This is a genomic window from Variovorax sp. dw_308, assembly GCF_019207085.1.
Classification (GTDB): domain Bacteria; phylum Pseudomonadota; class Gammaproteobacteria; order Burkholderiales; family Burkholderiaceae_C; genus Variovorax.
This window is the reverse complement of sequence record NZ_JAATOM010000023.1, coordinates 1-101,064: the sequence shown is the minus strand read 5'-3', so window position 1 is coordinate 101,064 and position 101,064 is coordinate 1. Positions and strand designations below refer to the sequence as shown.

The window sequence follows — 101,064 nt, the reverse complement described above, 5'->3', positions numbered from 1 at the left end:
ACGGGATCGGCGCCCCAGCCGTTGCGCTTCGCGGCGGGGACGACCAAAAGTCGCGCCTGCGAAAACGCGCATGGCCTCGAACCATTAAACGCACTTCCCAAGTCAATGAGCCTCCCGCACAGTCGCTGCAACGACAACGCCCGGAGACAACGTGCCAGGTTCCCATTCAACACGCGGTGCAAGCCGCCGACTGGCTGCGGCGCGATCCCGTCCCGGGCCGCGCGGCACGCCTGCTGAATTGCCTGTGCGCCGGCATCGCAGCGATCGCCGCGTCATTGACCGCCAGCGAGATTGTGCTGTTGCTGGCGTCCGGTTTCTGGTCGGACGAGGTCACAACAGTGGCACTGATTGGGTCGGCGTGCTTGGCGCAACGATCGCAGGTCATGGAAGGCACACATTCGCATCAGCGCCTTGGTCTCCGCACTGCCACGGCATCGCGACAAGTTCGACAGCGTGGCGACACTGGTGACGCTGGGGACGCTGTTGCCAGTGGCAATCGAATAACTGCTTCGCTGAATGGGGCCAGTCGTCACCCGCGCTCGGCATTCCGAACGCGGTGCGTCACGCGGCGCTGCCGGTCGGCCTCGCGCTGATGCTTATCTCCAATAGCCCAAGATCAGCATGCGCATCATCAATTCGGGATCGATCAATGGCCGTCCAGTGTGGCTATGGACTGAACCCAAGGACCAGCGCACGTAACAAGATGCAAATCATCGAAGCCTTTCCATTGCGGAGAAGCTCTGAGTCTGATGAAAAGCCCCGCGCTCCAAGCAGTCCGGAACGCTTGGCGAAAATCCGCGGCACAACGACAATGCCTCGCAATGACGGCGAACGAACCGGGAGCGAAAGCGCTACTGCCTCCAGACTTTCCCCATCGCGACTTTGTCACCCGCTCTGGCGCGACGATGCGGGTCCCTCGTCATGTCGTGCGAATCGAAATCAAGGATGGAACACGCGGATGGCAAGTGCGATACCGCGGCCGCACCAGATTCTTCTCCGACCGGAATCGGGAATTCCCGTTCGGCACGCCGCAGACTTCACTCGCGCGCGCCATAGACTTTCTCGCAGACATCTACGACGGCCCAAACCCACCATTGAGGAATATCGAGTCACGAAACAAGCTGTTCCCAACGGGGACTCCTGGCGTTCGCATCCGCCACAGAATGGAGAAGAGCGGTACCTGCCTCGTGACCTACGTGGAAGTTGATGCGTTGGAACGCGGTGCCGGCTCAAGACGCTTCTACGTCGGAACGAGCAGGACGGTGACCGAAGAACGCCTTCTGCACCAATTCGGTCTTGCCGTGGCCTACAGGAGCCAGAGCGTCGCAGAACTCCTGGAGAGACGCTCCCGCCCACCCATCACTTACGGCAGAGAAAGCGATCTAAGGCAGAAGGCGCCATAGACGGCAAACAGCGGCGTGTCCGCCGGTGCCGCACCCCGAGCATCGCCGTCAAGTTCCGGGGGCCGGCCCGTGAACACCCGCAATCGCTGCGGAGCCGCCGAGCAGTGGTCGATGATGGCGGACCTTCCGGCAAGATCGTCACCAGAGCCGCCACCAGGGGCGGGAGCGGGCGTCCAACGGCCTGGTGTCGAGCGCCATCATCGAAGATGTCGGGGTACCGAAGCGGCGGCGGATTTCGGCCTCAAGTGCGTGCGCGAAGCCGCGAGCGCGCTTGTCGCCGTGCAGCGCGCGCCGGCGCCATTCTTGGGCTTGAGCCAAGAGCGTCTCGTCAGGAAGTTCGCTGATTTCTGACATGGATGGATTTTCGTGCATGGCGCAACTCGGCCGACGCCTGCTCGCGCAATGGGAGCCGGCCCAGTCCGACGCGGAATGCGAGTACAACTTCCCAGGGTGCAACCCGCAAGCGCGCCAAGCGCGACGACTGCAACCTGTCACCTCGCCGCCAGTGGCGCAGGCCGAGGCCGACTAACCCAAAATCCGGCAGGTGCCCATCCCTATGAGCCCGTTCGGGGGTCTGAAGGGGCCGATGGCAGGCGCAATGCGCTGGCTGATGTAGCGCAGCATCGCCGCCCACGGGTCCTGCGTTTGAACTGCTCCGCAGTTGCCCTGACATGCGCCAAGGCCGCACGGATATTGGCGATCAGCGGTTTGAGGATGTGCGCCTTGCCGTGCAGCAGCGTCAGATACAGCGTCGTTCGCCCCGCATGGCTGGCCGCCTTGCCCACCGCCGCCAGCATCAGCGGGCGACTCGTGATCGCCTCCATGCGCGCGCTGGGTTTGGCCGCCCGGCAGTACCAGTCCACCAGTTGTAGACCAGCGCACAGGCCCGTGCCGCGGTCTGGCAGCGCCCGAGGTCCTGCGTGGTGAAGCCGCCCATGCCCCACAGGTTCTTCAACTCGTCGAAGCCGTTCTCGCAGTCGGCACGGTCCCGGTAGAGTTGCCCGATGGCTTCCAGCGGGTAGGCCACATCGGTCACCATCACCGCGTACTCCCATAGCCGCCCACCCTCATGCACGCTGGGGCTGGCCAGGTCCAGGCGCAGTTGCTGACCACCCCTGCCATCGTCCGCGCGCCGCTCGCGCGCGAGACCGCCGCGGATGCGCTGGCGCACGATGACCACGCGGCGCTTCCTGCTCCAGCCGTGCAATTGCAGTTGGTCTTCGATCATCTGGCAGCCATGGTTGTCCGGCCGGCTCCAGTCCTGGCGGGCGAACAGGCGCGCCACCAGGCGCTGCACGTTCTTGGTCTGCCTCAGGCGCAGCAGGTAGGGCTGCGAGCGGCTCTCCAACTCCAGCAGGATGGCTTCATTGCCGTAGCCCGAATCGCCTCGCACCAAGGCCGGGTGCTTGTCGCCCAACTCATCCAGCAACCGTCCCAACGCAGCTTTGGCGTGGGCGCTGGTGTGCTGCTTGCCCGAGCTGACCTGAACGTCCAGCACCAGACGCAGGTTGCCCACCCAGAAGGTGTGCAGCACGTGGCTGGGCCGCGCGGGCTTGCTCGGGTTGTAGCCCAACTCGGCGCCCTCCTGGCGGCCATACAGCGGCTTGATGCTGGCGTCGATGTCCAGGCTTGTCCAGTGCCTCGCGCACGGAGTGCATCAAGGCGGGGCGCATCCATGCGGCACTGGCCGCTTCGTCCATGCGCTCCAGCGCCCGGCGCAGCGCGTCTTCGCTGACGACTTTGTTCATGCCCAAGGCCTGCGCGGCAACGGTGTCCCCGCGCAAGGCGGTGATGTGGGCATACCGGCGATGGCCCGCCAGCAAGCCCAACATCAGGGTGCCCAGGACGTCGCGCTTGTCCGGCGCGTTGCCACTACGGTATTCCAGAGGGCAGGCCGACACCCAGCGATCGAACACGCCCGTGGCCGCCAGGAACTCCGCGAAGAAGACCAACTGGCCGTGCGGCGTGACCGCCGCACCTTCGTCCCAGTGCACGTGCATGCGCCCGCCCAGCGTGTCAACCACCTGCGCCGGGTTGACGTGCTCATCGCCCCGCGCGAGGGCCCCTTGTCGTTTGCGTCTGGCTTCACCCATCGGGTGAGTCTGCCAAATCAGCCGCGCTCCGCGCCAGTGCTGGATTCCCGCAGCTTTGGATGACGGTAACTGCCGTTTTTAGGCTAACTTGTGCGCAACGACGCGGTGCGCATCGAAGCTATGCAACGCGGACGCGCGTACCAGAGCATGTCGTCATCGACGCCAACGCCGGACGATCGTGCAGGTGTAGCAGTTGCAAGCGAAGCGCCTATGTATCGAGTCGGCGACGGCCGAGCCGGTTAGGGACTGTTGGCGATGACTACGCCAGCTCAGGATCATGAGCCGATCGCAAGGGCAAAAGGGTCACAGCACCAATCGGCGTTCGACGGGCTTGCGTGCGAAAAACGCGCCGTGGCGGTTATCGGATGCGAAGACGTATCGCGACGCCGTGGCGGTAACAGTGTCGCGCCATTTATTGCCCCCGATTCGTGCACGACACTGCTGATCACGGCGTCCGTCCGGACATGAGCAGTTCCCGATGACAACGCAGCAGCACCAGAGCTTGGCCCCTCCCTGTCATCTTGCTGTGCCGAGCTTGGGAAGTACCTCCTCAGTGAACTCTTTAGTTGCCTGGATAGTGGCCGGCCGCGATGTCCTCCAGCAGCGTCGCATGTGACCCGCAGGAGACTCCAGAAGCGTTTCGCATTGAGGTGCGTAAGACAGCCCTCGGCCAATTTGCTGCGCGGTGAATTGCGCCGCGATACAAAACAACTCGTATTGCCATCAAGATCGAACAAAGCGGCGCCAGGCCATCGCCTGGCAAGAGCCGTTGTTCGGATGCTCTGGCAGGAGCGGAAAAGCGACAGCCTGCGGCATCGAGGATGCAAATCATATCGGCACTTGCGCATCCTCTATCAGCGCCTGCAAGCTGTCCGTCGTCATTCTTGCTTGCCAATCTGACGTGAGTGTGAAGTCTGGAGGCGACGAGACGATGCATCTTGCGCTGGCCCACGCTGGGGCGCATTTCTGTTGGTGACCTCGGGTCGCGGAACCCGCTTGATCAGAACGGCTTAATTGCGCACCAACCGTCCGTCAGCCTGGCTCGCGCTCTGAAGCATCCTCGCAACACCGTCACATCGCCGACATTGCGGAAATCTACCGTGCCTTGCATATTGACAAGTTTGTCGGAGAGTTCGCGATGAAAATGTGCATGGTGCTCATGATGCCGGTGGCCGCTTTGGCTGGCATCGGCACAGCCTCGGCTCAGTCCTCCATCGTCATGTTCGCTGTGGTGGACAACTCCATCAGCAGCTACCGGAACCAGGCCAACGGCCCGTTCGGTACCTCCGTGACGACAAGCCAGACCGTTTTGACCAACTCCGCCCTCAGCTCCAGCCGGTTCGGCTTTCGCGGCAGGGAAGACCTGGGCGGCGGGCTGGGAGCCAGCTTATGGCTGGAAGCGGGTTTCAATTCCGACGACGGTTCGGGCGTTGGGTCGAATGGACTCATCGCGTTCAACCGCCGCTCGACGGTCAGCATCGACGATGGCGACTGGGGTGAGTTGCGCCTGGGCCGCGACTACACGCCGACGTACTGGAACGACAATCTCTTTGACCCGTTCGGCGTGAACGGTGTCGGGACAAGCCTGATCAGCACCGCCAGCGGACAGACTTCGCCAGGCAGCGTCAGAAGTGGCTGGACGAATGGGCAATACTCCCGCGCCAACAACTCGATCGGCTATCACTTGCCGGCGCTGGGTGGCTTCTACGGCCAGGCCATGTATGCCTTCAACGAGAAGGTCACGTACGACCCGGGCGGCACGACGCCTCCGGGCGTGGCCGCGATCGCCGCCAATCCGGCGCTGGCAGCCACCCCCGACAACGCGCGCGCCGGCAAGTACGTCGGGGCCCGCGGTGGCTACAAGAACGGACCGGTGGACGTGGCGCTGTCATACGGCGAAAGCACCGTCGGATCCAACTACTACGTCGGCTCGACCGCCACCATCAAGACATGGAACGTCGCTGCTTCGTACAACTTCGGCGTGGTCAAGCTCTTCGGCGAGTACTCGAACAACAAGATGGAAACGAGCCTCGCGACCAACACCTTCAATCCTTTAGGCGTCACCAAGCCGGAATTCGACGGCTTCCTGATCGGGGTGACAGCACCTATCGGAACGGGCGACCTGCGCGCCTCGTATTCCGCGGTCCGGTACAAGAACATCAACTTGAACACATTCGGGTTCAACCCGGACCCGAAAGCGGACAAGTTCGCGATCGGGTACGTCTACAACTTTTCCAAGCGCACGGCCGTGTACGCAACCGTCGCCTACCTGAGCAACAAGGACGGCGCCGGTCTGACTGTCGGGGGCCCGAGCTACTACACGCAGCCAGTCGCAGGCGTTGCGCCGGTGCCGGACAAATCGTACGGCTACGACCTGGGTATGCGCGTTTCCTTCTGATTCGCCGCGCTTCGCGGATCGAGCGCGGCAGTTGGCGCACTCAATTGTCGACTGGACGCTCGCCGGAAACGACACACCCAAGAGCCTTCCCTGCCGATCGTGCGCCCAAGCCCACCAACCAGACCGCCCACGAGCCTGCGCTCGCAACGACATCCGCCATTTTGCGGGTTGCATCGTCGGCGCCCAGGATGATCCGATGAAGGTTGCGGGGCCGGGTGATTTTGCATAGACAGCCCACGTACCCTTACAGGCCCAACTGATCGTTCATCTATCGAGCGAGTTCCTCTCGCCGCCAGGACGCCCACCGACTGCGACTGCAATGCCTTCGACCGGGCGTTGATGATGTTGCAACTTCTTGAATCTGTCTGATCGTGGTTCCGTGCGCAAATGTTGCCCTCGTCGGAGGCGAATCTCCCGAGGTTCAGGCTGGAGGCCGACATGCACCACCCTACGCAATTGACAAACGCTCTCATGCAGGTCCCTGCAGCGCAATATTTGCGAATGTCTACGGATCACCAACGGTACTCGATTGCGAACCAGTGCCTTGCAATTCGCAACTATGCAGACCAACGAGGCATGGTGGTTGTCCGGACCTACGCTGATGAGGGCAAGAGTGGCTTGGATGCCGTCGGACGAGACGCGTTCTTGCAGTTGATTGCAGATGTCGAGAGCGGTCAGGCTAACTTTCGCGTGATTCTTGTCTTTGACGTGAGCCGCTGGGGCCGGTTTCAGAACACCGACGAGAGCGCCTTCTACGAGTACCGTTGTACACGGGCCAGAATACCAGTCGTCTACTGCTATGAGTCTTTCGACAACGATGGTAGCCCCTTGGCCACGCTGATCAAGAACATCAAGCGGTCCATGGATGGAGAGTACAGCCGGGTGCTGTCTGCCAAGGTGTATGCGGGGCAATGCCGTTTGGCCGAAATGGGGTACTTCCAGGGCGGCCCGCCCGGATATGGACTGCGCCGTCGCTTGGTCGGCGCCAACGGCGAAGCCAAAGGCATCTTGGAGGCTGGAGAGCAGAAGAATCTTCGTGGGGATCGCGTTGTGCTGATTCCCGGGCCGCCTGCAGAAACGCGCCGCGTGCGGCAGATTTTCTCCGCCTATGTCGAGCGAACCCTCTCGGAAGAGGCAATCGCGCAATGGCTGAACCGACTGGGTGTTCCTACGGATCTCAATCGTCAGTGGACAAGACAAACCGTGCACAACGTGTTGACCAACGAACGGTACTTGGGATGCTCGCTGTACAACCGACGTACCGCAAAACTCAAACAGAAAAGTACTCGCAACGCCCCTGTTCTATGGATTCGGCGAGAAGGAATGTTCAAGCCCATCGTAGAGGAAAGCCTCTTTGAGCGCGCCCAGGCGCTGCTGGCGTTTCGCTCCCATTGCGATGACGCGACCATGCTTCGCTTGTTGCGAGAGTTGTTCGCGCGTATCGGGAGCATCTCTGTGGCAATCATCGACGAACAAGACGATATGCCGTGCGCTGCGACATACCGCATGCGATTTGGTAGCCTGCCGAAGGCCTACGCTCTCGCCGGATTGGAGGCGGATCGAGACTACGCCTACATTGACTTGAAGCGAAGGCTCCGTGCGTACGGCGCGAAGGTGACTGATCGGATACTGAGGAGCCTCGAATCGGCGGGTTGCGAAGTCCTTCGGAGCCTTGGAAACTTCAGGTGCAACGGCTTGGCAGTGGCCTTGACGGTTGTTCGTTGCGGCAAGGCGCCCGATGGAAGGCCACAGTGGCGAATACCGAAGGCCCCGCGTGAAGCGCCGGACTTGCTCGCAGTGGTGAGAATGGCAGTGGGCAACACCGACCCGCTTGACTACTACCTGATACCGCGAGAGGAGTGTCAGTGGCTACCTGTGCGCTCGGGATCGGACGGATGCGCGCGATTCCAGCAATACAAAATTCAATCGTTCGACGGTGTGGAACAAGCCCTGCTAAAGACCCTTACCCAAGGACGCCGCTACGTCGACGGTCATTAGAAAGCTGCGCCAGTGGCCCGGCCTCAGGGGGTCGGTGCTTGCGACCGGCAGCTCGGCATCGTGCTTGAAAGCACTGCGCAAATCCAGGCTGCCCTTCTCGCAGTCGAGGTCGCGGCAGGGCGTGTCGTTCCATTTCGAGCACGTCACGAGCGTCTGCGCGATGAGCGGCTCCCGTACAGGAAATGCTGGTAGTTCAAGTCTTCGGCCAAACCTGCATCGCGCGCCGAAGCCAGCATGATGTCTCGCGCAAATGCCGCCACGGCCATGGGAGGATCGCTGGCCACATCGAACACGTCGGCGACGAGGGCATTGTCGTGTTGTTGTAGTACGCTCGTTTCGCTCGAAAGTACTGGGTAAGGTATCGGTTCCTCATGGCCGGCGCCCGACTTCCCGACCGGCGCGATGTTGGATGCGATGACAGATTGCAACAAGATGCATGGTGCTATTTCCGACCGTGGAGGCCAACGTTGAACCGGCTACGCGACATTGCGCTGTCTGTCGAGGAACAGGAGCTCGGCCGTTTCTGGTGGGTGCTCATGGAATCGTCAGGAGACGACATTTGGAGCGAGCTGGCCTCATCCCAGGTTTCGGAAGCCAGTTGGATAGACGCTTTCCGCGCCGGCTGCCTGGCACTCGGCAAACTGGTACCCGACGCGATCATTTGCCTTCACCACGGACGCTTCTCCGCCTGATGCTCGATTTGGCTTTGCCGTTCACCGGCGACCCCTCGGTCAAGTCCTCATGAACGGCCAGGTTCGAGCGCTTGCGCGACCAGGGGATCGCTCAAGGTGCGTGCGATCGACACAGTTGTCACAGAGCATTCACACTCACATTTCGTGCCGCGGCAAGAAAAGCCCCGTCGAAGACCTGCCCTTGAATCGCCGCCGTTCAACTGCCGTCTGGAGCGGCGCAATGAAGCGCCAACAAAGCCCGAAGCGGGGGCAGCAACCGCGCAAAGCAGCAGTAGACAAAATCAACAAGCCGCGAAGCGAAGCTGAGAACCTCGCTCCGATCACCTCGCGCGATCCAAGTGCGCCGAGTTTCAACAGCCTGCTGAAGCTGCTCCCCTGGTGCAGCAGCGCCATCGGAGATTTCGAACGCAGCTCGATGCCCCAGACTCGCAAAGCCCAACGGGGGAAGCCGCACTACAACTCCATGGATGTCATGCGCACGATCTGTGCCAACTGTTCCAGCACCTGCGCTTCGCGCTTCTCAAGGTATCGACGGACCGCAGCATTGTCCAGCAACTTGACGATGTAACCCCTGACCACCACGAGATTCAGGATGTCCTCGCCATAGGTGTTCTCGGCCATGCGGTACTGATCCTGCAAGTTGCTCATCTCGCGCTCCATGCACGCCATCTGTTCCTGGCTTGCACCGCGACGTTTTGCGGGCCGCCTGCCTTGCACGAGCATGTCCGCCGCGGTGGCGGCCAGCATCGCTTGCGCATACGAAATTGTCGTGTTGTTGGCTGACACCATCAACTGCATGCATTCGACCTGCCGCGCTGGTTTCATCTTCCGGAGCGCGCTGGAGACCTCGGTCGAGAACTGGCGGTCCTTCATCATCGCGATCGCTTCCTCGCAAATCCCGTCGAGCATCGACATCTTTTTTGTGATCTGCCGAACATCGACGCAAAGGGACCGGGCGAGGCGTTCAGGCGAAACACCCCGCTCGACTGCACGTCGTATCATCAGATGCTCCTGAACCGTCGAGAGCCGATTGACGCGGTTGTTGTAGGTGTAGCTTTCGTCATTCGTGGCGACTAGACAGGGAGCCTCCTGGTGACCCAGGCTCCTCAGCGCCTCGAGACGCAAATGCCCGTCCAGCAGACAGTGCTGCCCGGTCTTGCGGTCGACAGGCGCGATCGATAGCGGCTCGATCATGCCGATCGCCTGGATCGATGCGCAGATCTGCTTGAATTTCTGGGTCTGCAGGAGCCCGCTGGGCAACTTGTGCGAGGGAAGAATGCGCGCCAAGGCGATGCTCATCGGCTTGGGCAGGAACGCTAGCGCGACGTCTGTCACGTGGCGCTCCCATCATCGACCGCGCGCTCGAACACGCGTCCGTCCAGGTAGCGCGGCAGCGAGTCAAGCCCTTCTGCGCGAAGCAGGGTACGGAAATGTTCTTGCGCGAACAACTCGCGCAGGGCGCCGACCACGAACAGCAACCGCTGCTGCGCCAGCGCGGACTTGCGGACCAGCAACTGTTGGCGTTGCGCTTCCTTGCGATAGGCCCGCACCAAGCTGGTCGCGGTGACGCCATCGGGCTTCTCCGGCATGCTTCGCACCACGGAGGGGCCGAATAGCTGGCGCTGCTGAATCAGGCGGCGCGCGTCCAGCAGTTGCCGGCCTCGCAATTGACCCGTCTCGTACGCCTCATGAAGCGCCGCCTGCACGGCCTTGTCGTCGTTGCCCGCGCTGACGATCTTGAGGGCTGCCGAGAGCGGGATCTGGCCGCGTCCGACTCCTGCCAGAAGGCGCTCCTCGCCGCGCGCGACCAGCAGGAGAATGTCGTAGACGTATTGGGTCGAAAGACCGGTCTTCGCCGAAATTTCCTTGGCGCTGTGCCCGCGGCCGTCAAGTTCCGTGATGCCGGCCAGCAGTTCCAGCGGGTTGTACTTGCGCCGCGCGATATTCTCGGCCAGGCTCATGATGAAGGCATCCTCGTCGCTGACCGTGACGACCAGCGCGGGAATGCGAGCCTCACCCAATTGGCAGAACGCCTTGAAACGTCCTTCACCGCACACCAGCAGGTAGGTCTCGGCGCCATCCGCGCCGGCGCGGGGTGTCACCGTGATGGGCTTCTTCAGGCCAATCGCCTGGATGTTGTCAACGATTCCACCGAACACCAGTCCGTTCCTGTCGCGCGCATTCAGGACTTTGATTCGGTCGAGCGGGATCATTCGCAAGTCCCGCGCTGGCACACCCGCGTTCATGCGCATCTCCGAAGCGGGGTCTGCGACGCCATCCCGTACAGATAGTCCAGCGTTGCAAAGCGGTAGCTCTCCAACTCCACCGCGTTGCGTTCGGTCAGGCTGATGGGCACTTGCCCGAAGTCAAGCCGAGGCAGCAAGTAGTAGTCAAGGGCGGCGTCGTTGGCAGGGGTCAAGCGGACTGCCACGGTAACGTCCGGCAGGAGGCTTGTGTCGAAGCGCACCTTCCAGCGCCGGCGAGCGCCGCCCGCGTCGCAACAACGCGCCAGCACCACGGAAACGCTGAACTCGTGGTTCACGTCCAGCAAATCGGTGGCGGGGTCCCGAAACGTCCGCCCGCTCATCGCAATGATGCGGCTCTCGACGTCGGCCACGATGGTGGGATGAAACTTGCGCAGAAAGCGGTTGATCTCCAAGTAGCGATAGTCCCGGCCGGGCGCATAGCCGATCAATCGGTACGCGCGCAACAGGCTGCCGAACCGATGGGCGTATGCCGACGAGGGTGGCATGTCCTCAGCTTCGTCGATCACGATGCCGGAGAGAAAGCCCCGGTGCTCGTAGAGCCCCTTAAGCCGAGCGAGCAATTCATCGTCCGTGAAACGCAGTGCCCGTGCACGAATGATGCCTTGTGCGGTGTAGAAGACATCGGCATCGACAATCGCTTCAAAGGCGCTGTCCTTGCGGATCCAGTGCTCGGGGCTGTTCTCTACACGGCGCTTCTTGAGCTTGAAGGACCGGCGGTTGTAGACGTTGTTGCCGATGTATTTCTCGTTGGTCAACAGTTGGTGCACCGTCGCGCGTGACCACGCATGGCCCCGGTCCGTGGCGATGGACAGCTGGTTGAGTCGCCTCGCAATTTCGGTCTCGGGCAGCCCGCCGTCGACAAACCAATCGAAAATCCGGCACACGACGCCGACTTCACCCTCGGGACCTGGCTGAAGGATCACACGGTCTGTCTGCAGGCTTTTCTGCTCGCCGCGTTCGAGCAGTCCCTTGACCTCGCCAACCTGGTCCACCAGCACGCGGCGCAAGCCATATCCTGCCGGGCCCCCCTGACGGAACCCCAGTTCGACCAGCCTGCATTGGCCTGCGAACACCTTGGCGGAGAGTTCGCGGCTGTACTCGCCGGCCATCGCTCGCTTGACACCCTTCACGATGGTGGAGACAGGAGACCCGTCGTTCTCGAATTGCTCGGCGCAATAGGCCACCTGTATGCCCGCCCGCCGGCACAGATATTCGTAGTAGGCGCTTTCGTCCGCGTCCTGAAAACGCCCCCATCGACTGACGTCGTAGACCAGAATGACCGAGAACGCGACTGGGCCCGCCTGGACATCGTCGATCAATTGCTGCAAGGCATGCCGGCCGTCGATATGGAGTCCACTCTTGCCTTCGTCAGCGTAGGTCCTGACGATCTCGATGCCGCGCTGCATCGCGTACTCTCTGATGGTGTCGGACTGGTTGCGTGTGGAGTATTGCTGGTGCTCCGTCGACATGCGAACGTACTCGGCCGCGCAACGGCGCGCGCAACCGTCGGGCCGGGCCGTGTCAGCGGGATCGTGTTCCATCGCCAAGCCCCTTCAGAGAGTGGAAGGTGAATCGCGCGCGGCGTGCGCGATCTGCTGGCAAGGTAGCAGTTCCGGGGCGCAGCATCGATCAGGTCCTCTCTTTGCAATCTTCGGGCGCACGTTCGAACTCGCCGGACTGCCGGGCCACCACCGTGAGCCGCACCATCCAGACACCCATCTTTGCAACGGCGGCGGCATCCGTGCTACGCAATTCATACAGCCCATCGGGCAGGGTATGCGTATCGCAAGCCGAAGCGTCCATCCTTGCAATCCTGCGTGGCTGGCGCTGGACGTTGCGGACCTTCTGCTGCCTTCGGTTCTGCGCCGCGTAGGCCGGATGACTCGCGCGGTACTCTCGCCAGTAGCCGGGATTGCGCCCCGCCCACGCCCGTTGCGCCTGCGACTGGTTGTCGAGATAATCCGGGTCGCTGCGACGCTTGGCCTGCTGCCACAGACGGCGTCGTTCGCGCTGGCAATCGGGTTGCGCGCAGTACGACTGGCGCGGTGCCTGGGCTCTCGGCACGAACAGGTTTCCACAGGCCGTGCACCAACGACTCTCCATGGCGTGCTCCGTTTCCCAATGAACCAGCGACTGCCGGACAACATGGCCAACCAGGATCGCGAAGCGCGCATCGCGTGGTGGGCATCCCGCGCTATCGTCGATCGGCAATACGGCCTCGTCGCATTGGACGGCACGCGAGCGCACCCAGTGCGCATGTGGCCTCAAGCCCGGCAGGCGGTTGCGCGGCCACTGCTGCTATGCCAATATGGCGCGCAAGCACCATGATGGAAATTCGCGTGCGCTGGTCACGAGCGCAGTTCGACGAGGATGGCCAGCCGGTCACCAGCGGGTTGTGGATTCCGGACAACCCGATCAATCGCGAGCTGGCCGAGCGCATGGTGCGCGCCGGCGACGAGGTTTACGGCGAAGGTACACACTGGCTCGAAGAGCGCGAGGCGTGACGTCAGGCGCCCATTGCCTGCGCGATGCGTTGCCTTCGGAGAACCGTCGGCGTGCTTGCCCGTCTTTAGCAAAAGGAATCTTGATGCCCAAGTTGTTCATTCCGGCCGCGCATGGAAGTCGGACCGAGATCCCGCTCCGGGCAAATGCCAACTCCCTGGCCCGGGCCGCGCAGAACGACATCGTGGTGGACTCGGTCAGCGCAAGCCGCAGGCACGCCCGCATCATCGTGGCGCCTGCCTTCGTCACGATCGAAGACCTCGGCAGCAGCAACGGCACGTACGTCAACGGCGAGCGTGTCCAGAATCAGGTCCTCGCGGATGGCGATGCAGTGCGCATCGGTACTTTCGAGATGCGTTTGTGACTGACAACACCCAGGAATTCACAAAAGTGGAGGCCCTGAGGCTGCCGACCGTTCCTGGCCTGCTGGTGGACCTCGAGCGCGACTCCCCAACCATCCGCGACGTGCCGCACGGCCGCCGCAGCAAACCTTGAGGACAGGCGCGGCACCCCGGGGCCCCATGCTGCGCTCACTGATCCCCTACTTCGTACAGTCCGCGTCGACACCATCCCCACATGAGAAACCGCTACTTCCCGCAATACTTCCGCGCAGCAAGGCCGTACTACAACAACGCATTCGTCGCCGCGGTCTACAGGGCTGCGCACGATCCCTCGGTACCTGTCGTGCAGCTGGTGCGGGACACGATCATGGCCTCGGCCGAGGCGAATGGCATCGCCGCCAGCGTGAACCGGCAACACTTCCTGCACCGCGAGTCCCCAATCGCGCAGACCCTCGTGACGCTCGAGTGGAACGACACCCCGTTGTACGACATCAGTCCCGCCCTGCTCGAGGCCCTGACGCACTCCGACACCGGCGACACGCGCATCGCTGACCTGCGTTTGCCGAACCACATCTACTACCTGCACTGGGGGCCGCAGCCCGATCTGTTGCTTTACGGCAAGAACCCCGTCGAAGGCGCTATCGTGGCAACCGTCGAAACGCAGTGGCATGTTGCGCTGATCGCGCGCACGTCGGAATCCTGGCTGTCGATGAGGGAGCGGGATAACTTCCTGCTCAAGTTCCCGGAAGCATCGCGCGCACTGCCCTTCGATCGGGCGGTCGACCTCGCCATCGGGGCGGCGAGCGACGAGTTGCGCGAGGTCTTTGCAGCCTCGCAGGCGGGCCGCAACGACTGGAACATGTCGCTGGAAATTCGTGACCAGATGGAGAACGATCTGCGGGTCAACACGCCCGTGCTGAAGCAGGCGCTGTCGCTCGCAGGCAATTGCATGGCATACCTGACCACCTATCCCGGCGATGCGCGGTTCGGATGGGAAGTCGATGCGCCCGCGAAGATGGTTGCAAAGCTTGGCCAAGGCGAGAAGGAAGCCAGGCGGACCGCTTCCAAGATGAAGTCACTGGGATACCTGCAGGTTCACCGCGTCGGACTGGACTTCCAGCAATCGGTGGAGGCCGTCGAAGCTGAGCATGCGCATGCGGCAGGCGACGGCGAACATCCGAGCCGGCGGCCGCATTGGCGTCGTGGGCACTGGCGCCACCAGGCACACGGCCCCCAGCGCGCCCAGCGCAAGCTCATGTGGATGCGGCCCACGCGCGTGCTCGGGGGACCGGCGATGTCGCATTTCTGAACGCGGCACGGGCGCCTCGCGCTCCCTTCTGCGAGGTCACCGAGTGCGAGATAAGAATCATCGCGCGATGCGGCGGACTGCGAGAGTCGAGAAGGTCCAATACCGGCCGATGGAAATTCAATGGGCGGTCGGTCGGGACTGAGGGTCATTGCAAGTGTGTCTGGCTGCGCAGGAATGGGACGACTGCTTCCAAGACCGCGGTCGGGTTGTCAATCATCGGCCAGTGCCCGCTGTCCTGGAGCCGCACGACGCGCTGGACCGCAAACCATGCGCGTTGCATCTCGGCAAATCTGATCGGCACATACGGGTCGCGCGCGCCCCAAACCACGAGCGCAGGCAGCTTTGCGACGGAAATCTGGCTAATCCACCTTTTGGACAGTGCCCCAATATCTCCGGTGTTGCGATAGAGCTTGAGAACGGCCCGTCGCGTTCCTGAATCGAAATTTCTATACATCTCATCAAAGTACGCATCGGGCAGCCCACGCGGATTGCCATGGCGCAGCGCGAGCCTCAACGCGGGCCGGGTCGTGGCAATGAACAATGCACCAAGCAACGGCGTACGCCAGATCTTCGCCATGTAGTGCCAGCGGTATCCAGGCATGATTCCGATATTGATGAGCGTCACGCTGGCGACCCTTCCAACGTGTTGCGCCGCCCATTCGAGGCCCCAAAGACCACCAAAATCGTCAGTACCAAGTGCACGCGCTCGATGCCTTCTGCAACCAGCAACATGTCCAGATGCCTCGCATAGCCAGCAACCGAGTAGTCGAAGTCGCCTGGCTTGTCGGCTTGTCCAAAGCCTGGCATGTCGGGTGCAATGGCACGGCTTAAGGTCTGGACCTCCCGCAACAACGAAATCCAGTCCTTAGACGACCCCGGGTTTCCATGCACGAAGACGATGGCCTGCCTCGATGGCGCCTCACCTCCTCGCATGATCGGTGACCGGATACCTGCAACGGTCAGTTCAGCTTGTTCCATGGTGCCGCGCTCATGGGGGAAGTCGAATGCGAATGCTGCCCTGTTTTCGCATTGCCTCATAGCCATGACGAGCACGCAGACAACGCCCGCTGTGCACAACACCTTGAGTCGCCTTTCCAGGAAGCGAGGGCGCTCCAAGACTGTCTGCTGTCCCTCGAATTTGTCCGCCGAACGATGGCAACCATCGAAAGCTTACTTCGACGCTTGTTTCTCGCGAATTTCCGGTGTGCACTCGGAACTTGGCCTTCGCCGTCATTGAAGAAATCTGAGTCGGGGACAACAGCGATCGTCGCTGACGGCGGCGGCGACGCACGACAGGACGCCGTCACGCGCGAACGACTGCTTCCCGATTTCGCGAAATGGCGTTCAGGGCCCGACTTTTTCATAGCACCTTGCGCTGCCATTGGCAGCAAGCAATCGCGAGCCCCAGTTCGCGGCCGCCGGCCGAATATCCGGTCATGCGCGGCTGTGAGTTCACCGTCGAACCCGGCCAGCGCTCCTTCGGAGTGTTGGGCAGGGTGTCCCATAACAGTTTTCAGCGCAACCCGGCAACAGGTACTCCAAGCCAATCGCGAGCCGCAGAGCTACGAGCTGCTCTATAGCGACATCCGCAAATTCTGGCGACATCGGGATTGCGGAATGCAATCTGAGGCTGAGGTCCTGGTGCCCACCCGGTAGCCCGTAAGCCCTCTTACGAGTTAACAGATCGAAAAGCGGTCATTACCGTGATGAGCCGCGCAGACCCCAGCACGTAGACACAGGACAGAAGCGTCATGGAAATTCTCCGAAACGGCAGCTTCGCGAGTTGTAACAGGCCGACTCTGAGATTCAGGACGGCGAGGGCAAACCCGGCCAGTATCAAGCCAATACCAAGCGTCCGATCCACGGCAATCCAGCCCATCAAACCCGTTGAATTGGCATTTTCGAAAAGTCCTGCGGCAATCAACAATGCGCACAAAATCAAATTCTGAACATTCTCGAAAATCGACTTAATCAGCCTTCTTTTTTGACTATGACTCATTCTCATTCTTAAATTTTACTTTTTAGAAAGGCGTCGACAACGGCATGAAACAGCGATGAGCCCCAAAGAATTGCTGGAATTGATCGACGGCGCTATTGAATCGGAAAAACTGTTTTCCGAAGCTGCAAAATGCTCGCGTGCAGGCGAGCCGGTGGTCGCGCGGGACCGTCGATCATATAAGGGAAAACCCTTGTCACTCTCAGCGAGCCCCGAAAATGTGTACCAATTCGCAAGGAGCAAGGATGGACGATGTCTTTGCCCTGCGGCCTCCGGCGCCGCTGAAACCAGGGTCACTCCCATTCCTTGGTAGCTCCACAGCCCGGAGAAGGCTGAGATACACGGTGCTCAGCGAGCCACTGCGGACAGCCGATTGGGCGCAGTGTCGCTCAGGGCCTGCAGGCCACAAGAGGCTGATAGGCTGCCCACTCCACGCCCCGTTGGGCCAGAACGGATTTCCTCAACTTCTTGACGCGGTCGCTCAGGCCAACGAGACGGGCAACGTCTGCATCACTCTGGAAGCGGCCGTCGATTCAGAGGCCGACGCACCTCCAGACGACCGCAACCGGCATCACAGCGTGAGTTCGCCGGGCGGACGGGAAGGACGGCTCTCGCTGCTTATGGAGAGCTTTCCATAAGCAGCGTTGAACTAAACCGCTGGCTCGCGGTAGTGCCTGATCACAGGCGAGCGCCAATCCAACGCTGTGCATTTCCCGCGAAGTCTCCGATGGGGAACGATGTAGTTGCTGTTCGCAGCGCTTCATCCGTTCACTTGCAAAGGAGCTTCACCATGACACCGCTACGCCAGCGAATGCTCGAGGACATGGGCATTCGCAATCTCGCCGAGAACACACAGGTGTCGTACCTGCAACAGGTCTCGCGCTACGCCCGACACTTTGAACGCTCCCCTGAGGAGCTTGGACCAGAGCAGATTCGGACCTATCAGGTGCATCTGACGAAGACCCGCAAGCTCGCTCCGGGCTCAGTCAGCATCGCGACGGCGGCGCTGCGTTTCCTCTACAAGGTCACGCTCAAGCGCGAGTGGGCGCCCGACGCCATCCCGATGCCAAAGAAGCGTAAGCGCGCAATAAACCACGTTCTTCCCTCAAGCGCGATGAGGTGTGAGGCTACGTACCCATGTACAAGAACGTGGGCACGTAATGTCAGAGTTGATTTTGGATTTGGCCAGGCGCCTGGTAGTCGGGCACAAGCGCGATGGTCGCAGCATCTATGACGAGCAGGCCAAGCGCGAGCTGGTCCTCGCGTGTCGCGAGCCCGGGGCATCGATCGCGAAGCTTGCTCGCGATTGCGGCGTCAACGCGAACCAGGTGAACAGTTGGGTTCGCCTGTATGAGCGACAGTTGGCCAAGAGCACGGCGCCGAGCGTGGACGTTGTCGATGCGAAGACGCCGGCATTCGTGGCACTCGAAGTCGCAGCGACGCGCCAGGAAGAGACGTTGTCCATGGACATGCAGGCACGCCTTCCCAACGGAGTTGTGGTCGACTTGCGTGGCTGCGACATGCAGCAGGCATTGGCGATGATCGAGGCGCTCGGGAGAATGCGGTGTTCCGCTTCGAAGAAGGGCTGAAGGTCTACCTGCATCGCGAGGCCATCGACTTCCGGGTCGGCCTCAATGGTCTGGCAATCCTCGTCGAGCAGTCCCTCGGGCTGGATCCGTTCGCCGCGGCGGTGTACGTCTTCAGGAATCGGCGACGTGATCGCGTGAAGATTTTGGGTTGGCAGCGCAACGGATTTTGGCTGTTGATGAAACGTCTTGAGGAAGATCGTTTTATCTGGCCCGACGTCCTCACCGTGCCGACGTTGACGGTGGAGCAACTGCACTGGTTGCTCGATGGCATTGACCTCGCGGTGGTGCAGAAGCACCCTCGTCGCTTCTACGAGCGAGTGGCCTGAACGCTCAACGGCAGCTTGCAAAAAAGTTGTCGAATTCTTCCTCGACAATGCGATGTTCGAGGAACGCCTGCAGGTCATGTTGATCGAAGCAGGCGATGGTTCAAATGCCCACCGCCGAAGAATTCGCAGCCCTGCAGCAAGCCTTGGCCGAGGCCACTCGGCGCAGCGAATCTCTCGTCGGCGAACTGCGCGTCGTGACCACCGAGCGGGACCTGGCACTGGAGCGGCTGCGCGCATTGCAACGCCAGTTGTTCGCCGCCAAGAGCGAGGCTCGCGGCACTGAGCAGAAGGACCTGTTCCTCAACGAGGCCGAGGCACTCGCGCCAACCGCGCAAACACTGCCGGCCGAAATCGATGATGAGGACTCAACGCCAGTCGCGGGCCACCAGCGCAAGAAGCGCGGACGCAAGCCGCTGGACCCCGCACTGCCGCGCGACATCGTTCGCCACGAGCTGCCTGAGTCCGAGCGTGTCTGTGCTCACGACGGCCACGCGTTGGTGGAGATCGGCGCCGAGGTCACCGAGCAGATGCATGTCATCCCCGAGCAGGTGCGCGTGCTCCAGCACCATCGCATCAAGTACGCGTGCCCCTGCTGCGACCTGAGCCTGAAGGTCGCGCCGACACCAGCTCGCATCATCCCGCGAGGTCTGCTCACCGAGGAGGCGCAGGCCTGGGTCATCACGGGCAAGTACCAGTTTGGCATGCCCCTGTACCGCACGGCCGTGCTGTTGCGTCGCTTCGGCGGCGACATCGTCAGCAACACCTTGGCCGCTGGCGTCGTGCGCATCGGCCAAGCCGTGCAGCCCATCATCAACCTGCTGCGTGACCACCTGCTGGACTCGGACCTGATCTACGGGGACGAGACGACCGTGCAGGTGCTCAAGGAACCTGGGCGCAAGGCACAGACCAAGAGCTTCATGTGGGCTCAGATGAACGGCAGCGGGCCGCCGGTGCGACTGTTCGCCTATGCGCCGGGTCGCGGTGCTGTGCATGCCGAGAAGCTGTATGCCGGCATCCGGCGCGGCGCAACGCTCGTGAGCGACGGGTATCAGGTCTACGACGGCATCGCCGCGGACCATGGCCTGACGCATCTTGGATGCTGGGTGCATGCGCGCAGGCCTTTTATCAAGGCCGAGGAGTCGATCCCGAAGGCCGCCCGGTCGCCGGACCAGCTGGCCACACGGATCATCAGACTGATCGGCAAACTTTATCGCGCGGAGGCGCTGGCCAAGGGGTGGGCGCCGCAGCGCCGTCAGCGGCTGCGCCAGCGCTACAGCACCGCAGTGGTCAAGCAGATCGAACAGCTGCTGCTCGCGAACCTGCACGCCGTCGCGCCCTCGAGCCTGCTGGGCGAGGCGCTGCACTATCTGCACGGGCAGTGGCCCAAGCTCATCCGGTTCCTGGACAACGGGACCTGGCCGCTGGACTCCAACCCGGTGGAAAACGCAATTCGCCCATTTGTTGTTGGTCGCAAGTCGTGGTTGTTCGCCGACACCGTTGGCGGTGCGAACGCCAGCGCCAATCTTTATTCACTCATCGAGACGGCCAAGGCCAACAAAGTCGAGCCGTATCACTACCTCGTTGCCTTGTTCAAGAAGCTGCCACTGGCACAAACGGCCGACGACTACGAAGCCCTGTTGCCTTGGAACATTGAGCTGACCGCCTCGTAGTTGAATCGTAAGTCTGAAGAGGACAGGCCTGGACAGCTGAGCACTCAGCAGAACGCCGGGTTCAAAAGGTCAATCCCTGCGCCTTTGCACTTGATCCATGGCCCCGAGGGATGGTCTTCACCATCCCACGCCAAGAGAGCGGCCTGAGCATCGCCGCGCTGCTCATAGCAGTATCGACGCTCGTATCCGACAACGTCCATTCCAACGACGATCGCGGTGGTGAAGTTGAATCGCTTTACGGCACACAACTTCCCTTTGAGCATGCGCAGGTCCGTATACCCGCTTGCATCCAACGACTCGATCAAACTGGAGGCATCAACTGCAACGCGCGGCTGCGCGCCGACAGACCGCGAGTGTTCAGGGCTTGGGGTAGAGGCCATCTTCATCATTGTGACTGCGCTGGAACGAACGCTGATGACCCAAATCGAGAACGATCGGTAAGGACGCGCTTAATTGATCGCCTACAAAGAAGCCGCTCAAGCTGCCGGTCGTGCTCAGCCCCGAGGAGGTCATGCATTTCCTTGGGTGTGTCAACAACCTCAAGCAGCGCACGATTCTCACCACCGCCTATGCCGCCGGCCTGCGCGTTTCTGAGGTAACGCATCTGAAGGTGACCGACATCGACAGCCAGCGCATGGTGCTTCGGATCAATCAAGGCAAGGGCCGCCGTGACCGCTACGTGATGCTCTCGCCACGATTGCTGGAGGTGCTGCGCTCGTACTGGAAGGTGGTGCGACCCAAGACCTGGCTGTTTCCAGGCGACATCCCCGGCCGACCGATCACTACGGATGCCGTGGAACTGGCGTGCCGCAGAGCACACCGCGCGGCCTGTATCGCCAAGCCGATCACCCCGCATTCGCTACGCCACGCGTTCGCTACGCATCTGCTGGAGTCGGGCACCGATGTTCGACGCATCCAGTTGCTACTCGGGCATCGCAGCCTATCGACCACTTCACGCTACCTGAAGATCGCGACCAGCACGGTGTGCGCAACAACCAGCCCGCTGGATCTGTTGCCTGAGGTCCCGCTGCTGCCATCCGAGCCGACGCTGCCCCCGGTATTCTGAGCCGGCAGCGATGCGAGCCACCGGGCTCGAAGTGGCGGACATCTTCCGCCAGGTCGGGCCTGCCTACCGTCAGGACCACGCTGAGGCGATCAGCGGCGGGCAGCGTCGCGTCATGCGCGCCATCGAGCGTTGCCGCACGGCGGCGCTGGGCGGCCACGTCGAGCAGTGCGATGCCTGCGGCCACCAGCGCATCGCGTTCAACAGCTGCAGGGACCGCCACTGTCCGAAGTGCCAGTCGCTGGTTCGCGCACGGTGGCTCGAAGACCGGCAGGCGGAACTGCTGCCGGTCGAGTACTTCCACGTCGTCTTCACCGTGCCGCAGGAGATTGCCGCCATCGCGTACCAGAACAAGGCCGTGGTCTACGACATCCTGTTCCACGCCACCGCCGAAACCTTGCGCACCATCGCCGCTGATCGCCGGCACCTGGGCGCCGAGATCGGCTTCATTGCGATCCTCCACACCTGGGGCCAGAACCTGCTGCACCACCCGCACCTGCACTGCGTCGTGCCCGGCGGCGGGGTGGCCCCGGATGGCCAGCGCTGGATCGCCTGCCGCCCGGGCTTCTTCCTGCCGGTGCGCGTGCTGTCGCGGCTGTTCCGGCGCCTGTTCCTCACGCAGTTGCGGCAGGCCTTCGACGAGGGAGAACTGCGCTTCTTCAACAGTCTTGCGGCGCTACAGGATCCGGATTCCTTTGCCCGCTACCTCGCTCCGGTCGCGAATGCCGAATGGATCGTCTACGCCAAGGCGCCGTTCGGTGGGCCTCAACGGGTGCTGGACTACCTCGGGCGCTACACCCATAGGGTGGCGATCTCCAACAACCGCCTGATCGACTTCGCCGACGGCCGGGTTGCCTTTGCATGGAAGGATTACCGTCACGAGTCGCGTCGCAAGGTCATGTGCCTAGACGCGCAAGAGTTCGTTCGTCGCTTCCTACTGCATGTACTGCCGACGGGCTTCCAACGCATTCGCCACTATGGTCTGCTGGCCAACCGCTACCGCGAGATCAAGCTCGAGCGGTGTCGCCAATTGCTGGCCGAGCCCGCACCGGTCGTCGAGTTGCCGGCTGCATCGATGGACTATCGGGACCACTATCAGCGCCTCACGGGCGTGTCGCTGCGCGACTGCCCGCATTGCGGGCGTGGTCAGATGGTGCGCATCGAATCCTTCTCGGCTGGCACCTTGCCACGGGGTCCACCGAGCACGCCCGCATGAACATGATCTCGAACCGTCAGTGCCAGCACTTCTCGCCACGTCGCGCCCAGCGACAGGTCTCCCTTTGCGTGTTCGCGCCAATGATCGCTGAAGGTATCAGTCGGTACGCGCACATGGCACTCCCATCGCACACGTCACTGTCGCTGGCCCTCAAAGTCGGGATCAACCGGACCGCCCTGACGCCGCAGGTCTCCGCGACTTCAGCAGGTCGGCGCTGATTCAATTCCCATAGCACCACCGCTGCGCAGGCGGTTCAGTTCAACGGGATCTTTAGCCAACCGCCCGCGGACGAGGCGCGTCTTCTCGAAACAACGACTGCGCGCCGCAGCCGCTCGGCTAAAGACTCTCTGCATTATGCACAGCGCGTAGTTATGAACAGTTGGTCCAGCAGCGCGACGTTGCCGGCCTCGTACGGAGACGGCGGTCGCGCCTCTGAACTGAGCGAAATCACAACGTCTTGAGGAACTTCAACAGCTCGTCGTCTGCCCGGAACCGACGTGGGACCAAGTTGGGATCCTGAAGCCTGGCTAGCGCCTTCTCCTTCATGGCGAGATCGGCCTCTACGTACTGATGCGTTGTCGCCGGACTCTCGTGTCCGAGCCACAGGGCGATCACGCTGATGTCCACGCCCGACTGCAGAAGGTGCATGGCCGTCGAGTGCCTCAGGCAGTGCGGTGAGATAGTTCTCCCGGCCAGGCTCGGCATCGTGAGCGCGGCGGCCTTGACGGCCAATGCCAGGCGCTGCGTCACGTTGGATCGCGTCATCGCCTGTCCTCCACGGTTGGGCAGCAGCGCCGACGTGGGAGTCAGGTCCGGGTTGAACTTCAGCCAGGCGCGGATCATCTTGACCGTTGATCGCCAGAGCGGCACAGACCGCTGCTTGCGTCCCTTGCCATGCAAATGCACGCAGGCGGCAGGGGCCAGCACGACGTCGCCCACCTTCACGCCGATCGCCTCCGACACGCGGGCGCCGGTGTTGTACAGCAGGGCCAGCAGCAGGTTGTCTCGCTGGCTCACCCAATCCGCTCCCGGCGCGCCGATCACGGCCAGCATCTCCTCGCGTCTCAGGAACTCGAACATCGGCCGCTCGAAGCGCTTCATCGGCACGCCCAGCGCATGCTCGACGATCCGAAGCGCCGTTACGTCTCGCCGAGCCGCGAACTTCAGGAACGAGCGCAGCGCGGCCAGTCGCGCATTGCGGCTGCGGACGGTGTTGTGTCGATCGCGTTCCAGATGATCGAGGAAGTCCAGGATCAGCGCGGGCGTCAGGTCGGCTAGCAACAGCGTTATTGGTGTCTTGTGCAGGCGCGCCTGGGCGAAGTCCAGGAACAGCACGAACGCGTCCCGGTAGGCCGCAACAGTCTGTGGGCTCAACGCGCGCTGCTGTGTCAGGTGCTCGGCGAAGAAGGACTGGACCAGCGTCGCGAAGCTCGGCGGAGCCGGCTTGCGGTAGTCAGAGCTACTCATTGTCACTCTCCGCGATGTTGGCGAAGCTCTCGAATTTAGCGCCGGCCAGCGCCATCAACTCTGGCACGCCGCTCAGGTACCAGTAGGTGCTGGAGATGTTGATGTGGCCCATGTACGTGGACAGGGCCAGCATTCGTTGGTCGAGGTTCGCTCCCTGTTGATGCCATAGGATCATCCGCCTCACGGCGAAGCTGTGGCGTAGGTCATGCACTCGGGGTTGGCCATGGCCGCCGCGATCGATCCAGCCCAACTGCTCGCGCAGCTGGCAGAACATTCGATGCACCTACCGGTCTCCCAACGGCTCGCCGCGGCGCACGCCGCGCGAGCTGACGAAGAAGGTCATCTGCGGCTTCGGATGCACGTGCTGGCGGCGCAGGGCTCGGTAGGCCGCCAGCGGGCTGATCACACTGGGGTGCAGCGGCACCATGCGGGACTTGCCGAACTTGGTCTGCTGTATGGTCAGGACACCGCCTTCCAGATCCGCATCCGAGTCGGCCAGGTTGATCGCCTCAGAGACCCGAAGTCCGGCCGATGCGATCAGGCCGAACAGCGTCGCATAGGTGGCGGCACGAAGGCCATCCGAGGGGCCGAGTCGACGGGCCGCGACGATCAGTGCCGCGATCTCGGCTTCGCTGTAGATGTGAGGCGCCACGCGGCGCGGGATCGGACCGAAGCTGGAATCGTCAGGCACTTCGACGGTCGGATCGAACTGCTGCAGCCAGCGCATGAAGGGGCGCAGCGTTGCCAGTCGACGCGCTGCGGTGTCGACATTGACCTGACCGCCCACGAGGTACCGGGGCTGGACCTGGCGCGCCCACTGGACCATCACGTCCACCGTCAACGCGCTGTCCCGGCCCTCGCCGGCCATGAACCGGGTGAAGTGGCGCACGGCGAGATCAGAAGAACAGGGCTTGAAGCCGAGACGCCGGCGTTCAGCCAGGTACTGCTCGACCTTGGCGGTGAGGTCGATGCTCGCGGGTGACGGGGCGCTCATGATGCGCTCCCAGGCCAAGGCAGAGCGACCTCGGCAAGCAGTTGCAAGTCGAGCTTGGCGTAGATCAGCGAGGTGTCCAGCGATCGATGCCGAAGCACATCGGCAACCTCCTTGATCGAACTGCCGTTGTTGACCAGACGACAGGCCAGCGTGTGACGCAACGAGTGGCAACTGCGCGAGATGCCGGCACTTCGCAAGGCACGCCCGATTGCACGGCTCACCCCGTCGACGCCGATGGGCTTGTCGTGTGGCGCCAACCGACGGACGAACAGGGACGACAGCGTGGTTGCAGGTCGCTCGTGTCTCATGTACTCCGACAGCGCTTGTCCGGTGACCGCCGGCAGCGGCAGGACGTCCTGCCGCTGGGACTTCGTCCTCTTCAGGGTCACCGTGCCGGCGCGCCAGTCGAAGTCGCCAATCTCCAGCTTAGCGATCTCCCCCACTCGCAGTCCGAGATCCAGAGCCAGGCGCACCATGGCCACCAAGCGCAGCAGCGCCCCCTTGACCTGGGCACAATGCACTTCGAGCCGCTGGACTTCCTCGGTCGTCAGAGTGCGCGGCAACGATGCCTGGCTCCATCGCACCGGCGACGAGATGGCGCCGAGCAGGGCATTGACTGCGTCACCGCAGGTCCCGCGGTATCGGAAGTAGGCGCGCAGCGCCGCCGTGACCGCGCTGGCGTGCGACGCGCTGTTGACCCGCGTAAGCTCCGTCGCGATGAAGCCGCGAACGTCTTCCGGCTGCAACTCGCCGATGGCGATGGCCTTGCCCGCGACTTTGCGTTGCAGCAGCTGGCTGACGCGCGCGAGCCGATCCTCTCGGGTGCCAATTGCCAGGCCCCGGGCGTCGCGCATGTGGATGTTGTAGCGGGCCAGTTCCTCGGCCACGGGACCGCTGGGCCGAGGCAGTTCAACAATGACATGCTGCTCCCGCAGTAAAGCCAGCAGATGCCCGAGACTGGCGCACAAGTCATTGCGTGTGCGCAGAGCCGCGGGATGGCAGTCGCAGCGCGGCAGATGGGAATCCAGGAACTGCTCGACGATGGCCTCGTCGATTTGCTCGGCAGACAGTTGGCACTTCGTCATCCAGTGGGAAAAGTGCGACCAGGCACGCAAGGCCTTCTCCGAACTGCCTTCGGCGTACCGACCGCGCTCCAGCAATGCCTGGAATGCCTCGACGTACGAAGACAGCGGGCCGTCGAGCAACCAAGCCCTGGCCAACGGGTGCATTGAGTGGATCAAGTCCATGGCGATCTCCAGTTGTGAAATCGCCATTCCTGCACCGGCCACGAACTTATGTCCAGTTCAACGGCACCCTCATGGCAGTGCGCCCACGGAGATCGAGGCCTGCGGCCGGATCAAGCCCGAGAACTGTTCATAACTAGGCGCTGTGCATAACGCTGCAGTGCGGTCTCAGGACCGCCACCCCATTAGAAAAGCTCAGCCACTGCCCGACTGAGGCCTCCATACCCGGTGCAGCGGCAAAGGTTCCCGCACATGAGCTCGCCAGCCTCCGCCGCGTCCGGTCTCGGGATGCGCGTGTGCAGGTAAGTCATCGTCATCACCATGCCTGCGGAGCAATAACCGCATTGCACCGCGCCGCAACGTGCAAGGGCATCGCGAACCGGTGTGCTTGCCGGATCGACCGCCGTGGCCTCGATCGTCGTCACACTTCGGCCTTCGAGCTGCCACGCCATCACGAGGCAGGAATTGACGGGTTCGCCGTCGAGCCACACCATGCAGGCGCCACAGCGCCCGATCTCACAACCGGGCTTGGCTCCGACCAGGCCGAAGTCTTCCCGCAGCATCGGCAGCAGGCGGCGCTGCACCTCGCAGTACACGGTCACCGCTGTCTTGTTGAGCTCGAAGTGCACTTCCATCATGACGATTGCTCCAGAAAATCCAGCACCGTGTCCGCTGCCACCGGCAGCGCCTTCACGTGCATACCGAGCGCCACGCCCACCGCGTTGGCGATCGCCGGCACGGCGATGTTCACGCCGATCTCGCCAGCGCCCCGCGGACCGACGACGTCGCCTTCAGGCAGGTCCTCGATGGCCATGACCTCCATCTGCGGCATGTCGGCCAGCGTGGGAATCAGGTAGCCGTCGAGATTGCGCGCGAGATAGCGGCCAGCCTGCATGGCCAGCGACTCGATCGTAACCATGCCCTGGCCGATCAGCGCCCCGCCCTCGATCTGGCCCAGGAGCCCCATCGGCGACACCACGGGGCCAAGCGCCGCCGCGATCACGAGCCGTTCGACCCGCACGGCTCCGGTCCAGGTGTCGACAGCGACCTGCGCCAAGGCGGCGCAGGCACCGAAGACGAAGTGCGCCGCTTCGATGTCGCTGGGTGTTTCCTCGCCGTGCAGCTCGATCAGGCATTGCGGTCGCGCGTCGCCCAGTGAGGCGGCAAGCGCTGCGTAGCTCAGGCAACGTCCTTCCGCGTTCCACAGTCCCCCGGCGCCAGTGCGCAGCGAACCGGCGTCTGCGCCAAGCATGGACGCCCCCATGGCGCACAGGCGCTCCTGCCATGCCGGGCCTTCCGTCGTCAACGCACGCCAGATCAACGTGGTGGCGCGCGACGCCGCAACGGGCCCCGAGTCGGGCGCGAGCCCAGAGTCTCCGATGACTGCCCGCACGTCGTCGCCGCCGCAGCCCAGGCAGCGCACCGCGAGCGCGCGCATGCTGCCGACCAGGTTCTGCCCGAGCTCGGTGAAGCCCGTTCGCAGCTCCACGGCGCCGTCCTCGCCCAATGCGACGACGAGTCGTGTGCCATTGGGTCCGCCGCGGCCGAATCCATCGCTGCGATGCACCAGTGCCAGACCGACTCCGCGGCGCAAGCGACCTTCTGTCCATGTGCGCGGTCCCTGCCACATCGGATGCCGTGCGACCGCTTCGAGCGCCAGCGAAGGCCCGTTGGAAGGAACGACGACCTGCCCCAACGGTCCCGGCCCGTCGGGCGCTTCCAGGTTGATCCTTCGAAATGCCGCGGCGTCCATGCCCACGGCCTGCGCCAGGCGGTCCACCTGCTGCTCCAGCGCAAACTGCACCTGTACGGCGCCGAAGCCGCGGAAGGCGCCCGCGATGCCGTTGTTGGTGTAGGCCAGGCGCCCATCGATAGCGACGGCGTCGTAGCGGTAAGGCCCGACCGCATGCTCCTGCGCCGCATCGAGCACCTCAGGCCCGTGGGTCGCATACGCGCCGGTGTCGGCCAGGATGTCCACCTCGTGCAGGCGCAGCAGCCCTTGCGCATCGCACCCGGTTCGCATGCGGATGCGCATGCTGTGGCGCTTGACGCCCAGGTCCACGGACTGCGGCCGCCGCAACTGGAGGCGGACGGCCCGGCTCGCCTTCCAGGCCAGCAATGCGGCAATGGGCTGAATGGTCAATTCGTCCTTGCCGCCATAGGAGCCCCCCACCGGCGTGCCCACCACGCGCACCCGCTCGGGCGGCAGGGCCAGCATCGCGGCGATCACCTGGCGGTCGCGCTCGGGGTTGTGGCAGCCGAAGTGCACCACCCAGCCGCCCAGCCCGTCCGGCTCGACGACACCACCTTCGGTCTCCAGATAGGCGTGCATCTGTCGGGGCGACTGGTATTCGGCCTCGACCATGTGAACGCAAGCCTGCCGCGCCGCATCGGCATCGCCGCGACGGTGCGCTGTCGCGTGGAGCAGGTTGCCGCCGTCGTGGACCGCAGTGCTCCCCGCAAGGAGCGCCGCCGCCATGTCGTCCACGAGCGGCAGCGGCGCGTACACCACGCGGATCAGCGCTGTCGCCTGCTCGGCCAGTTGCAGCGTTTCTGCGGCAACGGCGGCAACCGGATCGCCCACGCAGCGGACCTTGTCGTCGCACAGCACCGGCCGATCGAGCTTGCGCAATCCGTAGCGCGCCTCGCCCGGAATGTCGGCGTGCGTGACCACCGCGTGGACGCCAGGCAGCGCGAGTGCCGCCTGCACGTCGATCGACACGATTCGCGCATGGGGATGCGCACTGCCGAGGATGGCGCCATGCAATTGCCCGGGGCGCAGGCGATCGCTCGGGTAGCCCGGATTGCCGCCGAGCTTGGCCAGCGCGTCCGGTCGGGGTGGGTGGCGGTCGAACTTATCCAGCACGAGTGGCTCCGCTCAGCCTGCCGGCGATCACGGCGGCAGCGAGCCGCGCCAGCGAGGGACTTTGTGCAAGATCGGCCGCGCAAGCATCACGCAGCCGCAGTCCGGTGGCATCCGTGGGCACGGCATCGTGGAGCGCCAGTTCGACATTCGGCAACCGTCGGGCGCGCAGGCCCGCCCCCGACACGGCAGCACGCGCATCTTGCAGGCGCCCCTCTGGGTCCAGGTCGGCGCTCAGGGCGACGGTGAGGCGGGTCGGCGAGAACGCGGCGCGATGGCCGACCTTCTCGAAGAAGCTGACGCGGCGAGGACTTGCAACGTTCACCGTCAGCGCCACGAGCAGCGTTCCATCGTCGCGCTTCAGCCATTGCGCCAGGGGCTCGCCCTCGTCTTCCGCCAATTCGACGTTGGCGCCGAGGGCCAGCAGTGCGGGCAGCGTGTCGCCAAAGCCCCAGCCCGCGTTGCCGCCGATCGTCGCCAGGTGCCGCACCGAGAGCGCGGCGATGCCATTGCACGCATCGATGAGCAGGGGCGCATGCAGACCGACCAGTGCGTCGCGACGCAGCGACTCGAGCCTTACCGCCGCGCCAATGCGCAAGCTGCCCTCTGACAGCGATATGCCTTGCGCCGCCGGCACGCGAGTCACGTCGAGCAGCGTCAGGGCCGCCGGCGGAGACGAGTCCCGCGCGAGTTGCAACGCCGTCCCTCCCGCGACGAAGGCGCCTTGCGCGCCAAGTTGGCTGCGCCGGCGCTGCGCAGCGATCGCGCTCGGCGGAAATTCGATCGCCGTCATCCAGGTCCTAGCGCGACACCCAGAACGCGCGTTGCATGGCCACCGTCTCTTGCACGATCTCATACACAGGGCCGATCAGGTCCACCGGCTTCTGGCAGTGGTCGAACACATGGCGGGACGACACACTCATGGTCGGGTTCTCGGCATGGCTGCCGGTTTCCGACAGCAGTTGCGCTTCGGTCATGCCGAACACCACCCGCCCGATATTGGCCCAGTACGACGTGCCCGCGCACATGCAGCAGGGCTCGACCGCCGTGTAGAGCGTGCATTGCCACAGGAACTCGGGCGTGTAGTTGGTGGCGGCCACGCGTGCCAAGGTTGATTCGGCATGGTTGACCGTGTCGATGTTGCACTGCTCCAGCAGCACCGTCTCGTGGTCAGGCGCGACGAGCACTGCGCCAAAGGGGTGATGACCCATGGCCACCGCACGCTGCGCGACTTCGTTGGACCGCCGCAGGTGGCGCATCATCTGCTCGTGGGTGGGCCGTGGACCTTGCGAGGGTAGCGTGGCAGGTGTGTTCATGTTCATGGCGGAATCAGTTCGGGGCCGACAGGCTCCACGGGAACAGGCGGCGATGCAGCCAAACGATCAGGCCATACAACAGCAAGCTGCTGCACACCAGGACGGCCAGCGACGCAAAGGCCACCGGCACCTTGAAGGACGACGTGGCAAACAGGATGAGATAGCCCAGTCCCTTTTCCGCTGCGACGAACTCGGCCACCACGGCACCGATCACCGCCAGCGTGATCGACACCTTGAGCGCGGCGAAGATGTACGGCACCGCGTAGGGCAGCCTGATCTGCGTGTATTCACGGGAGCGCGGTGCGCGCAGCGAGCGCGACAGCTCGATCAGCTCCGCCGGAACGGCCGCCATGCCCGTCGCTGTCGAGATCACCAGCGGAAAGAAGGCAATCAGCGTCGTGATGACCACGCGCGGCAGGTTGCCCGCGCCCAGCATCACCACGATGATCGGCGCGATGGCGACGATGGGCGTCGACTGCACGACCACCAGCCAGGGCATCAGCGTGCGCGACAGCAGCGGCGAGCTGGTGAGCGCAATCGCCAGCGGCAGCGCGATGGCGATGGCGACCACGTAGCCGATGAGCGCGACCTGCAAGGTGGCGGCCAAGTGTTCGCCCCAGCGCGCCAGTCCGAGATCGGCGGCGGCATGGAGGATCACGCTCGGCGCGGGCAGCACGAAGACCGGGATGGGCAGGGTCCGGCAGGCCAGCTCCCACAGCGCGAGCACCACGATGAAGGTGCCCAGGGAAGCATGGCGACTTAGAAAATCACGCATCGCGATCACTCGGGTTTGCGCGTGAAGACCTTCACGCGGATGTCGTTCGCAAGGTGCGTGAAGACTGGGTCTGACAAGGTGGCCAGGTTGCGCGGCCGCGCCAGCGGCACGTCGATGATCTCCGCAACGCGGCCCGGGCGCGCGCTCATCACCACGATGCGGTCCGACAGCAGCAAGGCTTCCTGGATGGAATGGGTGACGAACACGACCGTCTTGGGACGCTCGCTCCAGATGCGCAGCAGTTCGAAGCTCATCTCGTCGCGCGTCAGCGCGTCGAGGGCCGAGAAGGGCTCGTCCATCAGCAGGATGTCCGGATCGTGCAGCAGTGCGCGCGCAATGGCCGCGCGTTGCTGCATGCCGCCAGAGAGCTCGCCGATGCGCTTGCGCGCGAAATCGCGCAAGCCCACGGTTTCCAGCAGCGACTGGGCGCGCGCCTTGTCACCGTCGTCGATGCGCCCGTACTTGTGCCGCATCGGAAAGGTGATGTTGTCCAGTACGTCGAGCCACGGCAGCAGCGTCGGTTTCTGGAATGCGAAGCCGATCTCGTCGCGCGGTTCGGTCACGGGCATGCCGAAGATCGACACCGCGCCCGACGTGGGCTTGAGCAGGCCGCCGACGAGGCGCAGCAAGGTCGACTTGCCGCACCCGGAGGGGCCGATGAGCGATACGAACTCATGGCGCCGCAGGCTCAGGTTGACGTCGTGCAGCGCCTCCACGCGACTGCCGTCGCTGGAGGTGAAGACCTGCCCGACGCCCTTGAACTCGATGACGGGCGCCAGGGCGGCGGCGTCCGCGACCGGAGCCTGCGGGGCGTTCAACGTAGCGTTCACCAGCGATGTCCCTTACTTGGCCACGAAGCTGCGATCGACCAACTTTTCGGGGTCGACCTTTGCAGGCGGATAGTTCATCGATTTGGCGACCCAGGTCCAGGTGGCGGCAAGCAGCTTGGGTTCGAAGGTGCCCAGGCCGTCGCGCTTGGAGATCTCGTTCTGCAGCAGCGGCACGGAGGCGCGGAACTCGTTGGCGACGACTGCCACATCGGCTTCAGGCACGGAGGCCTTCAGGTCCGCGGCCGCCTTGTCGGGATTGTCGATCGCGAACTGCAGCGACTTGCGCAGCGCCTTCATGTAGCGTTTGAGCACCTCGGGCCGCTCCTTGATGATCTTGTCGCTCGCCATGGCCGACCAGCCGTAGCCGTCGAGGCCATAGGACGACCACGGCACCACGACCAGTTCCTTGCCGGCCTGCTTGAGCACGGCCTGCACCGCCGGCGCCACCGTGACCCAGTTGATCGTTGCATCCACGCCGCCCTGGGCCAGCATGGGCGCCAGCGTGCTCGGGTCCACCTTCAGCAGCTTGATCTTCGACGGGTCGATGCCGTTGCTTTCGAGGACGACGGGCCACAGCGAGTTGGACGAAGAGAAGGTCGACGTCGCCACCGTCTTGCCGACGGCGTCCTTCAGGCTGTTGATGCCGCTGCCCTTGGTGGTGAATAGCGCATCGGGCTGCTTCGAGTACAGCGACATGACGGCCTTGACCGGCACGCCGCTTTCCGCGGCCGCCATCATCAGAGCGGAGATGCCACCGAAGCCCACGTCGGCCGCACCGGTTGCGATCTTGGTGATCGCATCGGACGAACCGCGCCCGGGCAGAACGGTGACGTCCAGGCCTTCAGCGGCGAAGAAGCCTTCCTTGAGGCCTGCATAGACGAAGCTCTTGTCGCCGCCGGGCAACCAGTCGAGTTGCACGGTGAGCTTGTCGGCGGCGTGCGCGGCACCGCCGAGCAATGCGCTGCCGGCAAGGAACAGCGAGGCAACGAGGGGGCGAAGGCGATGGTTCATGGGGTTCTCAGGTGGTCGAAGTGGAGGAAGAGTTAAGGGCTTGAAAAGGGCCCGCATGCGAATGCAGCATGGCCTCGAGGTGCGGCAGCAGCAGCTCGGTGAGCAACGCGGGCTGCGCCAGTTGGGGGACGTGGCCGCAATCCATCGACACGCAGGTCGCGCCGGGGCTCAATTGCTGCATGCGTCGTTGCAGGGGCAGCACCACCGAGCGGTCGTCGCGGCATTCGACGTACACACGCTGCACACGGCCAAAACGGTCGGCGGTCAATTCATTGCGCATGGCACGGCCGCTCTCGGGCTGCGGTCGCAGCAAAGCGGCGGCGCCTGCAGCCGCCGCCGGCTCGCAGTCCTGCAAGAAGCAGCGCAGCGCGCCTTCGGGCCGAACCGTCGTGGTGTCTCGCGTGGCGTCGTACTCCAGCCAGGGCGTGATGCCGGCAAGTTCCGCTTGCGGCATGGCGGCCTGCACGTCGGCCACGAGATCGACGAAGCTCATGCCCGAAGGCAGCATCATCCCGGCCAGGTAGACCAGGCCCGCGACGCGATGCGGCAACGCTTGCGCCACTTGCGAGGCCGTGATGCCACCGCCACTGTGGCCGACGACGACCACCGGCGCTCCGATGCGCTCGACGATTTGCGATACGTGCGCCACATAGCTTTCCAGCGACGCCGCTTGCCCGCCCAGCGGCGGCCAGCCGTTGCCGGGCAGGTTCACCGCGTGCGGCTGCCATCCTTTCCCCAGCAGCCAGGGCTGCCAGGCGTCGAATGCCCAACTGCCCTGCCATGCGCCGTGGATCAGCACGGCATGGCGTGCGTTGCGCTTCTCAGCCATAGGAGCGGCGGTAGCACTCGCGCAGATGCTCCTCGACGGTGACCGGCGCGAAGCGCGGCGCCTCGCCGGGCGTCAGGCACGTGGGCAGGCATTCGACGCGGTGCGCCGGATTGCCGGTGAAGAAGTACGGCACCGAATGGCGCTCGCGGCCCGACGCGTTGATGACGCGATGCAGGGTCGACTGGTAGCGGCCATTGGTCCAGCGCGCGAACAGGTCGCCGATGTTGACGACGTAGGTGTCGGGGATGGGCGGCGCATCGATCCAGCGCTGCTGCTGCGCGTCCCGCACCTGCAAGCCGCCGGTTTCGTCCTGCAGCAGCAGCGTGATGCCGCCGAAATCGGTGTGCTCGCCGCAGCCCTTCTCGCCGGGCGAAGGTTTGGGTGGCTGGGGCGGATAGTGAAGCAGCCGCAGCGTGGCGGCCGCATCCTCCAGATAGCCGTCGAAATGATCCGGCGTCAGCGACAGCGAGACCGCCAGCGCCCGCACCAGCAGCGTGCCGAGCACGTGGGCCTCCGCGAAATACTCGCTCATCGTCTCGTGGAAGCCGGGCAAGCCATCGGGCCATTGGTTCGGACCCGTGTTGAACCGGCCCGCGAGAACGCGTGGATCGTCCGCAGGCGTTTCCTCGCCGATGTAGAAGCTTTCCTTGAGGTCTGGCGGCGCGCCAGCTTCAAGGGTTTGCGCGCGCAGCGGTTCGTACCCGCGGTTGCATGGCGAATGCGCCTTGTCGACCAGAAGCTTGGCCGACATCGGCTCGTCGAAGAAGGCCTCGGTGAAATGGAAGACCCGCTCGATCAACGCGCGTGGCACACCGTGGTTGCGCACGTAGAAGAAGCCCTGCTGCTCGCAGGCAGAGCGCAGCGCGGCGGCCACGTCCTGCCAGTGCGCCGGGTCGCCGTCGCGCAGGACCCGGACGTCGATCACGGGAATGCCGGGTTGGGGCGCTTCGGCCGGTGTCGGGAGCGTGGCCGTGAAGGTGTCGCTGCTCATGTCTGCGTTCGTCGTCGAGTGGTCGATGGACGCAGTCTAGGAAGCGCAACGCGCTCGCGATAGCAGAGAGTTTGGCGCGGGGTGATGCCGAATCGGCAGCAGCACCGCGCCGAAGCGCATCAGGCCGCGTTGTTGGGCTCCTCGGCTTCGCGCCGCTCGATCTCTTCGGCGACGATCCGGATGAACGCATCGACGGCGGTCGGCAATGTCCGTCCGGCCCGGACGTACACGCCCAGTTCCGTGGTGAGCCGGATCTGCGCCTTCAGCGGCACGTGGACCAGCAGACCCGCAGCCATCTCGCGCTCGAGCCCGAGCCGGGTCTGAAAGCCCACGCCCACGCCGCGCCCCACCATGCTCTTGGCCAGCTCGACCGATGCGGTCTCCAGCAACACGGTTAGCGCGCGCTTGTGGTGCGAGATCAGCGGCTTCATCACCGCATGGATCGACAACTGCGGCGCGGCAAGGATCAGCGGATAGCGCGCGCAATCGGCGAAAGTGACCTGCGACAGCTGCGCCAAGGGATGGTCCGCGCGCACCACCGCGCCAAGCCCGAAGCGGCCGACGGCGCACTGACGCAGGGCCTCGTTGCGCTCCAGCGCAAAGCCGATGGCCACGTCGGCATCGCCGCCGATCACGTCGGCGGCCGTTTGCGCGGAGCCGGCGGAGCTGACCTGGATCCGTATCGTCGGATAGCGCGTCATCATCCGCTCCAGGCATGTCGGCAGCAGGTCGGCATTGAGCCCTTCGACCGACACGACGCTGATCGAGCCGCGACGAATGCCACGCAGCATGTCCAGTTCGCTGGCCATGCGGCGCTCGTCCTGCAGCACGGTAATCACATGCAAGGAGAACACCTCTCCCGCGGGCGTGAGCTTGAGGCCGGTCGACATGCGCTCGAACAGCGGCGAGCCGATCTCGGCTTCGAGTTGCAGCAGTTGGCGGTTGACGGCCGACGAAGCGACGTGAAGCCTGCGCGCAGCCTCCCGGATGGAGCCGCACCGGCGAATCATGTCGAAGTAGTTGAGCGAGCGGGCGTGAATGTTCAAAGTAGCCATCGAGAGAAGATTCGCGCGTGTGCCAGACAGGGATGCTTGTGCGCGATAGTTTGACCGAATCGATGACGGCCATCGCAAATCTTCTGGTTGTGGGCCAAGCCGCCGGTTGGCAGTGAAAGTCACGGCCTCGTGTCTTGACCGGGGTGCTCGTCACGCACGCAAATGCGTGTTTCCGTCAAGTGCGGCTTCAGACTGGTTGCGGCTGTTCGAGATCTGAGCTGAACGGCGGCAGCAGCTAAAAGCTGAGGTCGGCATCTGGCCCGGTGCTCGACTGCTGTTCCTCGAAACTTGACATTCAATTGCAGGGCCCCAGTAGCGGCGAACCGAAATCACATTGAACGGCAGGTTCGGCACGTCGTGAACTGGCGTTCGAGGCCCTAAGCAGTCTTTGAGGTTACCGATCGCGCTGCCCGAAAGCTGTCAAAGGAATGCGACGCCGCCTCATCCGCCAGTTAGAAGGCCCGGAGTTCGCAGATCCGTTGAGCAATGCTGCGCTTGTCAGCGCCGCACTCATAGCAGAAACACGCCCCTGAGCCTCTTAACGAGCGCCCGCCACCCGGCCGGTGTCATTTCGGGCAGCACGACGCGGCTCGGCGCAAAGCCGAGACCATTGAATCCGATCTCCGTGGCCTCAGAGAGGAGCTGCTTGAGAACGTACTCTGTGACCGCGGTATTACAAAACCACGCCGCCACCAACTCGAGGTGGCTGCCGCGCTCGATGGATTCGCGGAGTGTCACGAGGCCGCCGCCAAGCCGCTCTAGTTGCCCGCTCGGCGAGATCGCGTCGGCACGAAATCCCTTGCACGCTGCGCTTGTGCACATCTCTTTGGCTTCGCCCAAAAGCAAATGTTGCCAAGAATCCGACGCGTCTAGCTTGGCGATTGTCTCAATGAGGAGACCGACCTTCATGCTCGACTCCAGCGATGATTGGTATTCGATGCGTAGCCCGCTGACCTCATTCAACACAAGCCCGGGCACCACGATGCTTCCCGCAACGTCGCTGGAACTTGTCGCCGATCTCACCGCGGAGGGCGAGTGGGGAATGCGTATGGTGTATGGAACGTCCACGCGCCACGAACCATCGGCCTGCACCGCAATCTCCGCCTTCAGGCGGCCATTCTCCGTGAGAATGCCGCCGCTTTTTATTCTCAACAAGTCGGTGTAGGCCGAGCGGGCGTGCTCTGGCACAGCCGCTGCGACCGGTGTCTTGGATCCTCGCCTTGAGCGCCCGCGCCCTCGTGTCCGCAGCCCGAGCGCGGCCAACTCCGCCTCAAGGGCCGCGATCTCGCCATCGAGGAAGTCATCGTCGTCTTCGCGAGTGAAGTAGCGATACAGGAATGCCGAGAAGACGTGCTGGCGCCAGAGCTCATTGTCTACACGGGGAAAGCGCCTGTCGGCCCCGGTCGCAGGGTACACAACGAGACGATTCCAGAGATGGAGAGCGCCGTCCTCGTCGCAGAGGTGTTCGGGGAGGTTCGTCGTCGCGACATCACGCCGCTCAATGCGGGTGCCGAGTTCTACGTCGTAGTCCCTGTGACGACGTCCCGTGTGCGGGAGTGGGCGGCTCGACTCGACAAAGATCGGCGGAATCGGCAGGGCCGGCAACGCGCGGACATACTTTCGCAAATCGAAATACGCTGATGGGTCCTCACTGAACCACGCCATCATCGCGTCCTGCAAATCGACATAGTGCGCGAACAGAGCGATGCAGTTGGCAATGGCCGGCGGCAGAGGCGCAGTCGTGGGCGGGTACTGCTTCCGCAGGAAAGCCAAGAATCTTCGGCTTTCCACCTGTGCGCGCGCCATCGATTCGCCGATTGTGCCGCCGCTCGTTAAGCGATGTGCAGTAAGGACAACATCTTCAACGTCTGCCCAATGGCCTACGTCGATTGCGGCTTGTTTGAGCCGCACTAGGATGTCCCAGAAAGCATCCGCTGGAGGCAGATCGCTGCAGAGCGACGCGTGGACTACGAGCGACATCGAATCGCCTGGAAACTGGCGGCCGCAGACAGCGTCGAGCAGGTCGCGCACAATCGTATAGACAGGCGTTTCCTTGGGTGCAATCAGCGTCCAGAAAGGTCGAATCGCGTCGACTCCGAAGGTTGTCCGGATAAATTCCTCCTGCGCGAGGATGGCGCTAGCCTCGAGGAGCGCAACTGCGGAGATTCCACCCTCGCGATGCACGCCTAGATTTGCGGCTTCGAGCTTCCGCTCCAACTCACCGGCTATGGCGACGAACTCATGGATCGCCTCGGGGGCGGGATCGATCTCTGGAAATCGCTTCCGCACGACTGGGCGGTCCTCCGTCCAGTGATGCAACGGGACGAATGCCTCGCTCCGTAGAAGGAGGAGATCTGGTGCTGCACCGGCGAAAAACGCGAGGCATTGGGAAATTCGCTGTCGAAAGTGGAAGCCCCCGTAAGGCGTCAGCAGCAAATCATGAAAGTGTCGCGCTTCGTGAGCGCGAAGGGAGAGGGATGCGGCGAGCCCACCGGCCTGCGCTCCGGCAGCAGACTGGATTGCAACGCGGTGGAGTGGGCTGGACGCGCCTCGAAGCGCTTGGACAGTGAGCTCGGCGTGTGCCAGCGCGGCGCTCGGGTCTTCGTTTGTCAGGAGCGCATCCAGCCTGACGACGAGAGCCAGCGAGTCCGTTTCAAGTCGCCCTCCGGCGGATGATCTCAGAGCATCCAGGCTCATACGCCCTTGCGCCCCTAGATTCGGCGCGACTTCCAGCGACCGTCGGGCTGCTTAGCGACGAGTGGATGGAGAGAGCCGTTGACTTGCTCCACCTGCGTTAGATTGTTCAGCAGCAGCTCGACTTCGCCCTCATCGAGCGCGAGATCTTTCGCGCGCGCCTGGAGATCCGGTATCGATTGTGGACCCGCCACCTCGAGCAAGCCGAGGACCTTCACTTGTTCGGGAGTCAGTGAACTACCTTTTCGCCAGGTCTTCCACGTCATGGCTGCGAATGCGCCGAGTGCCGCGACAACGACAGGGGCTGAGATGCCGGCACCAACGGCCGCGCCGACCACTGCGCCGACAGCACCTATGGCCTCGACGATGGGCAGATCCTCGTTTCGAATGACCCACGTCCCCAGACGAAAGTTGAGGCCTTGGCCGGCTGCGTTCAATTCGCTCACCGCCTCGCGCTCGCCGCGCACAAAACCGTCTTCGAGCACCGCGAGCACCTCGGGTAGGTGGACATCTTCCTCCACTCGCGCGCGGATCGCGTCGCGGAAGGAAAGTTCAGCTTCGGCGTGGTCGGGTCGGGACATGCAGAACGGACATTACGCGCTTTTGCCCGCTGCCGCTAGATAGACCTGCGGTTCACCGTCGTCGCCGGATGCGGGAAAGCCGAGTTTTCAGATCCCTCGTGCAGCCGTTGACAACTGTCTCTCGGATGGCGTCAGGTCGCTCATCGGCTTAGCCTCCCTGAAGCGGACTGCCGCGACCGGCTGCTCATGGCCGGGACCGCCTGTTCGCCAAACTGGCCGATAGCAGCCCTTGGCCAAGCGGGCGACTACGTCTAAGGTCAAGTCTCAGGCACGGCCGCGAACTGATGCTCGCCCAGAATCGGACCTACGGCCTGACCTAGTACAACATCCTATAAATACCTTTCATTGATATGGGATGTGAGGTAGTCTCGGGTGCATGAGTCGAGGACGACAAGCGCAGGCGATCAAGCTATCGCGAGAAGATCGCAAGTCCCTTGAACTATTGACCCGTCGAGGCACCGCCGAGCATCGCCAAGTGGTTCGAGCGCAGATCGCGTTGATGTGTCACGCGGGAGCGTCGACGACGGCGATCGCAGAGGCAGTGGGCGTTTCCGTGCAGACTGTCTCTCATTGGCGCACTCGATTGGCCCGGCATGGACTCAAGGGCTTGGACGAGGTGGCGCGGCCCGGGCGACCCCGGCGCATTGGCGCCTCGCAGCGTCTGGAGTTGCTCTCGCTGGCGTGCGAGCCCGCTGAGATGCAGGGACGCGCTACGCCGACGCTGGACGAACTGGTTGAGCGTGCTGTCGAGCGTGGCGTGGTCACGCAGATCAGCCGCAGCCACCTGCAACGCATTCTCCAGGCGGGCGACTTGCGACCGCACCGTGTGCGGCAGTGGCTGCACAGCCCGGATCCGCACTTCCGCCAGAAGGTCAACGCGATCTGTGCGCTGTACCGTCGGGCCCCCAAGGGATCGATCGTGCTGTCCGTCGATGAGAAGACGGGCATCCAGGCCATCGAGCGCAAGTACGCGGACCGAGCACCGGCGCCGGGCCGTGCGCGACGGCGCGAGTTCGAGTACGTCCGCCATGGCACCCAGGCCCTCATCGCCGCCCTGGACGTCCATTCAGGACGCGTGATGGGCAGTTGTACGGATCGGCGCACCCAAGCCGACCTCGTGGCCTTCATGGAGCAGGTCGCGCTTGCTCACCCGAAGGGGCGCGTTCATATCGTGTGGGACAACCTCAATACCCATCGCGCCCAGGCGGTGTGGGACGATTTCAACGCCCGACACGATCACCGGTTTGTCTTTCACTTCACGCCGTTGCACGCGAGTTGGGTCAACCAGATCGAGTTGCTCTTCGGCATCTATACGCGCCGTGTCCTGCGCCACGCCAGTCATTCGTCCATCGCGCAATTGCGCGAGCGCACCGAAGCCTTCATGGCGCAACGCAACCAGGCGCCCCAACCGTTCAAATGGACATTCGCCGGCTTTGAGCTACAAACCGGCGAACCCCTGAGGTTCAAACACCATGCCAACGTTCGAAGTACAAAGAAAGGCCGCTGAGCTTGAGCGCCAACTTGCCACGCTCACCGGACACCGGCGCGCGCGCGTCAAGCCCTACGGCAAGCATCTGCTGATCCAGATGCACAGCAATGGCGGTGACGACGCTGACGACCGCGTTGACACCATCGCACGCCTCACCGAGCTCGCGCGCAACTCCTACTCCGCCGCATTCCGCAGCCACACCGGCCGTTGGGAGCCCTTGCCCGCCATTGGGGACCTCGCCACGGTTGCCGACTTGGTTGTCTCTCTGCTCGGCCCCTACTTCGAGCCTAAAACGTAAAGCTATTTACGGGATGTTGTACTAGGTGGTTGCGAACCCACGTAACGGGAAGCGCTCTACACGCCTCTTCGCCATCAACGAAGCCGAGCGCCGCGTGCTGGCCACGTCATGGAAAGGTGCACCGCAGAGCATCGGGCATGGCATCGAGACGGCACCGGTCACGCTGTGCTGATCAAGCGGCCGAGCGCTTCTTTTCGATGGGGTTGGCGGTGAGCCCCTCGGCCGGATACGCCCGCATGAATTCGCGCGCTTTCTCCGGCTGGGCCGCGTTCAGCCAAGCGCCATACGAACCTTCGTTCAAAATCGCCACCATGCGCTTTTCGCTGCCCGGTTGCCCGTAACGGTGCATCAGCGCGTGGCTGTTGGCGTTCACTGTGAGCAGGCAGAAACTGACGATCACCCCGCCTTGCGCACCGGTCCAGGACTCCCACAGACCGGCCACGCCCATGGGTTTGCCGTCCACCCGCGCAACACGCGTGGACACCGCTTTGCCGCTGCGCAAGTCGTCTTCGTGAAACGCCATCATCGGCACGATGCAACGCTTCGCACCCAGCCAGGCGCCGCGAAAGTTGTTGGACGTAGTCGCGGTCTCCGAGCGCGCGTTGACCAGCTTGGTCGAACGCAGTTTTGCGTCAGAAGCGGATTTCACCCAGGGCGGGACCAAGCCGAACTGGCCCATGACGAGCTCGCGTTCGATCGCGCCCGGGTACGGGTGTTCGGCGCCTTCGACTGAAGGCGGTGCCGGTTGGTTGCGGATGAAAACGCCTGGGCGGCAGGGCCAAACCTGGCGACCCACCGCGGTGTCGCTGGGCGCGTCGACGTCAAAAATATCCCGGTACAGGTGGTCGGGACGCAGGCATTCGTATTGGGAGCTCATGGCGAGGATGGTAGACCGCGCGCTTCGGCGTTTTTTCGGTGTACGCGGGTGATGAGGCCCCGCTGCCGATCCGCCCAGAACACCAGTTCGCGCCATTCAAGCGCAGTCGTTGGCTATCGCAACCCGTCGCCAACCATGAGCGAAGTCGGGTTCCGGCTTAGAGCTGACGCTTGTCCCCAGAGTTGACGCAGGACAGCTTTCGGTAGCTGCTGTCATTCCAGCGCAAAACGCGACCGGCCCCAACCAGTCTTATGCCGTCATTGCAAGCACCTGGGCGCCATTTAAGTTGCTGGAAAAGCGCCCGAACTACCAACCAATTCTTCAAAGCGATTGCCATAGCACCGCTTGTGCGAGCGAACGAACGAACGAACGAACGAATTGTCCTCTCAGCTATGAGTGGCGCGACGCAGGCTTTCGTCAAGGTGCAATGCAGCCACCTCGATTTGCACAGCTTCGACCAGCCGCAGGCTTGCAGCCGATACCTTGCGGTCACTGGGCCAGGCGACCACCCAGCCTGTGTCGAAGCCCTTGATCGGCGCCATCGACAGAAAGCCGGCCTCGTACTCCGTCACCGCGGCCGAAAACGGGACCACCATGTAAGCCACGCCGCGGCAGACCAAGTCGATGCTCAGGTGCAGCGGCTGCACGTCGATGATGATGTTGAGCGGGCAGCCCAGGCGCAGTGCTTCCTTTTCGAGCCCCGTGGTCACCCGGTTGGAACGCGAAACGATCAGCGGATGCTTCGCGACTTCGTTCACGTCGACCGGGGTGTCCATCCGAAGTCCTGCGCGTGACTGCGCGGCAATCACGAGCGGTTCGTCGATGAGTTTGCGCGTCGACAGCGCTCGTCCCTTGGCATCGTCGCGGATGAAGACTGCCACGTCGCAAAGTCCGCGTGCCAGTGATTCGGCCATTGCGTGCGAGAGCCCTTCGATGACACCCAAATGGACCGCCGGAAAGCGCCGCAGGAAGCCTTCGACGAGATTGCCGGCGAAGAGCTGGCGCATCGACGGGGTGAGTCCAAGCACGATTTGCCCCGACGGCGTCTCGGCCTCGCCCAGCACGTCTTCCTTGAGTTGCGTGACGTCTTTGAACAAGCGTCCGGCGCGCTCGAGCAGGATCTGGCCTGCGGGCGTGAGCACGATGCCGCGCGAACTGCGGTCGAGCAGTCGCGTGCCGATCTCTTCCTCCAGCAACTGCACCTGCCGGCTCAGTGCCGACTGCGAGATGTACCGCGCTCGTGCGGCCGCCGCAAAGCCGCCGTGCTCTGCAATGGAGACGAAGTAGCCGAGTTGGCGAAGGTCCATGGTGGAGAGTATGCCCAGTGCTATCCAATTATTCGATAGGTGCGGCGCGAAAATTGAACTTCCTCCGCAGGCGCAGGCTGACGACACTCTCCTGACACCTATAACGTCGGAGACAAGACATGCTGACCCCGCAACAGGTCGAACAATACGAGCGCGACGGGCTGCTCGTGCTGCCATCCTTTTTCTCGCTCGAGGAAATTGGCGCGCTCATGGCGGACGTGCCTCGAATCGTCGCGATGGACCGCCCCGAGATTGCCAAGTCCGCTGCCGGCGAAACCTGCGCCGCGCTCGCGCTGCACCGGTACAGCGACGCCTTCGACCGCTTCATGCACCACCCCCTGCTGATCGAGACCGCGAAGCAATTGTTGGGCGGCGACATCTACTGTCACCAGTACAAGATCGTTTGCAAGGAACCGATGGGCACACTGGACTTTCCCTGGCACCAGGACTTCGGGAACTGGCAGGACCTCGATGGCATGCCTGAGCCGAAGGCTCTCAACATCTCGATCTACCTGGATGAGGTGACCGAGTTCAACGGACCGGTCGCTTTCATCCCGGGGTCCCTCCACCACGGCCGCATCCGTTCGCTGGCCGAGACACCGGCCGGACTCGTGAACACGACCACGCTCGCGCGCCTGAACCGCGGCGTGATCGAGGAACTGGTCAACGCACACGGGATCGTGGCGCCGAAGGGCCCGCGCGGGACGGTCGCGATCTTCCACGGCCTCACCGCGCACGCTTCCACGCCCAACATCAGCCCGTGGACGCGGCACATCCTCTACTTCACGGCGAACCGGGTGACCAATGCCATGCGCCGGCCAACGCGGCCCGACTACGTGGCACACCGCGATTTCACCCAGCTCGAGCCCGAGACCGTAGCGGCCTGACCGCGAGGAGTTGCAAATGATTCATCCCGCATCGCGGCTCGGGCGCCGCCGCCTTGTGCTGGGCGCCGCCGGCGCCGCCACGCTGCCGCTGATCACCCTGCCGCGCTTCGCGCACGCGGCGGAGTTCAACTACAAGTACGGCAGCGAACTGCCCGTCACCCATCCGCAAGTCATCCGCGCGAAAGAGGCCTGCGATGCCGTCAGGAAGGACACCGGCGGCCACGTCGACATCGAGATGTTCCCTGCCGGTGCGCTGGGCAGCATCACGGACATGATCTCGCAGGTACGTTCCGGGGCATTGCAGATGCTCAACGTCGCGACCGCGAGCCTGACCACCTTCGACCCCAAGGCGAACCTGTCCATTCCTTACGCTTTCAAGGACTACGCCGCGGTGTGGGCCGCGATGGACGGAGAACTCGGCGCGTACTCGCGCCGCGTCGTCAGCCGCTTCGGAATCCACGTGTTCGACAGCATGTGGGACCACGGCTTCCGCCAGATGACGACGCGCACGAAGGCGATCACTTCGCCAGAGGATCTGCAGGGCTTCAAGATCCGCGTGGCGCTGGTGCCGATGTACGTGTCGCTCTTCAAGGCGCTTGGTGCGGCGCCCACGGCAATCAATTTCAGCGAGCTGTACACGTCTCTGCAGACGCGCGTGGTCGATGGTCAGGAGAATTCGCTCGCCCTCATCGACAGCGCCCGCTTCTACGAGGTGCAGCAGTACGTGTCTGTCACCAACCACATCTGGGAAGGCTACGTCACGTCGGTCAACGATGCGACATGGAAGCGGCTTCCGGCCGACCTGCAGGGCATCGTGCAGCAGCGCTTCCGCGAGGCGACGCTGCGCCAGCGCAGGGACATGGCCGATCTGTCGGGCACCTTGCAGGCGCAATTGCAGACCAAGGGCATGAAGTTCAACAACGTGGAGCCGACCCCCTTCCGCGAAGCGCTGAGCAAGGCCGGCTTCTACAAGGAATGGCAGCAGAAGTTCGGACCCGAGGTCTGGAACATCCTCGAGAAGTACACCGGCGCACTGGCCTGATCGCACGAATCATTGAATCCAAGGAGACCTACCCATGCTTACCCCCGAACAGATCGCAAGCTACGAACGCGACGGATACCTGCTGCTGCCCGAGTTGTTCACCCCCGCCGAGATCGCCGTGGTGCGCCGCGCCGCCTCCGACATCTATGCCATGGACCGTCCTGAAGTCTGGCGCGGCAAGGACGGAGAGTTCCGCCTGGCATTCGGTGTACAGCACTATCACCCGGTGTTCGACCTTTTCCTGCGCCATCCCCGGCTGGTTGAGCCCACGCGCGAGTTGCTTGGTGGCGACGTCTATTGCCACCAGTACAAGCTCATCAACAAGCAACCCTTCGGCAAGCTCGATTTTCCATGGCACCAGGACTTTGCCAACTGGAGCAAGTTCGACGGCATGCCCGAGCCGCGCGCGCTGAACATTTCGGTGTTCCTCGACGAGGTCAACGAGTTCAACGGACCGGTCATCTTCATCCCGGGTGCGCACAAGGAAGGATTGATCCGAGCCGACGTGCTGCCGATGGAGGGGATCGACCAGGACGGAGCCCACACCATCCAGGGCCGCGAACTCGAGCGGATCGCGCGCGCCAACGGCATGGTGGCGCCCAAGGGCAAGGCAGGTACTGCCGTGCTGTTTCATCCGTACATGCCCCATGCGTCCTCGCCCAACCAGTCTCCATGGTCGCGCAGCACCATCTACCTCACGAGCAATCGCGTCGACAACCACATCAAGCGACCGACGCGACCCGAGTACGTGGCGCACACCGACTTCACGCCGCTGCGCGCCGTGGCCGACAACGCGCTGCTCACCTACGTCGAGGAGGCGGCCGCGGCCTGAGCCGTTGCCGCGCCGCCATGCAAGCCGCAGCCGACACAAATGAGTCGCTGATCCGTGTCATCGTGCAGTCGCACAACGATGCGCGCTGCGCAGCCATGCTCGAGCGCGACTTCACCGCGCTCGAAACGCTGCTGGACGATGCGCTCACTTACACGCATTCGACGGGCGTGACGGAATCCAAGGCGCAGTACCTCGATGCGTTGCGCACGGGCCGCGTGAAGTACCTGGGCCTGAAGCGCGAGTTGGACCATTTCCATGCCTGGGGCACTTGCGCCGTGATGCAGGGGCGGCTGGGGGTCGAGGCGGAGGTCGACGGCCAACCCTATGGCACCCGCGCGCTGTTTACAAGCACCTGGGTAAGGCAAGAGGGCAAGTGGAGGATGGCGGCCTGGGCCTCGACGCGTGAGAAAGCGGAGGCCTCGACATGAACCTGGAGCAAGCCTTGCCTCGCCCGAGTGCGTCCCGGGTGGGCGTCAATCTGACCGCCTGGCTGGTCAAGGGCGTGGAGGCGATCTGCGCCGCACTGCTGCTCGTCGAGATCGGCCTGCTGTTCGCAGGCGTGATCTGCCGCTACGTGCTGCACTACCCGTTGGTCTGGTCGGACGAACTCGCGTCGATCCTGTTCATCTGGCTCACCATGTTCGGTGCGGTGCTGGCCCTGCACAAGGGCTCGCACATGCGGCTGACCGCAATCACCTCGCGGTTCCCGCGCTGGGCGCCCCTGCTGGGCACGCTGTCGACCGTGCTGACGGCTGTTTTCCTCATCGTGCTGATGCAGCCTGTCTGGGAGCACGTGGAATCCGAATCGATCCTCACGACAGCGGCGCTCGGCATCCAGAACACCTGGCGGGTCTCTTCCCTGCTGGTGGGCCTCGGGCTGATGCTGCTGCTCACGCTGCTCGACCTCGCTCCGCGCATCGCGACGCGAGACTTCGCCATTTCCGCAGCGGTCGTGATCGTGCTGGGCACTGCCTTGTGGATCGCGGGTCCGGCGCTGCGCGCCATGGGCAACTACAACCTGGTGATCTTCTTCGTGCTGCTGGTCGGCCTGTGCATTGCGGCCGGGACGCCGATCGCATTCGCATTCGGCATCTGCACGGTGGCCTATCTCGTGTTCGCGAACGACGCACCGCTCACGATCGTGATCAGCCGCATGGACGAGGGCATGTCCCACATCATCCTGCTGGCGGTACCCCTTTTCGTGGTGCTGGGGCTGCTGTTGCAGATCACCGGCATCGCGAAGGCCATGATCGAGTTCCTCGCCTCGCTCCTGGGTCACGTGAAGGGCGGGCTGTCGTACGTGCTGCTGGCCGGCATCTACGTGGTGTCGGGCATCTCTGGCTCGAAGGCGGCCGACATCGCGGCCATTGCCCCGGCCTTGTTCCCCGAGATGCAGAAGCGCGGCTACAACAGCGGCGAGATGGGCGCGTTGCTGACCGCTTCCGCCGCAATGTCGGAGACGATTCCGCCGAGCCTGGTCCTCATCACGATCGGCTCTGTGGTGGGCGTGTCGATCTCCGCGCTGTTCACCGGCGGCGCGGTGCCTGCGCTGGTGCTGGCGATCGTGCTGGCCATCGTGGTCGGCTTCAAGGCGCGCCGCAATGCGCCGGCCGTCTCGCAGAAGGCGAGCAAGAAGGTCATCGCGAAGCTGTTCCTGGTCGCGGTTCCGGCGTTGTCCCTGCCGATCGTGATTCGCGTAGCTGTCGTGGAGGGCGTCGCCACGGCCACCGAGGTCGCCACCGTCGGCATCGTCTACGGTGTGCTGATCGGCCTGTTCGTCTATCGGCAGTTCGATGCGAAGCGTGTCTATCCGATCCTCATCGAGACGGCCACGCTGTCGGGCGCGATCCTGCTCATCATGGGCACGGCGACAGCCATGGGCTGGGCGTTGAGCCAGTCCGGCTTTTCGCGCCAGTTGGTGGCGGCCATGGCCAGCATGCCGGGTGGCGCCGCAGGCTTCATGGCGATCAGCATCCTGGTGTTCATCGTGCTGGGCTCGGTGCTCGAGGGCATCCCGGCGATTGTGCTGTTCGGGCCTCTGCTGTTTCCTGCCGCGCGTGCACTGGGCATCCACGACGTTCACTATGCGATGGTGGTCATCCTCGCGATGGGACTGGGCCTGTTCGCGCCGCCATTCGGCGTCGGCTTCTTCGGCGCCTGCGCTATCGGCAAGATCGATCCGAACGAGGCGGCGCGCTACATCTGGCCCTATCTGGCCGCATTGCTCGTCGGCGTGGTCGTGGTCGCCGCATTTCCGTGGCTGTCCATCGGCTTCCTCTGATCCCGCCGTTCCTCTCCAACCGAACTTCCAATGGCCATCACACAACTCTTTGCGCGCGGCGCAACGCTCTTTCCCGCGCGCATCTGCCTGCAGGATGCGACTGGCGCGCGGCGCTACGACGAGGTACATGCGATGGTCACGCGCATCGCGGGTCGCCTGAACGCCAGCGACCAGCCCACGGGCGAGAAGTGCGCGGTGTATTCGCCGAATGCGTCAGCGGCCGTCGAGTGCCTGCTCGGCATCCAGTGGGCTGGTGCGGTCTATGTACCGCTCAATCCCAAGAACCATGCAAGCGAGAACATTGCCATCCTCGACAACTGCGACGTGTCGACGCTGTTCTTCCATTCCTCACTGGCCAGCGAAGTCGACGTGTTGCGGGCGCATTCCCCGAAGCTCATGCGCTGCATCTGCATCGACGCAGCAGTCGCGGGCGCGCAGGCGCTGGAAAACTGGATCGGCGACATCGCGCCACGCCCGCAACCGTTCTCATGGGAGCCCAACGACGTGGTCAGCCTCTATTCCACCGGCGGCACCACAGGGCTGCCGAAGGGGGTGATGCTCACCAGCCTCAACTGGGACATTGCGGCCGCCAACTTTCATGCGCACACGCCCGTGCGGAGGCCGCCGGTGTTCCTGGCCGTGTCGCCGATCACGCACGCGGCAGGCACCTTCTCCTTCATGCTGATGGCGCTCGGCGGGCGCGCCGTGATCCTGCCGGGCTTCGATGCCGGCGCGATCCTGGACGCGATCGAGCGCGAGAAGGTCACTCACCTCTATCTGCCGCCGACGGCGATCTACATGTTGCTCGAGCACGCGAGCGTGCGGGGACGCGACTATTCGTCGCTCGAATATTTCATCTACACCTCGGCGCCGATGTCGGTGACCAAGCTGCGGCAGTGCCTGGAGATCTTCGGCCCGGTGATGATCCAGTTCTGGGGCCAGACCGAGGCACCGAGCTTCTGCACCTGCCTCTCGCGCGAGGACCACTCGGACTTGGCCGATTCGGGACGCGCACGCCGGCTGCTGAGCTGTGGCCAGCCCATGCTGCTCACGCCCGTGGCAGCCATGGATGACGACGGCCACCTGCTCGGTGCGGGGGAGAAGGGCGAACTCGTGGTCAATGGCCCGCTCGTGATGGCGGGCTACTACAAGAACGCGGCCGCCACCGCGGGGGTCTCGACGCACGGGTGGCACCACACCGGCGACGTTGGCTATGTCGATTCGGACGGCTTCGTCTTCATCGTCGACCGGAAGAAAGAAATGATCATCACCGGCGGCTACAACGTCTATCCGCGCGAGGTGGAGAGTGTGCTGCTGTCGCACACGGCGATCCAGGAGTGCGCCGTGGTCGGCGCGCCCGACGAGAAGTGGGGCGAAGCGGTTACCGGTGTGATCGAACTGAAGGCTGGCAGCACCCTCGATGCCGCTGAAGTCATGGCCTGGTGCAAGACGCAGCTCGGCAGCATCAAGGCGCCCAAGTCGGTCCAGATCTGGGCCGAATTGCCGCGCACCTCTGTCGGCAAGGTCGACAAGAAGGCCATCCGCAAGCGCTTCTGGGACGGCAATGACCGGGCCATCTGATTCCACTCATTTCAATCATCTGCAACCCAAGGAACAAACTCATGGATGACGTCTACGTGATTGGCACGGCCTGCACGGCCTTCGGAAAATTCCCGAACAAGAGCTTCAAGGACCTGACTCGCGAGGTCTACACCCAGCTGCTGTCGGACGCGGGGCTCGACGATGGCGAGCGCATCGACAGCTCGTGGTTCGGCAACGTGAAGATGGAGATGTTCAAGCAGCCGAACATCCGCGGGCAGGTGTGCTTCTCCGAACTCGTGGCCGAGGGCCTGTTCCCGGAGTATGTGCCGATGGTCAACGTCGAGGGGGCCTGTGCCACCGGCTCGCTCGCATTCCACGGTGCGTGGAAGGACGTGCTCTCCGGCACTGCGGACGTCTCGCTGGCAGTCGGCGTCGAGAAGACCTTCATACCGGACGATCCGAAGCGGCAGTACGAGTTGTTCACCGGTGGTCTCGACCAGATGAACCCGGAAGTCTGGCACGAATACTTCCGCAGGGCCGGCGAGAAGATAGACCGCCCGTTCGTGCTCAACGGCGCGGGTGGCACCCTGAACATGGACACCTATGCGATGCAGGCGGCCTACCACATGGCCAAGTACGGCACCACGCAGCGCCAGTTCGCGATCGCGGCTTCCAAGACGCACCACAACGGAAGCCTCAACCCGCTGGCCCAGTACCAGTTCGAGGTCAGCGTCGACAAGGCCATGACGGACCGCGAGATCAGCTTTCCACTCACACGCTCGATGTGCGCGCCGATCGGCGACGGCGCGGCTGCAGCGATCCTGTGCTCGAAGCGCGTCTTCGACACGCTGCCTGCCGCAGTGCGGGAGCGGGCGGTGAAGGTGCGTGCATCATCGCTTGCGAACGGCAAGTACCGCGACATCGACGAGCCCGGCGTCAGCCATGTCGCGGCGCGTCATGCCTATGCCTTCGCCGACATCGCACCCGGCGACATCGACCTGGCGGAAGTGCACGACGCCACGACCTACGGAGAGATCTACCAACCCGAGATGCTCGGCTTCTGCGATTTCGGCGAGGGTGGGCGCTTCGCGGAATCTGGTGGCTCCGCAATCGGCGGCCGCACGCCGATCAACACCTCGGGTGGTCTGATCTCGAAGGGCCACCCGGTCGGCGCCACGGGGCTCTCGATGATCCACGAGATCACCGCTCAGTTGCGCGGTGAGGCCGGGCCGCGACAGGTGAAGGACGCCGACATCGGCTTGGCTGAGAACGCCGGCGGCACGATGGGTTTCGACGACGCGATCTGCGCCATCACGGTCCTGCAGCGCGCCTGAACGCGGCGCGCGTTCCATTCGAATCGAATACAACGGAGACAAGCACCATGGCCACCACTATCACGCGCAGGAAGATGATCACCGGCTCGCTCGCGGCAGGCGCGGCAATTTCGACCCTGAGCCTTCCGCGCTTTGCCCGTGCCGCCGAGTTCAACTACAAGTTCGGCAGCTCGATGGCACCCAACCATCCGTCGACCGTGCGCAACGAGGAAGCGTTCAAGAAGATCCGCGAAGAGAGCGGCGGCCGCGTAGACATCCAGTCCTTTCCCGGCGGCGCTCTTGGCAGCGACATCGACATGGTTTCGCAGGTGCGCTCCGGCGCCATGCATTTCATGTACCTGCCGCAGGGGCATCTGTCGAGCATGGACCCGCGGGGTGCACTGCACAGCGTGCCTTTTGCCTTCAAGACCTACGACGACGTCTGGGCTGCGATGGACGGTGACTTCGGTGCCTACCTGCGCACCATCTACACCAAGGTCGGCCTGCATGCCTTCGAGAAGGCGAGCGACCATGGCTTCATGCAGATGACCACGCGCACCAAGCCGATCAACACGCCCGACGACATGAAGGGCCTGAAGGTGCGCGCCTCGGTGGTGCCCCTGTACGTGTCCCTGTTTCGCTCGCTCGGCGCATCGCCGGTGGCCATCCCCTTCCCCGAGCTGTACGTTGCGCTGCAGACGCGGGTGGTGGACGCGCAGACCAATCCGCTTCAGCTCCTCGAGATCGCCAAGCTCTACGAGGTCCAGAGCTTCTGTTCGCTCACTTCCCACACATGGGAGGGCTACTACAACTGCGCCAATGCCAAGGTGTGGGCGAGCCTTCCGCCCGACATGCAGGCGATCGTCTCGAAGAACATCAATGCCGCGACGCTGCTCGCGCGGGACGACCTGGCCAAGTTCAACGTGACCGTCGAGACCAACCTCAAGGCCAAGGGCATGACCTTCAACCGGCCGGACCGCGAACCGTTTCGCGTCGCGCTGCAGAAGGCGGGCTTCTACAAGGAGTGGCGCGAGAAGTTCGGGCCCGAGGCCTGGGGTGTCCTTGAAAAGTATGCCGGCGGTTTGGCCTGAACAGGAGATGTCGCAATGAAACTCAGCGACGAGCAACTTCGCTTCTTCGACGAGCAGGGCTACCTGTTCTTTCCCGACTGCTTCGATGCCGAGGAGATGGCGGTGCTGCAGGCGCAGGCCGCCCGCGTGCTCGCCGAGCCGCGCGAGGAAATCCGTCGCGAGAGGTCAGGCGTGCCGCGCACTGCCTTCGCGGTGCACCGCTACAACGAAGTCTTCGATGTGCTGGCGCACGATCCCCGGCTTGTCGAGCCGCTGGAGCAGATCTTCGGCGAGCCGGTGTACATGCACCAGTTCAAGATCAATGCGATGGCCGCCTTTGCCGGCGAGACCTGGCAGTGGCACCAGGACTTCCCGTCATGGCAGCGCTTCGACGGGATGCCCGCGCCGCGCGCGATGAACATCGCACTGTTCCTCGATGAGGTGAAGCCGATCAACGGCGCTCTGATGCTGATTCCGAAGAGCCATCGGCACGGCGCGCTGCCGGACGCCTACGACGACATCACGACCTCGCATCCCGGTTGGTATCTGAAGCCCGACGTCGTCTCGGAGATGGCGGAGCAGGGCGGGATAATCGCGCCCACCGGCCGCCCGGGCAGCCTGCTCATGTTCCACGCGAACATGGCGCACGGTTCGCCTCCCAACATGACACCGTATCCGCGCCGCATCGTCTACCTGACGCTCTCTGCGGTGTCGAACCATCTGCGCGGCCAGCAGCAGCGGCCCGAGTACATCGCGCACACCGATTTCACGCCAGTGCGCGCGGGCTCGCCCGATGCGCTGCGTGAGCGGGCCCGACATGCAGAACCCGCCTGAGCGTGCGGCGGGGACGGCCGGCTTCGATCCCGAGAGGCTCGACGCCTTCCTGCAGCGCGAGGTCCCGGGCCTGCGCGGGCCGATGCAACTGGAACGCATCGGCGGCGGCCAGTCCAATCCGACTTTCTTCCTGAGCTACGACAACCGCCGCATGGTGCTGCGCAAGAAGCCGGCCGGCGTCGTGCTGCCGTCGGCACATGCGGTGGACCGCGAGTATCGCGTGATGCGCGCGCTCGCCGACAGCGCGCTGCCTGTACCGTCGATGGTGCTGTATTGCGAATCGGTCGACGTCGTCGGCACGCCTTTCTACGTCATGGATCGCATCGAGGGCCGCATCTTTCCGACGCATGCGCTGCCGGGTGTTGCGCCCGCGGAGCGCCGTGCGCTCTACCTCGCCATGGCCGACACGATGGCCACGCTGCATAGGCTCGACTGGGCCGGGTTCGGCCTCGAAGGCTTCGGCAAGCGCGGCGCCTTCTTCGAACGGCAGTTGCGCCGCTGGGCAGGGCAATGGGCCCTGTCGCGCACCGGCGAGAACGCTGACCTCGATACGCTGCTGCGCTGGCTCGGCCAAAACCTGCCGGAGGATGATGAAACCACCCTGGTGCACGGCGACTTCAAGATCGGCAACCTGATGTACCACCCCTCGGAGCCGCGCGTGATCGGCGTGCTCGACTGGGAACTGTCCACGCTCGGACATCCGCTGGCCGATGTGGCATTCAACACTGTGGCCTGGCGCACGCTGCCGACGGAGTACGACGGGATCCGCGGCCTCGACCTGGCAGCGCTCGGCATCCCGTCGGAGGTCGAGTACCTGGATCGTTACTACCGCGCGGCAGGACGGCGCTCCAAGGTGCAGCCTTTCCACTGGGCCTTTGCCTTCATGCGCTGGGCCGTCATCTTCGAGGGCATTGCCGCGCGCTCGCGGGCAGGTACCGCCGTGGCCGGCAACGCAGCGCATGTCGGTTCGCTCGCCGCCGCGATGGCGAGGCGCGGCCTCGAGGCCATCGACGAGCCGATGCACACCACCTGAACGAACAACACCAAGGAACACGTCCCTCATGGAATTCGCCTACACCGAAGCCAACCTCGCGCTGCAACGCCGCTTGCGCAATTTCATGCATGACCGGGTGCTTCCGCAGAACGCCGCGTGGGAGCGCATCGCGGCGAAGGGGCGCTTTCCGAGCGAGATCGTCGAACCGCTCAAGCGAGCGGCCCGTGCCGAGGGACTCTGGAACCTGTTCCTGCCAGGCTTGCGTTCGGGCGAGCCGGGTACGCGGTTGTCGAACATCGAATACGCCCCTCTTGCCGAAATCATGGGTCGTATCCCATGGGCCTCGGAGGTCTTCAACTGCAATGCGCCCGACACCGGCAACATGGAACTGCTGCACTTGTTCGCGACCCCGGCGCAGGCCAGTCGCTGGCTGGTGCCGTTGCTCGATGGCGTGATCCGCTCCTGCTTCTCGATGACCGAGCCCGACGTGGCCTCGTCGGATGCCACCAACATCCGCACCACGATCCATCGCGAGGGCGACGACTACGTCATCAACGGCCGCAAGTGGTTCATCACCGGCGCGTTGCATCCGCTGTGCCGCGTCTCGATCGTGATGGGCGTGAGTGACCAGAGCCCCGAAGCGCCGCGACATGCGCGGCACTCGATGGTCATCGTGCCGCTGGACACCCCGGGTGTACGCATCGTGCGCAATGTGGCGATCATGAACCACCACACGCCCGAAGGCCATTGCGAGATCGAGTACCGCGACGTGCGGGTTCCGGTGTCCAACCTCCTCGGGGAGGAGAACGCGGGCTTCGCGCTGGCGCAGGCGCGCCTCGGGCCGGGTCGGGTTCACCACTGCATGCGCACCATCGGACAGTGCGAACTGGCGCTGGACCTCATGTGCGACCGCGCCTTGCAGCGGCAGGCTTTCGGCAAGCGCTTGTCCGATTTCGCGAACGTGCAGGACTGGATCGGCTACTCGCGCGTCGAGATCGACCAGGCGCGACTCTTCGTGCTGCGTGCTGCCTGGGTCATGGATGAGCAGGGGAACAAGGCCGCGCAGATCGACGTGTCGGCGATCAAGCTGGTCGCGGCGCAGCTGCAGACCCGCGTGCTGGATCGGGCAATCCAGGTGTTCGGCGCGATGGGGCTGACGCCCGACACGCCACTGGCCTTTCTCTGGAGCTGGGGCCGTGCGTTCCGGTTCTTTGACGGGCCTGACGAAGTCCACCTGCGCACGCTGGCTCGCCATGAACTGTCGCGGGTCAAGAAGGAACCGGGTGCCGCCACGCGCTACCAGGTGCCCCCCATGGAGCACGAGGTGGTGGAGGCCGCGGCATGAGCTACCCAGAGCGAGCGAGCGCTGACGAGCCGGTGCTTGATTGGCGCAGCCCCGAAGGCGTGGCGCACATCCGCTTCAACCGCCCCCGCTCGCTGAACGCGATCGATGTGGCCGTGGCGCAAGGGTTCAGGATGGCCTGCCAACGGATTGCAGAAGACCCGCAGGTGCGCGTCGTCGTCGTCAGCGGCGAAGGTCGCGCCTTCATGGCCGGCGGAGATCTCGGCGCGATGCGCGACGACCCGCAGGCTACCGCGCAGTCGTTGATCGAAGGAATGCACGGTGGCATCCGCATTCTTGCGCGCCTGGCTGCGCCGGTCATCGCAAGCCTGCATGGCGCGGTGGCCGGCGGCGGGCTGGGACTGGCACTGGCCTGCGACTTGGGCATTGCCGCGGAAGGCACGCGCTTCAACCTGGCTTATCCGAAGATCGGCGCCAGCTCCGATTGCGCCACCTCCTGGGCGCTCCCGCGCTTGGTGGGACTGCGCCACGCCCTGGAGATCGCGCTGCTGTGCGAGCCGGTGGAAGCGCACGAGGCCTTGCGCCTTGGCCTCGTGAACCGGGTCGTTCCCGCCGCGTCGCTGCAGTCCGAGACCGAGGCCATGGCACTGCGTCTTGCCCAGGGCCCGCGCGAGGCGCTGGGGCGGCTCAAGCGCCTGGTGCGCGAATCGCTGGAACGCACCCTCGATCAGCAGCTCGACGCGGAGGCCGCATCCTTCGTTGCCTGTGCCGGCACGTCCGATTTCCAGGAAGGCGTGTCCGCCTTCCTCGAGAAGCGAGCGCCGCGCTTCGCGTAGCGGCCGCAACCGTCATGGACATACGACGACTCGAACATTTCGTCGCGGCCGCGGACGCCGGCAGCCTGTCGCTCGCCTCGCGGTACCAGTACATCTCCCAGTCGGCGCTGACGCGCCAGATCCAGCTGCTCGAGCGCGAATTCGACGTCGCGCTGTTCGAGCGAAACACGCGTGGCGTGGTGCTGACCGAGGCCGGCGAACTGCTGCGGGAACGCGCGAGGTCCTTGCTGACCCAGATCGGCCACCTCAAGCGCGAGGTCAACGAGCTCGATCGCGAGCCCTCCGGCACGTTGCGAATGGGCATGCCACCCTCGGTGCGCGAGGCCATGGGCGTGTCACTCATCACGCGTTATCGGAATGCGTACGCGCGTGTCCACCTCGAGGTGATGGAAGGCCTGTCGTACAACCTGGCCAAGATGCTGAGCGATGGCACGCTCGACTGCGCGATCTTCATTGGGGACGATGCGTCCGGCCTGCCCATCGTCATGCACAACCTGCGCACCGAGCCGGTGGTAGCCGTGAGCCACGTCGACGCAGGCCTGCGAATGAACCGGCCGGTCGACCTCGAGTGGGTCGTGCGGCAGCCGTTGGTGGTGGCGCGCTCGAATCGAAAGTCGCTCGGACTCGACCGCGAGTGCGCCCTGCGCGGCCTGGTCCTCAACGTGGTCATGGACATCCAGGCGCTGCACCTCAGACTCGACCTCGTGCAATCCGGAATGATCTCGCTGGTGGTCCCTTATTCGGCGGCGGCTGCTGCGCTGCTCGCAGGCAAGGTCAGCGCTGCGCCAGTCGAAGCGCTGAGCACGACCTGGGTCGCAGGCTGGCCTGCGGAAAACGCGCCCAACCTGGCGACGCGCAAGCTCATCGAATGGATCAAGCTCGAGGCCGAGCACTGGCCGGAACTCGCATCGGCCAGTTCATGAGGTGGCGCCGGTCGCGTTCTCGAACGCGGTCCAGATCTCCTTCGGGAACTTGCCCTTCCAGTCGTTGTAGAAGCCACTCGTGCGCAGTTGCGCCTTGAAGCTGGCCACGTCCACGTCATTGAACTTCAGGCCCTTGCCGCGCAGGGTCTGCTCTGTGTTGTTGTTCAGGTTCTCGTTGGTCTTGCGCTGCGCGATGGCTTCCTCGTTGAAGGCATCGGCGCAGACCTTGCGCAGGTCCTCTGGCATCGAGGCCCACGCCTTGCCATTCGCGAGAAACCACATGCCGTCCCACATGTGATTGGACTTGGAGCAGAACTGCTGTACCTCGTAGAGCTTGGCCAGGTTGATGAATCCGAGCGGGTTCTCCTGCCCGTCGACCACCTTGGTCTGCAGCGCCACGTAGGTGTCCGACCAGTTGATCGAGGTCGGAGCCGCGCCGAGTGACTTGAACAGCGACAGCCACATCGGGCTCACCGGCACGCGAATCTTCAGGCCTTCGAGGTCGCGCGCGTTCACGATCGGCTTGACGTTGTTGGTGATCTGCCGGAAGCCGTTGTCGTACATCTTTTCCATCGGCACCAGCCCGGCCTTCTCGATGTCGGCGCGAATCAGGCCTCCGAGCTTGCCGTCCATCGCGGCCCATACTTCGTCGTGGTTCTTGAAGGCAAAGCCAACGCCACTGATCGCGGAAGATGGCACGACGTTCGAAAGGATGAGCGTCGACAGCGTCTGAAACTGGATTGCACCGGCGCGCAGTTGCCCGAGCATCTCCGTGTCGCCGCCGAGCTGGTTGTTCGGGAACACGTCGATCTGCACCGCGCCGTTGGTGCGCTGCGCGATCTTCTCGCAGGCCTTGGCGGCATGGATGTGCAGCGGATGGTCCGTCGGGGCGTTGTGCGCGTACTTGAACTTGAAGTTGCTCTTGGCCATCGAGCCGATCGAGAATCCGGCCGTGCCCGCCGCAATGCTGAACTTCAGGAAGCTTCTCTTGTCCATGGTGTCCGTCTCCGTTGTGATGGTGTTGTCGATTCAGGGAAGCGCGCGAAAGGCCTCGCCGCGAAACGGCTGTCCGTTCTCGAGGCGCAGTTCGCGGAAGCATTCGGGGGTGTCCTTGCCGAACGCGCGCTGCAGGTAGAAGGCCTTGTCGCCGAAGAATCGCAGCGACAGCGTGCGGCGGCGCTGCCCCGCGCGTGTCGGGCCACCGCCGTGCAGGATCGACGGATGGAACATCAGTGCATCGCCCGGTGCCATGGCCCACCCGAGGATGTCGAAGTGCTCGCGTGCGTCCTCGATGCGCGGAACCGGCGGCAGGCCGGTCGTTCCCACGCCGCGCTGCTCGTAGAGCGGTCCCTTGTGCGAGCCGCGTACGAATTCCAGCGCCGACTCTCGCGGCACCGGATCGAAACTCATCCACAGCACGGCCAGATGCGGCCCGTCAAAGCTGAGGTACGAAGTGTCCTGGTGCCAGGCCGTGCGCTGGGCTTTCTCGGCGCCGCCCTCCTTGAAGAACACCTGCTCGAAGGCGAACCACAGCTCGCGCGTGCCCATCGCCTCGCGTACTCGGTCCTTGAGCGGCGCGTGTTCGAGAAAACTCGCGTAGCCGTCGAAGGCTTCCGGGTTGCCGGTGTCGACATAGAAGGTGCCTGAGTCGCCCTTGGTGTAGTTGGAGCTTCGCGGCCCCGGGTGCGCGATGCTCCATTCGAAGCACTTGCGCGCCTCGTCCAGCCAGTGTCCGGTGAGCGCGGCGGGGATGTGCACGACGCCGTCGCGCTCGAAGTTCATCTGCTGTTCTGTCTTCATTCGCTGGTCGCCTTTTCCGTTGATTGCCTGTCACGCTGTTCCTGCAGCCCGTCCCAGGTGTTCGCTGTGACGCCCTGGAGGCGCAGCTCTGCCTTCTTCACCTTCGCGGTTGCCGTCTTCGGCAGCCCCGGCATGAATTCCACGTAGCGCGGCAGGCAGAAGCGGGGCAGGCGGGTCGAGAGGAAGGCCACGAGTTGTGACGGGTCGAGCATCGCGCCCGGCCGGATGACGACGCAGGCCTTGACTTCATCCTCGACGTATTCGCTCGGAACGGCCACGACCGCGCATTCCTCGACTTCCGGGTGCTCGCCGATGGCCTGCTCGACCTCGAAGCTCGAGATGTTCTCGCCGCGGCGCCGGATCGCGTCCTTGATGCGATCGACGAAGACGATCTGCCCATCCTCCGCAAAGCGTGCGGCGTCGCCAGTGTGGAACCAGAAGTTCTGCCAGGCCGCCACGGTCGCTTCCGGCATGGCGATGTAGCCGTTCATCATGGTCCACGGCTCCATCGGCCGGACCCAGAGTTCGCCGACCTCACCCTGCGGCACCGGCAGGCCTTCGGCATCGACCACGACAGCTTGCACTTCCCTGCGCACCCAGCCCGCCTTGCCGGCCTCGGCGAAGCCCACCGGTGCACGGCTCACGACCGCGGCCTCGGTCGAGCCATAGGCGGCCGCGACCTGTTCGATGCCAAAGCGCTCCTGGAAATGCGGCAGTTCCTGCGGCACTGGAACCAGCAGCATCTTCCGCAGGCCATGCTGGCGGTCCTTCGGCCCCGGCGGTTGGCCAAGCAGGAAGTGCACCATCGAGCCAAGCAGGAAGCAGTAAGTCGCCTTGTAATGCGCCGCGGTCTCCCAGAACGCGCTCGCGCTGAAGCGCGGCACGATCACCGCGCTGGCACCCGCCACCAGCGCGTTGTAGACGCCAGCCCATTGGCCGCCCATGTGGAACAGCGGCAGCACGATCAGCGCCACGTCATCTTCGCTCGCCGCACCGAACATGGATGGGTGGGCATAGGTGTAGGCATGCGCCTGGCTGTTGATCGAACCCTTGGAAGGGCCCGAGGTCCCGGAGGTGTAAAGAATCGCGATCGCGTCCGAGGCCCTGTGCTCGGCCGGCGAATCCGGCACGCCGCGTCGCAGTTCACCGAAATTCATGACGCTCAGGCGCGGTGCATGGACGGTATCGCTGTTGCCGCGCACGACCAGCGTGCGCAGTTCCTCCAGCTCGCCGCGGATCGCAAGCACACGCTCCACGTACTGCGCCTCGATGATCATCACCTTGGCGCCGGACGTGTTGATCGCATGAGACAGCGAGGCACCCACATATGCTGTATTGATCGGCACTTCGATGCGCGCCGTGAGCGCGGTGGCCATCCAGCACCGCACGAAGTCGACGTGGTTGTCCAGCATCATCAGCACGGTCTCCTGGCGACCGACGTTGAGGCGTGACAGGCCGCCTGCAATCAGCAACGCGCTGTCGTGCAGCTCACGGTAAGTCAGGCCCTCGCGCGTGTCGTGCACCGCGAGCTTGTCGGGGTGTTTGTCCAGCGCGCGGGCGAAGACGCTGCCGATATGGCGGTCCTGCAACGGCGGCAACTCGCCAAGGTTGAATTCGGGAAGGGACATGTAGGTCTCGTTTCAGTACTTGAGCAGTGTCAATTGAGGAACGAAGGCAACGACCAGCAAGCCGGCAAGCACGACGGCGAGGTACCGCCAGATGTGCCGCGAGGCGAGCGCGGTCTCGACCTTGCCCATGCCGCACGCGAGGTAGAAGCCCACACCGATCGGCGGTGCGAAAAGGCCGATTCCCATCGCCAGGATCACAACCATCGCGTAGTGCACGTCGTCGATGCCGAGGGCGCGCGAGGCTGGATACAGCAACGGTGCGAACAGCACGATGGCCGGAATGCCTTCGAGCAGCGAGCCGACGAGGATGAAGATGCAGATGCTCACGAGCAGGAACATTGCCCGCCCGCCCGGCAGCGTCTTCACCAGCCCGGCCAATTCATTGGACACGCCGGACTGGCTGATGACCCAGGCCATCGCCGTTGCGGTGCCCATGATGAGCAGGATCGCGCCGGAAGTGGTTGCCGTCTCGACCAGCAATGGATACAGCTTTCTCAGGTCCAGGCACCGGTAGATGAGCCAGCCGGCAAGCAGTGCGTAGACAATGCCGAGGGTCGCCACCTCGGTGGCGGTCGCCACGCCGTTGACGATGGCGCCGCGGATGACGAAGGGCAGCCCGAACGCGGGCAGCGCGACAACAAAGAGGTGGCCGACCTCGCGCGCGGGAACCTTCCGGGCCGAAGGCTTGGGCAACTTGCGCGCACGCAATGCGACATACAACCACAGCGCGACTGCGATCACCAGCGCCGGCATCAATCCGCCTTTGAACAAGGTCGAGATCGAAATGCCCATCACCGAACCGATTGTGATCAACACGAGGCTCGGTGGGATGGTCTCGGACATCGCAGCCGATGCGGAGAGCAGGGCAGCCATGTCTCCTTCGTCGTAGCCGCGGCGCTTCATGTCCGGGAACAGTGCCGGCGCGATCGCCGCGATGTCCGCGGCCTTGGAACCCGAGATGCCGGAAACCACGTACATCGCCACGATCAGCACGTAGTTGAGCCCCCCGCGCACGCGCCCAAGCAGTGACGCGAGAAATCCGATCATGGCCTGTGCGAGCCCGGTCACCTGGAGCAGGAGGCCAAGCGCGACGAACAGCGGTATCGCGAGCAGGATCAGGTGCGACATGCCTTCCTCGAAGCGCATGGTGACGATGCTCATGGGCGTACCGTCAGCGCACAGAACGTACAGGGCGCTCGCCGCAGCAAATGCGAACGCGATGGGGATGCCGGTGACCAGCAAGGCGCCGAGCACCACGAAGAACAGCAGCAGTGACCAATGACCCAGTGCTTCTATCTGTTCGGAGAAACCGTAGAAGCCCGCGACCAAGATGCCCACGCCAACTGCTGCAACCGCGATGTGCGACCACGCGCGTCGCCGTATGACGAGTTCGAGTTCGGAGACCAGCATCAGCGAGAGGCCGACCGGCAGCGCCGCATGACGTACCACGTTCGGAATCCCAAGTGCGGGCGATGACTGGCCCCATTCAGCGAAGCAATATTCGACGGCCACTGGGATAAGCGTACCCAGTGTCACCAGTGTCGCCACGCTCGCGACGGCGGCGAACTTGTCGCCATGCCGAGGCAGCGCGGAGACCAACGCGCTCATGCGAATGTGTTGCCCTCCATGGCCTGCGAGCGTTGCGCCAAGCACGCCGACCCAGATCAGCACCACGCTTGCCACCTCGTCTGACCAGACCAACGGACGATGCAGCGCATAACGCCAGAACACCGACGCCAGAAGCAGCACGATTTCGACGGCGATCAATGACGCGGCGATCGCGGCGATGCCGGCGTAGAGGCAATTCAGCAGGCGCGCCGCTCGCCCCGGAACGGGATCGCGGCGCGGCCAGTCGGCGGCTTGCGTCGCGAATTGAATGGGAACCTGCACGTTTGCTCCGGCCGTTGTCGTTGCAGCGACTGTGCGGGAGGTCCCGTGGCTTGGGAAGTGCGTTTATTGGTTCGCGGCCATGCGCGTTTTCGAAGGCGCGACCGTTGCGCATGTCGACGAGGAGGGGAGGGGCTTGGCGCGATCGTGTCGCCTGCAGCAAGGCGGGTATGCAGCGTTATGCACAGCGCGTAGTTATGAACAGTTGGTCCAGCAGCGCGACGTTGCCGGCCTCGTACGAAGACGGCGGTCGCGCCTCTGAACTGCGCGTAATCACAACGTCTTGAGGAACTTCAACAGCTCGTCGTCCGCCCGGAACCGACGTGGGACCAGGTTGGGATCCTGAAGCCTGGCTAGCGCCTTCTCCTTCATGGCGAGATCGGCCTCTACGTACTGATGCGTTGTCGCCGGACTCTCGTGTCCGAGCCACAGGGCGATCACGCTGATGTCCACGCCCGACTGCAGAAGGTGCATGGCCGTCGAGTGCCTCAGGCAGTGCGGTGAGATAGTTCTCCCGCCCAGGCTCGGCATCGTGAGCGCGGCGGCCTTGACGGCCAATGCCAGGCGCTGCGTCACGTTGGATCCCGTCATCGCCTGTCCTCCACGGTTGGGCAGCAGCGCCGACGTGGGAGTCAGGTCCGGGTTGGACTTCAGCCAGGCGCGGATCACCTTGACCGTTGATCGCCAGAGCGGCACAGACCGCTGCTTGCGTCCCTTGCCATGCAGATGCACGCAGGCCGTGCCCGGCGGCGGGGTGGCCCCGGACGGCCAGCACTGGATCGCCTGCCGTCCGGGTGTCTTCCCATGCGGGTGCGGGCGGCTCCGGTCCGGGCGACCTCTTCGACGCCAACGTGGTAGTCGCGCTTGTAGTTGAAGGTATGGACGATCACGGTGACGAACAGTGTGCCGGTACGGGTGCTGTCGCCGCTGGCTTCGTCGACGTCCAGGTGGCCTTCGCGTGGAAAGACTATCGCCACGAGTGGCGACGCAAGGTCCTGCGCCTGGGTGCGCAGGAGTTCGTCTGCCGATTCCTGCTGCATGTGCTGCCGACGGGCTTCCAGCGCCATTCGTGACTATCGCTGGCCAATCGCTACCGCAAGATCAAGCTCGACCGCTGTCGCCAACGGGCGTGTCCAGATGGTGCGCATCGAATCCTTCCTGGCGGGAATCTTGCCGCGAGGTCCACCGAGCACGCTGCCATGAACGCGATTTCAAACGGTCGGTACCAACGCTCGTGCGCAGCGACAGCGTCACCTTGCGCGCTGGCGACATTGGCAGAGAACATCCCATCGCCGCGCGCACTCGGCACCAGCAATGCACATGTCGGCGACGCTCCCGCTCCGGATCGGTCTCAAGCCGGCAACACGCACGCCGCCCATCCGCGGACCTTTGACAGCTCGGTCCGGATTCATTCCCCATAGCAGCCTAGTCTAGGCAGCGCCCCCAATATCATGCCGTCGATCAATAGCTGCTCTCGACGGCAAAGCTTTGCGCCCAGCGACTCTCCCAGTGCGCAAGGTAGCGCTTCGCCAGGCTCGCGTTGTCCCACACCACGAGGACTTTCTCCGAATTGGATTTCGCAGCAGCTTGGCTGTAGTTGAAAGAGCCCGTTTCCGTGTGCCTGCCGTCGACAACGATGTACTTGTCGTGATGGATCGCATAGGAAGAGATCGCGCGGATCGGAATGCCAGCCCCTGCGATGAGGTTCATCGCCGCGATGCTCGACTTTCCCCTGTTGCCCTTGTCATCGACGAACGTGAATGAATAGGCGGGCAGCCGGATGGATTGGTGCGCCGAATCGAGCACTTTGATGACGAGCGCTGCAGAGCCTGCTTCCGGCGAAAAGACAACTTCGATGCGGGCAGCAGACCCCGCAGCGATTGCGGGTGCTGACTGGGTCGCGGCCAGCGGTAGCGGTCCACGCGACCACCAACAGCGTATTGATCAGGATTCTCAAAGGGAGAGCTTGTGCAATGACTTGGGTTTGAAAAGACCACTCTACAGCGGTGTGCACGACGTGGGCGATTGCGGCATTTGCGCAGCACGTTGCGCAGTCGATCCTTCTGCGGGCCGACTTGGAATTCCAACAAGAAGACCACGACTTAACACTCGCCGGCCGCGCCATTAAGGCGATCGATGCTGAAGGCGATTTATCACCGAGCAACTTGGATGTCACGCCCATCCACAAGGAGGCGTCGAGGGCAATTTGCGTAGGGTGCCGCCGACAGACACGCGCGAAAGGCGCGCACACCGTCGAAAGCGTTGTGAGCGCGAACTCGCTGCTTTCCACGTCACACTGAAGGAGACTCACATGACAAAACTGAAATCAGTCGCGCTGTCCGCGTGCCTTGCGTTTGGCTTCGGTTGCGCATTCGCCCAAACCGGGGGCGGCGCTGCTGGCGGTAGCCCAAACGGCGGTCCGCCGCCCAACACCAATTCATCAGCGGCCGGATCGGTCAATGGCTACAAGGACTCTAAGCCGAGCGCCAGCGATAGCAAGGCCGGCGGATCGACGTCCGACGCCGGTGCACGCACCACCACGCCCATCGATGCGATGAACAATGCTATCTCCAAGGATCCGCGCGTCAAGGACCCCAACTCGAATGACGGCCTGCCGTCGCGCGCGGCCGCTGGCGGTAAGTCGACATTGGACACAAAGTGATGCATTCCGGTTTCAAGATGTGCGCTGGCGAGCGGCTGCCAATGGTCTCGGCAACACTGCCTCCCAGCCGGCCGGCTTGGTCATTGGAACGGCCGGAATGGGCCGGCTTTCATCACTTGAAGCCTCGGCATCTAATACAGATGAGGCCATGACGCCGCTGCCCGCGCGGCGCTTTGTGCGGCGCCCGACCGGAAAGCCGAGAGCGTCCGCCGCGACTTGCGTTATGACGGTATAGGAGCCGCTTCGAACTTGGTGACAGCCGCATGCCGAAGTCGCCCGTGTCGGCCGGATCACAGACCTGCCAGTGTCTCTCCGGCGATTCAACGTCGAAGCTGACCCGGTCGCCGAAGCAGACGTAGGGAACTACTGCGTACTGAACCCTGTCGAGTAGCGCCTGCCTATTGCTATCGAAGTCGTTCAGCACAGATAGGCGGAGGACACCGTCCTTCGCATCGCACATGACATCCGATGCCACGGCCGCGTTGGGCGGCATCCTTCACGTTAGAGCGCATCGCCGCGCGCCTCAGAGGTCCAGTACCAGCATGGGCGACTTCGAGCGCGAGCAGCAGGGCGTGAACTGGTCGTTGGCACCCTGTTCTTCCGGCGTCAGGTACATGTCCTTATGGTCGGGCTCTCCTTCCAGCACGCGCGTCAGGCAGGTGCCACATACGCCTTGCTCGCAGGACGTGGCGACCTCGATACCGGCGGCGGCCAGTGCTTCGACCACCGTCTTGTCCTTCGGCACCGCGATGATCCGCCCGGAGCTCGCCAACTTGACCTGGAAGCTCTCGTCGCTTTCGGACTTGGCGATCTCGGCACCAAAGAACTCGTAGTGCAGTTGTTCTTCGGGCCAGCCGGCCGCGCGGGCCGTGCCCAGTACCCAGTCCATGAAGCCCTTCGGGCCGCAGACGTACAGATGCACGCCGGCGCGGCGCTCCGCCAGGACCGCGTCGAGTTGCAGTTTCTGCGCGGCTTCACCGTCATCGAAATGGAACGCCACCTGCGTGGCAAAGCCCGAGCGCTCGATGCGCTCGCGGAACGCCGCGCGGTCGGGCGAGCGTACGCAGTAGTGCATGTCGAACGGCGCGCCGGTGACGGCCAGTCGCTCGGCCATGCACAGGATCGGCGTGACGCCGATGCCACCAGCCAGGAGGATGCTGTGGGCCGAACCATGGGCCAGCGGAAAGTGGTTCTTCGGAGCACTGATGTGCAGTAGGTCGCCCTCGGCCACCTCATCATGCATGGCGCGCGAGCCGCCGCGGGAACCGGTGTCGCGCAACACGCCAATCATGTAGCGGTGCGACTCGCCCGGGTCGTTGCAAAGCGAGTACTGGCGTGTCAGGCCGCCCGGGAGGTGCACATCGACGTGCGATCCCGCGGAAAACGCGGGTAGCGGGCGGCCGTCGTCGCGCACCAGCTCGAAACTGGCGATGTCAACCGCCTCGGTCGTCTTGCGCGCCACGCGCACCTGCAGGTCTGAAGCATTCACTGGGGTTCTCCGTGCAATGAAGATCGCGTCAGGCCGACACAGTCGCCGTCGCAGCCGTGTTCGACACCGCTGCGGTGTCCGCCTGCTCGGCTGCGAGGATGCGCTCGAGCACGCGGCGGGACTGGACGCCGCCCGAGTCGATGTTGAGCTTCAGCAATTGCCGCTCGGGATGCGCAAGAAGGTTCTGCTGCTGGCGTTCCAGCATCTCCAGATCCTCCGAGAAGATCTTGCCCTGGCCTTCCCGGATGCTGGCCGTGAGCGCCTTGTCGTGTGGATTGAAGTTGCGTGCCATCCCCCAGAAGTACCAGATCGAGGTCTCGGTCTCCGGCGTGATGAAGTCGACCACGATGCTCGAGGCCTTGACCTTTGGATCGGCGTTGTAGCCGCCGTGGCCGGCGTGCGCCACACCCACTTCGATCAGCACATGGCTCGGCGGCGTGAAGCGGCAGATCTGCCAGCGGTCGACCGGGACGTCGTCGGCCAGGTGGTTGCCCCGCAGCGCCATGCGCCAGAACGGCGGCGCCATGATGTTCTCCATGTAGCGCGCGGTAGTGACCACGTCGCCCTCCGTCACGGTCTTGGTCGGCGTCTCGTCGATCTCGGGCTGACCGATGCTGGAGGAATGCACGTAGGTCTCGTGCGTCAGGTCCATCAAGTTGTCGATCATCAGGCGGTAGTCGCAGTGGATGTGGTACAGCCCGCCGCCGTAGGCCCAGTCCGGGCTGTCCGCCCATTCGAGCGGGTGCAGTGCGCTTTCGTCGGCGCGTGCCGGATCGCCGGGCCAGACCCAGATGAAACCGTGGCGCTCGATCACCGGGTAGGTGCGGATCGCCGGGAAACCGCGCACGCGCTGGCCGGGCATCGCCCCGGTCTTGCCGTCGCACCCCATTTCCAGCCCGTGGTAGCCGCACACCAGTTTTCCTTCGACGACGCGCCCGAGCGACAGCGGGGCACCGCGGTGCGGGCAAAAGTCTTCCAAGGCCGCCGCCACGTTGTCGGGGCCCCGGTAGAACACGATCGACTCGTTGCAGATCTTCCGCCCGAGCGGCTTGTCATCAATCTCATCGGGCATGCAGGCGACATACCAGGCGTTTTTCGGGAACATGGGAACTCCTTCATTCATCGGTGTGGAAGGCGCGGGCGTCTTGGGCGCACGCGCATGCGGGGATCAGTGGGCCGCGGCCAGGCGTTGCCCGCCGGCGTCGGCTGCGCCGCGGGTGTGCGCGCGCAACGCGAGCACCGTGAGCATCGCGGCGAGCAGCGGCAGCGCGAAGGCGTAGTACAGGTGCGGTGGGCTCCAGCCCTTGTCGAGTAGCACGCCGGCCGTCAACGGCGCCAGGATCGCGCCGACGCGGCCGATTCCAATGGCCCAGCCCATCCCGGTGCTGCGCATCGCGGCCGGGTAGACCACCGGCGCAAAGGCGTACAGGCCCGCCATGGAGCCGAAGATGAATGCGCCGATGCCGAAGGCAATCGCGAAGGCGACTGCCAGGCTCGAGGTGAAGTAGCCGAACGCCGCCATGGCCAGCGCGGTCAGCACCATGCTGGAGGCGGTGAGCGAGCCGAGGTTCATGCGTGCGGCCAGCAGGCCGAACACGCTGCCCCCCACGATACCGCCGACATTGAGGAGCACGCCGCCCGTGATGCCCTGCTGTGCTGACAGCCCGGCCTGCACCAGCAACTTCGGCGTCCAGCTGAGCGCGAAATAGAAGCTGAACATGAGCAGGAAGAACGCTCCCCAGATCATCAGCGTCTGCGCCAGCATGCCCGGTGCAAACAGTGCCGAGAAACTGTTGCGGCCTGAGTCGGCCACGTCGGCCTGCTCGGGGGGAAGTTGCGCCAGCGTCGGGCGGTTCATCTTGCCGAGCAAGGCATTGAGTTTTTGCAGGGCGCCCCGGGGCCGCTTGGCAAGGAGGAAGTCGAACGACTCGGGCAGCCGCCACAGGACCACCGGGATCATCGCCGCGGTGGCGATCCCGCCAAAGATGAATACCGAGCGCCAGCCGTACTTGGCCAGCAACAGCGCGGCAATGCTGCCGCCGATGGTGGCGCCGATCGGATAGCCCGTCGCCTGCAGCGCGACCGCCGTACTGCGCCAGTGGTTGGAAGAATATTCGGCAGTGATGACACCAACGCTGGCGAGCATGCCGCCAATGCCCACCCCGGTGAGCGCGCGCAGGGCCCCGAGTTGCCAGCTGCTCTGGGCAAATCCGGACGCGAACATCCCGAGGGCGATCACTACCAGGCACACCAAGATGATCGGCTGCCGGCCAAAGCGGTCCGCCCAGGGTGCCAGAAAGAGTGAGCCGGCGGCCATGCCGAACAGCCCGGCACTGAAGAGCACGCCGAGTTCGGCGCCGCTGAGCTTCCATTCCGCTGAGATGGGTGCGGCAGTGAACGCCATCACCAGCACGTCAAAGCCGTCGAGCATGATCAGCATGATGCAGACCGTGACGGCCGCCCATTGGAATGGCGTCATCGCGCCCTCGTCGATGGCACGGCGCAACTCGCCGCTTCTGGCAGTGGCAGTGGGGTTCATTTCTTGTCTCCTTGCGGCATTGACGCCCGGTGCCGCAGGTTGTGATTTGTTTTGAGCGTGCTCAATATTAACCACGCTCAATATTCGCGTCAATGGGTTAAGGTTCGGCTTGTTTCCCGCAGGCTGTGTCAGCCGACATCGCTTGCGCATATCGTCATGCACGCATCTCAGCCCTCAGCCCACTTGCCAAGGAGTCCGGCCACTCATGCCCAAGCCCAAATCCGATCCGCTGCCCCCGGTGGGCCTGCGCGCGCGCAGCAAGGTTGACAAGCGGCGCCGCATCATGGAAGCCGCGCGCGCCGTGTTCATCGAGCACGGTTACGACGCTGCCACCACGCGCGAGATTGCGCAGCGGGCCGAAGTGTCGACAGGGACCGTGTTTGTCTACGCCCGGGACAAACGTGACCTCCTGCTGCAGGTGGTCAACGACGAGCTCGATGCACTCAACGCCAGGGCGCAGCCGCTCACGGGCAAGCCCGGACCGTTGCTCGAGCGGCTGCTGGCTTACTTCAAGCTGCGCTATCGCTACTGGGCCAGCGAGCCACGCCTGGCTCGGCCGGCGCTGCGCGAGACGGCCGAGTTTTTGGCGCCCGGCCCTGCCTTGGGCGATGAGGCAAACCGCTTCTATGCACGCACACCCGTGACGCTGGGTCACATCGAAGAGATGGTGCGCGCCGCGCAGCTGAGTGGCGAAGTCGCGCGGGATGCTCCCCCGGGCGAGGTGGCCTCGCTCGTGTTCAGCCTGTATCTGATCGAGGTGCGGCGGTGGCTGCGCGAGGAGACGCCGCGCCTCGCCTCTGGCATGGAGCGCCTACAGGTTGTGCTCGGCCTTTTCCTGCGCGGGGTGTTGAACCAAACCCGATCTTAGGACGAGCCCCGCGCCAATTCGCGCGCGATACCTTTGCTACCTGCACCCTGGTCGTGCAGCCACAACCCTTCCGTCCGACTCCAGGCGTGGCGCACCGCCCCTCTCTCAGGCGCAGCCTTCCAGGTGATGCTGCAGCCGACCGCAGCGCCCTTTGATGTCTCTTCGACAACCCTTGAAAATTACGCGCACCGAAACTACATTTCGATCCTGCTGAAAGCAGCTTCACCCACCAAAGAAAGGAGCTTGATCGTGAATGCCCATCCTGTCACTCCCTCTGAGGGAAGTGGTCCTGTCGCCCGCAATGCTACGAGTCGGCGCAGTCTGTCTGCCGGCATGTCAGACCGCCAGACGCAGGCCTAGCTGGTTGCGCGGGACGCCGTGCGCCGGGCGCAACGCTGCGCTCCGCTCTTCGACACGGTTGCGAAACGACATTCATCCCAACTTCACTGAGATTCGGCGCTGCGTCATAGACGGTTGGAGGGAGGCACGCCCGCGGCGCGCTCGCGTTCCTCGTCTGCTGCTGCCGAATGGGCTTGCCGGTCAGGCGCTGCGTTCGCCATGCGCGCGTGCCGGCTCCGCAGACACAAGGGCGTCACCCGGACGCGCGGCTGGCGCCACCATGCTTCCGCGGCACGAGGACGTGCGACAAAAGCACTGAAAATCGGAAGCGCTGACGGCCGCGTCGACGATGAGGCCATAGTCCAGGAATATTTCCTCGCCTGCGAGCAGCGGCCTCAGCGAAAAGATCCTCAGCGTCAAACGCCCTCTGCCATCGATCTCCTCGACAGCCTCGCAATTCGGCGTGCAGGAATGATTGATGTGCCGCGTTGCGTTGCCCCCGGGGCTTCCGTCGATCGTGTCGCCGATCGACTGCCCGAATAGCTGGTCGACCAACGCAATCACGGTCATCTCCTACTTTGCTGCTGTGGGTCTTGCATGATCATGCCCTTTCGATTCCTTGGGGAGCTTGCTATGTACCGCATTGGCGCGAAACTGAAGGAGGTTGAACTGAAGTTTCTTCATCCGACCCAAATGACGGTCGGCTTCAGGGAGGTTGCCAGGAAGCGCAAATCATGGGCCAAGCTGGCCGCCAAGGAACGGCGCGTAGCCATGAGTCAGCAACTGTTTCCTGCCATTGAAGGACCCCGGAAAGCCTTCTACATCCTGGACCACCGCCATACGGCCCCCGCGCTGGTTCAGGAGAAATCCGAGTGCGTGCTGGTCGGTATCGTGAAGGATTTGTCGACCCTCGGAATGAGCAACTTCTGGGTCTTTCTGGACCAACAGGCCTGCGGCATTTCCTCGCGCGGCACCGTGTCCGCCAGGCTCGTGCTCCAGGCCGGCGACAACAGCGCGGTGCAACAGCCTGCGGCAAACGTGAACACCAAGAGCGTTGCCGCTCCCGCCCACCCCAGCACTGCCAGCAGCGACAGGATCACGAGGACGCCGACCTGGACGCGCAGCGCGACAAGAATCAGTCGCCTCCGGTCCATGGTGTCGGCCAGCACACCCGCCGGCAGGGCCAGCAGGAACATCGGAAAGAACACAGCCGTCTGCACCAGGGCCGCCAGAAAGGAGGAACCCGTCAGTTCCACCATCAACCACGAAGCGGCCATCACCTGCATGGCGTTGCCCGTGAAATAGATCGCGCTGCCGGCCCAGAGTCCACGGAAGTGCGGCAGGCGCAACGGAGACCAGAGCGACTGGGATGAAGAGGACATCGTCAACTACCGCGGTTATTTTGCGAGGCCGAAGCGATCAAGAGGCCTTCGTTTCGCTTTCATGTGAGAGCCGATGCGCGAGCATCGGGCCCCTGCGACACGGCATGCCTTCGCCCCGCTAGAACGGGATGTCGTCGTCATCTGGGTCCGGTGCAGCAGATGGCAATGCCGAACGTGTGGCGCGCGTCGCGGACGGCGCACTCGACGCCGGCGGCTCGGTTGTTCTTTCCGAAGACGATCCGGCTGCTGTAGTAGACACTGCCACCCCTGCGCCGTCCAGCGCGGCCTTGAGCGCTGCTTCGACCGCGTCGATGCGCTCCTTGCACACCTTGTACGCCTCCACCGATTCCGTGACGATCGTCAACAGATCATCGATGTTCGGTTCGGACTGGTCTCGCAGTGTCTCGGCGTGCTGCTGCAGCACGCCATAGGCGTCCCTGAAACTCTTCTTTGTCACGTTGTCGGTCATGGTGTCTTTCCCGGAATGGGGTCGGTGCGAACAACGGTCGAACCGTCCCTGAACTGGATGTTGAGCATTGGCGAAGCGCTGGCTTCCCCGCTGGAGGTCACTGGCTTGCCCTCGCCGTTGCGCACGATGGCAAAACCGCGCGTCAGCGTCTTTTCGGGGCCTTGGCCGGTGACTTCACGCATCAGCGCCTGCGCATTGCCGCGCGCTTGCTGAACGGTGCCTGCAGCACGTTCGGCCACGTGCTGCAGGCGAATATCCAAGGACTGGCGAGCGGATCGGGTGGCAGCGACCGAACGGTCGATGACGGCGTTGTAGGCCACGTTGCTTGCCGCCCTGCCCTCGCCGACGCTAGACAGCGCGTCGACGCGGATCGAGGTCATCATGGCTGGCACCTTCTGCCGCGCCGTGGCGATCTCCTGCATGGCATCGGCTCTCACAGCAGTCAGCATCGCCAGGCTTGTGCGGGAGGCGTGGTGCACTTGACGAACGGCAGCGACCGAAACCTGGTTCAGCGCGCCCGTGCTGTCCTCTTTCGCACGGGCCAGGTGAGTCCGGGCATCCGCACGCATCTGTGCTTCCCTGCGCTCAACGGCCAGGCGCGCGGTTCGGGCTGCCTGCGCGCCAGCGCCAAGAATCGCCTCCCACGCCTGCCGGGCTTCCCGGCTCCTGCGCAGGATCTGCTGCTCAATGCCTGCGATCACCTTGCTGGGCGTATCAAAGCGGACATGGGCCACTTCATCGGCAAGCGTGCTGTCCCGCTCGTGGCCGATGCCGGTCAGCACTGGGATGGTCTGGTCGCAGATGAAGCGGGCCAACTCGTAGTCGTTCAGCCAGGCCAGGTCATTGACGGCACCGCCGCCGCGGATGATGACAATGGCGTCCGGCTGTGTGGGTGCGTCCCGGTGTCCTCCTCCATCGCCCGAGTCGCCCTCGCCGAGTGATAGGTCGTTGAGCGCGGCCGTGGCGGCCGCGACAATTTCGCGGGCAGCGCCTTCGCCTTGAAATCGGCTGTGGGAATAGATGAAGCGGCAGATGCCGAAGTGCTCCAGACGCCGCGCCTCCTTTTGAAAGTCGCCAAGACCCGCCGCCTCCTGCGGTGCCACGACCAGGACGAGTTGATAGTCCCACGGCGGCGCAAGCTGGCGATTGCGGTCGAACACACCCTCGTGCTGCAAGCGTGCCCGGATCTCCTTTTTCCTCGCCTCGAGATCGCCCAGGGTGTACTCCGGATCAATCGCATCGATCTCGAGGCTGAAGCCGTACTGACTCTTGAATACCGGCCTGGCGCGCACCAACAACTTGATGCCGGCGCCGATCACCGCGCCTGTGGCTTTCTCGAAATCGGGAAGGATGCGCGCCGCGGTACTGGACCAGATGGTTCCCCTGGCCTTGGCCACCAACTGGCCGTTGCTGTCGCGCTCGGACAGATCCAGATAGACGTGGCCATTGCGGGCGTATGCCTCGCTGACCTCGACCAGGGTCCAGACACCGCCCGCGAACGCCTGGGCCACGGCTGCCGCGACCCCGTTCAGGAGCCGTGACAGCGGGATGCCCTTGCGGGTGGTGCTCAGTTCGGACGACGCAGCGGCGAGCGCAACCTGCGATGCGGCGCTTACAGCGGGCGCCATGCCGGCTGGCAGCCACGCCGTGAAGGCCACCAAGTCGACGCCGGCTTCCACGTACCAGCGCTTGGCCGCGCCGTCGAAACGCGCGCCCAATGCCTTGGCGGCATCCTTCGATTTGTAGGGGACGTCGAGGTATTGGCGGGTCATTCAGCCATTCTCAAAGAGCAATGGCGCCAAGCATCGGGAGCCGAGCGACGCCACGCAGTCCGGCTACCGACTTGCCGGAGCAGACTGCGCGGCGCGTTCCTACATGGCCGGTCTGCATGGGCGGCCTAAGCTGCTTCCATCCAAGGAGCAAGTCATGAACGATCCTACGACACCCCCAGCACCTTCTGCTCCCGTCCCCACCAAAGAGGAAGAGGAGGCGCTGCTCGAGCAGGCCAGGAACGAGGCACAGGCTCGCGTCGCGGATGTGCACGTCGAAGAAGGCACTGTCAGTTCCGAGGAGGCCCAGAACTCGCCGCATCCGGACGACCACGACTGATACGAAGCGATGCCTTTGGCCGGATCCAAGGCTGGCGGCGCGAACCGCAATGACGAACGAGGCGACGCGCGTCTGATCATCTCGATTTCCAGAACCCCCGCATCGCCTTGAGTCTCTCATCGCGCTCCGTCGTCAAATAGAGGGAGGTCGTCCCGACGGACACATGGCCCAGGTTGTTCTGCACGATCTGCAGCGGCACGGGCGCCTGCCCTTCCCTGCCCTGCAGCGCGTGCGACCCGTGCGAATGGCGCAACCAGTGGGTGCTGGCCTTTTTCAGCTGCAGCGCATCGGCGCCATCGAGCCCCTCGGCGGCCTGTGCAAGAAATGCCTTGATCGCCTGGTACAGCCCCGAGGCCGACCACGCCGCCGGCCGTTTACGTTCGTCATCGAAGCGACTCATCACATGGATGCCGCGGTTGCTCACCGCACTGACCTGGCGCTCGAATCCATGCCGGGCCAACTCATCACCGAGTTCCTCGACGAACTCGGCCGGCACCGGCACCTCGCGGCTGCGGTTGCCCTTGCCGATCACGGCCAGCAGCCAGTGCGAAGCAGTGCTCCCATCGGCAGCCCGGTAATCGACCTGCGTCAGGTCTTCGCACCGCACGCTCGTGATCTCGGCCAGGCGCAGCCCCGTCGCATAGAGCCAGCGCATGCCCCGGCGCAGGCGCCTGTCGGCTTCCGTCTCGCCATGTCTCTCGAGCAACGCATCGATATGGTCCCACTGCGCGAAGGTCAAGGCCCGGCTCGAACCCAACGGCCGCGGGGGATGGTGAACCGGGATGGCCACTGCCGCAAACGGATTGCCCACCAGATAACCCTGGCGCACCAAAAAGGCAAACAGGGTGCGCACGACGATCAGCGACTGCCGGAGGGTCATCGGGTTCAACGGACCTTCGAGCGGGCGCCACAGCGGTGACCAGCGCTGGTGGTGGCGCGGCCCGCACCAGGCCACGGGTGGATCGGCCAAAAAGTCCCGATACGCAGCTGCATCCTCGAGCGCCAGCGATGACAGCGCCTTTTTCCGCTCCAGCACCGCCCACAACAACAGCCGCTCCGCTTCCTTGCGGTAGGCGCGCTGCGTCGCCGACAACGCCGCCTTGCCGCTGGCGGGCTGCTTCGAGGCCAGCCACGCCCCGATCGCCTCGTGGTCATTGCCCGCCGTCAACAAACACTTCTCCGGCGGCGCGCGAAACCGCCCCGCTCTTCCGTCGAGTCCGCCCGGCAGCACGAACTTCTCGTAGGGCCGGATCGCCGTCGCCGCCGGCACCACGGCCTCGAGGGTGGCGCTGGCGAGCTGCATGCGCGGCTGCGCGACATGGACACCGACACGCAGGCCCAGGAGGGCTTCGTTCGCCTGCAGCCACTCGACGATGCGGGCCGCCTTGCCCTCCCCCACCCCTGGCACCATGGCCCACCAGCGTGCGCCGACGCCGTTGATACGCCCGACCAGGGCCGCCAGGGTGGTGAGGCCGGCACGCTCGAGCCGCGTGGCCATGGAAGGGTTGAGCCATGCCGCGACGCTGTCCCCGGGCTTCGGATCCTGGGCCACGAGCCCCTGCAGCCAGCGCAGCGCTTCGAGCTGGTGCTCGACGAGGCGCGCACGGCGAGAGGGCCGCCCCGCCCCCCTACTCCCGCCGTACTTTCCGCCGCCCTGTCCGCCGCCCTGCCCTCCACCCTTTTCTTTCTGGGGATACGCGTCCTGATAGGCCTCGAGCTGCTCCTCTTCCGAAAAGTCCTCCAGCCCGTTGGCCGCGGCGAACTCGGCCAGGGTCGGCAGCGCCGGCGCCGCCGCAAAGCGCTCGGCGTCCATGAGGATCAGCCGCGCGGTGCCGGGCTTGTTCTCGCGCCGCGCGGCCGCGGCGAACTGGTCACGGATCCAGGCGATCGTGCGCCGCACCGTGCGCAGGTCCGTGTACTCGCCTTCCAGATGCAAATACCGGTTCCAGCTCGACTTTTCGTCCAGGCCCTGGACGAGTGCGCGCATGAACGCAAAGTGCCCGCTGTGGAGTTTGCGAGGCGCTTCGTTCTTTTTCATTGCGACGCGACGTTGTCGGGGTTGTCGAACTGGCGCTCGGGTGCCTTCGACCAGAATTTCCACCACGCTGCCTTCGGGCGCGGCGGCGCGAGCAGTCCCTGAAGTTGCGTGGCCAGCGGTTGTGTGGCCCGCAGCCGGCGCCGCCGCTCGACCTCCAGCACCTGCGCGGCGCCGAACGCGGCGCGGTCCCCATAGCCCGCCCGCGCGCGCCAGTTCGCGGCCAAGCCGGCGAGCTGCTGGTCGTCGAGTTCCAGAACACTATCGGAGGTCGGAAGGTCCATCAGCGGTTGATCGCTACCCGAGTAGATCGCAGACGGTCGTTTCAAAAGATGTCAGTTTCAGAAGGAGGTCGCGTGGGAGCGCCATTTTGAAGCGCAAAGCGCGGGTGGACGCCCTCGCCGCCCGCACCGCCCCAGAATCCCGGCCTTTGAATGCCTACCGCGTACATAGCGCTTCTTTCTCCACTTGGTCTCAGGTTCCCCACTGCCCTGCTCAATGCGCTCCCAAATCGGGCCTGGCACTTTTCCCGTTGCGTTGCCTGGCCGGCACTGACTCATGGCGGACCACGGACGGTTCCTGCGTGCCGAATTCCACGTCCTTTCCAAACAGCATGCTGGCGAGCACTTGCGCGTGCCTCTTCATGCGACGCTTCAACCGGGCCGGACATCACCAGTCCACGAAGCGTCCATTTAGTTGATGATAAGAATATTTATCATCAATTTATTCGAGATGCGAGGCTGGATGAGACACGGGGTCCCTTTGGTCCCAGCTATGGGCGCTGGATCGAAGCCGACCGAGTGCTCGTCCATCCGATGGTGATTGGTGAGATTGCTTGCGGAACGCCCCCCGAGCCGAGGGTGCCGACGATCGGCGACTTGGGACAAATGCGAAGAGCCAATCAGGCGACCCCTGGGGAGTTCATTGACTTGATAGAGCGCGAGCGTCTGCATGGTCAGGGGTGCGACTTGGTGGACATGACGCTCATGGCCTCTACGCTCCTCAGGCCCGGCGCGACGCTCGAACGACAAGCGGCTTCCTCTTTGGCAGACCGTTTTGCAATTGCCTACTGCGCTTGAATAAGATTTTTCGTTCGTCAGGGTTTCACTTCCACAGCGTTGCTGCCGGGTCATAGAAGGTAGTTGACGCCGGCCTGCGTCAGCCGCTTCGATCAACGGCCACTCGGCTTACCGGTGAAAAGTCCGGGCGAAATCGTCGCGCGGCGCAGGGCGGCGACGTGCAATCTTCAGCGACGGCATCGAGCATCTCGGCTTCGATCGTTGGCCAACGAAGGCAAACGCAGTGTCATCGCGGCACGTTGAGGATCGTGAGGCGACCTCCTTCCAATCCCGGGTCGATCGTGCGCAGCAGGCTGCTGGCCGCACCATCGCCACCCTTTCGGCCAAGCCCTCCACGCTCCACAGCCATGTCCCGGGAAAAAGTCACGGAACTCGCGCCCACCCTCCCTGCGGTAGAACTTACGTATTACCGGCGGCCATAATCATTTACATGAAGAAACATTCGCCCGATGACCACCCGTGGTGGCACGAACGTCCGACCAAAGCCGCCCCCCTGTCGTCGACCGGCTTCCAAGCGCTTGAGCAGTCGCGCAGTGCAGAGAAGATGGTCTGGCCGAAGGCAACCCTCGTGGTGTCGCTGATGTTCGCCCTCGTACTGTCGCTGATTTCGATGGTGTTGCGCTGAAGGCGTTCGACCATGCGTCGCAACTTTCCCTCCTGCCTGGCCTCCCCCCGCTCCAGGCTCGATGACTGGCTCACCGATTCCCGGCTGCAACCGAGCGAAAGAACAACTTCGGCATCGTCAGCGGCCTCATGTTCGTCATCCGCACCATGGTCCCGCAGCGACCCACACGGAACGCGCCAGTTGGCGCAACATGGCACGCATCGGCCGCAAGACTCCTCGTGCGTTCCTATCTCCGCGAGGAGCAGTGATGGCCCGCGGCGCTGACGGCGGCGACGACTTCCCGGGCCGTCCCAGCGTGAAGCAGTCGCTGAAACTGGAACGGCGAATTCGAAGCGAACTCTCTGCGAGAACGTGGCGTCGGAATGTCGCCGGCTTGATCTTCGTCGTGTCTCTCGTCGTGGCGATATTGGCGATCCGGATCTGAGGGTAGCTTTCCTGCCGAGGCATCCGGTGGCCACGCTGCACCGCGCACGCCTCCCAGGAAGGTTTGGCGCCGCCCGCGGCGCCGTGGTGCGCGTCAGGCCGGCTGCAGCAGCAGCCCCTGCGTGGGCTCGTCCGAGGCCCCCTCATTCCAACGCGGACCGTAGGTGGCCGAGGCGTACGTCTGGACGATGACCGACCCGAGCAAGCCATGCATAACGTCCCCTTGCGTCGCGCGCCGGCTGATCACGCCGGACAGCAACCCCTTGCTCGCCAGCTGCTGCAAGGCTCGTTCAACCCAGACCTGACGCTGCGCAGCGCTCAAACCTTCGATTTCCCGCTTCATCGCGCGGATGCGTTCGCCCACCGGGTCCACCGGGGGAGGCGATGGCGATGGCGATGGCGATGGCGATGGCGGGGGCGCGGCGACTGCGATAGGGGTCGCTAGCACCTCACCCACCGTTGGCGCCACGGCAACGGGGGCCACGTCGTTGCGCAGCAGCGATCGCAGATAGGAATAGGCGTTGTCGATGACCCGCAGGCTGCTGTTGGCGGCCCTCTTCTCCAAGGCCTCGACCTTTTCGCGCACCAACGCATCGCCGAATTCCTTGATCAGGCCATCCAGCTTGATTTCCCGAATCCCGAGCGTCTCCGCGCGCAGCACCAAGTTGGCGTCGACCGGTGACTGGGTGCCGGTGCGCACGGCCGCAACCTTGCTGCGCCGGCGCACCGCGAACTGCACCTCGTGGACCGTGCGCCCCTGCCGGTGCTCGATCAGCTCGATCTCCAGGTCGGTTTCCTGGTTGATCTCGTCGACCGCCTCCTTGATGCGTTCGTTCTTGAACTTGCGCCACTCCCGGCGGTCGCCACCCGGCATGTTGCTCAACGCATCCGTCCACCACCCCACCGGCTTTCGGCTGGTGACGCCGCCGGGATTGTCGCGGTACCGGGCGCAAATCTCGTAGAGCGCCACCGATGCATAAGTGCCCAGCCTGGCCAGCACGTCGAGATCGATGCGGGCCCAGCGCGACGGCTCGCGCAGAGCCGACATGATGGAGGGCGGAAACGACCAGCTGACCCAGGTCTCGCCGCGGCGCACCTCGAGGGCGACTTCCGACAACATCGAGAACCCGCGCCACTTGACCCCGTCGCCCGGCGCGGTCGACTCCCAGTCGACCTCCAGACTTCGCATCTCGCCGAGATAGCGCTTGGCAGCGGTGCGATCGGACGCGTCCGACCCCGTGGTCCGAAGGATCGTGGCCAGCGGGGCCTCGAACAGGAAGTCCGCCAGCGGCATGGTTTCCATGGAGCCCAGACGGGCCTGCGAGACCTGCAGCAGCACGGTATAGATTCGCCGCGCAGTGAGTGTCACCCGCGCCGAACGCGGCACCATCACCACCATCTCGTGCGGCTTGCGCAGTTCCAGCGGGTCTGCCCCGCCCTGCCCCTTGGCAGACGGATTCGATGGCAGGGAAACGGTCGAACTCATGCCTCGATGATATGTCCAAGCAACTTTGGACGCAAATCTCATGCATCGTGATCCCGGGGGCGCCCCGAGTAATCCGCGGACACTTGCGCGCTTGGCGGGCCTAGACAGCCGGTTAAATCGCCGACACTTCGTCCATTCGGCGCTCTTTCCCGGACTTCGGAGCCCGAGTAAAACGCGGACACCAGCGCTGGCCGACCCGTCAACCCAAGTCTGCAGGGCAGCCGGACGACCTGAGTAAACCGCGGACAAATGGGCTCCAGCCGCGCGATGCGTGATCTGACAAGCACTTGGGAGCACCTGTTGATAACTTGCATGGTGCCTGAGAATGCACGGACACTTTCCTGGAAAAGTGCGGACAGATGCGGGTAATCTGCAGACGGTTCCGGTTAGATCACGGACGCTTTGCGCGAATGATCAGCTGTAAGCTGTTGATTTATAAAGAAAAATTAAATGTAACAGCCGATCTAACTTCTTGAATTCAATAAGTTTTACCTGAATCAGGGCAAGTTCCAGTACAAACCGGAATACGGGAGAAGGGGTAAGACAGCCGCTTGGCAGGTGGGCTGGAGCGCATGTTCTTCGATTTTCAGTAGGTGCTGTGCATAATCGCATAACCCTGAAACTTCGAAAGCACCTTGCGTGGATATCAAGCAAACCATCCGTCGACAGACGCTCGAGGACATCGAGATCCAAGCCCAGAAGATTGCCGGCATGATGGAGCACATCCGAACGGCGATGTTGGCCCCCACGGCGGCCAAGATCGCGCCCAACCTGACCGCAGCCCAGCTAGCCGAACTGTGCGGCGTGGACAAGGCGAAGATCGCCTATCGCCTGACACGGGGCGACCTGCCCGCTGGCTCGATCCATGGCAATCGTCGCGAGTGGAGCATGGCCGAGGCGCAGCTCTGGAGCCAAGACTTTCGCTCGGCTCACCGCCGCCCCAAGGGAGCGGCCGGGATCACGATCACCGTCGCGAATTTCAAGGGTGGCGTCGCCAAGACGACGTCCGCGGTGACCCTGGCACAGGGCCTGTCGATGCGCGGGCACCGCGTGTTGCTGGTGGACCTAGACCCGCAGGGTTCCGCTACCACGCTGTTCGGAGTGTTGCCCGACGCGGAAGTCGACGTCGAGCACACGGCCATGCCTCTCTTCAGCGGGGATGAAGAGAGCCTGCAATACGCGATCCGCAACACCTACTGGCCCAACATCGACCTCGTCTGCGCCGCGCCGCTTTTGTACAACGCCGAATTCATCCTGCCGGCGCGCCAGTCCAAGGACGCCGGCTTCGAGTTCTGGCGGGTACTGGACCGGGGCCTGGATGCGACGCGCGAAGAATACGACGTCATCGTGGTCGACACGCCGCCCTCGCTGTCCTATGTGACCATCAACGCCCTGATGGCTGCGGACGGGGTCATCATGCCCCTGCCTCCTTCGGCGCTCGATTTTGCAAGTTCGGCCCAGTTCTGGGACCTCTTCTCTGACCTGTGCAACGGGTTGATCCGCAGCCGTGGCAAGAACAAGAGCTTTGAATTCATCGACGTGCTTCTCTCGCGCGTCGAGGCCTCCGACGCCGCCAGCTCGGTGGTGCGGCAATGGGTGCTCGAGGGCTACGGCGACAAGGTCCTGCCGATAGAGATTCCCAAGACAGCCGTCGCGGCGACCGCGAGCGCCGAGTTCGGCACCGTGTACGACCTGCCGCGCGGATCGGTCAACTCCAAGACTTTCGCGCGCGCCCGGGATGCCTATGACCGGATGTGCGAGCTGGTGGAGCAGCAGATCGAGGCGGTCTGGGCGCGCCAGCTTGACGATCGCCATAGCCTTGCAGGAGCGTGACCATGGGCCTCAGAGACAAAGCATCCAAGATCGATTTCGCGTCGCTGCTCGCGCCGGCGGGTGCCGTGCCCAGCGAGCCCAAGGGACCCAAGACTGCGCCTGGCGCAATGATGGCGCACGCCAACGACGCCCGGTCCGAACTGCTGCGCGAGAACGAGGAATTGCGCGGACGTGCCGCGCGGACCACCGAGCTGGAGGCAGAGCTGGCCGAAGCGGTGAGCGACTTGCGCGGGTGGGACGGCGCTAAGCCCGTGCGGTCGCTGGACCCGGCTCAGGTTGGGCGCAGCCGCTTTGCCAACCGGCATGCGTCCAGCTATCTGGGGGATGATTTCGAGCGCCTGAAGCGGGAAATCATGGAGGCCGGCGGCAACGTCCAGCCGATCAAGGTCCGGCCAGGCAAGGGCGGGGAAGAGGCGGCCTACGAGATCGTGTTCGGCCATCGTCGCCATGAAGCCTGCCGCCAGCTGGGTCTGCCGGTGCTGGCGGTGGTCGACAACCTCGACGATCGGACCCTCTTTGTCGAGATGGATCGCGAGAACCGCGAACGTGCCGAACTGTCTCCGTGGGAGCAGGGTGTCATGTACCTGAAGGCTTTGGACCAGGGACTATTCAGCTCGAACCGCCAGCTCGCCACGGCGCTCGGCATCGATCCCAGCAACCTGGGCAAGTCGCTCGCGTTGGCCAAGCTTCCTGACGATGTCGTGGCTGCGTTTGCGACGCCGCTGGACATCCAGTTGCGCTGGGCGCCCCTGCTGAACAAGGCGCTCGAAGAAGATCAGCCGGGCCTCGTCAGGCGCGCTGCGGAGATGGAGGCGCACCGGGGACCGCGGGGCCCCAAGGCAGTGTTGGCCTATCTGGTAACACCACCGAATGCATCGGATGCCGCCATCATCGAGCCGCAGACGTTGATGGCGAACGGGAAGAAGGCCGCCACTTTGCGGTTTGACGCCGTCGGGCGCGCGGCGCTGCATGTGCACAGGCCGCTCTCGGCCGTCCAGCAGTCGGCGCTGAGACAGATGGCGGAAGATTTCGTCAAGAGCCTTTAGGCTTCGGCGAGGTCAGAAGTAGGGGGGTGGTTCCGGAACCACCCCCTTTTTTTTTGTTTGGGGCGAGGTGGACGGCCAGCGTCAGGCCGCCTCCAAGCGTGCGCGATCGCGCTCCTGGGCGGGACGGGCCGCGGGTGGCGAGCGTCGATCAGCCCGGTGTCGAGCGCATGTGGTTCTGGAACCCCATTCTTGCGGGGAATCGACCTGCTGTTATCTGGTCGCATGCCCCTCTCTCGATACCGCGGTCCGCTGCACACGCTCACCCAGTGTGAGATTCGGGCTGGGCTCGGGGACCTTCGGCATGGGGTCCGTAGCTTCGTCGGGCCCCGGCTCAGCGGGCAAGCCGTCTCGAGTGTTGCTATGTTTGCTCCGATGGGGGTGGTTCCGGAACCACCCTCCTCTGTCAGATCCATCGAGGGGGGTCAACCGCAAAAATGTCGGCTGCGAGCGGCCTGGGAGCCGTCTTGCCGCGAATCGAAGCCAATGTCTGGCGTGGCCTCTCCCTTTGTTCGACGCAGTACGCTCGGGATTCCCCCGCCAGCCTGGCCGCGCCGCGCTCGCTCGATTGACGGCGCTGCCTCGCGGATCCATTGACGCGACGCGCCCGGCTTACAGTGTTCGTTCAGAAGTCGCCAAGCATCGCGTGCGAAGTGTTTTGTTCGCTGTCGCAGCATAGTCACGGGGGTGGTTCCAGAACCACCCCCACTATTTCCAGCCGGGAAGGATGTCACCCGAGCCGCATCCGCCGGACCGCGCTGCGATGGCTTTGGCGTGTTCTTGAGGTGTCGCTTCCATGAAACAGCGCGCAGACGCGGCATTAACGAATTCCCTTTCGAAACGTAGTGCGCGGGGACCAGCCACGCCCTTAGAACGGGGTTCGCGAAGGGGATGGTTCCGAACCACCCCTGCATTTCTTGCGCGAGGTGCATGCAACACGCATGAACGACCGCGACCACGCGCCCCCCGATTTGCCGTCGCGCGCGTGCCTTGCCTGATTCCGACGGCCATGCGCGCCGGTCGCGAAGGTGCCGCCGTGTCGCCCGACCTTTCATCGAGGGGGCCGCGCCATGCATCCCGGGACGCTTATAGGGCACGAACTTGGATTCTCCTGGCGTGACTGCGCCGGCTCGGTTTAGGGGCCGGGGACCTCACCCGTTCTCCGTTTCGCAGGATGCCTGGATGAAGGCCGAGTCGCCAGACAGGTCGGCGCGATCGCCCGTTGACAGGGCAGCAGGATCCGTTTGCCCACAGTGAGCGCAGATTCCCGAGGCGGCCATAGTCGATTCCGGCTCGGTCAGACGCCATCAGGCAGCAAGTTCAGCAACGAATCAGGCATCCTGCCAAGTGCGGGCGGATGGCTCCGCAACGACTCCGGTGACGCCGTCCATCCCTGAACCGTTACTTAGGCCAATGAGTTCATGTGGAGTCTTCACTTGTGGCCAGCTCGTCATCATTCTCCCGAAGCACTGGTAAGTCCTTGATTTCAAAAGAAATTATTTCAGTGACAGTTCAAAACAAGAAATGACGGCCTAAAAATGATACGGATGATAAGTAGAAGGATATGATGACTTCCCAAGAAACTCTGGCGCGATGAGGTTCGCCTCTCCCGGCGCTCTCTTCCCACTTCTTCTCCTTCTTCAGGTTCCGCTGATGCCATGTTGAGCCGGGGTGACCTTCCCGCCGAACCCTCCGCCCTCGCGCTGCCCTGCGCTGGCGTGGCGTCTGCGGTCCTGGCCAACCGGCACCAGCGGGCCTTTTGCCGTGCGCAACCCCAACTGCCGCCCGGTACCTTCGGCGCGGGGCAGGGCGGGAGAGCAAGCGGCGCGAGGTGCTGCACCCAGGTGCCGGATCGGGTGACCGTGGGACGTGGCGGGCGTTGAATAAGCCTGTCGATCGCCAGCCGCCCCCCCTGCACCGCGGGCATTTCGCGTTCATGCGAGCGCTGCTGCAGGGGCTTGATGAACGAGAAAGCTGGAACCGCTACCTCCGAGGCGACGGCGCGACCGCTGACCTGCGCACGATCCGCCACACGATCGCCGAGATCCGCGACGCCTTCGCGGCTGCCGCGCGACGCGAGGCGCGCCCCGGGATGGCTCGGCTGGTGCGCCTGGACCCAGAGCGCTTCAGCGCGGCGGCGAAAAGCTTTCCGACTCTCGAGTCGTTCGCGGCCGAGCGCGGTCTCGAGGACTTTTCGGAGGCTGAACAGGCCGAAGCCTATGCGGAGGCCTATCCGGATGCTCTGACAGGAGGATCCGAGCGCGCGCGCCGCGGCTGCCTGACACAGCGGTCCCGCGTCATCGCGCAGCAACTCGATGCCTTGCGGTGGCTGGAGTCGCACATGGCCCCGGACCCGCGCCCGGGCGACGACGTCAAAGCTTGGCTCAATCCCGCCGTGGCCAGCCGCTTGCACCGCTGCGATCTCCGCACGCTGGGCGCCCTGGTCGCGCACATCCACCTGGAGGGCGCGCGCTGGTGGCGTCGGGTTCCGGGCGTCGGTCTGAACAAGGCCGCCCGCGTGGTGGCCTGGCTGGACGCGCATGCCCATATTCCCGCGCTGCGCCTCCAAGCACACGTGCGCGTGCCCCACGGCACCGTCCCGCCTGCGCTGCGCAGCAGCGTCGTGGCCCCGGCCACAGCGCTGTTGCCGCTGGAAAAGTTGCGGGTTCCGGAAGCGCTGGACGGTCGGCTGGGCCAGTACCGCGCGTCACCAGAGCACTGCCTCCTGCGCGCGGCCAACGACCCTGCGGCGATCGCGGCGTGGCTGGAGGCCAAAGGGGGGGCCCCGTCCGGCAAAGTGTCCGCCACCTTCCGCGCCTATCGCAAGGAGGCCGAACGCCTGTTGCTCTGGTGTGTGCTGGTGCGCGGCAAGGCCCTATCTTCCCTGTCCCTCGAGGATGCCCAGGCCTATGGCGCGTTCCTCGCCGATCCGCCGCCCGAGTGGTGCGGGCCGCGTCATCAGCAGCGCTGGTCACCCCGCTGGCGGCCGCTCGAGGGCCCGCTTTCTCCGGCGGCGCGGCGCCACGCTTTGACCGTGCTCAAGGGCTTGTTCGCCTACCTGGTCGGCCATCGCTACCTGAGCGTCAATCCTTTCGTCGGCGTGGCACCGGCGCCCCGCCGCGAGGCGGCATTCGGCGCGCATCGCATGCTCAGCGTGGCACAGTGGGATCGGCTTGAAGCCTTGCTGGATCGGCGGGCAGACCCGGCAGACCGGGTGGGTGGCAGGGAGGGCGTGGAGGGAGCGACGGGAGCCTCCGTGGCGCGTGCCTTGCGCTGGCTGTACGCCACCGGACTGCGGATTTCCGAACTCGCCGCGGCACGTTGCGGTGACCTCGAGCGGGTCGAGCCAGCGACAGCGCATGGCGCGTTCCCGGTGCAGTGGCACTTGGCGGTCGAAGGCAAGGGGACACGCCGGCGCCAGGTGCCAGTTCCCGCCGCGCTCGTCGCCGAACTGGAAATGGCCCTGTCACGTCATCTTGACTGCGGGGATCTGCGCGACCCGGCCTGTCTCGCAATCCCGGTCCTGGTCCGCTTCGCTCGAGCCGGCGCTGCGCCACGAGGATGGTCCTCGTCGGGCCTCGCCAAGGCGATCAAGACCCTCCTAATACGGCTGAGCAAACAATGCGATGCCGGAGATGCGGCCAACATCAGAAAAGCAAGCGCTCACTGGCTTCGGCATTCGCATGGTGCACATGCGTTGACCGACCGGCCCGGCCGGCTTGCGCAGCCGGTCGAACTCGTCCGACGCCATCTGGGTCATGCGTCATCGACAACAACCGCCGCATATCGCGCACGAGCAGGCGCTACAGAGCCGACGTGAATGTCCGCCGTCGGCGAGCGACACGGGATCGGCCGCGGACCGGGCCGAACAGCATGTCGCGGTCAACCAGCGTATTCCCGGCAATATTGGCATAATGCCATGAATCACACAAAGGCTCCCATGAACCCTCTCGCCAACCTCGCCGATCTTCCGCGTCACAACACTTCGATGGTCAGGAACAAGTGGGGCGACATCGTTCGTCAGGTGCATCAGTCCGGCAGCGTCGCGATCACCAACCACGCCAATGTCGAGATGGTCCTGCTCGACGCGGAGACCTACCGGCAAGTCACGGATGCCTTGACCAGCCTCAAGGCCCGGGAAAAGTCCGTGCTGGACGAACTCGCGACGCGATTCGATGCGCGTTTGTCGATCCTGCAACAGGCCGACGCGCATGGCAAGGTGGGCGCGCTGCTGTCGTCGCGTGGCAGGCTGACGCAACGACCCCAGGCCGGCGCGTCGTTCTGACGTCGTCGCGTTTTCTTCATGTCGAGTGCGGGGCCGGCGCGGCAGCGCCCGTTCATTTTCGTGCTGGCGGGCGTCAATGGCGCCGGCAAGAGTTCCGTCGGGGGCGCCATGTTGGTCGAACACGGCCTGAGCTGGTACAACCCCGACAGCTTCGCGCGCGAGCTCATGCAATCGGGTGTGCCCCCGGAGGAGGCCAACGCCCAGGCGTGGCAGCACGGCAAGGTGCTGCTGGAGTCGGCCATCGCGCTCGGCTCCAACCATGCGTTCGAAACCACGCTGGGGGCGCGCACGATTCCGGCGCTCCTCGCGCAGGCAGCCGCCAGCCATGATCTCGTGGTGATCTTTTGCGGACTGCAAAGTCCGGCGTTGCATGTCTCGCGCGTGCAAATGAGGGTGAAGCAGGGTGGGCACGCCATCGCGGAAAGCAAGATCAGGGAGCGCTGGACCGCGTCGCGACTCAATCTGATCAGGCTGATGCCGGACCTCGCGGCCTTGCAGGTCTTTGACAACAGCGCACAGGCGCAGGTGGGCGAGGACATTCCAGACCCCTTGCTGGTGCTGGAGATGGCGAAGGGTGCCATGACGTTCCCGGATCCCCATGATGCGCGCGCACTTGAATCGACGCCGGCGTGGGCCCGCCCGATCGTTCAGGCCGGCATCGAATTGCACCTTGCGAAGGGAGGCGTACCATGACCCAGTCGAACGCCGAAGACACCGCGGTCACGGCGCAATGTCTATGAACCAGTTGCCAACCCTGGAACAACTCGCCGCCGTGGGCGACGACGAATTGCATGCGCTGGCCGTCGCTTGGCGCAAGCGCGCGCTCCATGGCGAGAGGGACGCCAACGGCCTCGCCCATGCACTGGAGGCCGAACAGCGCCGTCGCGCACGAACGAGTCAATTTCAGCAGCTGACGCCGGAGCCCCCAACGGCAGCGCGGCCCTGGTGGCGTTTCTGGCCCGAGGGCGCTGCCCCGCAGGACGGTGACGACGCCCCTTCCTCCTGAAGAGCGGCGGCTTGTGTGCGGGCCCGGCGTTTCCGCGGACCGCGTAGACGCCGTCACTCTTCAGGCGAACGGCGCTGCGCGGAACACTCCTACTTCCGCTGGCTGCTTCCAGGTCCGGGGGCAGCAACGCCATTGCATCGCCGCCGTTGATCGCATAGTGCCGCACCGTCGGCTCGCGGTCGAACAACTTGTGGCGCACGGAGGACTCGATCTCCGGTTGCTGAAAGTCTTCGGCGAATGCCGCCTTGGTGCATTCGATCGATTGCCATAGGGAGATCACGATGGCCTCGGTGGTCCATCGCCGAGATCGCGGAACAGTGCCGCAGCGCGCCTACAGCCCGGCGCCTGCGCGAGTTCCTTGAGTCTCGAAATACTCGCGGCATTCGTCGCGCAATTCGGTGCGGATCCAGAAGGTGAAGGCGCGTAGAAGTTTGTCGGTCATCAGGTTCGTTGCAGTTGGTACGTCCGCCGCTGCGCTCAGTGCAGCAATCCAGAGATCAGCGCCTGGACCGCGGCCGCCGTCTTGTTGGCCGCCTTCATCTTGTGCACGACGTTCTTGATGTGAAAGTTCACCGTCGGCACCGAGATCGAGAGGATGTCGCCGATCTCGCCGGCCGTCTTCCCGTCGGCGCTCCATTTCAGGACCTCGATCTCGCGCGGGGTCAGCGGGACTTCGGGCTGCGGCGCGTATTTGCGCTTCATCAAGCGCGACAGCGAGATGTGCGCGGCACCAGCCAGCGCATCTCGCGGTCCTTCTCGCGCAGTTCAAGGGCCGTCAGCACCTCGCTGGAGCGCGACAGCGTCAGCATGCCGCCCACCCGGAACCCGTCGAGACTGGACTGCGCCCAGCCGTGTCGCAGACCCTGATCCTTTGCTTCGGCCCACAGCGTCTCGGCCGAGGCAAAGAGGGCGTCGTCCCAGAGGATCGGGGACTGGTTGGACTGGCCGTGGCGAACGCTCGGATCGATCGCCAGGTAGCCTGCTGCGCTGCCCCTGCGTGGGGAGGACGACGTGGCAGCGGTAGCCACGTACCTTGCATCATCGGCAGTGGGAGCGACCGCGCCCCGGCCAGCTTGTTCCAAGTCATGCGTGGAGCGGCGTCGCAGTCTACTGAGCAAGGGGTGGACGCACCCCATGGTGCGCCACGAGATGGTGAGCTTCTATGCGACGCCGGCCTATGGTCCCGCTTGGGACAAGCCGACCGACAAGCAACTGCTTGCGATTGCCTCTGCACCTGAGGCGAACCACCGATAAAAATCAGCGCAGTCGAACGACGTTCGTTTCGTCTCGGCGAGCCTTCAACTCGTCAAACGATCCGAAGTCAGCTTCTGCAGGAAGTCCATCCATATGAGCAGTCGTGGCTTCGACGACGGCCGCAGTCTCTGCAAAGCGCGGCACCTCGGACCAGCGCATGGGCTGGCGAAGAAGATTCCTGCGCCCGATTACTGAGAGCACATTCTTGAGCAGACGCACCTGAACCTTCCGCTCTGCAGGCTGCGGAGACAGTTCGAGTTCAGGGAACTCACGGTGTGCGAAGAGAGAGCCCATGGTGTCCAGTCGTGCCAGAAAACTATACAGCAATGCGCCTCAGCGCAGCGGGTCCCATTTAGCGTGCAGGCGTGCGCTGATGCCATGCCGTAGGAGAATTACCTGCTGTCCATTTTCCTGAACAATGAGAGTGGGGTGCCTTTCAGGTAGTTCCGCTGCGTCAGGCCGCAGGCGACATACCCCTTGACAAGGTCGTCCTGCTGCCTTGGCGTGCCTCGGTGATCGGCATGGAGCGCCACACGTCCGTGTAATCCTTGCCAGCGACTCGCCTGGACAGCCGTGTCGAGGAGCAGGGGCATCACCACGAAGCGATCCTTGACGCCGAAAGACTGGAGGGCCGCCGGAGGCGTGGAACTCAGAAACCAGACGAACGTGCCCATCTCCTCGCCAGGGTGCGGATAGCCGGAGACCAGCATGGCCACACCTACCGGAACGGCGCGTCCCGTCGGAGACGAGACCGAGATCTGGAAAGCCTCGGTCAATCGGCCATGAACATCATTCAGCAAATACGAGGCCGTCAGATAGCGTGGCCAGTGCCATGACCGGTCGAGACGCGCCGGATCGGGCGCGATGTACGGATCGTGAATGAGCCGTTGCCAGTCCCCCAATTCCCGGAAGCTCGCCTCCTGGACGATGCAGTCGACCGTGCCCGTTCCCGGGCGAGCACGTGGTATGCGCTGAATGGCTTTGATGAGAGTCGAAGGCAAGTGTGGGGGGCGCGGAGCGCAGGGAAAGAAGGGACGGGGGCGGAAGGGCAGGGGAGCATAGTTGGGATCGCATTTTTCTCGCCCCCGTCCCGCCAACGCGCAGCCGGACGAGCGAACGGGGGCCGGACCGCCTGCCGGCCTGGCCGCGGCCGGCTACATTCGTCGCATGGCATCCCCCTTCACACACTTGGTCTCGGCGAGCGTGTTGCTACTGCTTGCAGGCTGCGCGATCACCAGCAGCCACAGCGTCGGTCCCAACGGACAACCCGTTCATTTCATCGACGCGATGACAGCATCCGTGGCCTATGCCAAGGCCGCCGAGCTCTGCCCGTCTGGCTACACCATGGTTGGCTCTCCAAACGTCGTTTCCCCGGTCGACTACGTGATGACCGTAGAGTGCAAGCCATTGGTCGCGCCGGCTCGAGGCCTTTCGCCGACCGTGGCACCGGCGACCGTGCGCTCCGGGCCGACAGAGTCGGCTGTCACCTCGCCAGTTCCGGCACCGGCGCGCGCGCCTGTCACGGCCCAGGGAACAGCCGGGCTGTATGCAGAGCGCGTGGCGCGTGACCTGGGGTGCAACATGCAACCTCGCAGCGTCCTGACCGCCAAGGGCCCGGGGTTCGAAAGCTACACGGTGGCCTGCTCCGATGGCGATGCGCTGGCCATACGCTGCGAGTTCGGCAACTGCAGGGCACTGCGCTGAACCGGGTCTCGACGCTTGTCGAAGGCAGGGAATCATTGATTGGGACCGCATACGTCCTCGCAAAGCCTATTGAATTGAAGAGAAGAAATGCGTGTGACGATGAAGTGGCCGCAATGAGCACCGACGCCGCGAATCTTTACGCCCGATGGTTCCAAGGCGGGGACGCCAACGCTCGATCCCTTCAGGACAACATCGAGCGTTGTACAACGGCGTACCTTGACGGCAGTCCGAAACTGCGTGGCAAGCACAAGATCACCGCGGGACAGCGCGATCAGGATTTCTGGGCAATCCTTGCTTCGCACGACCTTCCGGCCGAACTTTGGCGCTCCGAACTGCTGACTCTCGCACTGGCCCGCTACTTCGCACAAGACAAGATTTTCAATGCGACCCTCTTGTCGCGAATTGCCGATGTGGCGCCGGAGACGCTGTGCACGGCAGTGCGTCGGTCCGGTCTGGTCCTGCGCGCGGCTTCGCGCCATCGCCTTGACCTGCAGAGCGTCGCCGCCCGACACCTTGACATCGAAGAGTTGAACCGGGTGCTCGAAATCTTTTCGGTGGCGCATCTTGCGCGCACCGAGGAGGTCGCCAGGTGGCAGGAAGCACTGGCCGACACGACCCCGTTCGAACTTCTCATCCTTGCGAGCCTTTATGCCTTCGAGCACCTTGTGCCGATGGGCATGTCCTCGGCGGTTCGCCGGGACGAAGCGATGTCGGCGGAGGAGGGCGCGTGGCACGCGATCAACGACATCCTGCTCTGGAAACTCGGCACGGCTCGCCCCGAGGATCTGCGACTCGATGACGCGGCGATGGCGCCATCGCTCGCGCGCTACCTCGGGCCAGTGCTGCAGGGCGCACCGGCCGCGGGGCACCAGGTCCGAGGCGCGTTCCGCGCGTTGCTCGAAGCGCAGATCGAACTCAATGAGTTCGTCTCGCTTTCCGCGGATGCGTACAGCTATGACGACGGCATCCGGTTCGTCCGACATGGCGAGGTGCTGGATATCGAGACGGTCGATGACGACCGGCTTGCGGTCTGGGAGCGCGACAGCCGCAAGCTCGCCCGTCTGCATGAATACTGGTTTTATCGAGCCGTCGAAGAATTCGAGCGATTGCCGCTAGCCAACCGAACCCTCGGGCGCCCGGAAAATGATGAAGCCAACCTGCTGGCGTACCTGCGCGCCATCCGCACACGCCTTCGACTGACCGAGGTGTACGGCGTTGCGGAGCGCGTGACCACCGACAGCGGCGACGAGGTGGATCTGTTCCAGGCGCTGCTGTCGCTCGAGCTGACGTCGGCGTTCTTCCAGCGCGACTTCATGGAAGCTTTCATGGGGCACTACAGGGCCACTGGCAACTGGAGGGTCTCGCTCCGGCGACTGGCCGAGGACGGAGTGCGCCAAGGTTTTCAGAATCGCTTTCCGCTGACCTGGTCCCATCGTTCAGCAAGATTGCCAACATCACCGGATGGGCCGTCACGCCAGAAGCTCCCGAGGGCAACGCGGCAATGGCAGCACGGATTCTGAACTTCTGGACCAGCGATTGGAGTGCCCTCGCATCAAGGATGCGCCAGGGTACAGACCGCGAGCCGCATCCCGAACTGTTCGAACGCCCGTTCCTGAAGTTCGGGCCCTGTCTCGTTCAGCTTCCCTGGCTCGTTGGCGTACAGAACAACAGCACTGCAGCGATCAACAACCTGCGCCGGCTCGGACAGGGCCGCGGAGAGTTCGTGCGGAGACCGAGCGAATCGAGGCCAAGCTCGGGAGTGCGCTTGCGGCGCGCGGGTTCTCGGTGCGACTTAACTGGATGCCAGATCGCGCGACGCATGGCGATGCGGGAGAGGTCGACATCATTTGCGCGCTCGATGGCTTCGTGCTCGTGCTGGAGGTGAAATCTACGTTCATGCGAATGTCGCAACGCGATGCCTGGTTCCATGCCAACTCGACCTTGCGCAAAGCCGGCCGCCAACTGCAACGCAAGGTCAAGGCGGTGACGGCCGAACTGCGGGCGGAAGGCGCACTTGCCGCGGACCTCGGGCTGGAAGCGGGTGCGAAGGCATGCGAGGTGCACGGATGGATCGTCGACACCTCGATTGAATGCGACCATCAACGCTTCGCCGGGTTCCTGAAAATTTCCCTCGAGGAGATCCTCATTGCATTGCGCGACGACCGTGGCCTGCTGTACGACCCGGCCGGTCTGTTGGGCGGGATGCATCCGAGTGCGCCTGGCTCGCTGTACCCGCAAGGCTTCACATCTCGGCGGTTCATCCAGGTGGTGCAATCGCAATCGGTCTGGGACAGCATCTAATCAGACGACAAAGCTTCCGCTTCTCGCGGTCCGGCAGGGGAGGGTCACACAGGCGTATCGAGCGCGCGACGAAAAGGGGGCGAGATCACGATTTCGCCCGCGGCTTTGAGGATGTATTCAATCTCCCAAACGCGCGCTTGGTGATGTGAATGGGCTGGTCCCTCTTCACGTCAACCCGACATCCTCGACGTCATGAGTAAGCCATGGGCACAAACTTGAGGCCTCGTCGTCTCTTCCGCTCCCAATGCCGACGGCCCCCGAGCCACATGTCCCGCAGCGTGAGCTTCTCGACTGGGCTCGGCCACAGCTGCAAACCACCTCGTCACTGCTCTCGAGTCACGTTGGACATCGTTTCGCTCGCTGAAGGCTTCATCCGCAAAGGCGAATCACGGCGAAGTGGCCCTGGTCCTTGGTCACAGCAACGACCGGTCGACGTGGTATGAACGCGCCATGGATGAAATTACACAGATCGATGGCTTCGAGCCGGACTACCTGAGTCGCTGCGAGAATTGCGACTCCGCACCTGTCGTGACCGCCGTCAAGGATGGCCGGACCGTGTACCACAGCATGCGCTGTGGGCGCTGTACGTGGGGTGATGAGGGCGCGGACGACCCGACAAGATGGAACGACCTGCGCTAGCCCGGACTTTTCATCGGTAGTCGGACGCGACGCCGATTGAGACTGCGAACGGTTTTTTGTCGGGCCTTGCAAGCGATGCGGGGTACTGGATGGAGTCGTGGCCGATTTTGGACACAACGCCCCCTTACCCCCATTGTTTGTCAGCGTGCCGGGGACAGCACTGGATAAGGCTCAAGGGGCCAGCGCCTGGGCGGCGCTGAGGAACACGCTGCGCAGCGGGTGATGCGAGGCCAGCAGCACTCGCACACGGCGCGTGTTGCGCACGATGGCCGCTCCGATCTTCAGCAGCCGCACGCGGATCGTGGCCGCGGTGGCGCGCTCCAGCTCACTGCCTTTCAGGGCAAGTTCTCGAAGGCGCTGCATCAACGTGTAGGCCAACGCCGCCAGCAGCAAGCGTAGCTGGTTGGCCGCAAAGCGGTGACAACTCGCCCGCGTGCCGAACAGGTCGAGTTGCGCCTCCTTGATGCGGTTCTCGGCTTCGCCGCGGGCACAGTACAGCCGCTCATACAGCTGTACGGCATCGCCCTGGAGATCGGTCACCACGAAGCGCGGGTTGTTGCCCTGTACACCGTGCTCCAGCCGCGTGATCACGCGTCGTTCGATGTCCCAGCTGTCGGCCGCGTAGACGAACTCGTCGATCAGGCGCTGCTTGACGCCGGTGCGCGCGTACTCATCGGCCAGCATCGCCTCAGCGTACTGCACGATGCCTTCCAGCCGTGCGTTACGCGCAAGACCCACGATGTAGTTCACGCCCGAGCGTTCACACCAGCGCAGCAGGCGCTGGCGACAGAAGCCCGAGTCACCGCGCACGATGATGCGCACTTCGGGCCACGCCTGGCGCAGCCGCCGCACCAGAAGCTTGATGACGGCTGCGGCGTTCTTCGCACCGTCGATGCGGCTGCGTCGCAGCACGCACGCGAGCATGGCCTGGCCGCAGAACACGTACAGCGGCAGATAGCAGTGACGGTCGTAGTAAGCGTGGAATTCGCTGAGCTCCTGGGCGCCGTGCAGCGGCACGTCCGAGGCGTCGATGTCCAGCACCAGTTCTTCGGGAGCGATCTTCTGGCTGGCGATGAATTGCTCGATGAGCACGCCATGCAAGGCCACCGCCTGGGCTCGCGTGGCGCGTGTCTCCAGGCGACTGAGCGTGGGCGAACTGGCCAGCGCATCGACCCTTCCCACGGCCGTTTGCATCAGCAAGTCCGAGCGCAACACGTCATGGTCGTTGAGGTCTTCGTAGCCGCAGCACAGGCCGTAGATGCGCTGTGCAAGCAAGTCGCGCAGGGTGTGCGTGATGCGCGTCGGATCGCGTGGATCACCGAGCACTGCCGCAGCTGCGCGACTCAACCCGATGCGCTCATCCACGCGCCGTAGCAGCAACACGCCACCGTCCGAACCGATGTCGCCGCCCTCGAAATTGGCCTCGATGATGCGCCGACCCAAGCGCCCCAAATCCATCACCCGGTCGGCACACTTTGGCATCGGCAGTCCTCGGTTGAAATTGGCGTCAGATACCAATGTCAACGCGCTCCGGCACGAGGCTGCCGACCCTGTACTGGTGAAATTTCCGGGCTAGCGGGGCAGTCAGTGCCGTCAGTTCGGCAGCACGCCGCCGACATGCGCAGCGCGATGCCGAGATGGCCTCATCTTTCGGCTCCCGCCCTACGCGGCGTTGCGTCACCACTGGCGTCCGGCAGACGTGCTAAAATCGACGCACAATCCCTTCGCAGTGTCATTCGGTTGGCTCTCGCTTAGGGCGAAAAAACCACCTCCGGGTGGTTTTTTCATATCTGGCGATCGCATTGAGAACCACGGTCTACATCGACGGCTACAACCTCTACTATTCGCGCCTGCGCGGGTCACCATTCAAGTGGCTTGACGTGGTTGCACTTTTTCGCGATGCCATCCTCGCCGTGCAGGATCCGTCAGCGAATGTGGTGGCGGTCAAGTTCTTCACGGCGCCCATCAAGGCGTCCTACGCTCGCCACGGTGCCGATTCGGAGTCCGCTCAAAAGCGGTATCACCGCGCCCTCTTGCTCAGGCATCCCCTTCTCATCGAAGTCATCCAGGGCTTCCATATCCTCGGGACCTCGTCCCTTCCCCGTCACGTCCCGGGGCAGCCTCCGAACAAAGTCGAATTGCACCCAGTCTGGATGATCGAAGAAAAGCAGACCGACGTGAACTTGGCCTTGCACATCTATCGCGACGCCACGCGTTCGCAATGCGAGCAATTGGTGGTCTGTTCGAACGACAGTGATCTCGAGCCTGCGTTGCAGATGGTCCGTTCCGACGCCCCAGGCATCGTGATTGGGCTCGTGACGCCGCTTCGCGAAAGCGCAAAGGAGGAGGGCGTGTATTCCAACAAGCGCCTGACCGCGCTCGCCGACTGGGTGCGTCATCACATTCGGGACGAGGAGCTTGCCGCCGCTCAACTGCCGACACATGTCCCTTCCAGGAAAAAGCCAGTCAGCAAGCCGTCCCACTGGTAGGAAGGAGCACGTTGTCGCCGCGCGGTCACAGGCAATCTCTGCTTCTGTCGTGCTAGTAACGTTCTGAGCGCGGTCCATCTCGAGAGCCGGAAGTGTCTTGCACATCGGGAGAACAGGGACATGGGGGCCAAGTCGCCCGACACCATCCTCAGCGCGTCTTCATGTACGCCGCGTACAGCGACGGCTGAAGGTCACGCAACTCTTTTCGTCGAAGCACGATGTCAGCGTGGCGGCCCTGCCGCTCCAGGCCGAGCAGTTCGACCATGAGACGCATTGCGCGCTCCGGCGCGCTGTGCTGCGAGGCCTGGGCGAGCGCCAAGTGCCCCCGAAACACGGGGCGCTCGGTCAGCACCCATGCCGCAAACCAACTCAGTTCAACGATGTCGGCGCCGCCTTCCTGGATCGCGTCGACGTCGGCATTGAAGTTGGCCTCGAAACTGCGTATCAACTGGGGCAAGAGCGGGTCGGGCGAGCGCTGGGCAAGGCTTTCCAGCAGCGTGGGCGACAACCAGCCCAGCTCCGCCAAAAGCGGCCAGGTCGCGCGCAGACCGAGCAGGTGCAAGCGGGCCTCGGCCATCCAGGCGAGCGGCGTCGGTATCCGTCGCCATGATTCGATAGATGCGACTGACTGCGCCGCGTCTTCCCAGGCGCCCGCACGGAGCCAAAGGGCAGCGGCATGGTCTTGGGGGCTCTTCGCATCGAAGGGTAGCGCGCCGGCGCGTCGGGCCAAGTCTTGCCAGCTTGTCCGGAGCCAACGGCTTGCACCGCCGTGGTCGAAGACACGCTGCGCAGCAGGGCAGATGGTCAATTCCAGCATCTTGCGCGCGGCGCGCAATGCTTCGTGGTCGCCGATGGCCTGTGGCTGGCCAAGGTCACCTGCTTCAATGGACCGCGCGAGGGCCAGCAGTGCGGGCAGGCTATCGTCGGCGGGATAGTCCCGCGCAAGGCGGTCGCAGGCCGATCGAGCGCCGAGTGCGTCGCGCTGCTCGAGCGCATGTGTGACGTCGTTCCTGAGCATCACGTCGCGGCTGTCTTCGAAGATGTCGAGTTGCATCTGGTCAAGCAAGTCAAGGTCCAAGGTCTTCAACCTCCATTGTGTGGCGGCGGCATCGCGCCGCGCTGTCGTATCCCTCTCAGGATTTGCCCGAGGTCTGGGTATCGCAACTGCGTCTCCCTCGTGGCTCCAGCGTGAGGCCCTATCTGAAGTCCCGACTCGAAGCCCGCAGGCGCCCCAGCAACCGGTCGTGATTGACGAGCTTCTGAGCGACCAGCGAATGCACCCCTTTTTCGGACTGCCACATGCCCTGGACGCTGAGCAACATCGATCCCCTGAGGGCGGCGCGCTGCGCCTCGGCCACGCTCGGCCAGACGATGATGTTGACGGTGCCGGTCTCGTCTTCCAGTGTTGCGAAGATCACCCCACTGGCCGTGCTGGGCTGCTGCCGGTGCGTCACGATGCCGCTTGCGCGCACCTGCTCCTTGTCCCGAGCGTTGCGCCGAAGGTCGTCCGCCGTGCGGATGCCCCAACCAGTGAGCCTGGCACGAAGCAGCGCCAAAGGGTGGCGACGCAATGTCAGGCCCATCGACGCATAGTCGTCGGCAATGTCGACGCCCTCGGTGGGTGGGCGGAACTCGACAGGCGCCTCCAGCGTCGGCGCATCGCGCAGCACTTCGGTCGGCCGTGTCTCGACACCGATGGCTTCCCAGACCGCGTTGGCCCGGTAGCCTGCGAGGCTGCGCAGCGCATCGGCTGCCGACAGGCACCGCAGGTCGTGCGCATCCTGCCCGGCTCGCCGGCCCATGTCCTCCACACTGGCGAACGGCGACTTCGCGCGCTCGGCCATGAGACGCAACGCGACGGCTTCTCGCATGCCCGAGATCCGGGACATGCCCAGGCGCACAGCGCGCAAGGGTTCCTCGAAGCGCGCATCCCAGCGAGTGGGTGATCCCGATGTCTGCTGTGCCTGGGTCTCCTGGGTCTCCTGCGCCTCCTCCTCGAGCGTGCTGAACCAGTCGCTCACCGTCACGTCGACCGGCCGCACCACGACGCCGTGCTCGCGTGCATCGCGCACCAGTTGCGCGGGCGCATAGAAACCCATCGGCTGGCTGTTGAGCAACGCGGCAAGGAGGGCGTCCGGATGGTGGCGCTTGAGCCAGCAGCTCACGTAGACCAGCAGGCCGAAGCTGGCCGCATGGCTTTCCGGGAAACCGTAACTGCCGAAGCCCTCGACTTGCTTGGAGATGCGATCGGCGAACTCCTGCGAGTAGCCCTTGGCCAGCATGCGGCTGACCAGCTTCTGCTGATGCGGCTCCAGGCCCCCGCGGCGGCGCCACGCGCCCATGGCGCGGCGCAGCTGGTCGGCCTCGCCGGCCGTGAAGTCGGCCGCCAGCATGGCGATCTGCATCACCTGTTCCTGGAACAGCGGCACGCCCAGCGTCCGCTCGGTCGCCACCCTGATCTCGTCGCTCGGGTACTCGATCGGCTCCTCGCCGGCGCGTCGTCGCAGGTAGGGGTGCACCATGCCGCCCTGGATCGGTCCGGGCCGCACGATCGCGACCTGGACCACGAGGTCGTAGAAGCGCTCGGGCTTGAGCCGCGGCAGCATCGACATCTGGGCGCGGCTCTCGATCTGGAACACGCCCACCGTGTCGGCCTTCTGGATCATGGCGTAGGTGACGGGGCACTCGGGCGGCACGTGCTGCATGCCGAAGGGAATCCCCAGCTTGCCGGCAACCAGGTCAAAGGCGCGGTGGATCGCCGTCAGCATGCCCAAGGCCAGCACGTCGATCTTCAGCAGGCCTAACGCATCCAAGTCGTCCTTGTCCCACTGCACCACTGTGCGATCGTCCATGGCCGCGTTCTCCACCGGCACCAAGCGACTGAGCTTGTCGCGTGCAATGACAAAGCCGCCCGTGTGCTGGCTCAGATGGCGCGGGAAGCCCCGGACCTCGTTGGCCAGGGCCAACCACAAGCGGACCTCGCTCTGCGACGGGTCGAGGCCGCATTCGACTAGACAAGCATCGGTGATCCATTCCTTCTCGTTGCCATAGGCGTTCTTGGCCACGCGCTCGACAGTGTCCAGCGCAAAGCCCAACGCCTTGCCGACATCGCGCAGCGACGACTTCGTGCGGTAGGACGTGATCACGCCGGTGATGGCCGCCCGGTCGCGCCCGTACTTCCTGTAGATGTACTGCATCACTTCCTCGCGGCGCTGGTGCTCGAAGTCGATGTCGACGTCCGGCGGCTCCTTGCGCTCGACGCTGATGAAGCGCTCGAACAGAACGTTCATGCGTGCAGGGTCGACCTCGGTCACGCCGAGGCAGTAGCAGACCGCCGAATTGGCGGCCGAGCCACGGCCCTGGCACAGGATGCCGCGCCCCCGTGCCCAGTGCACGATGTCCGCGACCGTGAGGAAATAGGGCTCGTAGGCGAGCTCGGCGATGATGGCCAGCTCAAGCTCGATCTGGGCGCGCACCTTGTCCGGCAGACCCCCCGGAAAGCGCGTCAAGGTGCCGGCGTAGGCGAGCTTGCGCAGGTGCGAGGCCGGTGTCTCGCCCTCCGGCACGATCTCCTGCGGGTATTAGTAGCGCAGTTCCTCCAGGTTGAAGGTGCACAGGCCCGCGATCCGCACGCTCTGCTGCAGCCACTCGGGCGGGAACAGGTCGGGCAGCACCGAGCGCGCTCGCAGGTACTGCTGCGCGTTGGCGAGCAGTTCGAAGCCACAGTCGGCCACCGTCTTGCCGATTCGCACGGCGGTCAGCACGTCCTGCACGGGTTTGCGGCTTTGCGTATGCATCAGCACGCCACCGGTGGCGACGATCGGCACGCCGGCCTGGGCGGAGGCCTGCTCCGCGACCCATAGGCGCAACTCGTCGTTCATTCCCATCGGACGGCTGCAGGCGATCCAGCCGCGTTCGCCAAACCATGTGCGCAGCCACATGGCCTGTGCGAACAGGCTTTCCACGGACGCGTCGGCTGCGGGAAGGAGGAGGGCGATGCAGCCGCCCATGCCGGCCAGGTGCGGGGCCTTGGGTGCCTTGCCCTCCACATCGGCCACCAGCGCCTTGTAGAGGCCCTTGGCGGCCCTGCGACGCGCCAGGGTGATCAACTCGCACAGGTTGCCGTAGCCACGACGATCCTGCGCGAGGAACACCACGCGGGCAAAGGCGGTGTCGCTGCCCGTGGTGAGCAGCATCTCGCTGCCGACGATGAAGTGCAGCCCGCGCTCGCGCGCCTCGAGGTGCGCACGGACCACCCCGGAGACCGAACACTCATCGGTCAGGGCCAGCGCGGTGTAGCGCTTCTCGGCGGCGCGCCGCACCAGTTCCTCCGGCATCGAGGCACCGAC

The 101,064-nt window shown here is 64.2% G+C and carries 97 protein-coding genes and 3 pseudogenes; 48 read left to right on the top strand and 52 right to left on the bottom strand.

Features of this window, described 5'->3' with window-relative positions; translation table 11 throughout:
• Nucleotides 1–1,541: 1,541 nt before the first annotated feature.
• On the bottom strand, nt 1,542–1,757 hold the full coding sequence (locus tag HCU76_RS29980; RefSeq protein WP_213957968.1) for a hypothetical protein: 216 nt from the start codon (nt 1,755–1,757) through the stop codon (nt 1,542–1,544).
• Nucleotides 1,758–1,773: 16 nt separating this feature from the next.
• On the opposite strand from HCU76_RS29980, the gene HCU76_RS29975 reads away from it, so the two are divergent.
• Entirely contained in the window at nt 1,774–1,932 is a 159-nt protein-coding gene (locus HCU76_RS29975; RefSeq protein ID WP_218511283.1) for a hypothetical protein, read from the top strand.
• A gap of 267 nt (nt 1,933–2,199) precedes the next feature.
• On the opposite strand, the gene HCU76_RS29970 is transcribed toward HCU76_RS29975, so the two are convergent.
• On the bottom strand, nt 2,200–2,976 hold the full coding sequence (locus tag HCU76_RS29970) for a transposase (protein WP_256354572.1): 777 nt from the start codon (nt 2,974–2,976) through the stop codon (nt 2,200–2,202).
• A 1,670-nt stretch (nt 2,977–4,646) separates the two neighbouring features.
• On the opposite strand from HCU76_RS29970, the gene HCU76_RS29965 reads away from it, so the two are divergent.
• Both HCU76_RS29965 and HCU76_RS29960 read left to right on the top strand, forming a co-directional pair.
• Nucleotides 4,647–5,894: a porin gene (locus HCU76_RS29965; RefSeq protein WP_256354571.1), complete on the top strand. Its 1,248-nt coding sequence runs from the start codon at nt 4,647–4,649 to the stop codon at nt 5,892–5,894.
• A 387-nt stretch (nt 5,895–6,281) separates the two neighbouring features.
• Nucleotides 6,282–7,892, top strand: a complete 1,611-nt coding sequence (locus HCU76_RS29960; protein ID WP_371319927.1) for a recombinase family protein — start codon at nt 6,282–6,284, stop codon at nt 7,890–7,892.
• 143 nt (nt 7,893–8,035) lie between these two features.
• On the opposite strand, the gene HCU76_RS29955 is transcribed toward HCU76_RS29960, so the two are convergent.
• Entirely contained in the window at nt 8,036–8,323 is a 288-nt protein-coding gene (locus HCU76_RS29955) for a hypothetical protein (protein ID WP_213957964.1), read from the bottom strand.
• Nucleotides 8,324–8,359: 36 nt separating this feature from the next.
• Here HCU76_RS29955 and HCU76_RS29950 point away from each other — a divergent pair, with 36 nt between their 5' ends.
• Nucleotides 8,360–8,584: a hypothetical protein gene (locus HCU76_RS29950; RefSeq protein WP_213957963.1), complete on the top strand. Its 225-nt coding sequence runs from the start codon at nt 8,360–8,362 to the stop codon at nt 8,582–8,584.
• A gap of 453 nt (nt 8,585–9,037) precedes the next feature.
• Here HCU76_RS29950 and HCU76_RS29945 read toward each other — a convergent pair whose 3' ends face one another.
• The 4 genes from HCU76_RS29945 to HCU76_RS29930 form a co-directional block, all read right to left on the bottom strand.
• Nucleotides 9,038–9,919, bottom strand: coding sequence for a plasmid partitioning protein RepB C-terminal domain-containing protein (locus HCU76_RS29945; protein WP_213957962.1), 882 nt, complete (start codon nt 9,917–9,919; stop codon nt 9,038–9,040).
• A complete protein-coding gene (locus HCU76_RS29940) occupies nt 9,916–10,830 on the bottom strand; it encodes a plasmid partitioning protein RepB C-terminal domain-containing protein (protein ID WP_213957961.1) in 915 nt (304 codons plus the stop codon). Before HCU76_RS29940 ends, HCU76_RS29945 begins: the two co-directional genes overlap by 4 nt.
• Nucleotides 10,827–12,392 carry a recombinase family protein gene (locus HCU76_RS29935; protein ID WP_256354569.1) on the bottom strand — a complete coding sequence of 522 codons (1,566 nt, stop codon included), beginning with the start codon at nt 12,390–12,392 and terminating at the stop codon, nt 10,827–10,829. Before HCU76_RS29935 ends, HCU76_RS29940 begins: the two co-directional genes overlap by 4 nt.
• 88 nt (nt 12,393–12,480) lie before the next feature.
• Nucleotides 12,481–13,062 (bottom strand): hypothetical protein, encoded by a 582-nt coding sequence (locus HCU76_RS29930; RefSeq protein ID WP_256354568.1) that lies wholly within the window; start codon nt 13,060–13,062, stop codon nt 12,481–12,483.
• Nucleotides 13,063–13,175: 113 nt separating this feature from the next.
• Between HCU76_RS29930 and HCU76_RS29925 the strand changes: the two genes are divergently transcribed.
• From HCU76_RS29925 to HCU76_RS29915, 4 genes are all read left to right on the top strand, one after another.
• Nucleotides 13,176–13,355 carry a hypothetical protein gene (locus HCU76_RS29925; protein WP_213957960.1) on the top strand — a complete coding sequence of 60 codons (180 nt, stop codon included), beginning with the start codon at nt 13,176–13,178 and terminating at the stop codon, nt 13,353–13,355.
• 83 nt (nt 13,356–13,438) lie between these two features.
• On the top strand, nt 13,439–13,717 hold the full coding sequence (locus tag HCU76_RS29920; RefSeq protein ID WP_218511282.1) for an FHA domain-containing protein: 279 nt from the start codon (nt 13,439–13,441) through the stop codon (nt 13,715–13,717).
• Nucleotides 13,714–13,848, top strand: coding sequence for a hypothetical protein (locus tag HCU76_RS36905; RefSeq protein ID WP_256354567.1), 135 nt, complete (start codon nt 13,714–13,716; stop codon nt 13,846–13,848). The genes HCU76_RS29920 and HCU76_RS36905 overlap by 4 nt, the downstream gene beginning before the upstream one ends.
• Nucleotides 13,849–13,929: 81 nt before the next feature.
• Complete coding sequence (locus HCU76_RS29915; protein WP_213957958.1) at nt 13,930–15,003, top strand: hypothetical protein; 1,074 nt, start codon at nt 13,930–13,932, stop codon at nt 15,001–15,003.
• 145 nt (nt 15,004–15,148) lie between these two features.
• Here HCU76_RS29915 and HCU76_RS37335 read toward each other — a convergent pair.
• Nucleotides 15,149–15,936, bottom strand: a pseudogene (locus tag HCU76_RS37335) (alpha/beta fold hydrolase).
• A gap of 736 nt (nt 15,937–16,672) precedes the next feature.
• A complete protein-coding gene (locus tag HCU76_RS29900; protein ID WP_213957956.1) occupies nt 16,673–17,002 on the bottom strand; it encodes a hypothetical protein in 330 nt (109 codons plus the stop codon).
• Between the two features lie 787 nt (nt 17,003–17,789).
• Here HCU76_RS29900 and HCU76_RS29895 point away from each other — a divergent pair.
• The 4 genes from HCU76_RS29895 (at nt 17,790) to HCU76_RS29880 (ending at nt 20,584) form a co-directional block, all read left to right on the top strand.
• A complete protein-coding gene (locus tag HCU76_RS29895; protein ID WP_213957955.1) occupies nt 17,790–18,233 on the top strand; it encodes a site-specific integrase in 444 nt (147 codons plus the stop codon).
• Complete coding sequence (locus HCU76_RS29890) at nt 18,160–18,588, top strand: transposase (protein WP_213957954.1); 429 nt, start codon at nt 18,160–18,162, stop codon at nt 18,586–18,588. The genes HCU76_RS29895 and HCU76_RS29890 overlap by 74 nt, the downstream gene beginning before the upstream one ends.
• Entirely contained in the window at nt 18,564–18,914 is a 351-nt protein-coding gene (tnpB, locus tag HCU76_RS29885; protein WP_213957953.1) for an IS66 family insertion sequence element accessory protein TnpB, read from the top strand. Before HCU76_RS29890 ends, tnpB begins: the two co-directional genes overlap by 25 nt.
• A 95-nt stretch (nt 18,915–19,009) precedes the next feature.
• Nucleotides 19,010–20,584: an IS66 family transposase gene (locus HCU76_RS29880; protein ID WP_371319926.1), complete on the top strand. Its 1,575-nt coding sequence runs from the start codon at nt 19,010–19,012 to the stop codon at nt 20,582–20,584.
• Nucleotides 20,585–20,628: 44 nt separating this feature from the next.
• Here the strand turns inward: HCU76_RS29880 and HCU76_RS29875 are convergent, their stop codons facing one another.
• Entirely contained in the window at nt 20,629–20,973 is a 345-nt protein-coding gene (locus HCU76_RS29875; protein WP_213957951.1) for a hypothetical protein, read from the bottom strand.
• Between the two features lie 101 nt (nt 20,974–21,074).
• Between HCU76_RS29875 and HCU76_RS29870 the strand changes: the two genes are divergently transcribed.
• Genes HCU76_RS29870 through HCU76_RS29860 form a run of 3 tightly spaced genes read left to right on the top strand, consistent with a single transcriptional unit; the run spans nt 21,075 to nt 23,081 of the window.
• Nucleotides 21,075–21,650, top strand: a complete 576-nt coding sequence (locus HCU76_RS29870; protein WP_345944755.1) for a tyrosine-type recombinase/integrase — start codon at nt 21,075–21,077, stop codon at nt 21,648–21,650.
• A 10-nt stretch (nt 21,651–21,660) separates the two neighbouring features.
• Nucleotides 21,661–22,863 (top strand): IS91 family transposase, encoded by a 1,203-nt coding sequence (locus tag HCU76_RS29865; RefSeq protein WP_213957950.1) that lies wholly within the window; start codon nt 21,661–21,663, stop codon nt 22,861–22,863.
• Nucleotides 22,860–23,081 (top strand): hypothetical protein, encoded by a 222-nt coding sequence (locus tag HCU76_RS29860; RefSeq protein WP_218511281.1) that lies wholly within the window; start codon nt 22,860–22,862, stop codon nt 23,079–23,081. Before HCU76_RS29865 ends, HCU76_RS29860 begins: the two co-directional genes overlap by 4 nt.
• Before the next feature lie 229 nt (nt 23,082–23,310).
• Here HCU76_RS29860 and HCU76_RS29855 read toward each other — a convergent pair whose 3' ends face one another.
• From HCU76_RS29855 to HCU76_RS29785, 16 genes are all read right to left on the bottom strand, one after another.
• Nucleotides 23,311–24,330, bottom strand: a complete 1,020-nt coding sequence (locus tag HCU76_RS29855; protein ID WP_213957949.1) for a tyrosine-type recombinase/integrase — start codon at nt 24,328–24,330, stop codon at nt 23,311–23,313.
• A complete protein-coding gene (locus HCU76_RS36900; RefSeq protein WP_256354566.1) occupies nt 24,323–24,604 on the bottom strand; it encodes a hypothetical protein in 282 nt (93 codons plus the stop codon). The genes HCU76_RS29855 and HCU76_RS36900 overlap by 8 nt, the downstream gene beginning before the upstream one ends.
• A 9-nt stretch (nt 24,605–24,613) precedes the next feature.
• Complete coding sequence (locus HCU76_RS29850; protein WP_256354565.1) at nt 24,614–25,324, bottom strand: tyrosine-type recombinase/integrase; 711 nt, start codon at nt 25,322–25,324, stop codon at nt 24,614–24,616.
• On the bottom strand, nt 25,321–26,571 hold the full coding sequence (locus HCU76_RS29845; protein WP_256354564.1) for a tyrosine-type recombinase/integrase: 1,251 nt from the start codon (nt 26,569–26,571) through the stop codon (nt 25,321–25,323). Before HCU76_RS29845 ends, HCU76_RS29850 begins: the two co-directional genes overlap by 4 nt.
• A 182-nt stretch (nt 26,572–26,753) precedes the next feature.
• Nucleotides 26,754–27,206, bottom strand: coding sequence for a (2Fe-2S)-binding protein (locus tag HCU76_RS29840; RefSeq protein ID WP_213957948.1), 453 nt, complete (start codon nt 27,204–27,206; stop codon nt 26,754–26,756).
• Nucleotides 27,203–29,434: a molybdopterin cofactor-binding domain-containing protein gene (locus HCU76_RS29835; protein ID WP_213957947.1), complete on the bottom strand. Its 2,232-nt coding sequence runs from the start codon at nt 29,432–29,434 to the stop codon at nt 27,203–27,205. Before HCU76_RS29835 ends, HCU76_RS29840 begins: the two co-directional genes overlap by 4 nt.
• A complete protein-coding gene (locus HCU76_RS29830) occupies nt 29,424–30,224 on the bottom strand; it encodes a xanthine dehydrogenase family protein subunit M (RefSeq protein WP_213957946.1) in 801 nt (266 codons plus the stop codon). The genes HCU76_RS29835 and HCU76_RS29830 overlap by 11 nt, the downstream gene beginning before the upstream one ends.
• Before the next feature lie 7 nt (nt 30,225–30,231).
• Nucleotides 30,232–30,747, bottom strand: coding sequence for a nucleoside deaminase (locus HCU76_RS29825; RefSeq protein ID WP_371319925.1), 516 nt, complete (start codon nt 30,745–30,747; stop codon nt 30,232–30,234).
• Nucleotides 30,748–30,760: 13 nt separating this feature from the next.
• The gene (locus HCU76_RS29820) at nt 30,761–31,522 is read right to left on the bottom strand and encodes an ABC transporter permease (RefSeq protein ID WP_218511280.1); all 762 of its coding nucleotides are present in this window, start codon (nt 31,520–31,522) and stop codon (nt 30,761–30,763) included.
• A 5-nt stretch (nt 31,523–31,527) separates the two neighbouring features.
• Nucleotides 31,528–32,352 carry an ABC transporter ATP-binding protein gene (locus tag HCU76_RS29815; protein ID WP_371319924.1) on the bottom strand — a complete coding sequence of 275 codons (825 nt, stop codon included), beginning with the start codon at nt 32,350–32,352 and terminating at the stop codon, nt 31,528–31,530.
• Between the two features lie 12 nt (nt 32,353–32,364).
• The gene (locus HCU76_RS29810; protein ID WP_213957943.1) at nt 32,365–33,363 is read right to left on the bottom strand and encodes an ABC transporter substrate-binding protein; all 999 of its coding nucleotides are present in this window, start codon (nt 33,361–33,363) and stop codon (nt 32,365–32,367) included.
• A 7-nt stretch (nt 33,364–33,370) separates the two neighbouring features.
• Complete coding sequence (locus tag HCU76_RS29805; protein ID WP_218511279.1) at nt 33,371–34,192, bottom strand: alpha/beta fold hydrolase; 822 nt, start codon at nt 34,190–34,192, stop codon at nt 33,371–33,373.
• A complete protein-coding gene (locus HCU76_RS29800) occupies nt 34,185–35,183 on the bottom strand; it encodes an isopenicillin N synthase family oxygenase (protein WP_218511278.1) in 999 nt (332 codons plus the stop codon). Before HCU76_RS29800 ends, HCU76_RS29805 begins: the two co-directional genes overlap by 8 nt.
• 119 nt (nt 35,184–35,302) lie before the next feature.
• Complete coding sequence (locus HCU76_RS29795) at nt 35,303–36,238, bottom strand: LysR family transcriptional regulator (protein ID WP_371319923.1); 936 nt, start codon at nt 36,236–36,238, stop codon at nt 35,303–35,305.
• A 510-nt stretch (nt 36,239–36,748) separates the two neighbouring features.
• The gene (locus HCU76_RS29790) at nt 36,749–38,527 is read right to left on the bottom strand and encodes a hypothetical protein (RefSeq protein WP_213957940.1); all 1,779 of its coding nucleotides are present in this window, start codon (nt 38,525–38,527) and stop codon (nt 36,749–36,751) included.
• Nucleotides 38,528–38,949: 422 nt separating this feature from the next.
• On the bottom strand, nt 38,950–39,513 hold the full coding sequence (locus HCU76_RS29785; RefSeq protein WP_213957939.1) for a hypothetical protein: 564 nt from the start codon (nt 39,511–39,513) through the stop codon (nt 38,950–38,952).
• Between the two features lie 376 nt (nt 39,514–39,889).
• Here HCU76_RS29785 and HCU76_RS29780 point away from each other — a divergent pair, with 376 nt between their 5' ends.
• Together HCU76_RS29780 and HCU76_RS29775 are read left to right on the top strand one after the other, a co-directional pair.
• The gene (locus HCU76_RS29780; protein ID WP_213957938.1) at nt 39,890–41,020 is read left to right on the top strand and encodes an IS630 family transposase; all 1,131 of its coding nucleotides are present in this window, start codon (nt 39,890–39,892) and stop codon (nt 41,018–41,020) included.
• Complete coding sequence (locus HCU76_RS29775) at nt 40,986–41,300, top strand: hypothetical protein (protein WP_213957937.1); 315 nt, start codon at nt 40,986–40,988, stop codon at nt 41,298–41,300. Before HCU76_RS29780 ends, HCU76_RS29775 begins: the two co-directional genes overlap by 35 nt.
• A 172-nt stretch (nt 41,301–41,472) precedes the next feature.
• On the opposite strand, the gene HCU76_RS29770 is transcribed toward HCU76_RS29775, so the two are convergent.
• Together HCU76_RS29770 and HCU76_RS29765 are read right to left on the bottom strand one after the other, a co-directional pair.
• Nucleotides 41,473–42,177, bottom strand: a complete 705-nt coding sequence (locus HCU76_RS29770; protein ID WP_213957936.1) for an SOS response-associated peptidase — start codon at nt 42,175–42,177, stop codon at nt 41,473–41,475.
• Nucleotides 42,178–42,563: 386 nt separating this feature from the next.
• Complete coding sequence (locus tag HCU76_RS29765; RefSeq protein ID WP_218511277.1) at nt 42,564–43,571, bottom strand: LysR family transcriptional regulator; 1,008 nt, start codon at nt 43,569–43,571, stop codon at nt 42,564–42,566.
• Between the two features lie 32 nt (nt 43,572–43,603).
• On the opposite strand from HCU76_RS29765, the gene HCU76_RS29760 reads away from it, so the two are divergent.
• From HCU76_RS29760 to HCU76_RS29700, 13 genes are read left to right on the top strand one after another with little or no spacing between them, the layout of a single operon-like run.
• Nucleotides 43,604–44,371 carry a phytanoyl-CoA dioxygenase family protein gene (locus HCU76_RS29760; RefSeq protein ID WP_213957934.1) on the top strand — a complete coding sequence of 256 codons (768 nt, stop codon included), beginning with the start codon at nt 43,604–43,606 and terminating at the stop codon, nt 44,369–44,371.
• A gap of 16 nt (nt 44,372–44,387) precedes the next feature.
• On the top strand, nt 44,388–45,413 hold the full coding sequence (locus HCU76_RS29755; RefSeq protein ID WP_213957933.1) for a TRAP transporter substrate-binding protein: 1,026 nt from the start codon (nt 44,388–44,390) through the stop codon (nt 45,411–45,413).
• A gap of 34 nt (nt 45,414–45,447) precedes the next feature.
• Nucleotides 45,448–46,245, top strand: a complete 798-nt coding sequence (locus tag HCU76_RS29750; protein ID WP_213957932.1) for a phytanoyl-CoA dioxygenase family protein — start codon at nt 45,448–45,450, stop codon at nt 46,243–46,245.
• Nucleotides 46,246–46,262: 17 nt separating this feature from the next.
• Nucleotides 46,263–46,673 carry a nuclear transport factor 2 family protein gene (locus tag HCU76_RS29745; protein ID WP_213957931.1) on the top strand — a complete coding sequence of 137 codons (411 nt, stop codon included), beginning with the start codon at nt 46,263–46,265 and terminating at the stop codon, nt 46,671–46,673.
• Entirely contained in the window at nt 46,670–48,526 is a 1,857-nt protein-coding gene (locus tag HCU76_RS29740; protein WP_213957930.1) for a TRAP transporter large permease subunit, read from the top strand. The genes HCU76_RS29745 and HCU76_RS29740 overlap by 4 nt, the downstream gene beginning before the upstream one ends.
• Before the next feature lie 30 nt (nt 48,527–48,556).
• A complete protein-coding gene (locus HCU76_RS29735; protein WP_213957929.1) occupies nt 48,557–50,107 on the top strand; it encodes a class I adenylate-forming enzyme family protein in 1,551 nt (516 codons plus the stop codon).
• Nucleotides 50,108–50,148: 41 nt separating this feature from the next.
• Nucleotides 50,149–51,402: a beta-ketoacyl synthase N-terminal-like domain-containing protein gene (locus HCU76_RS29730; protein ID WP_213957928.1), complete on the top strand. Its 1,254-nt coding sequence runs from the start codon at nt 50,149–50,151 to the stop codon at nt 51,400–51,402.
• 47 nt (nt 51,403–51,449) lie between these two features.
• Nucleotides 51,450–52,472 (top strand): TRAP transporter substrate-binding protein, encoded by a 1,023-nt coding sequence (locus HCU76_RS29725; RefSeq protein ID WP_256354563.1) that lies wholly within the window; start codon nt 51,450–51,452, stop codon nt 52,470–52,472.
• A gap of 15 nt (nt 52,473–52,487) precedes the next feature.
• A complete protein-coding gene (locus tag HCU76_RS29720) occupies nt 52,488–53,285 on the top strand; it encodes a phytanoyl-CoA dioxygenase family protein (RefSeq protein ID WP_213957927.1) in 798 nt (265 codons plus the stop codon).
• Nucleotides 53,269–54,318, top strand: coding sequence for a phosphotransferase family protein (locus tag HCU76_RS29715; protein ID WP_213957926.1), 1,050 nt, complete (start codon nt 53,269–53,271; stop codon nt 54,316–54,318). The genes HCU76_RS29720 and HCU76_RS29715 overlap by 17 nt, the downstream gene beginning before the upstream one ends.
• 28 nt (nt 54,319–54,346) lie before the next feature.
• The gene (locus HCU76_RS29710) at nt 54,347–55,624 is read left to right on the top strand and encodes an acyl-CoA dehydrogenase family protein (RefSeq protein WP_213957925.1); all 1,278 of its coding nucleotides are present in this window, start codon (nt 54,347–54,349) and stop codon (nt 55,622–55,624) included.
• Complete coding sequence (locus HCU76_RS29705; protein ID WP_213957924.1) at nt 55,621–56,418, top strand: enoyl-CoA hydratase/isomerase family protein; 798 nt, start codon at nt 55,621–55,623, stop codon at nt 56,416–56,418. The genes HCU76_RS29710 and HCU76_RS29705 overlap by 4 nt, the downstream gene beginning before the upstream one ends.
• 14 nt (nt 56,419–56,432) lie before the next feature.
• Nucleotides 56,433–57,341 carry a LysR family transcriptional regulator gene (locus tag HCU76_RS29700; protein ID WP_218511276.1) on the top strand — a complete coding sequence of 303 codons (909 nt, stop codon included), beginning with the start codon at nt 56,433–56,435 and terminating at the stop codon, nt 57,339–57,341.
• Here HCU76_RS29700 and HCU76_RS29695 read toward each other — a convergent pair.
• The 5 genes and pseudogenes from HCU76_RS29695 to HCU76_RS29675 form a co-directional block, all read right to left on the bottom strand.
• Nucleotides 57,336–58,337: a TRAP transporter substrate-binding protein gene (locus HCU76_RS29695; RefSeq protein ID WP_213957922.1), complete on the bottom strand. Its 1,002-nt coding sequence runs from the start codon at nt 58,335–58,337 to the stop codon at nt 57,336–57,338. The two genes, HCU76_RS29700 and HCU76_RS29695, sit on opposite strands and share 6 nt — an antisense overlap.
• A 33-nt stretch (nt 58,338–58,370) precedes the next feature.
• The gene (locus HCU76_RS29690; protein ID WP_213957921.1) at nt 58,371–59,141 is read right to left on the bottom strand and encodes a phytanoyl-CoA dioxygenase family protein; all 771 of its coding nucleotides are present in this window, start codon (nt 59,139–59,141) and stop codon (nt 58,371–58,373) included.
• On the bottom strand, nt 59,138–60,769 hold the full coding sequence (locus tag HCU76_RS29685) for an AMP-binding protein (protein WP_213957920.1): 1,632 nt from the start codon (nt 60,767–60,769) through the stop codon (nt 59,138–59,140). The genes HCU76_RS29690 and HCU76_RS29685 overlap by 4 nt, the downstream gene beginning before the upstream one ends.
• Nucleotides 60,770–60,781: 12 nt before the next feature.
• Complete coding sequence (locus HCU76_RS29680) at nt 60,782–62,659, bottom strand: TRAP transporter large permease subunit (RefSeq protein ID WP_345944752.1); 1,878 nt, start codon at nt 62,657–62,659, stop codon at nt 60,782–60,784.
• Between the two features lie 270 nt (nt 62,660–62,929).
• Nucleotides 62,930–63,394: pseudogene (locus HCU76_RS29675) on the bottom strand (tyrosine-type recombinase/integrase); the annotation flags it as partial.
• A gap of 56 nt (nt 63,395–63,450) precedes the next feature.
• On the opposite strand from HCU76_RS29675, the gene HCU76_RS29670 reads away from it, so the two are divergent.
• Nucleotides 63,451–63,729: a transposase gene (locus HCU76_RS29670; protein ID WP_218511275.1), complete on the top strand. Its 279-nt coding sequence runs from the start codon at nt 63,451–63,453 to the stop codon at nt 63,727–63,729.
• A gap of 388 nt (nt 63,730–64,117) precedes the next feature.
• Here HCU76_RS29670 and HCU76_RS29665 read toward each other — a convergent pair whose 3' ends face one another.
• Nucleotides 64,118–64,462, bottom strand: coding sequence for a phospholipase D-like domain-containing protein (locus HCU76_RS29665; RefSeq protein WP_371319922.1), 345 nt, complete (start codon nt 64,460–64,462; stop codon nt 64,118–64,120).
• Between the two features lie 505 nt (nt 64,463–64,967).
• Between HCU76_RS29665 and HCU76_RS29660 the strand changes: the two genes are divergently transcribed.
• Nucleotides 64,968–65,318, top strand: a complete 351-nt coding sequence (locus HCU76_RS29660) for a hypothetical protein (RefSeq protein ID WP_213957918.1) — start codon at nt 64,968–64,970, stop codon at nt 65,316–65,318.
• Nucleotides 65,319–65,841: 523 nt separating this feature from the next.
• Here HCU76_RS29660 and HCU76_RS29655 read toward each other — a convergent pair.
• The 3 genes from HCU76_RS29655 to HCU76_RS29645 all read right to left on the bottom strand — a co-directional run bounded on the left by HCU76_RS29655 (nt 65,842) and on the right by HCU76_RS29645 (nt 69,346).
• Nucleotides 65,842–66,807 carry a PDR/VanB family oxidoreductase gene (locus tag HCU76_RS29655; RefSeq protein ID WP_213957917.1) on the bottom strand — a complete coding sequence of 322 codons (966 nt, stop codon included), beginning with the start codon at nt 66,805–66,807 and terminating at the stop codon, nt 65,842–65,844.
• Nucleotides 66,808–66,835: 28 nt separating this feature from the next.
• A complete protein-coding gene (locus HCU76_RS29650; RefSeq protein WP_218511274.1) occupies nt 66,836–67,912 on the bottom strand; it encodes an aromatic ring-hydroxylating dioxygenase subunit alpha in 1,077 nt (358 codons plus the stop codon).
• A gap of 63 nt (nt 67,913–67,975) precedes the next feature.
• The gene (locus HCU76_RS29645) at nt 67,976–69,346 is read right to left on the bottom strand and encodes an MFS transporter (protein ID WP_218511284.1); all 1,371 of its coding nucleotides are present in this window, start codon (nt 69,344–69,346) and stop codon (nt 67,976–67,978) included.
• Nucleotides 69,347–69,551: 205 nt separating this feature from the next.
• Between HCU76_RS29645 and HCU76_RS29640 the strand changes: the two genes are divergently transcribed.
• Nucleotides 69,552–70,214, top strand: coding sequence for a TetR/AcrR family transcriptional regulator (locus HCU76_RS29640; protein ID WP_218511273.1), 663 nt, complete (start codon nt 69,552–69,554; stop codon nt 70,212–70,214).
• 540 nt (nt 70,215–70,754) lie between these two features.
• Here the strand turns inward: HCU76_RS29640 and HCU76_RS29635 are convergent.
• Nucleotides 70,755–71,123, bottom strand: a complete 369-nt coding sequence (locus HCU76_RS29635; RefSeq protein WP_218511272.1) for an SET domain-containing protein-lysine N-methyltransferase — start codon at nt 71,121–71,123, stop codon at nt 70,755–70,757.
• Nucleotides 71,124–71,150: 27 nt separating this feature from the next.
• Between HCU76_RS29635 and HCU76_RS37330 the strand changes: the two are divergent.
• Nucleotides 71,151–71,441: pseudogene (locus tag HCU76_RS37330) on the top strand (ParB-like protein); the annotation flags it as partial.
• Here the strand turns inward: HCU76_RS37330 and HCU76_RS29625 are convergent.
• The 3 genes from HCU76_RS29625 to xseA all read right to left on the bottom strand — a co-directional run bounded on the left by HCU76_RS29625 (nt 71,411) and on the right by xseA (nt 74,176).
• A complete protein-coding gene (locus tag HCU76_RS29625) occupies nt 71,411–71,935 on the bottom strand; it encodes an MFS transporter (protein WP_213959748.1) in 525 nt (174 codons plus the stop codon). The pseudogene HCU76_RS37330 and the gene HCU76_RS29625 sit on opposite strands and share 31 nt — an antisense overlap.
• A 118-nt stretch (nt 71,936–72,053) precedes the next feature.
• Nucleotides 72,054–72,404 (bottom strand): exodeoxyribonuclease VII small subunit, encoded by a 351-nt coding sequence (gene xseB / locus HCU76_RS29620; RefSeq protein WP_213959749.1) that lies wholly within the window; start codon nt 72,402–72,404, stop codon nt 72,054–72,056.
• Nucleotides 72,401–74,176 (bottom strand): exodeoxyribonuclease VII large subunit, encoded by a 1,776-nt coding sequence (xseA, locus tag HCU76_RS29615; RefSeq protein ID WP_213959750.1) that lies wholly within the window; start codon nt 74,174–74,176, stop codon nt 72,401–72,403. Before xseA ends, xseB begins: the two co-directional genes overlap by 4 nt.
• Nucleotides 74,177–74,330: 154 nt before the next feature.
• On the opposite strand from xseA, the gene HCU76_RS29610 reads away from it, so the two are divergent.
• Nucleotides 74,331–74,513 carry a hypothetical protein gene (locus tag HCU76_RS29610; RefSeq protein WP_213959751.1) on the top strand — a complete coding sequence of 61 codons (183 nt, stop codon included), beginning with the start codon at nt 74,331–74,333 and terminating at the stop codon, nt 74,511–74,513.
• 76 nt (nt 74,514–74,589) lie between these two features.
• On the opposite strand, the gene HCU76_RS29605 is transcribed toward HCU76_RS29610, so the two are convergent.
• Both HCU76_RS29605 and HCU76_RS29600 read right to left on the bottom strand, forming a co-directional pair.
• Nucleotides 74,590–76,551: a phage integrase family protein gene (locus tag HCU76_RS29605; RefSeq protein ID WP_218511271.1), complete on the bottom strand. Its 1,962-nt coding sequence runs from the start codon at nt 76,549–76,551 to the stop codon at nt 74,590–74,592.
• Nucleotides 76,548–76,832, bottom strand: coding sequence for a hypothetical protein (locus tag HCU76_RS29600; protein ID WP_213959753.1), 285 nt, complete (start codon nt 76,830–76,832; stop codon nt 76,548–76,550). Before HCU76_RS29600 ends, HCU76_RS29605 begins: the two co-directional genes overlap by 4 nt.
• 1,225 nt (nt 76,833–78,057) lie before the next feature.
• Between HCU76_RS29600 and HCU76_RS29595 the strand changes: the two genes are divergently transcribed.
• Nucleotides 78,058–78,252, top strand: coding sequence for a hypothetical protein (locus HCU76_RS29595; protein ID WP_213959754.1), 195 nt, complete (start codon nt 78,058–78,060; stop codon nt 78,250–78,252).
• Nucleotides 78,253–78,499: 247 nt separating this feature from the next.
• A complete protein-coding gene (locus HCU76_RS29590; RefSeq protein WP_213959755.1) occupies nt 78,500–78,676 on the top strand; it encodes a hypothetical protein in 177 nt (58 codons plus the stop codon).
• A gap of 93 nt (nt 78,677–78,769) precedes the next feature.
• On the opposite strand, the gene HCU76_RS29585 is transcribed toward HCU76_RS29590, so the two are convergent.
• On the bottom strand, nt 78,770–80,161 hold the full coding sequence (locus tag HCU76_RS29585) for a replication initiation protein (RefSeq protein WP_218511270.1): 1,392 nt from the start codon (nt 80,159–80,161) through the stop codon (nt 78,770–78,772).
• Nucleotides 80,162–80,800: 639 nt separating this feature from the next.
• Here HCU76_RS29585 and HCU76_RS29580 point away from each other — a divergent pair.
• The 6 genes from HCU76_RS29580 to HCU76_RS29555 all read left to right on the top strand — a co-directional run bounded on the left by HCU76_RS29580 (nt 80,801) and on the right by HCU76_RS29555 (nt 88,328).
• Nucleotides 80,801–81,994: an AAA family ATPase gene (locus HCU76_RS29580; RefSeq protein WP_345944812.1), complete on the top strand. Its 1,194-nt coding sequence runs from the start codon at nt 80,801–80,803 to the stop codon at nt 81,992–81,994.
• A 2-nt stretch (nt 81,995–81,996) separates the two neighbouring features.
• A complete protein-coding gene (locus HCU76_RS29575; RefSeq protein ID WP_213959757.1) occupies nt 81,997–83,040 on the top strand; it encodes a ParB/RepB/Spo0J family partition protein in 1,044 nt (347 codons plus the stop codon).
• Nucleotides 83,041–84,973: 1,933 nt separating this feature from the next.
• On the top strand, nt 84,974–86,857 hold the full coding sequence (locus HCU76_RS29570; protein ID WP_213959758.1) for a phage integrase family protein: 1,884 nt from the start codon (nt 84,974–84,976) through the stop codon (nt 86,855–86,857).
• A gap of 120 nt (nt 86,858–86,977) precedes the next feature.
• The gene (locus HCU76_RS29565; RefSeq protein WP_213959759.1) at nt 86,978–87,322 is read left to right on the top strand and encodes a prevent-host-death protein; all 345 of its coding nucleotides are present in this window, start codon (nt 86,978–86,980) and stop codon (nt 87,320–87,322) included.
• Nucleotides 87,323–87,340: 18 nt separating this feature from the next.
• Nucleotides 87,341–88,015, top strand: a complete 675-nt coding sequence (locus HCU76_RS29560; protein WP_213959760.1) for an AAA family ATPase — start codon at nt 87,341–87,343, stop codon at nt 88,013–88,015.
• A 43-nt stretch (nt 88,016–88,058) separates the two neighbouring features.
• On the top strand, nt 88,059–88,328 hold the full coding sequence (locus HCU76_RS29555; protein WP_213959761.1) for a hypothetical protein: 270 nt from the start codon (nt 88,059–88,061) through the stop codon (nt 88,326–88,328).
• A 477-nt stretch (nt 88,329–88,805) separates the two neighbouring features.
• On the opposite strand, the gene HCU76_RS29550 is transcribed toward HCU76_RS29555, so the two are convergent.
• From HCU76_RS29550 to HCU76_RS29535, 4 genes are all read right to left on the bottom strand, one after another.
• Complete coding sequence (locus tag HCU76_RS29550; RefSeq protein WP_213959762.1) at nt 88,806–89,030, bottom strand: LuxR C-terminal-related transcriptional regulator; 225 nt, start codon at nt 89,028–89,030, stop codon at nt 88,806–88,808.
• Nucleotides 89,030–89,356, bottom strand: coding sequence for an autoinducer binding domain-containing protein (locus tag HCU76_RS29545; RefSeq protein ID WP_213959763.1), 327 nt, complete (start codon nt 89,354–89,356; stop codon nt 89,030–89,032). Before HCU76_RS29545 ends, HCU76_RS29550 begins: the two co-directional genes overlap by 1 nt.
• A gap of 229 nt (nt 89,357–89,585) precedes the next feature.
• A complete protein-coding gene (locus HCU76_RS29540; RefSeq protein ID WP_213959764.1) occupies nt 89,586–89,876 on the bottom strand; it encodes a hypothetical protein in 291 nt (96 codons plus the stop codon).
• A 98-nt stretch (nt 89,877–89,974) separates the two neighbouring features.
• Nucleotides 89,975–90,583, bottom strand: a complete 609-nt coding sequence (locus tag HCU76_RS29535) for a hypothetical protein (RefSeq protein ID WP_213959765.1) — start codon at nt 90,581–90,583, stop codon at nt 89,975–89,977.
• A 166-nt stretch (nt 90,584–90,749) separates the two neighbouring features.
• Between HCU76_RS29535 and HCU76_RS29530 the strand changes: the two genes are divergently transcribed.
• The 4 genes from HCU76_RS29530 to HCU76_RS29515 all read left to right on the top strand — a co-directional run bounded on the left by HCU76_RS29530 (nt 90,750) and on the right by HCU76_RS29515 (nt 94,226).
• A complete protein-coding gene (locus HCU76_RS29530; RefSeq protein ID WP_213959766.1) occupies nt 90,750–91,286 on the top strand; it encodes a hypothetical protein in 537 nt (178 codons plus the stop codon).
• Nucleotides 91,287–91,399: 113 nt separating this feature from the next.
• Entirely contained in the window at nt 91,400–92,806 is a 1,407-nt protein-coding gene (locus HCU76_RS29525; RefSeq protein ID WP_213959767.1) for a hypothetical protein, read from the top strand.
• 280 nt (nt 92,807–93,086) lie between these two features.
• Nucleotides 93,087–93,587, top strand: a complete 501-nt coding sequence (locus HCU76_RS29520) for a hypothetical protein (protein WP_213959768.1) — start codon at nt 93,087–93,089, stop codon at nt 93,585–93,587.
• A 450-nt stretch (nt 93,588–94,037) separates the two neighbouring features.
• Complete coding sequence (locus tag HCU76_RS29515) at nt 94,038–94,226, top strand: hypothetical protein (RefSeq protein ID WP_213959769.1); 189 nt, start codon at nt 94,038–94,040, stop codon at nt 94,224–94,226.
• A gap of 171 nt (nt 94,227–94,397) precedes the next feature.
• Here HCU76_RS29515 and HCU76_RS29510 read toward each other — a convergent pair whose 3' ends face one another.
• Nucleotides 94,398–95,708, bottom strand: a complete 1,311-nt coding sequence (locus HCU76_RS29510; protein WP_213959770.1) for an IS1380 family transposase — start codon at nt 95,706–95,708, stop codon at nt 94,398–94,400.
• A gap of 320 nt (nt 95,709–96,028) precedes the next feature.
• On the opposite strand from HCU76_RS29510, the gene HCU76_RS29505 reads away from it, so the two are divergent.
• Nucleotides 96,029–96,715 (top strand): NYN domain-containing protein, encoded by a 687-nt coding sequence (locus HCU76_RS29505; protein ID WP_256354561.1) that lies wholly within the window; start codon nt 96,029–96,031, stop codon nt 96,713–96,715.
• 148 nt (nt 96,716–96,863) lie between these two features.
• On the opposite strand, the gene HCU76_RS36895 is transcribed toward HCU76_RS29505, so the two are convergent.
• From HCU76_RS36895 to HCU76_RS36890, 3 genes are all read right to left on the bottom strand, one after another.
• Nucleotides 96,864–97,781, bottom strand: a complete 918-nt coding sequence (locus HCU76_RS36895) for a hypothetical protein (RefSeq protein WP_256354560.1) — start codon at nt 97,779–97,781, stop codon at nt 96,864–96,866.
• 130 nt (nt 97,782–97,911) lie between these two features.
• Nucleotides 97,912–100,284 carry an error-prone DNA polymerase gene (locus HCU76_RS29495; RefSeq protein ID WP_371319928.1) on the bottom strand — a complete coding sequence of 791 codons (2,373 nt, stop codon included), beginning with the start codon at nt 100,282–100,284 and terminating at the stop codon, nt 97,912–97,914.
• 12 nt (nt 100,285–100,296) lie between these two features.
• Nucleotides 100,297–101,064: PHP domain-containing protein (locus HCU76_RS36890; RefSeq protein ID WP_256354559.1), on the bottom strand; the 768-nt coding region annotated here is incomplete at its 5' end.

Excerpts from the sequence above, each read along its gene's own strand:
- HCU76_RS29705 (WP_213957924.1), top strand. The coding sequence starts at position 55,621 with ATGAGCTACCCAGAGCGAGCGAGCGCTGACGAGCCGGTGCTTGATTGG.
- HCU76_RS29555 (WP_213959761.1), top strand. The coding sequence starts at position 88,059 with ATGAACCAGTTGCCAACCCTGGAACAACTCGCCGCCGTGGGCGACGAC.
- HCU76_RS29980 (WP_213957968.1), bottom strand. The coding sequence starts at position 1,757 with ATGTCAGAAATCAGCGAACTTCCTGACGAGACGCTCTTGGCTCAAGCC.
- HCU76_RS29865 (WP_213957950.1), top strand. The coding sequence starts at position 21,661 with ATGCGAGCCACCGGGCTCGAAGTGGCGGACATCTTCCGCCAGGTCGGG.
- HCU76_RS29570 (WP_213959758.1), top strand. The coding sequence starts at position 84,974 with ATGCGAGCGCTGCTGCAGGGGCTTGATGAACGAGAAAGCTGGAACCGC.
- HCU76_RS29775 (WP_213957937.1), top strand. The coding sequence starts at position 40,986 with ATGCCAACGTTCGAAGTACAAAGAAAGGCCGCTGAGCTTGAGCGCCAA.
- HCU76_RS29900 (WP_213957956.1), bottom strand. The coding sequence starts at position 17,002 with ATGAGTCATAGTCAAAAAAGAAGGCTGATTAAGTCGATTTTCGAGAAT.
- HCU76_RS29685 (WP_213957920.1), bottom strand. The coding sequence starts at position 60,769 with ATGTCCCTTCCCGAATTCAACCTTGGCGAGTTGCCGCCGTTGCAGGAC.
- HCU76_RS29820 (WP_218511280.1), bottom strand. The coding sequence starts at position 31,522 with ATGCGTGATTTTCTAAGTCGCCATGCTTCCCTGGGCACCTTCATCGTG.
- HCU76_RS29640 (WP_218511273.1), top strand. The coding sequence starts at position 69,552 with ATGCCCAAGCCCAAATCCGATCCGCTGCCCCCGGTGGGCCTGCGCGCG.
- HCU76_RS29960 (WP_371319927.1), top strand. The coding sequence starts at position 6,282 with ATGTTGCCCTCGTCGGAGGCGAATCTCCCGAGGTTCAGGCTGGAGGCC.
- HCU76_RS29810 (WP_213957943.1), bottom strand. The coding sequence starts at position 33,363 with ATGAACCATCGCCTTCGCCCCCTCGTTGCCTCGCTGTTCCTTGCCGGC.
- HCU76_RS29915 (WP_213957958.1), top strand. The coding sequence starts at position 13,930 with ATGAGAAACCGCTACTTCCCGCAATACTTCCGCGCAGCAAGGCCGTAC.
- HCU76_RS29595 (WP_213959754.1), top strand. The coding sequence starts at position 78,058 with ATGAAGAAACATTCGCCCGATGACCACCCGTGGTGGCACGAACGTCCG.
- HCU76_RS29975 (WP_218511283.1), top strand. The coding sequence starts at position 1,774 with ATGGCGCAACTCGGCCGACGCCTGCTCGCGCAATGGGAGCCGGCCCAG.
- HCU76_RS29780 (WP_213957938.1), top strand. The coding sequence starts at position 39,890 with ATGAGTCGAGGACGACAAGCGCAGGCGATCAAGCTATCGCGAGAAGAT.
- HCU76_RS29645 (WP_218511284.1), bottom strand. The coding sequence starts at position 69,346 with ATGAACCCCACTGCCACTGCCAGAAGCGGCGAGTTGCGCCGTGCCATC.
- HCU76_RS29925 (WP_213957960.1), top strand. The coding sequence starts at position 13,176 with ATGATGGAAATTCGCGTGCGCTGGTCACGAGCGCAGTTCGACGAGGAT.
- HCU76_RS29710 (WP_213957925.1), top strand. The coding sequence starts at position 54,347 with ATGGAATTCGCCTACACCGAAGCCAACCTCGCGCTGCAACGCCGCTTG.
- HCU76_RS29565 (WP_213959759.1), top strand. The coding sequence starts at position 86,978 with ATGAACCCTCTCGCCAACCTCGCCGATCTTCCGCGTCACAACACTTCG.
- HCU76_RS29750 (WP_213957932.1), top strand. The coding sequence starts at position 45,448 with ATGCTTACCCCCGAACAGATCGCAAGCTACGAACGCGACGGATACCTG.
- HCU76_RS29845 (WP_256354564.1), bottom strand. The coding sequence starts at position 26,571 with ATGGACTTGATCCACTCAATGCACCCGTTGGCCAGGGCTTGGTTGCTC.
- HCU76_RS29540 (WP_213959764.1), bottom strand. The coding sequence starts at position 89,876 with ATGGGCTCTCTCTTCGCACACCGTGAGTTCCCTGAACTCGAACTGTCT.
- HCU76_RS29600 (WP_213959753.1), bottom strand. The coding sequence starts at position 76,832 with ATGGACCTTCCGACCTCCGATAGTGTTCTGGAACTCGACGACCAGCAG.
- HCU76_RS29610 (WP_213959751.1), top strand. The coding sequence starts at position 74,331 with ATGAACGATCCTACGACACCCCCAGCACCTTCTGCTCCCGTCCCCACC.
- HCU76_RS29755 (WP_213957933.1), top strand. The coding sequence starts at position 44,388 with ATGATTCATCCCGCATCGCGGCTCGGGCGCCGCCGCCTTGTGCTGGGC.
- HCU76_RS29830 (WP_213957946.1), bottom strand. The coding sequence starts at position 30,224 with ATGACGGCGATCGAATTTCCGCCGAGCGCGATCGCTGCGCAGCGCCGG.
- xseB (WP_213959749.1), bottom strand. The coding sequence starts at position 72,404 with ATGACCGACAACGTGACAAAGAAGAGTTTCAGGGACGCCTATGGCGTG.
- HCU76_RS29715 (WP_213957926.1), top strand. The coding sequence starts at position 53,269 with ATGCAGAACCCGCCTGAGCGTGCGGCGGGGACGGCCGGCTTCGATCCC.
- HCU76_RS29510 (WP_213959770.1), bottom strand. The coding sequence starts at position 95,708 with ATGCCAAAGTGTGCCGACCGGGTGATGGATTTGGGGCGCTTGGGTCGG.
- HCU76_RS29920 (WP_218511282.1), top strand. The coding sequence starts at position 13,439 with ATGCCCAAGTTGTTCATTCCGGCCGCGCATGGAAGTCGGACCGAGATC.
- HCU76_RS29850 (WP_256354565.1), bottom strand. The coding sequence starts at position 25,324 with ATGAGCGCCCCGTCACCCGCGAGCATCGACCTCACCGCCAAGGTCGAG.
- HCU76_RS29520 (WP_213959768.1), top strand. The coding sequence starts at position 93,087 with ATGCCAGATCGCGCGACGCATGGCGATGCGGGAGAGGTCGACATCATT.
- HCU76_RS29770 (WP_213957936.1), bottom strand. The coding sequence starts at position 42,177 with ATGAGCTCCCAATACGAATGCCTGCGTCCCGACCACCTGTACCGGGAT.
- HCU76_RS29525 (WP_213959767.1), top strand. The coding sequence starts at position 91,400 with ATGAGCACCGACGCCGCGAATCTTTACGCCCGATGGTTCCAAGGCGGG.
- HCU76_RS29650 (WP_218511274.1), bottom strand. The coding sequence starts at position 67,912 with ATGTTCCCGAAAAACGCCTGGTATGTCGCCTGCATGCCCGATGAGATT.
- HCU76_RS29965 (WP_256354571.1), top strand. The coding sequence starts at position 4,647 with ATGGTGCTCATGATGCCGGTGGCCGCTTTGGCTGGCATCGGCACAGCC.
- HCU76_RS29575 (WP_213959757.1), top strand. The coding sequence starts at position 81,997 with ATGGGCCTCAGAGACAAAGCATCCAAGATCGATTTCGCGTCGCTGCTC.
- HCU76_RS29860 (WP_218511281.1), top strand. The coding sequence starts at position 22,860 with ATGAACATGATCTCGAACCGTCAGTGCCAGCACTTCTCGCCACGTCGC.
- HCU76_RS29855 (WP_213957949.1), bottom strand. The coding sequence starts at position 24,330 with ATGAGTAGCTCTGACTACCGCAAGCCGGCTCCGCCGAGCTTCGCGACG.
- HCU76_RS29795 (WP_371319923.1), bottom strand. The coding sequence starts at position 36,238 with ATGGCTACTTTGAACATTCACGCCCGCTCGCTCAACTACTTCGACATG.
- HCU76_RS29760 (WP_213957934.1), top strand. The coding sequence starts at position 43,604 with ATGCTGACCCCGCAACAGGTCGAACAATACGAGCGCGACGGGCTGCTC.
- HCU76_RS29700 (WP_218511276.1), top strand. The coding sequence starts at position 56,433 with ATGGACATACGACGACTCGAACATTTCGTCGCGGCCGCGGACGCCGGC.
- HCU76_RS29805 (WP_218511279.1), bottom strand. The coding sequence starts at position 34,192 with ATGGCTGAGAAGCGCAACGCACGCCATGCCGTGCTGATCCACGGCGCA.
- HCU76_RS29730 (WP_213957928.1), top strand. The coding sequence starts at position 50,149 with ATGGATGACGTCTACGTGATTGGCACGGCCTGCACGGCCTTCGGAAAA.
- HCU76_RS29660 (WP_213957918.1), top strand. The coding sequence starts at position 64,968 with ATGACAAAACTGAAATCAGTCGCGCTGTCCGCGTGCCTTGCGTTTGGC.
- HCU76_RS29605 (WP_218511271.1), bottom strand. The coding sequence starts at position 76,551 with ATGAAAAAGAACGAAGCGCCTCGCAAACTCCACAGCGGGCACTTTGCG.
- HCU76_RS29530 (WP_213959766.1), top strand. The coding sequence starts at position 90,750 with ATGGCATCCCCCTTCACACACTTGGTCTCGGCGAGCGTGTTGCTACTG.
- HCU76_RS29695 (WP_213957922.1), bottom strand. The coding sequence starts at position 58,337 with ATGGACAAGAGAAGCTTCCTGAAGTTCAGCATTGCGGCGGGCACGGCC.
- HCU76_RS29745 (WP_213957931.1), top strand. The coding sequence starts at position 46,263 with ATGCAAGCCGCAGCCGACACAAATGAGTCGCTGATCCGTGTCATCGTG.
- HCU76_RS29935 (WP_256354569.1), bottom strand. The coding sequence starts at position 12,392 with ATGGAACACGATCCCGCTGACACGGCCCGGCCCGACGGTTGCGCGCGC.
- HCU76_RS29590 (WP_213959755.1), top strand. The coding sequence starts at position 78,500 with ATGGCCCGCGGCGCTGACGGCGGCGACGACTTCCCGGGCCGTCCCAGC.
- HCU76_RS29625 (WP_213959748.1), bottom strand. The coding sequence starts at position 71,935 with ATGTCCTCTTCATCCCAGTCGCTCTGGTCTCCGTTGCGCCTGCCGCAC.
- HCU76_RS29825 (WP_371319925.1), bottom strand. The coding sequence starts at position 30,747 with ATGAACACACCTGCCACGCTACCCTCGCAAGGTCCACGGCCCACCCAC.
- HCU76_RS29785 (WP_213957939.1), bottom strand. The coding sequence starts at position 39,513 with ATGTCCCGACCCGACCACGCCGAAGCTGAACTTTCCTTCCGCGACGCG.
- HCU76_RS29720 (WP_213957927.1), top strand. The coding sequence starts at position 52,488 with ATGAAACTCAGCGACGAGCAACTTCGCTTCTTCGACGAGCAGGGCTAC.
- HCU76_RS29895 (WP_213957955.1), top strand. The coding sequence starts at position 17,790 with ATGACACCGCTACGCCAGCGAATGCTCGAGGACATGGGCATTCGCAAT.
- HCU76_RS29800 (WP_218511278.1), bottom strand. The coding sequence starts at position 35,183 with ATGAGCAGCGACACCTTCACGGCCACGCTCCCGACACCGGCCGAAGCG.
- HCU76_RS29690 (WP_213957921.1), bottom strand. The coding sequence starts at position 59,141 with ATGAAGACAGAACAGCAGATGAACTTCGAGCGCGACGGCGTCGTGCAC.
- HCU76_RS29560 (WP_213959760.1), top strand. The coding sequence starts at position 87,341 with ATGTCGAGTGCGGGGCCGGCGCGGCAGCGCCCGTTCATTTTCGTGCTG.
- HCU76_RS29840 (WP_213957948.1), bottom strand. The coding sequence starts at position 27,206 with ATGATGGAAGTGCACTTCGAGCTCAACAAGACAGCGGTGACCGTGTAC.
- HCU76_RS29585 (WP_218511270.1), bottom strand. The coding sequence starts at position 80,161 with ATGAGTTCGACCGTTTCCCTGCCATCGAATCCGTCTGCCAAGGGGCAG.
- HCU76_RS29890 (WP_213957954.1), top strand. The coding sequence starts at position 18,160 with ATGTCAGAGTTGATTTTGGATTTGGCCAGGCGCCTGGTAGTCGGGCAC.
- HCU76_RS29880 (WP_371319926.1), top strand. The coding sequence starts at position 19,010 with ATGGTTCAAATGCCCACCGCCGAAGAATTCGCAGCCCTGCAGCAAGCC.
- xseA (WP_213959750.1), bottom strand. The coding sequence starts at position 74,176 with ATGACCCGCCAATACCTCGACGTCCCCTACAAATCGAAGGATGCCGCC.
- HCU76_RS36900 (WP_256354566.1), bottom strand. The coding sequence starts at position 24,604 with ATGTTCTGCCAGCTGCGCGAGCAGTTGGGCTGGATCGATCGCGGCGGC.
- HCU76_RS29515 (WP_213959769.1), top strand. The coding sequence starts at position 94,038 with ATGGATGAAATTACACAGATCGATGGCTTCGAGCCGGACTACCTGAGT.
- HCU76_RS29940 (WP_213957961.1), bottom strand. The coding sequence starts at position 10,830 with ATGAACGCGGGTGTGCCAGCGCGGGACTTGCGAATGATCCCGCTCGAC.
- HCU76_RS29550 (WP_213959762.1), bottom strand. The coding sequence starts at position 89,030 with ATGAAGCGCAAATACGCGCCGCAGCCCGAAGTCCCGCTGACCCCGCGC.
- HCU76_RS29635 (WP_218511272.1), bottom strand. The coding sequence starts at position 71,123 with ATGACCGTGATTGCGTTGGTCGACCAGCTATTCGGGCAGTCGATCGGC.
- HCU76_RS29875 (WP_213957951.1), bottom strand. The coding sequence starts at position 20,973 with ATGATGAAGATGGCCTCTACCCCAAGCCCTGAACACTCGCGGTCTGTC.
- HCU76_RS29725 (WP_256354563.1), top strand. The coding sequence starts at position 51,450 with ATGGCCACCACTATCACGCGCAGGAAGATGATCACCGGCTCGCTCGCG.
- HCU76_RS29735 (WP_213957929.1), top strand. The coding sequence starts at position 48,557 with ATGGCCATCACACAACTCTTTGCGCGCGGCGCAACGCTCTTTCCCGCG.
- HCU76_RS29740 (WP_213957930.1), top strand. The coding sequence starts at position 46,670 with ATGAACCTGGAGCAAGCCTTGCCTCGCCCGAGTGCGTCCCGGGTGGGC.